Annotated in this window: 104 protein-coding genes, 2 tRNA genes and 1 pseudogene (1 of these 107 only partly in view); 78 read left to right on the forward strand and 29 right to left on the reverse strand. The window is 67.7% G+C overall.

The window, feature by feature from the left end; all coding sequences use genetic code 11:
• Positions 1-41: 41 nt before the first annotated feature.
• The 14 genes from glyA (at position 42) to BIX52_RS10595 (ending at position 11856) form a co-directional block, all read left to right on the forward strand.
• Positions 42-1337: a serine hydroxymethyltransferase gene (gene glyA, locus BIX52_RS10530; protein ID WP_075221019.1), complete on the forward strand. Its 1296-nt coding sequence runs from the start codon at positions 42-44 to the stop codon at positions 1335-1337.
• Between the two features lie 19 nt (positions 1338-1356).
• Positions 1357-1845 (forward strand): transcriptional regulator NrdR, encoded by a 489-nt coding sequence (gene nrdR / locus BIX52_RS10535; RefSeq protein WP_075221020.1) that lies wholly within the window; start codon positions 1357-1359, stop codon positions 1843-1845.
• A complete protein-coding gene (gene ribD, locus BIX52_RS10540; protein WP_075221021.1) occupies positions 1838-2992 on the forward strand; it encodes a bifunctional diaminohydroxyphosphoribosylaminopyrimidine deaminase/5-amino-6-(5-phosphoribosylamino)uracil reductase RibD in 1155 nt (384 codons plus the stop codon). Before nrdR ends, ribD begins: the two co-directional genes overlap by 8 nt.
• Positions 2993-3601: a riboflavin synthase gene (locus tag BIX52_RS10545; RefSeq protein WP_075221022.1), complete on the forward strand. Its 609-nt coding sequence runs from the start codon at positions 2993-2995 to the stop codon at positions 3599-3601. It begins immediately after the preceding gene.
• A gap of 46 nt (positions 3602-3647) precedes the next feature.
• Positions 3648-4133 (forward strand): 6,7-dimethyl-8-ribityllumazine synthase, encoded by a 486-nt coding sequence (locus BIX52_RS10550; protein ID WP_075221023.1) that lies wholly within the window; start codon positions 3648-3650, stop codon positions 4131-4133.
• Positions 4130-4615 carry a transcription antitermination factor NusB gene (gene nusB / locus BIX52_RS10555; protein WP_075221024.1) on the forward strand — a complete coding sequence of 162 codons (486 nt, stop codon included), beginning with the start codon at positions 4130-4132 and terminating at the stop codon, positions 4613-4615. Before BIX52_RS10550 ends, nusB begins: the two co-directional genes overlap by 4 nt.
• Positions 4608-5522, forward strand: a complete 915-nt coding sequence (locus BIX52_RS10560) for an alpha/beta fold hydrolase (protein WP_075221025.1) — start codon at positions 4608-4610, stop codon at positions 5520-5522. The genes nusB and BIX52_RS10560 overlap by 8 nt, the downstream gene beginning before the upstream one ends.
• Entirely contained in the window at positions 5515-6483 is a 969-nt protein-coding gene (gene thiL / locus BIX52_RS10565; protein WP_245803168.1) for a thiamine-phosphate kinase, read from the forward strand. Before BIX52_RS10560 ends, thiL begins: the two co-directional genes overlap by 8 nt.
• A 95-nt stretch (positions 6484-6578) precedes the next feature.
• Positions 6579-7250: a hypothetical protein gene (locus BIX52_RS10570; protein ID WP_075221027.1), complete on the forward strand. Its 672-nt coding sequence runs from the start codon at positions 6579-6581 to the stop codon at positions 7248-7250.
• A gap of 201 nt (positions 7251-7451) precedes the next feature.
• Complete coding sequence (locus tag BIX52_RS22835; RefSeq protein WP_075221202.1) at positions 7452-7556, forward strand: aa3-type cytochrome c oxidase subunit IV; 105 nt, start codon at positions 7452-7454, stop codon at positions 7554-7556.
• 45 nt (positions 7557-7601) lie between these two features.
• Entirely contained in the window at positions 7602-8759 is a 1158-nt protein-coding gene (locus BIX52_RS10580; RefSeq protein ID WP_075221028.1) for a Re/Si-specific NAD(P)(+) transhydrogenase subunit alpha, read from the forward strand.
• 93 nt (positions 8760-8852) lie between these two features.
• The gene (locus tag BIX52_RS10585) at positions 8853-9347 is read left to right on the forward strand and encodes a proton-translocating transhydrogenase family protein (RefSeq protein ID WP_108676545.1); all 495 of its coding nucleotides are present in this window, start codon (positions 8853-8855) and stop codon (positions 9345-9347) included.
• 100 nt (positions 9348-9447) lie between these two features.
• Positions 9448-10854 carry an NAD(P)(+) transhydrogenase (Re/Si-specific) subunit beta gene (locus BIX52_RS10590; protein WP_075221029.1) on the forward strand — a complete coding sequence of 469 codons (1407 nt, stop codon included), beginning with the start codon at positions 9448-9450 and terminating at the stop codon, positions 10852-10854.
• Between the two features lie 33 nt (positions 10855-10887).
• Entirely contained in the window at positions 10888-11856 is a 969-nt protein-coding gene (locus tag BIX52_RS10595) for a 2-hydroxyacid dehydrogenase (protein ID WP_075221030.1), read from the forward strand.
• Between the two features lie 350 nt (positions 11857-12206).
• On the opposite strand, the gene BIX52_RS10600 is transcribed toward BIX52_RS10595, so the two are convergent.
• Positions 12207-12542: an Omp10 family outer membrane lipoprotein gene (locus BIX52_RS10600; protein ID WP_075221031.1), complete on the reverse strand. Its 336-nt coding sequence runs from the start codon at positions 12540-12542 to the stop codon at positions 12207-12209.
• Positions 12543-12763: 221 nt separating this feature from the next.
• Between BIX52_RS10600 and BIX52_RS10605 the strand changes: the two genes are divergently transcribed.
• Genes BIX52_RS10605 through BIX52_RS10615 form a run of 3 tightly spaced genes read left to right on the forward strand, consistent with a single transcriptional unit; the run spans position 12764 to position 14124 of the window.
• Complete coding sequence (locus BIX52_RS10605) at positions 12764-13222, forward strand: GNAT family N-acetyltransferase (protein WP_075221204.1); 459 nt, start codon at positions 12764-12766, stop codon at positions 13220-13222.
• Between the two features lie 30 nt (positions 13223-13252).
• Entirely contained in the window at positions 13253-13597 is a 345-nt protein-coding gene (locus BIX52_RS10610; RefSeq protein WP_075221032.1) for a TfoX/Sxy family protein, read from the forward strand.
• 41 nt (positions 13598-13638) lie between these two features.
• Complete coding sequence (locus tag BIX52_RS10615) at positions 13639-14124, forward strand: GNAT family N-acetyltransferase (RefSeq protein ID WP_075221033.1); 486 nt, start codon at positions 13639-13641, stop codon at positions 14122-14124.
• A 52-nt stretch (positions 14125-14176) separates the two neighbouring features.
• Here the strand turns inward: BIX52_RS10615 and cobN are convergent, their stop codons facing one another.
• The 4 genes from cobN to BIX52_RS10635 all read right to left on the reverse strand — a co-directional run bounded on the left by cobN (position 14177) and on the right by BIX52_RS10635 (position 21133).
• The gene (gene cobN, locus BIX52_RS10620) at positions 14177-17869 is read right to left on the reverse strand and encodes a cobaltochelatase subunit CobN (protein ID WP_075221034.1); all 3693 of its coding nucleotides are present in this window, start codon (positions 17867-17869) and stop codon (positions 14177-14179) included.
• Positions 17869-18945 carry a cobalamin biosynthesis protein CobW gene (cobW, locus tag BIX52_RS10625; RefSeq protein ID WP_075221035.1) on the reverse strand — a complete coding sequence of 359 codons (1077 nt, stop codon included), beginning with the start codon at positions 18943-18945 and terminating at the stop codon, positions 17869-17871. Before cobW ends, cobN begins: the two co-directional genes overlap by 1 nt.
• A gap of 67 nt (positions 18946-19012) precedes the next feature.
• Positions 19013-20191, reverse strand: a complete 1179-nt coding sequence (locus BIX52_RS10630) for an MFS transporter (RefSeq protein ID WP_075221036.1) — start codon at positions 20189-20191, stop codon at positions 19013-19015.
• Between the two features lie 123 nt (positions 20192-20314).
• A complete protein-coding gene (locus tag BIX52_RS10635; RefSeq protein WP_075221037.1) occupies positions 20315-21133 on the reverse strand; it encodes a crotonase/enoyl-CoA hydratase family protein in 819 nt (272 codons plus the stop codon).
• A 470-nt stretch (positions 21134-21603) separates the two neighbouring features.
• On the opposite strand from BIX52_RS10635, the gene BIX52_RS10640 reads away from it, so the two are divergent.
• The 4 genes from BIX52_RS10640 to rnd are packed head-to-tail and all read left to right on the forward strand — an operon-like array spanning position 21604 to position 27522.
• The gene (locus BIX52_RS10640; protein ID WP_075221038.1) at positions 21604-23379 is read left to right on the forward strand and encodes an N-acetylglutaminylglutamine amidotransferase; all 1776 of its coding nucleotides are present in this window, start codon (positions 21604-21606) and stop codon (positions 23377-23379) included.
• Positions 23380-23387: 8 nt separating this feature from the next.
• On the forward strand, positions 23388-25148 hold the full coding sequence (gene ngg, locus BIX52_RS10645; RefSeq protein WP_083660162.1) for an N-acetylglutaminylglutamine synthetase: 1761 nt from the start codon (positions 23388-23390) through the stop codon (positions 25146-25148).
• The gene (locus BIX52_RS10650) at positions 25136-26287 is read left to right on the forward strand and encodes an osmoprotectant NAGGN system M42 family peptidase (protein ID WP_075221040.1); all 1152 of its coding nucleotides are present in this window, start codon (positions 25136-25138) and stop codon (positions 26285-26287) included. Before ngg ends, BIX52_RS10650 begins: the two co-directional genes overlap by 13 nt.
• Positions 26287-27522 (forward strand): ribonuclease D, encoded by a 1236-nt coding sequence (rnd, locus tag BIX52_RS10655; protein ID WP_075221041.1) that lies wholly within the window; start codon positions 26287-26289, stop codon positions 27520-27522. Before BIX52_RS10650 ends, rnd begins: the two co-directional genes overlap by 1 nt.
• A gap of 76 nt (positions 27523-27598) precedes the next feature.
• Here the strand turns inward: rnd and gpt are convergent, their stop codons facing one another.
• Both gpt and BIX52_RS10665 read right to left on the reverse strand, forming a co-directional pair.
• A complete protein-coding gene (gene gpt / locus BIX52_RS10660; protein ID WP_075221042.1) occupies positions 27599-28096 on the reverse strand; it encodes a xanthine phosphoribosyltransferase in 498 nt (165 codons plus the stop codon).
• 32 nt (positions 28097-28128) lie between these two features.
• Positions 28129-28530 carry a hypothetical protein gene (locus BIX52_RS10665; protein WP_075221043.1) on the reverse strand — a complete coding sequence of 134 codons (402 nt, stop codon included), beginning with the start codon at positions 28528-28530 and terminating at the stop codon, positions 28129-28131.
• Between the two features lie 73 nt (positions 28531-28603).
• Here BIX52_RS10665 and BIX52_RS10670 point away from each other — a divergent pair, with 73 nt between their 5' ends.
• The 24 genes from BIX52_RS10670 to BIX52_RS10785 all read left to right on the forward strand — a co-directional run bounded on the left by BIX52_RS10670 (position 28604) and on the right by BIX52_RS10785 (position 49645).
• On the forward strand, positions 28604-29374 hold the full coding sequence (locus BIX52_RS10670) for a peptidoglycan-binding domain-containing protein (protein WP_108676529.1): 771 nt from the start codon (positions 28604-28606) through the stop codon (positions 29372-29374).
• A 57-nt stretch (positions 29375-29431) separates the two neighbouring features.
• Positions 29432-29737 (forward strand): DUF1491 family protein, encoded by a 306-nt coding sequence (locus BIX52_RS10675; protein WP_157956244.1) that lies wholly within the window; start codon positions 29432-29434, stop codon positions 29735-29737.
• Positions 29721-30176 (forward strand): YcgN family cysteine cluster protein, encoded by a 456-nt coding sequence (locus tag BIX52_RS10680; protein WP_108676530.1) that lies wholly within the window; start codon positions 29721-29723, stop codon positions 30174-30176. Before BIX52_RS10675 ends, BIX52_RS10680 begins: the two co-directional genes overlap by 17 nt.
• A 277-nt stretch (positions 30177-30453) precedes the next feature.
• Positions 30454-30762, forward strand: coding sequence for a hypothetical protein (locus BIX52_RS10685; RefSeq protein WP_075221047.1), 309 nt, complete (start codon positions 30454-30456; stop codon positions 30760-30762).
• 74 nt (positions 30763-30836) lie between these two features.
• A complete protein-coding gene (locus BIX52_RS10690) occupies positions 30837-32153 on the forward strand; it encodes a DNA-packaging protein (RefSeq protein WP_108676546.1) in 1317 nt (438 codons plus the stop codon).
• A 73-nt stretch (positions 32154-32226) separates the two neighbouring features.
• Complete coding sequence (locus BIX52_RS10695; RefSeq protein ID WP_075221048.1) at positions 32227-33420, forward strand: phage portal protein; 1194 nt, start codon at positions 32227-32229, stop codon at positions 33418-33420.
• Positions 33420-33605: a hypothetical protein gene (locus BIX52_RS10700; protein ID WP_075221049.1), complete on the forward strand. Its 186-nt coding sequence runs from the start codon at positions 33420-33422 to the stop codon at positions 33603-33605. Before BIX52_RS10695 ends, BIX52_RS10700 begins: the two co-directional genes overlap by 1 nt.
• Positions 33605-33784 carry a hypothetical protein gene (locus BIX52_RS23245; RefSeq protein WP_075221050.1) on the forward strand — a complete coding sequence of 60 codons (180 nt, stop codon included), beginning with the start codon at positions 33605-33607 and terminating at the stop codon, positions 33782-33784. The genes BIX52_RS10700 and BIX52_RS23245 overlap by 1 nt, the downstream gene beginning before the upstream one ends.
• Entirely contained in the window at positions 33781-34359 is a 579-nt protein-coding gene (locus BIX52_RS10710; RefSeq protein ID WP_157956245.1) for an HK97 family phage prohead protease, read from the forward strand. The genes BIX52_RS23245 and BIX52_RS10710 overlap by 4 nt, the downstream gene beginning before the upstream one ends.
• Positions 34360-35580: a phage major capsid protein gene (locus BIX52_RS10715; protein ID WP_075221051.1), complete on the forward strand. Its 1221-nt coding sequence runs from the start codon at positions 34360-34362 to the stop codon at positions 35578-35580.
• A 150-nt stretch (positions 35581-35730) separates the two neighbouring features.
• The gene (locus tag BIX52_RS10720; RefSeq protein WP_075221052.1) at positions 35731-36303 is read left to right on the forward strand and encodes a head-tail connector protein; all 573 of its coding nucleotides are present in this window, start codon (positions 35731-35733) and stop codon (positions 36301-36303) included.
• Complete coding sequence (locus tag BIX52_RS10725; RefSeq protein ID WP_075221053.1) at positions 36300-36626, forward strand: phage head closure protein; 327 nt, start codon at positions 36300-36302, stop codon at positions 36624-36626. The genes BIX52_RS10720 and BIX52_RS10725 overlap by 4 nt, the downstream gene beginning before the upstream one ends.
• Complete coding sequence (locus BIX52_RS10730) at positions 36623-37030, forward strand: DUF3168 domain-containing protein (RefSeq protein ID WP_075221054.1); 408 nt, start codon at positions 36623-36625, stop codon at positions 37028-37030. Before BIX52_RS10725 ends, BIX52_RS10730 begins: the two co-directional genes overlap by 4 nt.
• 13 nt (positions 37031-37043) lie before the next feature.
• Positions 37044-37457 (forward strand): phage major tail protein, TP901-1 family, encoded by a 414-nt coding sequence (locus BIX52_RS10735; RefSeq protein ID WP_075221055.1) that lies wholly within the window; start codon positions 37044-37046, stop codon positions 37455-37457.
• Between the two features lies 1 nt (position 37458).
• Positions 37459-37815: a gene transfer agent family protein gene (locus tag BIX52_RS10740; protein WP_075221056.1), complete on the forward strand. Its 357-nt coding sequence runs from the start codon at positions 37459-37461 to the stop codon at positions 37813-37815.
• 47 nt (positions 37816-37862) lie between these two features.
• Positions 37863-38015 (forward strand): phage tail assembly chaperone, encoded by a 153-nt coding sequence (locus BIX52_RS10745; RefSeq protein WP_205647798.1) that lies wholly within the window; start codon positions 37863-37865, stop codon positions 38013-38015.
• Entirely contained in the window at positions 38008-38568 is a 561-nt protein-coding gene (locus BIX52_RS10750) for a phage tail tape measure protein (RefSeq protein ID WP_075221058.1), read from the forward strand. The genes BIX52_RS10745 and BIX52_RS10750 overlap by 8 nt, the downstream gene beginning before the upstream one ends.
• Before the next feature lie 32 nt (positions 38569-38600).
• Positions 38601-39236 (forward strand): DUF2460 domain-containing protein, encoded by a 636-nt coding sequence (locus BIX52_RS10755; protein ID WP_075221059.1) that lies wholly within the window; start codon positions 38601-38603, stop codon positions 39234-39236.
• Entirely contained in the window at positions 39233-40111 is an 879-nt protein-coding gene (locus BIX52_RS10760; protein WP_075221060.1) for a DUF2163 domain-containing protein, read from the forward strand. Before BIX52_RS10755 ends, BIX52_RS10760 begins: the two co-directional genes overlap by 4 nt.
• The gene (locus tag BIX52_RS10765) at positions 40108-40536 is read left to right on the forward strand and encodes an NlpC/P60 family protein (protein WP_075221061.1); all 429 of its coding nucleotides are present in this window, start codon (positions 40108-40110) and stop codon (positions 40534-40536) included. The genes BIX52_RS10760 and BIX52_RS10765 overlap by 4 nt, the downstream gene beginning before the upstream one ends.
• 1 nt (position 40537) lies before the next feature.
• Positions 40538-44443, forward strand: coding sequence for a baseplate multidomain protein megatron (locus tag BIX52_RS10770; protein ID WP_075221062.1), 3906 nt, complete (start codon positions 40538-40540; stop codon positions 44441-44443).
• Complete coding sequence (locus BIX52_RS10775) at positions 44427-45914, forward strand: DUF2793 domain-containing protein (protein WP_083660164.1); 1488 nt, start codon at positions 44427-44429, stop codon at positions 45912-45914. The genes BIX52_RS10770 and BIX52_RS10775 overlap by 17 nt, the downstream gene beginning before the upstream one ends.
• Before the next feature lie 89 nt (positions 45915-46003).
• A complete protein-coding gene (locus BIX52_RS10780; protein WP_075221064.1) occupies positions 46004-46954 on the forward strand; it encodes a C40 family peptidase in 951 nt (316 codons plus the stop codon).
• Positions 46955-47116: 162 nt separating this feature from the next.
• The gene (locus tag BIX52_RS10785) at positions 47117-49645 is read left to right on the forward strand and encodes a hypothetical protein (RefSeq protein ID WP_075221065.1); all 2529 of its coding nucleotides are present in this window, start codon (positions 47117-47119) and stop codon (positions 49643-49645) included.
• Between the two features lie 363 nt (positions 49646-50008).
• Here the strand turns inward: BIX52_RS10785 and BIX52_RS10790 are convergent, their stop codons facing one another.
• Complete coding sequence (locus tag BIX52_RS10790) at positions 50009-50755, reverse strand: EF-hand domain-containing protein (RefSeq protein WP_075221066.1); 747 nt, start codon at positions 50753-50755, stop codon at positions 50009-50011.
• A gap of 180 nt (positions 50756-50935) precedes the next feature.
• Here BIX52_RS10790 and BIX52_RS10795 point away from each other — a divergent pair, with 180 nt between their 5' ends.
• Positions 50936-51655, forward strand: a complete 720-nt coding sequence (locus BIX52_RS10795; RefSeq protein ID WP_075221067.1) for a response regulator — start codon at positions 50936-50938, stop codon at positions 51653-51655.
• Positions 51655-53109 carry a HAMP domain-containing histidine kinase gene (locus BIX52_RS10800; protein ID WP_075221068.1) on the forward strand — a complete coding sequence of 485 codons (1455 nt, stop codon included), beginning with the start codon at positions 51655-51657 and terminating at the stop codon, positions 53107-53109. Before BIX52_RS10795 ends, BIX52_RS10800 begins: the two co-directional genes overlap by 1 nt.
• Before the next feature lie 40 nt (positions 53110-53149).
• Here BIX52_RS10800 and BIX52_RS10805 read toward each other — a convergent pair whose 3' ends face one another.
• Together BIX52_RS10805 and BIX52_RS10810 are read right to left on the reverse strand one after the other, a co-directional pair.
• Positions 53150-56587: an indolepyruvate ferredoxin oxidoreductase family protein gene (locus BIX52_RS10805; RefSeq protein WP_075221069.1), complete on the reverse strand. Its 3438-nt coding sequence runs from the start codon at positions 56585-56587 to the stop codon at positions 53150-53152.
• A gap of 101 nt (positions 56588-56688) precedes the next feature.
• Positions 56689-57657, reverse strand: coding sequence for a M15 family metallopeptidase (locus tag BIX52_RS10810; RefSeq protein ID WP_083660166.1), 969 nt, complete (start codon positions 57655-57657; stop codon positions 56689-56691).
• Positions 57658-57805: 148 nt separating this feature from the next.
• Here BIX52_RS10810 and BIX52_RS10815 point away from each other — a divergent pair, with 148 nt between their 5' ends.
• Positions 57806-59656 (forward strand): ABC transporter ATP-binding protein, encoded by a 1851-nt coding sequence (locus tag BIX52_RS10815; RefSeq protein WP_075221070.1) that lies wholly within the window; start codon positions 57806-57808, stop codon positions 59654-59656.
• Between the two features lie 150 nt (positions 59657-59806).
• A tRNA-Gly gene (locus BIX52_RS10820) sits at positions 59807-59880 on the forward strand.
• Between the two features lie 155 nt (positions 59881-60035).
• On the opposite strand, the gene BIX52_RS10825 is transcribed toward BIX52_RS10820, so the two are convergent.
• The gene (locus BIX52_RS10825; protein WP_075221071.1) at positions 60036-61451 is read right to left on the reverse strand and encodes a calcium-binding protein; all 1416 of its coding nucleotides are present in this window, start codon (positions 61449-61451) and stop codon (positions 60036-60038) included.
• A 356-nt stretch (positions 61452-61807) separates the two neighbouring features.
• On the opposite strand from BIX52_RS10825, the gene BIX52_RS10830 reads away from it, so the two are divergent.
• The 13 genes from BIX52_RS10830 (at position 61808) to BIX52_RS10890 (ending at position 77273) form a co-directional block, all read left to right on the forward strand.
• Positions 61808-61883, forward strand: a tRNA-Trp gene (locus BIX52_RS10830).
• Between the two features lie 323 nt (positions 61884-62206).
• The gene (gene secE / locus BIX52_RS10835) at positions 62207-62377 is read left to right on the forward strand and encodes a preprotein translocase subunit SecE (protein WP_075221072.1); all 171 of its coding nucleotides are present in this window, start codon (positions 62207-62209) and stop codon (positions 62375-62377) included.
• Between the two features lie 43 nt (positions 62378-62420).
• On the forward strand, positions 62421-62957 hold the full coding sequence (nusG, locus tag BIX52_RS10840) for a transcription termination/antitermination protein NusG (RefSeq protein ID WP_075221073.1): 537 nt from the start codon (positions 62421-62423) through the stop codon (positions 62955-62957).
• 177 nt (positions 62958-63134) lie between these two features.
• The gene (gene rplK, locus BIX52_RS10845) at positions 63135-63566 is read left to right on the forward strand and encodes a 50S ribosomal protein L11 (protein WP_075221074.1); all 432 of its coding nucleotides are present in this window, start codon (positions 63135-63137) and stop codon (positions 63564-63566) included.
• Entirely contained in the window at positions 63559-64260 is a 702-nt protein-coding gene (rplA, locus tag BIX52_RS10850) for a 50S ribosomal protein L1 (RefSeq protein WP_075221075.1), read from the forward strand. The genes rplK and rplA overlap by 8 nt, the downstream gene beginning before the upstream one ends.
• A gap of 5 nt (positions 64261-64265) precedes the next feature.
• Complete coding sequence (locus BIX52_RS10855; protein ID WP_075221076.1) at positions 64266-64637, forward strand: hypothetical protein; 372 nt, start codon at positions 64266-64268, stop codon at positions 64635-64637.
• Between the two features lie 351 nt (positions 64638-64988).
• Positions 64989-65543 (forward strand): 50S ribosomal protein L10, encoded by a 555-nt coding sequence (rplJ, locus tag BIX52_RS10860; protein WP_075221208.1) that lies wholly within the window; start codon positions 64989-64991, stop codon positions 65541-65543.
• A 51-nt stretch (positions 65544-65594) separates the two neighbouring features.
• The gene (gene rplL, locus BIX52_RS10865) at positions 65595-65984 is read left to right on the forward strand and encodes a 50S ribosomal protein L7/L12 (protein WP_075221077.1); all 390 of its coding nucleotides are present in this window, start codon (positions 65595-65597) and stop codon (positions 65982-65984) included.
• A gap of 207 nt (positions 65985-66191) precedes the next feature.
• The gene (rpoB, locus tag BIX52_RS10870; protein WP_075221078.1) at positions 66192-70334 is read left to right on the forward strand and encodes a DNA-directed RNA polymerase subunit beta; all 4143 of its coding nucleotides are present in this window, start codon (positions 66192-66194) and stop codon (positions 70332-70334) included.
• A gap of 78 nt (positions 70335-70412) precedes the next feature.
• Positions 70413-71162 carry a sulfotransferase family protein gene (locus BIX52_RS10875; RefSeq protein ID WP_075221079.1) on the forward strand — a complete coding sequence of 250 codons (750 nt, stop codon included), beginning with the start codon at positions 70413-70415 and terminating at the stop codon, positions 71160-71162.
• Entirely contained in the window at positions 71159-75370 is a 4212-nt protein-coding gene (gene rpoC, locus BIX52_RS10880; RefSeq protein ID WP_075221080.1) for a DNA-directed RNA polymerase subunit beta', read from the forward strand. Before BIX52_RS10875 ends, rpoC begins: the two co-directional genes overlap by 4 nt.
• A 102-nt stretch (positions 75371-75472) precedes the next feature.
• Positions 75473-76108: a MarC family protein gene (locus BIX52_RS10885; protein ID WP_170126420.1), complete on the forward strand. Its 636-nt coding sequence runs from the start codon at positions 75473-75475 to the stop codon at positions 76106-76108.
• A gap of 130 nt (positions 76109-76238) precedes the next feature.
• On the forward strand, positions 76239-77273 hold the full coding sequence (locus BIX52_RS10890; protein ID WP_075221081.1) for a phytanoyl-CoA dioxygenase family protein: 1035 nt from the start codon (positions 76239-76241) through the stop codon (positions 77271-77273).
• A gap of 49 nt (positions 77274-77322) precedes the next feature.
• On the opposite strand, the gene rsmA is transcribed toward BIX52_RS10890, so the two are convergent.
• From rsmA to lptF, 5 genes are read right to left on the reverse strand one after another with little or no spacing between them, the layout of a single operon-like run.
• Entirely contained in the window at positions 77323-78210 is an 888-nt protein-coding gene (gene rsmA / locus BIX52_RS10895; RefSeq protein WP_075221082.1) for a 16S rRNA (adenine(1518)-N(6)/adenine(1519)-N(6))-dimethyltransferase RsmA, read from the reverse strand.
• Positions 78211-78235: 25 nt separating this feature from the next.
• Positions 78236-79159 (reverse strand): peptidylprolyl isomerase, encoded by a 924-nt coding sequence (locus BIX52_RS10900; RefSeq protein WP_075221083.1) that lies wholly within the window; start codon positions 79157-79159, stop codon positions 78236-78238.
• 47 nt (positions 79160-79206) lie between these two features.
• Positions 79207-81567 carry an LPS-assembly protein LptD gene (locus tag BIX52_RS10905; RefSeq protein WP_075221084.1) on the reverse strand — a complete coding sequence of 787 codons (2361 nt, stop codon included), beginning with the start codon at positions 81565-81567 and terminating at the stop codon, positions 79207-79209.
• Positions 81568-82683, reverse strand: coding sequence for an LPS export ABC transporter permease LptG (gene lptG, locus BIX52_RS10910; protein WP_075221085.1), 1116 nt, complete (start codon positions 82681-82683; stop codon positions 81568-81570).
• Positions 82680-83849: an LPS export ABC transporter permease LptF gene (gene lptF / locus BIX52_RS10915; protein WP_075221086.1), complete on the reverse strand. Its 1170-nt coding sequence runs from the start codon at positions 83847-83849 to the stop codon at positions 82680-82682. Before lptF ends, lptG begins: the two co-directional genes overlap by 4 nt.
• A gap of 211 nt (positions 83850-84060) precedes the next feature.
• On the opposite strand from lptF, the gene BIX52_RS10920 reads away from it, so the two are divergent.
• The 3 genes from BIX52_RS10920 to BIX52_RS10930 are packed head-to-tail and all read left to right on the forward strand — an operon-like array spanning position 84061 to position 86625.
• Entirely contained in the window at positions 84061-85557 is a 1497-nt protein-coding gene (locus tag BIX52_RS10920; protein WP_075221210.1) for a leucyl aminopeptidase, read from the forward strand.
• A 3-nt stretch (positions 85558-85560) separates the two neighbouring features.
• On the forward strand, positions 85561-86169 hold the full coding sequence (locus BIX52_RS10925; protein ID WP_075221087.1) for a glutathione S-transferase family protein: 609 nt from the start codon (positions 85561-85563) through the stop codon (positions 86167-86169).
• 9 nt (positions 86170-86178) lie between these two features.
• Entirely contained in the window at positions 86179-86625 is a 447-nt protein-coding gene (locus BIX52_RS10930; RefSeq protein ID WP_075221088.1) for a DNA polymerase III subunit chi, read from the forward strand.
• A gap of 292 nt (positions 86626-86917) precedes the next feature.
• On the opposite strand, the gene BIX52_RS10935 is transcribed toward BIX52_RS10930, so the two are convergent.
• Positions 86918-88123: a glycosyltransferase family 4 protein gene (locus BIX52_RS10935; protein ID WP_157956246.1), complete on the reverse strand. Its 1206-nt coding sequence runs from the start codon at positions 88121-88123 to the stop codon at positions 86918-86920.
• Here BIX52_RS10935 and BIX52_RS10940 point away from each other — a divergent pair.
• From BIX52_RS10940 to lpdA, 4 genes are all read left to right on the forward strand, one after another.
• Positions 88122-88805 (forward strand): trypsin-like serine peptidase, encoded by a 684-nt coding sequence (locus BIX52_RS10940; RefSeq protein WP_083660182.1) that lies wholly within the window; start codon positions 88122-88124, stop codon positions 88803-88805. The genes BIX52_RS10935 and BIX52_RS10940 overlap by 2 nt on opposite strands.
• Before the next feature lie 167 nt (positions 88806-88972).
• Positions 88973-91162, forward strand: coding sequence for a glycine--tRNA ligase subunit beta (glyS, locus tag BIX52_RS10945; RefSeq protein ID WP_075221091.1), 2190 nt, complete (start codon positions 88973-88975; stop codon positions 91160-91162).
• Between the two features lie 35 nt (positions 91163-91197).
• Positions 91198-91482, forward strand: coding sequence for a cupin domain-containing protein (locus BIX52_RS10950; RefSeq protein ID WP_075221092.1), 285 nt, complete (start codon positions 91198-91200; stop codon positions 91480-91482).
• Positions 91482-92891: a dihydrolipoyl dehydrogenase gene (gene lpdA, locus BIX52_RS10955; protein WP_075221093.1), complete on the forward strand. Its 1410-nt coding sequence runs from the start codon at positions 91482-91484 to the stop codon at positions 92889-92891. The genes BIX52_RS10950 and lpdA overlap by 1 nt, the downstream gene beginning before the upstream one ends.
• A 129-nt stretch (positions 92892-93020) precedes the next feature.
• On the opposite strand, the gene BIX52_RS23250 is transcribed toward lpdA, so the two are convergent.
• On the reverse strand, positions 93021-94334 hold the full coding sequence (locus BIX52_RS23250; protein WP_075221094.1) for a hypothetical protein: 1314 nt from the start codon (positions 94332-94334) through the stop codon (positions 93021-93023).
• On the opposite strand from BIX52_RS23250, the gene BIX52_RS10965 reads away from it, so the two are divergent.
• Positions 94263-95486 (forward strand): OmpA family protein, encoded by a 1224-nt coding sequence (locus tag BIX52_RS10965; RefSeq protein ID WP_075221095.1) that lies wholly within the window; start codon positions 94263-94265, stop codon positions 95484-95486. The genes BIX52_RS23250 and BIX52_RS10965 overlap by 72 nt on opposite strands.
• Positions 95487-95881: 395 nt before the next feature.
• On the opposite strand, the gene BIX52_RS10970 is transcribed toward BIX52_RS10965, so the two are convergent.
• Positions 95882-97252: an amidase family protein gene (locus tag BIX52_RS10970; protein WP_075221096.1), complete on the reverse strand. Its 1371-nt coding sequence runs from the start codon at positions 97250-97252 to the stop codon at positions 95882-95884.
• Between the two features lie 86 nt (positions 97253-97338).
• The gene (locus tag BIX52_RS10975; protein ID WP_075221097.1) at positions 97339-98574 is read right to left on the reverse strand and encodes a Zn-dependent hydrolase; all 1236 of its coding nucleotides are present in this window, start codon (positions 98572-98574) and stop codon (positions 97339-97341) included.
• 127 nt (positions 98575-98701) lie between these two features.
• Between BIX52_RS10975 and BIX52_RS10980 the strand changes: the two genes are divergently transcribed.
• Positions 98702-100075 carry a TrkH family potassium uptake protein gene (locus BIX52_RS10980; RefSeq protein ID WP_211098174.1) on the forward strand — a complete coding sequence of 458 codons (1374 nt, stop codon included), beginning with the start codon at positions 98702-98704 and terminating at the stop codon, positions 100073-100075.
• A gap of 35 nt (positions 100076-100110) precedes the next feature.
• On the opposite strand, the gene BIX52_RS10985 is transcribed toward BIX52_RS10980, so the two are convergent.
• The 6 genes from BIX52_RS10985 to lgt form a co-directional block, all read right to left on the reverse strand.
• Positions 100111-101736 (reverse strand): CTP synthase, encoded by a 1626-nt coding sequence (locus tag BIX52_RS10985; protein ID WP_075221098.1) that lies wholly within the window; start codon positions 101734-101736, stop codon positions 100111-100113.
• Positions 101737-102124: 388 nt separating this feature from the next.
• Positions 102125-102616, reverse strand: coding sequence for a hypothetical protein (locus BIX52_RS10990; protein WP_075221099.1), 492 nt, complete (start codon positions 102614-102616; stop codon positions 102125-102127).
• Positions 102613-103764, reverse strand: a complete 1152-nt coding sequence (locus BIX52_RS10995; RefSeq protein ID WP_075221100.1) for a M24 family metallopeptidase — start codon at positions 103762-103764, stop codon at positions 102613-102615. The genes BIX52_RS10990 and BIX52_RS10995 overlap by 4 nt, the downstream gene beginning before the upstream one ends.
• Before the next feature lie 2 nt (positions 103765-103766).
• Positions 103767-104552 carry a peptidoglycan editing factor PgeF gene (gene pgeF, locus BIX52_RS11000; RefSeq protein WP_075221212.1) on the reverse strand — a complete coding sequence of 262 codons (786 nt, stop codon included), beginning with the start codon at positions 104550-104552 and terminating at the stop codon, positions 103767-103769.
• Positions 104553-104622: 70 nt separating this feature from the next.
• Positions 104623-105777: a class I SAM-dependent methyltransferase gene (locus BIX52_RS11005; RefSeq protein ID WP_075221101.1), complete on the reverse strand. Its 1155-nt coding sequence runs from the start codon at positions 105775-105777 to the stop codon at positions 104623-104625.
• Positions 105774-106646 carry a prolipoprotein diacylglyceryl transferase gene (gene lgt / locus BIX52_RS11010; RefSeq protein ID WP_075221102.1) on the reverse strand — a complete coding sequence of 291 codons (873 nt, stop codon included), beginning with the start codon at positions 106644-106646 and terminating at the stop codon, positions 105774-105776. Before lgt ends, BIX52_RS11005 begins: the two co-directional genes overlap by 4 nt.
• A 137-nt stretch (positions 106647-106783) precedes the next feature.
• Between lgt and BIX52_RS11015 the strand changes: the two genes are divergently transcribed.
• The 7 genes from BIX52_RS11015 (at position 106784) to BIX52_RS11045 (ending at position 111514) form a co-directional block, all read left to right on the forward strand.
• A complete protein-coding gene (locus BIX52_RS11015; protein ID WP_075221213.1) occupies positions 106784-107089 on the forward strand; it encodes an accessory factor UbiK family protein in 306 nt (101 codons plus the stop codon).
• Between the two features lie 155 nt (positions 107090-107244).
• Positions 107245-107748 carry a type III secretion system chaperone family protein gene (locus tag BIX52_RS11020; RefSeq protein WP_075221103.1) on the forward strand — a complete coding sequence of 168 codons (504 nt, stop codon included), beginning with the start codon at positions 107245-107247 and terminating at the stop codon, positions 107746-107748.
• Complete coding sequence (gene proC / locus BIX52_RS11025) at positions 107745-108584, forward strand: pyrroline-5-carboxylate reductase (protein ID WP_245803171.1); 840 nt, start codon at positions 107745-107747, stop codon at positions 108582-108584. The genes BIX52_RS11020 and proC overlap by 4 nt, the downstream gene beginning before the upstream one ends.
• 63 nt (positions 108585-108647) lie before the next feature.
• On the forward strand, positions 108648-109598 hold the full coding sequence (locus BIX52_RS11030; protein ID WP_075221104.1) for a TetR/AcrR family transcriptional regulator: 951 nt from the start codon (positions 108648-108650) through the stop codon (positions 109596-109598).
• A 163-nt stretch (positions 109599-109761) separates the two neighbouring features.
• Positions 109762-110112 carry a tRNA-binding protein gene (locus tag BIX52_RS11035; protein WP_075221105.1) on the forward strand — a complete coding sequence of 117 codons (351 nt, stop codon included), beginning with the start codon at positions 109762-109764 and terminating at the stop codon, positions 110110-110112.
• On the forward strand, positions 110109-110708 hold the full coding sequence (gene pncA, locus BIX52_RS11040) for a bifunctional nicotinamidase/pyrazinamidase (protein ID WP_075221106.1): 600 nt from the start codon (positions 110109-110111) through the stop codon (positions 110706-110708). The genes BIX52_RS11035 and pncA overlap by 4 nt, the downstream gene beginning before the upstream one ends.
• Positions 110709-110821: 113 nt before the next feature.
• Positions 110822-111514: an FAD-binding oxidoreductase gene (locus BIX52_RS11045; protein ID WP_075221107.1), complete on the forward strand. Its 693-nt coding sequence runs from the start codon at positions 110822-110824 to the stop codon at positions 111512-111514.
• Positions 111515-111610: 96 nt separating this feature from the next.
• On the opposite strand, the gene BIX52_RS11050 is transcribed toward BIX52_RS11045, so the two are convergent.
• The 3 genes and pseudogenes from BIX52_RS11050 to BIX52_RS11060 all read right to left on the reverse strand — a co-directional run.
• A complete protein-coding gene (locus BIX52_RS11050) occupies positions 111611-112321 on the reverse strand; it encodes an SDR family NAD(P)-dependent oxidoreductase (protein WP_075221215.1) in 711 nt (236 codons plus the stop codon).
• A gap of 67 nt (positions 112322-112388) precedes the next feature.
• Entirely contained in the window at positions 112389-113825 is a 1437-nt protein-coding gene (gene purF / locus BIX52_RS11055; protein WP_108676549.1) for an amidophosphoribosyltransferase, read from the reverse strand.
• A 158-nt stretch (positions 113826-113983) separates the two neighbouring features.
• A pseudogene (locus BIX52_RS11060) lies at positions 113984-114143 on the reverse strand (CvpA family protein) (its annotated part continues 377 nt past the right edge of the window); the annotation flags it as partial.

The raw sequence follows: 114143 nt of genomic DNA on the forward strand, positions 1-114143 counted from the left end.
CATCTATGGCGCCAACACGTATTGACCATGAGGAGGCGCGTATGAGCCTGCGCGAAGCCGCCCTGACCCGTTCCTTTTTCGACCAGTCGCTGGCCGAGACGGATCCCGAAATCGCCCGCGCCGTGGCGCTGGAGCTGGAGCGTCAGCAAAACGAGATCGAGCTGATCGCGTCCGAAAACATCGCCTCGCGGGCGGTGATGGAGGCGCAGGGCACGGTGCTGACGAACAAATATGCGGAAGGCTATCCGGGCCGCCGCTATTATGGCGGCTGCCAGTTCGTCGACATCGCCGAGGAGTTGGCGATCGAGCGGGTGAAGACGCTGTTCGGTTGCGATTTCGCCAACGTGCAGGCCAACTCGGGCAGCCAGGCGAACCAGGCGGTGCTGCTGGCCTGCGCCAAGCCCGGTGATACGCTCCTCGGCATGGGGCTCGATGCCGGCGGTCACCTCACCCACGGCGCCAAGGTCAACCTGTCGGGCAAGTGGTTCAATGCGGTCGCGTATGGGCTGGACCCGGCGACCGGCCTCATCGATTACGACCAGGTGGCGGCGCTGGCGGCGGAGCATAAGCCGTCCGTCATCATCGCCGGTGGCTCGGCCTATTCGCGGCTGATCGACTTCGCGAAGTTCCGCGAGATCGCCGATTCGGTGGGCGCGGTCTTCCACGTCGACATGGCGCACTTCGCCGGTCTCGTGGCAGGCGGGGTGATCCCGAGCCCGTTCCCGCACGCCCACGTGGTGACGTCGACGACGCACAAGACGCTGCGCGGGCCGCGCGGCGGCATCGTGCTGACGAACGACGAGGCGATGGCGAAGAAGATCAATTCGGCGATCTTCCCCGGCCTGCAGGGCGGCCCGCTGATGCATGTCATCGCGGCGAAGGCGGTTGCGTTCCACGAGGCGCTGCAGCCGGCCTACAAGACCTATGCGCACCAGGTGGTGGAGAACGCCAAGGCTTTCGCCGAGGCGCTGAAGGGGCACGGCTTCGAGGTCGTCTCCAACGGCACCGATACGCACGTGATTCTGGTCGACCTGCGCCCGAAGCGGGTAACGGGCAAGGACGCGGAGAAGGGCCTCGGCCTGTCGTCGATCACCACCAACAAGAACGGCGTGCCGAACGATCCGCAGAAGCCGATGGTGACGTCGGGCATCCGCGTCGGCACCCCGGCCTGCACCACGCGCGGCTTCGGCGTGGCCGAGTTCCAGGACGTAGCGCGGATGATCGCCGAGGTGGTCGACGCGATGGACCAGGGCGGCAACGTGGACGAGGCGGTCTCCAAGAAGGTCCGCGAGGAGGCGCACGCTCTGACGGCGCGCTTCCCGATCTACGCCGACTGAGCCGGAGGCACGCGGCGTCATGCGCTGCCCCTATTGCGGCGCTGACAACAGCCAGGTGAAGGAATCGCGGCAGACCGAAGAGGGTGCCGCGATCCGCCGCCGCAGGGCGTGTGCCATCTGCGGCGGCCGCTTCACGACCTTCGAGCGGGTGCAACTGCGCGAGCTGACCGTGGTGAAGCGGTCGGGCAAGCGCGAGCCGTTCGATCGCGACAAGCTCGCCCGTTCCATCCAGATCGCGACGCGCAAGCGGGCGGTCGGCGAAGAGGTGCTCGAGCGGATGATTTCGGGGCTGGTGCGCCAGCTGGAGTCACGCGGCGAGAGCGAGGTGACCGCATCCGAGATCGGCGAGCGGGTCATGGAGGCGCTGAAGGGCCTCGACGACGTCGCCTATGTGCGCTTCGCCTCTGTCTATCGCAATTTCTCCGAGGCGCGGGATTTCGAGGCCTTCGTGACCGAGCTCGCCCAGAGTGTCGGCAAGGGCGGCGCCCACGAGGGCGAGGATGACTGACAGGCCACCGGGTGACGAGGCGCCGCGGCCCGAGGACGCGCGGTTCATGGCGGCGGCGCTGTCGATCGGCCGGCAGGGGAATGGGCGGACGGCGCCCAACCCGTCCGTCGGCGCGGTAATCGTCAAGGACGGCGTGATCGTCGGGCTGGGGCGTACGGCCGATGGCGGACGGCCGCACGCGGAGGTGGCGGCACTGGCGATGGCCGGCGAGGCAGCGCGCGGGGCGACGCTCTACTGCACGCTTGAGCCGTGCTCCCACTACGGCAAGAGCCCGCCGTGTGCGGACGCGGTGGTGGCTGCGGGGATCGCCCGTGCCGTCGTGGCGATCGAGGATCCGAACCCCGAGGTGGCGGGGCGCGGCACACGGCGGATGCGCGACGCCGGGATCGCGGTCGTGATCGGCGAGGGTGCGGCCCAGGCGACGCGCGACATGGCCGGACATTTGACGCGCATGCGGTTCGGCCGCCCCTTCGTGACGCTGAAGATGGCCGTGTCGCAGGACGGGGCGATCGGCCGGCGCGGCGCGGGGCAGGTGGCGATCACCGGACCCGAGACGCGGCGGCGAGTTCACCTGATGCGCGCCGAGCATGATGCGATCGCGGTCGGCATCGGCACGGCGCTGGCGGACGACCCAGCGCTCACCTGCCGGTTGCCGGGCATGGCGGACTTGTCGCCGCACCGGGTGGTGTTCGACGGCGACGCGCGCTTGCCGCCGGACGCGGCGCTGATGCGAGGGCCCGCGAAGGCGATGGGCGGCGTCCGCGGCCCGACGGTGATCACGGCAACGGATGCGAATCCGGCGCGGGTGGCGGCGCTGACGGCTGCGGGGGCGCACGTTGTGAGCGTCGCGCGGCACGGTGGCGGGCGGAACGGGGGCGGGCGGCTCGACGTCGCGGCCGGGCTGTCGGCGTTGGCGGCGATGGGGGTGACCACGCTGATGGTGGAAGGCGGCGCGGCGCTGGCCGAGGCGCTGTGGGCGGCCGACCTCGTCGACAGGGCCGTATGGATCGAGGGGCCGGTAGCGCTCGGCGGCGACGATCTGATATGCCCCTTCGGCGGAGCGGGGCGGGCAAGACTTGCCGAACGGCTCAGGTTAAGCCACCTGTCAGCCATCGGCGCAGACCGTTGGACTTTCTGGCAGCGATAAATGTTTACAGGCATCATCAGCGACGTCGGCACGATCGTCGCGCGCGAACCCTTCGGCGACGGGGCGCGCCTCACCATCGAGACCGCGTATGACGCGGCGTCGATCGCCATCGGCGCGTCGATCGCCTGCGCGGGCTGCTGCCTGACGGTGACGACGTTGGAGGCGCTGCCGTCCGGCTCGCGCTTCACGGTGGACGTGTCGTCGGAATCCATGGACAAGACGACCATCGGCACCTGGGCGGTGGGGCAGGCGATCAACCTGGAACGCTCGCTGAAGGCGGGTGACGAGCTCGGCGGGCATCTGGTGTCCGGCCATGTGGACGGGCGGGCCGAGATCGTGGACCGGGCGGACGAGGAAGGGATGACGACCTTCACCTTCCGGCCGCCGGTGGAGCTTCTGCCGCTGATCGCGCACAAGGGATCTGTGGCGCTGGACGGCACGTCGCTGACGGTTATCGAGCCCGGCACCACCTTCAGTGTGGCGATGATCCCCCACACTCTGGCGGTGACCACATGGGGGGATCGGCAGAAGGGCGACCGTGTCAACATTGAAGTCGACACGATTGCGCGGTACGTGGCGCGCCTTGTCGACGCGCGGACGGCGGCCTGAGACGGCCGGATCTGGCCGGGCCGGCAGCCGCTGACGGACGGCCGGCATGACGCTCGCCGCCTCGGGCGGCACACTTGAGGACGACCCTATGGCTGCACGTGCGCTCATCATCGAGGCCCGTTTTTACGACGACATCGCAGATATGCTGCTGGAGGGCGCACGGGCCGAGTTCGCCAAGCGCCGCTTCGAGTCGGACGTGATCAGCGTGCCGGGCGTTTTGGAGATCGCGCCGGCGCTCGCCATGGCGCTGACCTCGGCACGGCGGCGGGACCTGCCTTATTCGGTGTTCGCGGTTCTGGGCTGCGTCATCCGCGGCGAGACCTATCATTTCGAGATCGTGGCCAACGAGGGCAACCGGGCGGTTGTGGACCTTCAGGTGGCCAACCGTCTGGCGCTGGGCAACGGCATTCTGACGGTGGAGAACAGGGAGCAGGCGGTGCTGCGGGCCGATCCGAGGAAGAAGGACAAGGGCGGTGATGCCGCCGCGGCCGCGATTGCGCTCTACGACCTGCGCGAAGCGCTGAACCGATGAAAGCGCCGCGAAAAGAGCATAAAGCGCGGCCTGCGAACAAACGGGCCGTCGCGCGTCTGGCCGCGGTGCAGGCGCTCTATCAGATGGACGTCACCGGATCGGGTGCGCGCGATATCGTGAAGGAGTTCGAGCTGTTCCGTCTGAAGCAGGACATGGACGGCGAGGAGCTTCGGGCGATCGACATGAACTGGTTCGACGGCATCGTTTCGGGCGTCGTGGCGCACCAGCGGGCAATCGACAAGGCGGTCGACGAGACGCTGAAGGAGGGGTGGCCGCTGCACCGCATCGACCTCACCTTGCGTGCGGTTCTGCGGGCAGGCACGTTCGAGCTGATGCACCGGGAGGACGTGCCGATGCGGGTGGTCGTGTCCGAATATGTCGAGGTGGCGAAGGCCTTCTTCGGCGGCGACGAGCCGAAGCTGACGAACGGCGTGCTGGATGCCATCGCCCGTCAGGTGCGGCCCGAGCAGGTGAATGGCTGAGGCGCCGGAGCGCTTCACGGTCGAGACGCCGGTGCTGCGTATCGCGGCGGAGGCGTCGGGCCCCGAGGATGGGCGGCCGATCATTTTGCTGCACGGTTGGCCGGATGGACCGCGCACGTGGGACGCGGTGCTTCCTGCGCTCCATGGTGCCGGCTACAGGACGATCGTCCCCACCCTGCGCGGGTTCGGGGAGACGGAGTTTCGCGACGGCGCCACGGTTTCGGCGGACCTCGAGGCGCTCGGTCAGGACGTTCTCGATTTCATGGACGGCATGGGGCTCGGCGAGGCCATCGTCGCCGGGCACGACTGGGGTGCGCGGGCGGCCTATGTGGCGGCTCATGCGGCGCCCAAGAGGGTGACGGCGTGTATCGCGCTGTCGGTCGGCTGGGGCACCAACACGGCGGACCAGGTGGTGCCGCTGTCCCAGGTGCAGGCCTATTGGTATCACTGGTTCTTCGCGACGCCTTATGGCGCGGCGCGGCTGCGCGAGGATCCGCGCGGGCTTGCGCGCTATGTCTGGGACATCTGGATGCCGGATTTCCCGTTCACGGACGCCGACTTCGAGGCGACGGCGCCGATGTTCGACAATCCGGTCTGGCCGGATGTGACGATACACTCCTACGCGATGCGCTGGGGCAATGCGGCGCCGAACCCCGACTACGACGGGCTGCGGGCGGCGCAGAAGGCGGACATGACGATCCGCGTGCCGACATTGATGCTGCACGGCGGGGCGGATCCGGTGACGGATGCGGCGACGTCGGCCGGCAAGGAGGCGCTGTTCGCGGCGCGCTATGAGCGTCACGTTCTGCCGGGCGTGAACCATTTTCCGACGCGCGAGGTGCCGCAGGAGACGGCGCGGCTGATGCTGTCTTTCCTGGGCGCTTCCGTGGGCGCTGCCGGTGGATGAAGACGGGCTGATCGCCACCCTGTTCGCACCGCTGGCGACGGACGAGGGGGCGGACAAGCTGGGCGACGACGCGGCGGCCTTTGCGGGCGGTCCGGGCGACGTCGTCGTGACCTGCGACGCCTTGGCGGCGGGGGTGCATTTCTTCCCAGAGGACCCGCCTGCGGCGATCGCGGCGAAAGCGCTGAGGGTGAACCTTTCGGACTTGGCGGCGAAGGGGGCAGAGCCGTTCGGCTATCTGCTCGCCCTTGCGCTGCCGCCCGGCCTTGCGCCGGAATGGGCGGAGGGTTTCGCCCACGGGTTGGCGGCGGATCAGGCGCGTTACGGTGTCTCGCTGATGGGGGGCGACACGCTGCGGGCCTCGCCCGGCGGCGGTGTGACGATCACAGTGACGGCGTTCGGCCGCGTGGCGTCGGGGGCGACGGTGCGGCGCCGCGCGGCGCGGGCCGGCGACGCGGTCGTGGTGACGGGAACGATCGGCGACGCGGCGCTGGGGCTGCGGGTGCGGCTCGGCGATGCGTTGGGGCTGGGGGCTGAGGATCGTGCGGCGCTGGAGGCGGCCTATTTGTGGCCCGAACCGCCGGTCGCCGCGTGGCGCGCGGTGGCGGCCCACGCGCGGGCGGCGATGGACGTGTCGGACGGGCTGATCGGCGACCTTGCGAAGATGTGCCGGGCCGCGGGCGTGGGGGCGCGGCTGGACCTTGACGCGGTGCCCTTGTCGGCCGCGGTGTGCCGGGCTGTCGCGGCCGATCAGGCGGCCTTCGACCGGGCGGTGACGGGGGGCGACGACTACCAGATCCTCGCCGCCGTGGCGCCGGAAAGGCTCAGCGCCTACCTGGCGGCGCTGAGTGCGTGCGGCTCGGAAGGGTCCGTGATCGGCGAGGTGGTCGCGGGGGCGGGCGTGGCGCTGACGCGCAGCGGCGAGGCGGCGCAGGTCGACGACGGTCGCTTCCAGCACTTCTGACCCGCCGGGCGCCTCCGGGTGCGCTTCGACGGGCTGACAAGGCCGCACGACTTCACTAGGACCGGTACCCAGTATGGTGGTGGTCCAGGTGCCTTATGCGTGAAATCGTGATCGTCGGCTTCCCGAAGTGCGGGACTTCGGCGTTGATTCGCCGGTTCGCGGAGGAGGAGGACGTTCACGTTCTTTATGCGGCCAACGGCCATGTGGATGCGCTGTTTCCGGATCGTTCGAATTTGCCGGCCGACAAAGTCATCGTCCACAAATGCCCCACCTATATTTTGAAGCGCGATTATCTGCTGCGGTTGCGTGAAATGGTCGGGCCGGCGGACATCGTCGTCTGCTATCGGCGCCTGCCTCGCGTGTTGTTGTCGTGGCACAACATGCACCGGCGTATTGCCCGCACCGGGGTTCAGCCCAACCATTTCGTGCACCGCGAGCCGGAGTTCTGGGCAAATTGCTCGGTCGATGACTATTATCACAAGAGCGCCCATCGGTTTCGGATGGATATGTTCTTCGACCAGTTGCTGCGGCTGTTTCCGGACGAGCAGGTGACGGTTGTCGCGCAGGAAAAGATGGCCCGCTCGGTGACGAACGTTGTGAAACTTCTGAAGGGTGAGCCGGAAGTGGAGGACGAGGCCGAGGCGCACATGGGCTATGCGGACCGGGCGGACGCGGATATTGCGCCCGACGTGCTTGAGATCCTTGAGGAGACCTACCAGCGCTTCCTGGCGCGTGTGGCGGCGTCGGGCGTGCGGTCGATCACCTGAGAAAGCCCGACGCGACGGGCACAGCGGACCTTGCCCGAGCCGGACTTATGCAACAGGAGGCGCGCGAAGGGCCTTGGCTTGCACACGCTTTCTTGCCAGCGTTGGCCTCGCCGACTAGAAGGCGCGCAACGGAGGACACCAATGGCCAGCGATCCCACTTTCTCTTTCGTCGACGAGGACGGAAACCCGCCGCGCACGTCCATGGAGGACCATGTCCGGACGTATGAGGCCTTCATCTCCATCACAAAGTGGGGCATTGGCATTGTTGTCTTAATCGTCGTGCTTATGGCAATGTTTCTGCTCTAATAAACGACAGTGCCAGCCTAAAAGCTGCGCAGGAGGAGATTGCGCGTGAAGATCGCCGTTCCGGTCGAGACCGAAGACACGCGCGTTGCCGCGACGCCCGACGTCGTGAAGCGCTATGTGGCTGCCGGTGCCGACGTTGCCATTCAAACCGGGGCGGGTGCGGACTCGCGCATCACCGACCAAGCCTACAAGGACATGGGTGCGACCATCGTCGCATCCGCGGCCGAGGCGGTGGATGGGGCCGATATCATCCTCACTGTTCGCCGCCCGAGCGCCGAGGTGCTGGGGGCGGCGAAGTCCGGTGCCTTCATCATCGGCGCGTTGGACCCCTATGGCGACCGCGAGGGGCTGCAGGCGATGGCCGATGCGGGCCTTTCGGCGGTGGCGATGGAGCTGATGCCGCGCATCACCCGCGCCCAGTCGATGGACATCCTGTCCTCGCAGGCCAACCTCGCCGGCTACCAAGCGGTGATCGACGCGGCGGCGACCTATGACCGCGCGATCCCGATGATGATGACCGCGGCGGGCACGGTTCCGGCGGCTCGGATCTTCATCATGGGTGCCGGTGTGGCGGGTCTTCAGGCGATCGCCACGGCGCGCCGTCTGGGTGGCGCGGTGTCGGCGACGGACGTGCGGCCGGCGGCGAAGGAGCAGGTCGCCTCGCTGGGTGCCAAGTTCATCGCGGTCGAGAACGAGGAGTTCAAGGCGGCGGAGACGGCTGGCGGATATGCCAAGGAAATGTCCGAGGACTACCGCAAGCAGCAGGCCGAGCTGGTGGCCGCGCACATCGCCAAGCAGGACATCGTGGTGACGACGGCGCTGATTCCGGGCCGTCCTGCACCCAAGCTGATCACGGCCGAGATGGTCGCGTCGATGAACCCGGGGTCCGTGATCGTCGACCTCGCGGTCGAGCGTGGCGGCAACGTCGAGGGATCGGTCGCGGGCGAGGTCGTGACGGTGGGTCCGGCGACGATCATCGGTTACCGCAACGTTCCGGGGCGGATCGCGGCTTCGGCCTCGCTACTCTACGCCAAGAACCTCTACACCTTCATCGACACGGTGCTTCTCGACAAGGAGAAGGCTTTCGCGCCGAAATGGGACGACGAGCTTTTGACGGCGACCCTTTTGACGCGTGACGGCTCGCTGGTTCACCCGAACTATGGCGGGACGAAGCCGGCGGCGATGGCTGCGTCGGCGAGCTGAACTGACTGACCCGATTATCGAGAGCGCTGGCTGTCCGGGCCGGATGCGCGATCCAAGGAAAAGAGCATGAACGAGGACAACGCCGGCGCCGCGATGGAAGCGGCCCGCACCGCCGCAGAGGCTGCCGCGCGCTCCAGCGAGGCGGCGCAGGCGGCCACCGCTGCGGCCCAGGCGGCGACTCAGGCGGCGGATGCGTCGATGGCCGCCTCCCAGGCGGCGGACGCGGCCGGCCATGCGGCGATGCAGGCCGATGCCTTGGCCGTCGCGGCGAGCGCGGCGACGGCGGGCGCGATCGACCCGACGATTTTCCGCCTCGCGATCTTCGTGCTGGCCATTTTCGTCGGCTACTATGTTGTGTGGTCGGTGACGCCGGCGCTGCACACTCCGCTGATGAGCGTCACCAACGCCATTTCGTCGGTGATCGTGGTGGGGGCGCTTTTGGCGACGGGCGTCTCCTTCGCCGAGGCGGACGGGGCGCTGTGGGCGAAGATCTTCGGCTTCTTCGCGCTGATCCTGGCGTCGGTGAACATCTTCGGCGGCTTCCTCGTCACCCAGCGCATGCTGGCCATGTACAAGAAGAAGCGATGACCTTGCCCGCCCTGCGGTCCGCCGAGGCGGCCCGCGCGTTCCGATTGACCGCAGCCGCGCATGATGTGGCGGCCAAGACCAAGAAGCGACTGGACGAGCAATGAGCCCCAACATCGCAGCGATCCTCTACCTCGTTTCCGGGGTGCTCTTCATTCTGGCGCTCCGCGGCCTTTCGCACCCGGAGACGAGCCGCCAGGGCAACCGCTTCGGCATGATCGGCATGACGATCGCGGTGCTGACCACGCTGATCTCGGCGGGTCCGGACGTGTTCGGCTGGATCCTGATCATCGCCGGTCTCGGCATCGGCGGCGGCATCGGCGCGGTGATGGCGAAACGCATCCCGATGACCGCGATGCCGCAACTCGTGGCGGCCTTCCACTCGCTGGTGGGTCTGGCGGCGGTGTTCGTGGCTGCGGGCGCGCTCTATGCGCCGGAGGCCTTCGGCATCGGCACGCCGTTCCACATCAAGGGCCTGTCGCTGGTCGAGATGGCGCTTGGCGCCGCGATCGGCGCGCTGACCTTCACGGGATCGGTGATCGCCTTCGCCAAGCTGGACGGGCGCATGTCGGGCAAGCCGATCCTTCTGCCGGCGCGTCACCTGATCAACGGCGGCCTCTTCGTGCTGCTGATCCTCCTCATGGTCTGGTTCGTGGGCGCGGACGAGCAGGTGCTGCAGCAGCGCTTCCTGTTCTGGCTCATCGTGCTGGCGGCGCTGGCGCTGGGCGGTCTCATCATCGTTCCGATCGGCGGCGCCGACATGCCGGTGGTCGTGTCGATGCTGAACTCCTATTCGGGCTGGGCTGCTGCCGGTATCGGCTTCACGCTTGGTAACACGGCGCTGATCATCACCGGTGCTCTGGTGGGGTCCTCGGGTGCGATCCTGTCCTACATCATGTGTAAGGGCATGAACCGGTCCTTCATCTCGGTCATTCTCGGCGGCTTCGGCGGCGAGAGCGGCGGTCCTGCGGCCGACATGGGCGACAAGACGGTGAAGATGGGCTCGGCCGAGGACGCGGCCTATCTGATGAAGAACGCGTCGTCGGTCATCATCGTGCCCGGTTACGGCATGGCGGTGGCGCAGGCCCAGCACGCACTGCGCGAAATGGCGGACGCGCTGAAGGCCGAGGGGGTGAGCGTGAAGTATGCGATCCACCCTGTGGCGGGCCGTATGCCGGGGCATATGAACGTGCTCCTGGCCGAAGCGAACGTGCCCTATGAAGACGTGTTCGAGCTGGAGGACATCAACTCCGACTTTGCGCAGACGGACGTCGCCTATGTGATCGGCGCGAACGACGTGACGAACCCGGCCGCGCGGGACGATCCGTCATCGCCGATCTACGGCATGCCGATCCTGGATGTGGACAAGGCGAAGACGGTGCTCTTCTCCAAGCGCTCGCTGGGCTCGGGTTATGCTGGCATCGACAATGCGTTGTTCTACAAGGACAACAACATGATGCTGCTCGGCGACGCGAAGAAGATGGTCGAGGAGATCGTCAAGGCGCTCTGACGGCATCTCATCGACTGGAAGGACTTCCCGACTATGCGCGTTGTGACGATCGTTTGCCCGCCTGCCTTGAGGGAGCGGCTGCCGGCCGCTCTCGGCCCCGATGTGGAGGTGGTGACCTTCCCGCAGGAGGCCTGCAACACGGCCGAGCACGACGGGGACTTCCGACCCGACGACGTCGTGATCTCGATGGAGATGCGCCGGCCGGGCGGGATGACGCCGAAGCTGGGGCTGGTCCAGCTCTCGGGCGCGGGGACGGACCGGATCGACCTTGCGACGGTGGACCCCTCCATTCCGGTCTGCAACGTCTTCGATCATGAGATCCCGATCGCCGAATATGTGATCGCGACGATGCTGGAGTGGCAGATCCGGCTGGGGGCGATGCGGCAGGGCTTCACGGCGGAAACGTGGGCGTCGCGGACGGCGGCCCCCGCGACTCACGGTGAGCTTTACGGCAAGACGCTGGGTGTCGTCGGGTTCGGGCGCATCGGCAAGGAGGCGGCTGTGCGGGCCTCGGCCTTCGGGATGAAGGTGATCGCGGTGGCGCGGCGGCCCGATGGCGGCCCGGCCGACGAGGTGCACCCGACCGAGGCGCTGGCCGACGTGCTGCCACGCTGCGATTTCGTTCTCGACACGTTGCCGCTGACCGAGGCGACGCGCGGTCTGTTCGACGCCACGATGCTGGCGGCGATGAAGCCGACGGGCGTGATCATCAATGTCGGGCGCGGCGGGACGATCGACGAGGAGGCGCTGTTCGAGGCGCTGTCCAAGAAGACGATCGGCGGCGCGATCATTGACGTGTGGTATCAGTATCCGCGTGAGCCGGGCGAAGCGCCGCCGCCGTCGCGGTTCGACTTCTTCAGCCTCGACAATGTGATCATGACGCCGCATGCGTCGGCGATCACCGACGCCCTGTGGGACCGGCGCGCGGCGACGATTGCCGAGAATGTCCGGCGGCTGCAGGCGGGCGAGCCGCTTTTGAACGTGGTCCGCGCGGCGCAGTAGGCGCGTGCTGCCCGCTCAGGCGCGCTGAGGGCGGATGTCACGGTGTACCGTTGGCGGTCTGCAGTGATGTGGAGACCACCAACGGCCGACCCGCGCGCAAACACCCGAATGATGGACGGCCGGCTTGGACGCCGCCGGTGGTGCGGTGCCCTCCCGGGTCAGCGCTCGGGCCGTGCGCGCTCAAGCCGTGCTTGAGCTCTGTTCATGGCTTGGGGCGAGCGCTCGCGCTCGCCGCGGGGCACACGGGTCGTCGTTGAATAATCAACGACATGCGCGATGGGCGGCACGGCGGGCGCAGGAGTGCCGTGGCAGAAGGGGAGGTCCGGCGGCTATTCGGGCGCGGTGCTTGGTTACCGCACGCGCGTCATGGTGAAGGGCTGGCCGGCGGACGGAGTGCAGGACAGTTGGCGGCTGGACAGGAACGTGCAGGTTGCCGCACGAGTCTCGTTCGCTGCGATCGACGTCCAGGACAGGCTGACGGTGCTTTGGGTGCGAGTATAGCGCCCGTCCGCGACGACGACTTCGCCGGTGCCGGTGAGGCGGGACGTAAAGGCGCCCGTCTGGAATGTGGCGATGAAGATCCCGTCGTCCGAGGCCCAGTTTCCGTCGATGGTCGACGAGGACCCGCCGCTGACGCAGCCCGCCAACAGGGCCGTGAGGCCGAGGGTGATGACGATGGCGCGCATGACGGGTTCCTTTCCAGGTAGCGGCGGGTGGCGGGCCCGGTGGGTGGAGAGTGCGCGTGCATGCGGCGGGGTTCAACCGGCCGCATGTCGCGGGGGCGGGTCGAGCACACGATTTGAGTGGGTTTGCGGTGCTGATGCAACGATCCCTTATGGAGTTCGAACAGGCGGTGCGGCATGTGTCGGGCGCCGTATGAGCACGGCGGGGCGAGGGAGGTATGGCGATGGGGCAGATCGTGTTTCGCGAAGCTGAGGCCGGTGATGTCGGCGCCGTTGTGGCACTTTTGGCGGACGACATGCTGGGGTCGGCGCGCGAGGAGGTGAGCGACCCGCCGCTTGCCGCCTATCTGGAAGCGTTCGAGGCGATGCGGGCCAATCCGCTGGACCGATTGATCGTCGCCGATCGCGACGGGGCGGTCGTGGGATGCGTGCAGCTCACTGTGTTGAACGGGTTGAGCCGCAAGGGCGCGCGGCGCGGGCTGATCGAGGGTGTGCGCGTGGCGGCGTCGGAGCGGGGCACGGGCGTCGGCGAGCGGATGATACGCCACGTGATGGATCTGGCGAAAAACGAGGGCTGCCGGATGGTGCAGTTGACGACGGATGCGTCCCGCACGCGGGCGCAGGCGTTTTACAAGCGGCTGGGCTTCGTGGCGTCGCACGTGGGGATGAAGCTGGAATTTTAAGCGCGGCGCGGCGGGGTTGGAGCTGCTGGTATGGATGCGGCGGATGTGGCGGACCTCTTCGCGCCGTTCGGCCCGGTGCGGATCAAGCGGATGTTCGGCGGCCTCGGCGTCTGGGCGGACGACGTGATGTTCGCGTTGGTGTTCGACGGCGAAGTCTATGCGCGGGTGGACGACGGCAACCGCGCGCTGTTCGCGGCAGAGGAATGCGCCGCCTTTTCCTATACGCGCGGCGCCAAGGTGGTGGAGCTCGGCTATCGCCGCCTGCCGGCCGATGCGTTCGACGATGCCGACAGGTTGGCGCTGTACGCTGAGGCCGCGCTCGAGGCGGCGCGGCGCAAGGCTGCCGCGAAGACCAAGCGGCGCGCTGGGCGCTGACGCTTCGCCGTGGGGGCGAAGAGAGATGGAGGCGATGGCCGATGAAGATCCGCCGGGCAGAGAAGAGCGACCAGGCGGCGGTGTGGGGGATTATCGGCCCCATCATCCGCGGCGGGGCGGAGTATGCGCTGGACCGCGACATGAGTGAGGGCGACGCGCTGGCCTATTGGTATGGGCCGGAGAAGGAGACGTGGGTCGCCGAAGTGGATGGGGTGGTGCTGGGTTCCTACTACTTGAAGGCGAACCAGGCTGGCGGCGGACGCCATGTCGCCAACTGCGGCTATACGGTGTCGGACGAGGCGCGGGGCCGCGGGATTGCACGGGCGATGTGTGAGCACTCGCTGGAGCGGGCGCGGGAGGCGGGGTTCAGGGCGATGCAGTTCAACTTCGTCGTCGCGACGAATGTGCGGGCGGTGGCGTTGTGGGAGCGGATGGGGTTCCGCACGCTGACGCGCCTTCCCGGCGCGTTCATGCATCCCGACCAGGGCGAGGTGGATGCGCTGGTGATGTACCAACGGCTCGATTGAGGCGCAGCGGGCAGCGAAAGCGGCGGGTGCGGTGTTCGTCGGCGCGCGTCGATCAGGCGGCGCCGAGGGTGGCGGTGACGCTGTTGGAGCGGGGGTGCCACAGGTCGCGGCGGATGGCTTCGGCGAAGCGCGCCGTCATGTCGGCCCAGGCGGCGGGGTTGTTGTCTTTCATGAAGGCGGCGGTGGCTTCGTCGGCGACGAAGGCGTCGTAGGCGGCGTCGAAGTGGTGGTCCTTCACGGCGCCGGTGGTGGCGGCGAAGGCGAACATGTAGTCGACAGTCGCGGCGATCTCGAACGCGCCCTTGTAGCCGTGGCGCATGACGCCGGCGATCCATTTGGGGTTGGTGACGCGGCCGCGCACGGTGCGGGCGATTTCTTCTTCCAGTGTGCGCACGACGGGGCGTTCGGGGCGCGAATGGTCGTTGTGATAGGCGGCCGGGCGCTCTCCGCGCGCGCGGTGGACGGCGGCGGTGAGGCCGCCCTCGAACTGGTAGTAGTCGTCGGAATCGAGGAGGTCGTGCTCGCGGTTATCCTGGTTGTGAAGGACGGCGTCGATGGTGGACAGGCGCGTGTCGAGCGCGTCGCGGTCGGGTGTGCCGGTGGCCTTGGCTCCGTAGGCGTAGGCGGACCAGACGGTGAAGGCTTCCGCGAGATCGTCGCGGTGGGTCCAGCCGCCTTCGTCGATGAGGGCCTGGAGGCCGGCCCCGTAGGCGCCGGGTTTGGCGCCGAAGATGCGGTGACCGGCGCGTGTGGCGGCCTCGCCGGGTGCGGTGCCTGAGGCGACGAGGGCGGCGGCCTCGGCGGACATGCGCGCGGCGATGGGGTTTTCGGCGGGGTCCTCGTCGAGGGCGCCGATGGCGCGGATGGCACGGTCGACGAGGGCGATCTGGTCGGGGAAGGCGTCGCGGAAGAAGCCTGAGATGCGCAGGGTGACGTCGATCCGCGGGCGGCCGAGGACGGCGAGCGGCGTGATCTCGTAGCCGGTGACGCGGCGGGAGGCGGGGTCCCAGGTGGGCTTCGCGCCGATGAGGGCGAGGGCCTGGGCGATGTCGTCGCCGCCCGTCCTCATATTGGCGGTGCCCCAGCAGGAGAGGGCGACGGAGGACGGCCAGTCGCCGTGGTCCTGCAGGTGGCGGGTGAGGACGAGTTCGGCGGAGCGGCGGCCGATCTCCCAGGCGGCAGGGGTCGGCACGGCGCGGCTGTCGACGGAATAGAAGTTGCGGCCTGTGGGGAGCACGTCGGGCCGGCCGCGTGAGGGGGCGCCGGAGGGGCCGGGGGGGACGAACCGGCCGTCGAGGGCGGTGAGGACGCCGGTGATCTCGGCGGGGCCGCAAGCGTCGATGGCGGGGGCGATGTGGTCCGTGACGGTGGCGAGGACGGCGCGGGTGGCAGTCCATTCGGGCGGACAGGGTTCGCCGTCGATGAGGCGGGCGGCGAGGTCTTCGAGGCGTTCGACGGTGTCGCCGTGGGTGCGCCAGGGGTCGGGGCCTGTGAGGGCATCCGGGCGCGGGCCGGTCCAGGGGGCGGCCATGGCGCAGTCGAGCGGGTCGAAGGCGAGCGACAGGTCGGCGGCGAGGGCGCGGGTGAGTGAGGCGTCGCCGGGCGCCTCGCCGCGTGGCGGGCGGGCGAGGGCGGCGATGAGGTCGCGCCGCAGCCGTCCGGTCGGGGACTGGCCGAAGATGTGGAGGCCGTCGCGGATTTGAAGTTCTTTCAGCTCGCACAGCCAGGCGTCGAGGCGTTCGAGGGCGTCGGCCTCGGGGAGGCCCGCAAGGCCGATGTCGGCGGCGAGGCCGGAGGAGGCGGCGAGGTCGAGGATCTCGCGCGAGAGGTGGCGGGTGCGGCGGGGGTCGCTGCCGGAGGCGTCGTAGTACTCGTCTACCAGCGCTTCGAGGTCGCGCATGGGGCCGTGGCTTTCGGCGCGGGTGAGGGGCGGTGTGAGGTGGTCGACGATGACCGCCTGGTTGCGGCGCTTGGCCTGCGCGCCCTCGCCGGGATCGTTGACGATGAAGGGATAGATGTGGGGGAGCGGGCCGAAGACGGCCTCGGGGAAGCATTCGTCCGAGAGGGCGAGGGCTTTGCCGGGGAGCCATTCGAGGTTGCCGTGCTTGCCCATGTGGATGACGGCGTGCGCCTCGCGCCGGAGCGCGATGTAGAAGGCGAGGTAGCCATGTGGGGGCACGAGGTCCGGAGAGTGGTAGGTCTCCTTGGGGTCGATGTTGTAGCCGCGCGCGGGCTGGATGCCGACGAGGATGTGGCCGAGCCGGGTGAGGGGAAGCGCGAAGGCGCCCGCGGTGAAGAAGGGGTCCGTCTCGGGCGTACCCCAGCGGGCGGTGACGGCGTCCCGCACCGCTGCGGGGAGGGCGGCGAAGGCGGCGGCGTAGTCGGCCAGGGAGAGCGTGAGTTCGGCCGGGTTGCCGGGGTGGGCGTTGGTGGGGCCGGCGAGGAGGCGGGTGACGAGGGCGTTGCCGTCCGCCGGAAGGTCGCCGGTGGTATAGCCGGCGGCGTGGAGGGCCTGGAGGAGCGTGACGGTGCCGGCGGGAGTGTCGAGGCCGACGCCATTGGCGATGCGCCCATCGCGGTTCGGGTAGTTGGCGAGGACGATGGCGAGGTGGCGGTCGGCGGGTGTCGTCGAGGGGAGCGTCGCCCACCGGCGGGCGAGTTCGGCGACGAAGCGGACGCGGGCGGGATCGGCCTCGGAGCGGACGATGTTGGCTTCGGTCGCCGCGTCCCAGCGGGCGACGGACTTGAAGGCGGCGGCGCGGGTGATGATGCGCCCGTCCACCTCCGGGAGGGCGACGTTCATGGCGAGGTCGCGAGCGGTGAGGCCTTGGGTGGAGGCGGACCAGGCCTCGCGGGTTGAGCCGGAGAGGATGACCTGGAAGACGGGCGCGCCGGTTTCGTCGAGCACGGTGCCGCTGCCGGAGCCGGGGGTGCTGGCTGCGAAGGCGGTGGTGTTGAGGGTGAGGGCGGGCGGCGCGGCGGCGAAGATCTCGCGCAGGACGGCCTGTGAGGCGGGGGCCTTGAGGCTGGCGGCGAAGACCGGGAGAGGGTTGAGGCCCTCTGCGATGAGGGCGGCCGCGAGAGCGTCGACCGGGCCGGTTTGGCCGGACTGGACGAGGGCGCGGTAGAAGCTGATGGCGGCGACGGGGGCGCCGGGCGTCCATGTGGCGGCGAGGCCGTCGAGGGTGCCGATGCCGTGGCCGGGGTGCCAGACGCCGGCCTCGGGGAGGGGCGAGGGCGGGCCGGGGCGGTCTGAGCCATCCAGGATGGCGGCGCAGCGGGTGAGGAAGCGGGCGGCGTTGTCGGCCCCGCCTTCGACGAGGTCGGCCCAAAGGGCTGCGGCGTCGGCGGGGGGAAGGGTGGAGAGGGCGGCGAGTTCGGGGTCGGGCCGCGCGTCACCCGGGAGGGCGGCGAAGAGGATACCGTGGTGGCGGGCGGCGGCGTGCAGCGCGTCGAGCCCGTAGGGGAAGTAGCCGCGGCCGCCGAGGACGCGGGCCACGATGAGCCGCGCGTGGCGTCCCGTGGCGGCGATCCATTGATCGACGCTCATGGGGTGGGCGAGGCGCATCTGGTTGACGAGGCGCAGCGTGGGCGCGCCGGGGGGGCGGGCGGACTGGGCCGCCGCGAGGGTCGCGAGTTCGGTGTCGGCGGCGGAGAGGACGCAGATGTCGCCCGGCGTTTGGCCGAGGTCGATCGCTTCGCCCTCGTCGGCGATGGTTCCGCGCTGCGCGAGGAGGAGGTGCATCAGGCGGGTGCGGTCTCTGGCGTGGCTGCGCCCGATGTCGCTGCAGTGGTGATGGCGGCGCGGACGGCGGCTTCGTCGATGTCGTGCTCGGCGATGACGACGAGGCGGGTGGCGCGCTCGCCGGGCTGCCAGAGGCGGTCGAAGCCGGAGTTCAGGCGCTGGCCGACGCCTTGGACGACGAGGCGCATCGGTTTGCCCGGCACGTCGATGAAGCCTTTGAGGCGCAGGATGGTGTGGTCGGCGATGACGGTTTTGAGGGCGGCGACGAAGGCTTCGGGCGCGGCGATGGCCGGAGCGTCGACGACGAAGGAGTGGAAGTCGTCGTGGTCGTGGGGCTCGCCGTCTTCGTGCTCGCGTTCGTGGTGGGACTTGCGCGAGGCGATGAGGGTTTCCGTGGCGGCGCCGAGGCCGAGGAGGACGTCCGGCGGGAGGTTTCCATGGGGGGCGGCGACGTGGGGCGCCTTGGTGGCGTGGTCGACGGCGTGTTTCACAGCGTCGAGGGCGGCGGCGTCGAGGGTTTCGACCTTGTTGAGGACGACGAGGTCGGCTGCGCAAAGCTGGTCCTCGAAGAGTTCTTCCAGCGGCGATTCGTGGTCGAGGGAGGGGTCGGCGGCGCGCTGGGCGTCGACGGCGGCGGGGTCGTGCGCGAACTGGCCGGCGGCGACGGCGGCGGCGTCCACCACGGTGACGACACCGTCGACGGTGACGCGTTCGGTGATGCCGGGCCAGTTGAAGGCCTGGACGAGCGGCTGGGGCAGAGCGAGGCCGGACGTTTCGATGACGATGTGATCGGGCGCCTGGGGCCGGTCGAGAAGGGCGGTCATCGTGGGGATGAAGTCGTCGGCGACGGTGCAGCAGATGCAGCCGTTGGTGAGCTCGATGACGTCGTCGTCGGCGCAGCTTTCGATGCCGCAGCCTTTCAGCACCTCACCGTCGACGCCGAGGTCGCCGAATTCGTTGATGATGAGGGCGATACGGCGGCCGTCGGCGTTGAGGAGAAGATTGCGGATGAGGGTTGTCTTACCGGCGCCGAGGAAGCCGGTGATGACGGTCGCGGGGATCTTCTCGGTACGCACGGGCGGTGTCCTTCGTTGGCCGTGCGTACCTATTTCATGGGTGTGACGCGATGGGAAGGCGGGGGCGTCAGCCGGTCGCTGCGGTGGTGGCGGTGCGGCTGTCGCTCCGGCCCGCCTTCGCGAGAAGAACCAAGGCGATTCCGGCGAGGGTGAACACGGATGCCGCGATGGGGATCGCGGCGTAGCCGAGGCCGGCCGAAAGGACGGCGCCGCCGGCGGCCGCGCCGATGGCATTGCCGAGATTGAAGGCGCCGATGTTGATCGACGAGGCGAGACCGGGGGCCTCGGCGGCTGTGGTCATGACGCGCATCTGAACCGGCGGGACGGTACCGAAGGCGCCGATGCCGAAGAGGAAGAGCCAGAGGGCGGCCATGGCAGGCGTCGTGGCGACGAGCGGGAAGGTGAGGAGGACGGCGGCGGTGAAGGCGAGGAAGCCGACGAGGGTGCCGTCGACCGAGCGGTCGGCGAGCTTTCCGGAGAGGTGGGAGCCGACGGTGAAGCCGACGCCGATGAGGACGAGGCCGACGGTGACGAAGCCTTCGCTGGCATCGGCGAGGGTCATCACGGTGGGGGTGACGTAGGTGTAGAGGGCGAACATCGCCGAGGCGCCGACGACCGTGGTGGCGAGAGCGTTGAGGACGGCGGGACGGGTGAGGACGGCGAGTTCGGCGCGCACGTCGGGCATGGCGCCGGGGGCACCGCGCGGCAGGGCGAGGGCGAGGGAAGCCATGGAGGCGAGGCCGAGGAGGGCGATGGCGGCGAATGTGGCGCGCCAGCCGATGGCGTTGCCGAGGGCGGTGGCGAGGGGCACGCCGCCGATGTTGGCGACGGTGAGGCCGAGGAACATGGTGGCGATCGCGCTGCCGGCTTTGTCGGCGGGGACGACTTTGGTGGCGAGCACTGCGCCGAGGCCGAAGAAGGCGCCGTGGTTGAAGCTGGTGACGATGCGCGCGCCCATGAGGGTCCAGAAATCGGGCGCGGCGGCGGAGAGGATGTTACCGACGGTGAAGATCGCCATGAGGGAGATGAGGGCGGTTTTGGTGCGAAGGCGGGTGAGGGCGAGCGTCATGACCGGCGCGCCAACCATGACGCCGACGGCGTAGGCGGTGACGAGCATGCCGGCGGTGGGGATCGTGACGTCGACACCGGCGGCGATCGTGGGCAGCAGGCCCATGGGTGTGAACTCGGTGGTTCCGATGCTGAAGGCGCCGACGGCGAGCGCCAGGAGGGTCCAATTGGGCTTCATGGTGGGCTCCGCGCGCCGGAATTGGCGCGGGGTGCAAAATGGGGGCGCGGCAGATTCGTGCTACGCCACTTAATGCATGGCTGCGTCCATTGTGTGTGGTGGCACCTATTTGTCGGGCGTCTCTCAGCGGCCGGTGAAGGTGGGTTTGCGTTTGGTAAGCATGGCGGCGACGGCCTCGGTGTGGTCGGCGGTGGCGTGGGCGAGGGCCTGGCTGGCGGCCGACATGTCGAGGCAGGCGGAGAGGCTGACCTGGCCGGCCTGGCGCAGGAGCCGTTTGGTCATGCGCACGACGTGGGGCGGATTGGCGGTGATGCGGGCGGCGAGGGCGCGGGCTTCGTCCATGAGCCGATCGGCGGGGACGACGCGGGAGACGAGGCCGCAGGAGAGGGCTTCGGCGGCGTCGATGGCGTCGCCGGTGAGGGCCATTTCGCAGGCTTTGGAGAAGCCGACGACGCGCGGAAGAAGCCACGCGCCGCCGTCGCCGGGGATGATGCCGACTTTGACGAAGCTTTCGGCGAAGCGGGCGGTCTCGGAGGCGATTCTGAGGTCGCACATGAGGGTGAGGTCGCAACCTGCGCCGATGGCGGGGCCGTTGACGGCGGCGATGACGGGCACCTCCAGCGCCTCCATGGCGAGGGGGATGCGCTGGATGCCGGTGCGGTAGTTGCGGCGGGTTTGGGCGGGAAGGTCGTCGGCGAGGCCGCCGGGGCCTGACATGGTCTTGAGGTTGCCGCCGGAGGAGAAGGCTGATCCGGCGCCGGTGAGGATGACGCAGCGGATGGTGATGTCGCGGTCGGCCTCGTCGAGTGCGGCGAGGAGGGCGTCGATCATCGGAAGGTCAGAGATGGCGTTGCGCGTGTCGGGCCGGTTGAGGGTGATAGTGGCGATGCCGTCGTCGCTGCGGGCGAAGAGGACGGGGTCGGACGGGGCGTGATCGGACACGGGGCGGTTCCTCCGGGTGGCGGGCCGGTCGATGGAGCTGGCCGCCGGGTGGCTCGGGTGCTGCGGGATGGCGGTACAGGACTTTGCCGGTGGTGGCGAACGTCAGCCGGGGGAGTGGATCCGGCGAGGGTCCGGGGCGACACGGCGGGGCGATTAGGCCGCGCGATGCCGGGGGCGCCGCGGCGGGTGTCGCGGACGGATGAGGCCGGAGGGCGGTGACGTGATTGCGCAGCGTGGACATGAAGCCGGAGAGACGTCCGCGGTGCGACCTCGACATTTCAGGTCCGATCCGTGAGGATCTTCGAGAGATCGTGGGCCGGCGACGGCTGATGTCTCTCGAAGATATAGGGACGATGACTGAGGTCGGCGCGACTGAAGCGGGCCCTTTAGCGCAGGTTCTGTTTCACGCAACCCTATCTTTCTGAGGCATGTTCACCTAGTTAGCGTCCCGAACAGGGAATGATCGCTTCATGTGTGGCATCTGCGGAGAAGTGCGGTTCGACGGTCAGTCGGCCTCGGTTCCGGCGGTGATCAAGATGGCGGACGCGATGGCCCCTCGGGGGCCGGATGGCGCCGGCATATTGGCCCGTGACAGGTTTGCGTTCGGGCATCGGCGGCTGACGATCATCGACCTATCGGTGCGTTCGGCGCAGCCGATGACGGACCCGGAGCTGGGTCTGTCGATCGTCTTCAACGGCTGCATTTACAACTACCCGGAGCTGAGGGCCGAGCTGGAGGGAAAGGGCTATCGCTTCTTCTCGTCCGGTGACACGGAGGTGATCCTCAAGGCCTATCACGCTTGGGGCACCGAGTGCGTGAAGCGCTTCCACGGCATGTTCGCCTTCGTGATCCATGAGCGCGACTCCCAGCGCGTGGTGATGGGGCGCGACAGGTTCGGCATCAAGCCGTTCTATTATGCCGAAGGGCATAAGAGGATCAGGTTCGCATCGTCGCTGCAGGCGCTGTTGGCGGCGGGTGACGTCGACACGTCGATCGATCCGGTGGCGCTCAACCATTATATGTCGTTTCACGCGGTGGTGCCGCCGCCGCGTACGATTTTGAACGGGGTGCGCAAGCTGCCGCCGGCGACGGTGCGTGTGGTGGAGCCGGACGGGACGTCGAAGGACACCGTTTATTGGCGCGTGGATTATGGGCGATCGGCCGACGACCTGAAGGTGTCGGGCGAGGAGTGGCGCGACCGGGTGATGGCGGCGCTGAAGCTGGCGGTGGACCGGCGCATGGTGGCGGATGTTCCGGTGGGCGTCCTCTTGTCGGGCGGCGTGGACTCTTCGGTGATCGTGGCGCTGTTGGCTCAGGCGGGGCAGAAGGATCTGAAGACCTTCTCCATCGGCTTTGAGGATGCGCACGGCGAGGTCGGCAACGAGTTCGAGTTTTCCGACATCATCGCCAAGCGGTTCGCGACGGATCATCACCGGATCCACGTGTCGTCGCGCGAGATGATCGAGGAGTTGCCGAACGCGGTGAACGCGATGCCGGAGCCGATGGTGTCGTACGACAATATCGGTTTCTTCCTGCTGTCGCGGGAGGTGGCGAAGTCGATCAAGGTCGTGCAGTCCGGCCAGGGGGCGGACGAGATCTTCGGCGGCTACCATTGGTATCCGCCGATGGCGTCGGCGAACGATCCGCTGGCGGCGTACTCCAAGGCCTTCTTCGACCGAGATTATGCGCGGATGAAGGCGGAGATCTCGGCGCCTTATCTGGCGGATCATGATGCGGCGCTGGACTTCGTGCGCGAGCAGTTCGCCATTCCGGGCGCGGACGATCCGGTCGACAAGGCACTCAGGATCGACTCGACGGTGATGCTGGTGGACGACCCGGTGAAGCGGGTGGACGCGATGACGATGGCCTGGGGGCTGGAGGCGCGCGTTCCGTTCCTGGATCACGAGCTGTGTGAGCTGGCGGCGCGGATTCCGCCGGAGCACAAGCTGAAGGAGAACGGCAAGGGCGTTTTGAAGGACGTGGCGCGGCAACTTGTGCCGCATGAGATCATTGACCGGAAGAAGGGATATTTCCCTGTACCGGCACTGAAATATATTTCGGATCCGGTGAAGGAGATGGTCGAGGACGTGTTGGGCGCTTCGGCCGCGAAGACGCGCGGGTTGTTCAACCCGGCGTATTTGGACAAGCTGCTGGCTGATCCCCCGGCGCACATTACGCCGCTGCGGGGGTCGGAATTGTGGCAGGTTGCGCTCCTTGAGATGTGGTTGCAGTCCCATCGGATTTGAGGGGTGTCATGTCCGAAGTTGCTGACGCTGTGACAAACGACGACGCAAAAGAGGCTGTGCCGCGGACGGCGGAGACGACCAACGTTTCGCTCGATTGCGGCTGGGGCACGCTGCATTTCGCGGACACTTACGAGTCCGCGAGCGTGCTGGCGGACGCCATGCGCGACGAGGGTCCGGGGCGGCGGGACATCGCCTTCTACGTGGAAGAGCCGCATGTGATGCTGTCGGCGGCGCCGCTGGAGCTTTTCCTGGACCCGAGCCATGCCTTCCGGCTGGAGCTTTCCACCTATCAGCCGTCGGACCGCAAGCCCGAGGGCTATGTCGTGCGCAGGGTGGCGAACGAGGAGGATGCGGAGGCGGTCAACCGGATCTATTCGGCACGCGGTATGGTGCCGGTGCGGCCGGATTTCTTCTGGCGCCGCCGCGATTCCAGGGCGTTCACCTATCTGGTGGCCGAGGACGAGGTGACGGGCGCGATCATCGGCACCGTTACCGGGATCGACCATGCGCGGGCGTTCGGCGACAAGCGGATGGGAACGTCGCTGTGGTGTCTGGCGGTGGACCCGCAGACGCGCTGCTCGGGCGTCGGTGAGGCGTTGGTGCGGCGGCTGGCGGAGATCTTCAAGGAGCGCGGGTGTGCGACGTTGGATCTGTCGGTGCTGCACGACAACGACTTGGCGATCCAGCTTTATGAGAAGCTGGGGTTCGAGCGGCTGCAGGTTTATACGCTGAAGCGGAAGAACCCCATCAACGAGCGGCTGTTCGCGGGACCTGCGCCCGAGGTGGATTTGAACCCTTATGCGCGGATCATCGTCGAAGAGGCGCGGCGGCGGGGCATCGACGTCGAGCTGATTTCGGCCGAGCACGGTTATTTCCGGCTGACCTATGGCGGTCGGTCGATCAAGTGCCGCGAGTCGCTGTCGGAGATGACGAGCGCGGTCGCCATGTCGATTTGTGACGACAAGGCGGTGACGCGCAAGATCGTCGAAGCGGCGGGCGTGGACGTGCCGGACGAGATCGAGGCGGCATCCGCGGACGACGTGCGGGCCTTTTTCGAGACGCACGAGAAGATCGTGATCAAGCCGGCGCGCGGCGAGCAGGGGCGCGGGATCGCGGTCGGTCTGACGAAGGACGACGACATCGACGGCGCGTTCGCACGGGCGCGCGAGGTGTGCGAGCGCGTTCTCGTCGAAGAATTTTGCGAGGGTGACGATCTGCGGCTTGTGGTGATCGACCACCGGGTCGTGGCGGCGGCGGTGCGCCGGGCGGCGCGAATCTATGGCGACGGCCATTCGACGGCGCGGGAGCTGATCCAGAAGCAGAGCCGGCGGCGGGCGGCGGCGACGGGCGGAGAGGCGAACATTCCGATGGACGCCGAGACCGAGCGGTGCCTGCGCCTGGAGGGCTTCACGATGGCCGACGTGCCCGAGGAGGGGCGCGAGATCCAGGTGAGGCGCACGGCGAACCTCCACACGGGAGGCACGATCCACGACGTGACGGACCATGTGCATCCGACTTTGGTCGATGCGGCGGTGCGCATTTCGCGGGCCGTGGACATCCCCGTGGTGGGTGTGGACTTGCTGGTGCCCTCGCATTTGGGCGCGAAATATAAGTTCATCGAGGCGAACGAGCGGCCGGGGCTGGCAAATCATGAGCCGCAACCCACTGCCGAGCGCTTCATTGATCTGCTATTCCCGCAGTCGATTCCGCATGCGGCACGCCAGGCGTCCCGCCAAACGCTCGACACGGGGGAACAGTGTCCCGACTGACGATTGATACCGTCTATCTGAAGGATACGCTGGCTGAGTTGCTGTCGATCGCCTCACCGACGGGGTATACGGATACCATCGTGCGTGCGGCGGTGGGGGAGCTTCGGCGGCTGGGGCTGGAGATGGAGATCACCCGGCGCGGTGCGATCCGGGCGCGACTTCCGGGCAAGAGCCCGCTGGGCGCGCGGGCGATGATCGCGCATCTGGACACGCTGGGCGCGCAGGTGAAGATGTTGAAGCCGAACGGGCGTCTGGAAGTGACGCCCGTGGGCAACTGGTCGGCGCGCTTCGCCGAAGGGGCGCGCACGACGATTTTCACCGACAAGGGCGCGTATCGCGGGACGATTCTGCCTTTGAAGGCATCGGGCCACACCTTCAACGAGGAGGTGGATACGCAGCCGGTGGCGTGGTCGAACGTCGAGCTTCGGGTCGATGCAATCGTGAAGGATCAGTATGATCTTGAGCGGCTCGGCTTTGCGGTGGGCGATCTCATCGCGATCGACCCGATGCCGGAGTTCACCGACAACGATTTCATCGTCTCGCGTCATCTCGACGACAAGGCGGGCGTGGCGGTTCTGTTTGCGACGATGGATGCGCTGGTGCGGGCCAAGGCCGAGCTGCCGGTGGATCTTTTCTTCATTTTTTCGATCGCCGAGGAGATTGGCATCGGCGGTGCATCGGTGCTGACGGACGACATTGCGTCGTTGATCACCATCGACAATGGCACGACGGCGCCGGGACAGAATTCGAGCGAGTTCGGTGTGACGATCGGCATGGCCGATCAGGCCGGCCCGTTCGACTGGCATTTGACGCAGAAGCTGGTGAAGCTCTGCGAGGAGAATGATATCCGCTACCAGAAGGATATCTTTAAGTTTTATCGCTCCGATTCGGCGGCCGCGCTGGAAGCGGGGTATGATGTGAGGACGGCGTTGGTGACCTTTGGTGTGGATGCGTCGCATGGATATGAGCGGATTCATATGCATGCGCTGAGGTCGATCGCCGAGCTTCTGACGGCGTATGCGGTCAGCCCGGTGGAGATCGGGCGCGACCGAGAGATGATGGGCTCCATTGCCGGCTTCCCGACGCAGCCGATGGAAGATGCCGATGTGTTTCCGCGTCCCGTGAAGCCGCAGGTCTAGTGGAGACGATCACAACAACCGATGCGCTCGCCGCGTTATGCGAGCGCTTGTCCGCGGCGCCGTTCGTGACCGTGGACACCGAGTTTTTGCGCGAGACGACGTTCTGGCCGAAGCTGTGCCTGGTGCAGATCGCGTCGATGGACGAGTCGGCGATCATCGACCCGTTGGCCGAAGGGCTGTCGCTGGAACCCTTGTTCGCGCTGCTGTCGAACCAGGCGGTGATGAAGGTGTTTCATGCTGCGCGGCAGGATGTGGAGATCTTCCACCATCTGTCGGGGCAGGTGCCGTCGCCGCTGTTCGACACGCAGGTGGCCGCGATGGTGTGCGGCTTCGGCGATTCGGTGGCGTACGACCAGATCGTGCAGCGGGTGACGGGCGCGATGGTCGACAAGTCGAGCCGGTTCACGGACTGGTCGGCGCGGCCGCTGACGGAGGCGCAGCTCACCTATGCGATGGCCGACGTGACGCATTTGCGGCACGTTTACATCCATCTGCGCGACACGCTGGCGGAAAAGGGGCGCGAGGACTGGGTGGCGGAGGAGATGGCGCTGCTGGCCTCGCCCGAGACCTACGACCTGAAGCCCGAGGATGCGTGGAGGCGGCTGAAGGCGCGGGCGCGGCAGCCGGTGGAGCTCGCCGTGCTGCAGGAGCTTGCGGCGCTGCGCGAGCGGGAGGCACGGGAGAGGGACGTTCCGCGCAACCGCGTGATGAAGGACGACGCGATCTACGAGCTGGCGTTGCAGCGTCCGCGCAATGCGGCGGCGATGACGAAGCTGAGGGCGGTGCCGAAGGGGTTCGAGCGGTCGCGGCTGGGCCAGGCGGTGCTGACCTTGATCGACGAGGTGATGGGGCGCCCGGCGGATAGCTTGCCGTCGCTGCCGAAGCGCAAGCCGAGCATCGAGGGTGCGAGCTCGGCGGTGGAGTTGATGAAGGTGCTGCTGAAGCTGTCGGCGGAGGCGCACGGTGTGGCGCCGAAGGTGCTGGCGACGGTGGACGACCTCGAGGCGATCGTGTCAGGCCAGGACGCACCGGCATTGTCGGGTTGGAGGCGGGTGGTGTTCGGCGATGCGGCGCTGAAGCTGCGGTCGGGGGAGATCGGCATCGCGTTCGACGGTCGAACGCTGCGGACGATCGAGTGTGAAAGGCCGGTGAACCCGGTTCCGGCGGGGGCGGGGCGCAGCCGGCGGCGCAAGAAGCGCGGCGAGGCTGACGAGGCGGCGCCGGCGGAAAGCTGAGGCGCGGCCTTTGGCGTGATGAGAGCCCGGTTCGGCGGTCCTTGTGAGGGGCGCCGGGCCGGGCTTTTTTCGTGGCTCAGATCGGGCCGCGGATGGGCGGCTGGAAGGAGTAGCCGAGGTCCCAGGGGAAGTAGATCCAGGTGTCCTGGCTGACTTCTGTGACGAATGTGTCGACCTGGGGGCGGCCGCTCGGCTTGGCGTAGACGGTGGCGACGTGGACGCCGGGAAGCTTCTCGCGCACGAGCTGGGCGGTTTTGCCCGTGTCGACGAGGTCGTCGACGATGAGAAGCTTCTTGGGGTCGATGTCGGTCACGTTGGGCGCGACGTCTTTGAGAACCGAGAGGTTTTCGAGCTGTTTGAACTCGCCGTAAGAGACGATGCAGATCGTGTCGATCACCCGCACGCCGAGTTCGCGGGCGACGATGGCGCTGGGGACGAGGCCGCCGCGGGTGATGCAGATGATCGCCTCGAAGGGGCCGTGTCCGTTGAGACGCCAGGCGAGTGCCCGGCAGTCGCGGTGGAACTGGTCCCAGGAGACGGGGAAGGCTTTTTCCGGGAGTTTCTGATCAGACATGGATGGGAGTGGGCCCCGCAACGAAAGGTTTTTCAATAGCTAAAGGATTTCCCGTGTCCTGCGAAGGCCGATTTGCGGTCCTGGGCGGAGGCTGGTGCGTCGCCTGAGAGGGGCGGCGCGATGAGGGTCGTCTGAACTTTGATCGGGGCGGTCAGAGGCTGGGCCGCCGGGGCGAGGGCGCGATCATCGTCGGTGAGGGAATTGGGGTTCTGCGACGGGGCGCCGATGCGGCTGATGAGGGCGAAGAGGGCGCGCCGGGTCTGTTCGGCGAAGAGGGCGCCCTCGGCGCAGGCGTCGGGGCGGCGTTCGCAGAAGGTCATGGCGTCGGCGGCGGCGGCGCGGATGACGGCGCTGACGGGTGACTGGGGCGCGATGACGGGCATGACGGCGGCGATGAGGGCGCAGAGGAGAATGAGCTTGAAGATCAACTTCATGATCTGGCTCCGGTTTTAGGTCCAACGGCGGGACCATAACGGAGCCGGGTAACAGCGCGGTTGGAAACGACAGGTGGATTGCGCCGTGTTGAGTCAGGGGAAGTTTAACATCCTTTTCATTGGTTTGAGGGAGGGTCTTGCCGAGGAGGACGGGGCCCTGCACTTGCCACACCGCATCATGGATTTTCCGCTGGCTGAGATGGCGCATGCGACCGGTGAGACGGCGCGGCGTTTGTATCGGCGCGCGATCCGCCGCAAGGGTGGCGCCGCCGTGGCGCTGGGCTTTGCGATCACCGGTTTCATGGTGGGCGGAAACGCCCTCTGGGATCAGGACGAACGGCATCCGGCGCCGCTGTGGGGCCGGGGCGAGGTGACCTCGATGGCGGCCCACAACGGGTCCGCGCAGAAGGGCGCGCCGCTGGATGTGGCGGCGGTGAGGGATGTGTCCGCGCCGTCTTCGCAGATGGTGGGCGCTGTTCAAGAGGCGCTGCGGGCGAGCGGCTGGTATGATGGACCGGCGGACGGTGTGCTGGACGACGTGACGGTCGAGGCGATCGAGGCGTTCGAGGCGGACCAGGGTTTGCCGGTCACCGGTGAGCCGAGTGTTGGGCTGATGGCGGCGTTGAGCGCGGGTGATCCGTTGCCCCCGGCGGCGCCGCGGACGGACCTCAGCGTTTTGGAGATACAGAGGCGTCTGAATGCCGGCGGGTATGGGCCGCTGGCGGAGGACGGCCGGATGGGACCGAATACGCAGCGGGCGCTGGACTCCTTTGCTATGGACCTCGGCTTGGCGGGTGGGCCGCGCGAGGCGATCATCAGGGCGCTTGCATCCGGCGGGGCCTGACGCCACTTCCCTGCGATGAGTTTCTTGGACAGACCGGCGCCGCGGCTGAGGGCGCAGATGTGGGTTGATGCCTATATCCGTCGTTGCCGCACGGCTGGGGCGTTCGTATCGATCTCGCGCCGGGGTGATGACAGCGCGGGTGCGATTTTCATCGAGTGCTTGCACGGCGATGGCGTGGACCTTTATGGGCCGCGCATGCGCGAGGATGGCGGCCGCGGCTTCGAGCGGATCATGGAAGCGGTTCCGGGGTTTCAGGTGGCGGAGCGGATCGAGCGTGAGGCTCGGTTTGACGGCGACCTGTGGCTGGTGACGGTCGAGGACCGCGAGGGCCGCGTTTTTCTGATGGATGACGAGATTGAGTGAGCCCTTTTGGCGCGTGAAGTCGCTGGAGGAGATGAGCCCGGCGGAGTGGGAATCGCTGTGCGACGGGTGCGGGCGGTGCTGTCTCAACAAGCTGGAAGACTGGGACACGGGCGAGATCGCGTGGACGAACGTGGCGTGCACGCTGCTGGACCACGGAACGTGCCGGTGCCGGTCGTACGAGAACCGGGCGGAGATCGTGCCTGATTGCGTGCAGCTGACGCCGGAGGAGGTGCGCAAGATCACCTGGTTGCCGCGCTCGTGTGCCTACCGTCTGGTTGCAGAGGGGCGGGATTTGTTTTGGTGGCATCCGCTGATTTCGGGCCGTGCGGAGAGTGTGCACGAGGCCGGGATTTCGGTGCGGGGCAGGGTGGTGAGCGAGGATGACGTTCCGGTGGAGCGCTATGAAGAGCACCTTGCAGAATGGCCCGAGAAAATTTGAGCGAGCGGCACTGAAACTATAGGTTGACAGCGTCGCGATGATCACGTAGAGATGTGACACAGTCGCAGAGTTGGGCCGCATGGGCGGGTGCCCGATGGTCGGGAGCGGGACCTGAACGCGCCCATGCGGGTGCGGCGCTGCTGAAGTTGAGCGGTGCGGCGGCTGAGTGTTTTGAGTAGCGCCTTGAGGCGCGTCGCGGTTGGGCGGCGCGCCTTTTTTCTTGTGCGGGTTGGCGCGGGAGCGTGGGCCGCAGGGCGCAGTGCGTGGAGATCTCGTGATGGCTGATGAGACGCATGAGGGCCGGGCTGGACGGGCGCGCCTCGTGGAACGGTTGTTCCATGCCTTGTCGCGGCAATTGAAAGAGGTCGAGGACCGGGCGGTCGAGGCCGGGTCGGACCTGATCAAGGACAACAAGGTGCTGGCGGAGATCGCCAAGACGATGGAGACGCTGCTGAGCTTGGACCGCAAGCTGGCGGGAGACGAGGGCGAGAAGGGGCTGGTGGATCTCGACCGGCTGCGGGCGGACCTGGTGGAGAGGTTGAACAGGCTGGTGCCGGGGCGCCGCCAGCCGCCGGCGACTGAGTGACGGGCGCGGCGGGGGGCGGGGCGGCTGCGGACCGGTCGTCGGGCGAGGGTTCGGCGGGGGCGCTGCGGGAGGCGTTGAGGGCGTGCCTGGAGAACGAGGGCACGCTTGATGCGTTTCTGGCGGAGTTGCCTGCGGAGGCGGCGGAGGCGCTCCTCGGCGACTGGGCGGTGTGGGCGCGCGAGGCGCAGTTGCCGCCGGATGGTGATTGGACGACGTGGCTGATCCTGGGCGGGCGCGGTGCGGGTAAGACGCGCGCGGGCGCCGAGTGGGTGAGGGGGGTCGTGATGGGGCGGGCGCCGTTCGCGGTGGAGCCGGCGGGGCGGATCGCCCTAGTCGGCGAGACCTTTGCGGATGCGCGCGAGGTGATGGTGGAGGGCGTTTCGGGCCTATTGGCGATTGCGCCGCGGCGGGAGCGTCCGCTGTGGCAGCCGTCGCGGAGGCGGCTGGAGTGGCCGAATGGCGCGGTGGCGCAGCTCTTTTCGGCGGCGGATCCGGAGAGTTTGCGCGGGCCGCAGTTCGATGCGGCGTGGGCGGACGAGTTGGCGAAGTGGCCGCAGGCCGAGGCGACGTGGGACATGCTGCAGTTCGGGCTGCGGCTGGGGGCGAGGCCGCGCCAGGTGGTGACGACGACACCACGGGCGGTGCCGCTGCTTAAGGCGCTGCTGGCCGATGGGCGCACGGCGGTGTCCCGCATGGCGTCGGCCGAGAACACGGCCAATCTGGCGCCGGGATTTCTGGCGGCGGTGGTGGAGCGGTACCAGGGCACGCGGCTTGGGCGGCAGGAGCTGGACGGCGAGCTGATCGAGGACCGGGATGACGCCTTGTGGAAGCGGGCGCAGATGGACCGGGACCGCGTGAAGGAGGCGCCAGAGCTGGTGCGGGTGGTTGTGGCGGTGGATCCGCCGGCGACGAGCCATGCGAAGTCGGATGCGTGCGGGATCGTGGCGGTGGGGCTTGGGACGGACGGGCGCGGCTATGTGCTGAGCGATCGGACGATGCACCGCGCGTCGCCGCAGGCGTGGGCGGAGCGGGCGGTGGGGCTTTACCACTCGTTGGAAGCCGACAAGCTGGTGGCCGAGGTGAACCAGGGCGGCGAGATGGTGGCGACGGTGGTGGCGCAGGTCGACCCGTCGGTGCCGGTCACGCCGGTGCGGGCGACCCGCGGCAAGTGGCTGAGGGCCGAGCCGGTGGCGCAGCTTTATGAGCAGGGCCGGGTAAGCCATGTGGGCGTGCTGCCGGAGCTCGAGGACCAGATGTGCAATTTCGTTCCGGCGGGGACGTCAGAGGGGGCGTCGCCGGACCGGATCGACGCGCTGGTGTGGGCGCTGACGGCGCTGATGCTGAACGTGGAGGCGCCGGTGTCGGTGCCGCGGGTGAGGCGGCTCGGCTGAGCGGGCCGGCGAGGCTGGATCGGAAACAAGGGCGCCTAGCGGCGCCCTTTTCTTTTGTCCCGAAGGGGGTGCGATGGGCATCTTTGGCAAACGCGAGACCAAGGCGTCGCGCGTGGGGCGGCTGATGAGCGTGGAAGCTCTGGGCCGTCCGGTTTGGACGCCGCGCGACTATGCGTCGTTGGCGCAGGAGGGGTTTGCGAAGAACCCGATCGTGTTCCGTTCGGTGCGCATGATTGCGGAGGCGGCGGCCTCGGCGCCGTGGCTTCTGTATCAGGGCGAGCGGGAGGTGGAGAACCATCCGCTCTTGGACATGCTGAAGCGGCCGAACCCGGCGCAGCCCGGTGTGTCGCTGATGGAGACGATTTACGGGCACCTGATGGTGGCCGGCAATGCGTATCTGGAAGTGGTGATGCTGGACGGTGCGCCGCGTGAGCTGTTCGCGCTGCGGCCGGATCGAATGAAGGTGATCGCGGGGCCGGACGGGTGGCCGCAGGCGTTCGACTATCAGGTGGCCGGGCGCACGGTGCGGTTTCAGCAGGACGGGGTGGTGCCGCCGGTGCTGCACCTGTCGCTGTTTCATCCGCTGAACGATCATTATGGGTTCGCGCCGATCGAGGCGGCGCAGACGTCGCTCGACATCCATAACGCGTCGGGAGCGTGGTCGAAGGCGTTGCTCGACAATTCGGCGCGGCCTTCTGGGGCGCTGGTCTATTCGGGTGAGGGGCACCTGAACGACGAGCAGTTCGAGCGGCTGAAGGCCGAGCTCGAGGACGGGTATCAGGGGGCGCGCAATGCGGGGCGTCCGCTGCTGCTGGAGGGCGGGCTCGACTGGAAGACGATGGCGATGAGCCCGCGCGACATGGAGTTCATCGAGGCGAAGAACCAGGCGGCGCGTGAGATTGCGCTGGCGTTTGGTGTGCCGCCGATGCTGCTCGGGATACCGGGCGACAACACGTATGCGAACTATCGCGAGGCGAACCGGGCGTTCTGGCGTCAGACGGTGCTGCCGCTGGTGAACCGGACGGTTCAGGCGATGGGGAATTGGCTGACGGCGGCCTATGAGCCGGGGCTGCGGTTGGCGTTCGACTCCGATGGGGTGGAGGCGCTCTCGGTGGAGCGCGACGCGCTCTGGGAGCGGGTGATGGCGGCGGACTTCCTGACGCGCGACGAGAAGCGGGCGGCGGTCGGTTACGGCGTCCTCGCCGGCGAAACGGGCGCGGGCGAGGGGGCCGCGGACGCAGGGGGCGGCGATGCCGTACCGGACTGATGGATCCACTCACACAGGTGATCGTGGAGCGAGGTGACCTGGCGCACCTCGCTCTCTTTTTATGGGCGTCCGCCTCGTCGGGGCTGCTCGCCTGGACCATGCGCGAGTTGGCGCGTTCGAACCGGCGCTTTTCCGAGTTCGTGAACGCGATCGCGAAGCTCAACCAGATGTTTGGACAGTCCTGATGGTGGAATGGTTTCGCAGAGCGGCCGACCCGGTGTTGCGTCTGACGACGATGCGGCCGGTGGCGCACGACGAGGTGTTTGCCGAGTTCGCCCGCGTCGTGGGGCAGGTGGCGCTCGAGGAGCGGGTCCGCAACGAGCCGCGGGTGGTGAGCTTCCGGCAGAAGCGGGGCGTGTTGTGATCGCGGTGCGCGAGGGCGCGGCGCCGGAGCGCAAATATGCGGCGTCGCTGGCGTCGGTGGACGCGGACGGGCGCTTCTGCGGCTACGCCTCGCTGTTCGGGCGGATGGATCTGTCGGGTGACATCGTGATGCCGGGGGCGTTCACGCGCACGCTGAGGCTGCGCGGGGCGGACGGGGTTCGGATGCTGCTGGAGCACGACCCCAAGGCGGCGATCGGTTTCTGGATGGTGTTGGAGGAGGATCGCCGCGGCCTGTGGGTCGAGGGGCAGATCCTGTCGTCGCCGGACGCCGCGCGGGCCGGAGGGCGGATGCGGGCCGGTGAGCTCGACGGTCTGTCGATTGGGTTTCGCACGGTGCGTGCGGATGAGGATCGGCTGGCGCGGGTGCGCCGGCTGACTGAGATCGACCTTTGGGAGGTGTCGGTGGTGAAGTCGCCGATGCTGCCGGAGGCGAGGGCGCGGGCGGCGGGAGCCTGCCGCGCAGAGGCTGGGGGCGAGGCTCCCGAGGCTGCCGTAGACGCTGGGCTGGTCGCCTTGCTGCGTCGGGAAACGGCCATTCTTCGTCAAACGAGGTAGATGATGGATAACCAGATGGGTGCGCCCGAGACCAAGGCCGAGCTGAACAATGCGTTCGGCGAGTTGATGGGGGCGTTTGAGGTCTTCCGCGAGACCAACGACCGCCGCCTGGCGGATCTCGAGAAGAAGGGCGCTGACGTCCTGACCGTCGAGAAGCTGGCCCGTGTGGAGGCTGCGCTGGATGCGCAGCAGCGCCGCATGGACGAGATGGTGCTGCGCGGTTCGCGTCCGGCGATGATGGGCGGCATTCCGGTGCAGGCGAACGAGACGAAGAGCGCGTTCAGCGCGTTCGTGCGTTCCGGCGACGAGCAGGCGATGCGCCAGCTCGAGACCAAGGCGATGACGTCGGACGGTGGTCTGGCGATGCCGATCGAGGTCGAGGCGGAGGTGATGCGCCGTCTGTCCGAGCTGTCGCCGTTCCGTCAGATCGCGACGGTGCGTTCGATCTCTTCGACGAGCTTCCGCAAGGCGGTTCCGAACGGTCTGACCGGCGCTTGGGCGGCGGACGAGACTTCGGCGCGCACGGCTGACGCGACGTCGCTGAAGGCGCTGAACTTCCCGACGGGCGAGCTTTATGCAGTTCCGGCGGCCTCTTCGGTGCTGGTCGAGGATGCGGCGATCGACATTGGCGAGTGGTTGGCGAGCGAGATCGAGATGGTCTTCGCGGACCAGGAGACGAAGGCCTTCGTGATCGGCAACGGCACGACGCAGCCGAAGGGTATCATCACTTATGCCGGTACCGGCGTGGAGGGTGACCTCGATGCCGAGACGATCGGCGTGAAAAAGACGGGCGTGAACGGGGCGTTCCCGACGGTGGCGCCGTCCGATGCGCTGGTGGATCTCGTCTATTCGCTGAAGGCGACCTATCGCCAGAATGCGCACTTTGTGATGAACCGCAGCACGCAGGCGCATATCCGCAAGTTGAAGGATGGCGAGGGCGAGTATTTGTGGACGCCGCCTTCGGTTCCGGGTGGGCGTGCCGGTCTGATGAGCTTCCCGATCGTGGAGGCCGAGGACATGCCGGACTTCAACACCACGGGTGCCAACGCGATTGCGTTCGGCGATTTCCGTCGCGGCTATCTGATCGTCGATCGTCAGGGCATCAAGGTTCTGCGTGATCCCTATTCGGCCAAGCCGAACGTCCTCTTCTACACGACGAAGCGTGTGGGCGGCGGCGTGCAGGACTTCGACGCGATCAAGCTGCTGCAGTTCGCCGCCTGAGTTTCAGCGTAGCGGCGATCGCCGGGTGACCGGCGGAGGGTGGGGCCAGAAGGTTTCTGGCCCCCTTTTTCTGTGTGGTTGGATGGTGCGCGGGGGGAGCGGCTGGCGCGGCCGGCTGGTCTCGTCCTGCGCTGACCGAAGGGTGAGACGATGGTGGCGATCCTGGTGACACCGCCCGTGGCCGAGCCGGTGACGCGCGAGGAGGTGAAGCTTCATGCGCGGATCGACGGAACGGCCGAGGATGCGAAGGTCGATGCGCTGATCAAGGCGGCGCGGCTGGACGTGGAGAGCCGGACGGGCCGGGTGCTGGTCACGCAAGGGTGGCGCATCTATCGCGACAGCCCGCCGCGTGGGGGCGTTATGCGCCTGTCGCCGGGGCCGGTGCAGAGCGTGGACGCGGTGACGGTCTATGGCGCGGACGGTGTCGCCGAGGTGATGGCGCCGGGCGATTATGTGGTGGACACGGCGAGTGTGCCGGGGCGGCTGAGCCTGGGGGCGGGGCGGTTCTGGGGCTCGCGGGCGCTGAACGGTCTCGAGGTGGATCTGACGTGCGGCTATGGCGGGCCGGAGGATGTTCCGGCGTCGCTGAAGCAGGCGGTGCTGATGCTGGTGTCCTACTGGTACGAGCAGCGTGAGGCGGCGGCGATCGGCGCGGTGACGGCGAACGTGGCGTCGGGTGTGGCGGCGCTGACGGCGCCTTATCGCATGCCGAGGCTGTCGTGACGCCGGGCGCGGGCGAGCTGAGGCGCCGCCTGGTGCTCGAGGTGGCGAACGACGTGTCCGACGGCGCCGGAGGGGCGACGCGGACGTGGGTGCCGGTGGAGAGCCTGTTTGCGCAGGTGGAGCCGCGGCGGCGGCGCGAGACGGTGGACGACGGTCGCGCGGTGGGGCTGGTGACGCACCGGGTGACGGTGCGGCGCACGGGCAGCGTGGCGCGCGGGGCGCGGCTGGTGGACGGGGCGCGGCGCTACCGTGTGCTGGCGGTGGAGGATCTCGACCCGCAGCGGCGGTTCCTGTCCTTGCTGTGCGAGGAGGAGCAGGAATGAGCGACGCGCGTCATGCCGTGATGGCGGAGATTTACCGGGCGCTGACCGAGGATGCGGGGCTTTCGGGCCTGCCGGCGGCGCCGGGGGTGTTCGACGGTGTGCCGCAGGGCGCGACTTTTCCGTTCGTGGCGATCGGCGACGTGCGGTCGGTGCCGCTGGACTCGGATGAGGTGCCGACGATGGAGCACCGGATCGAGCTGGCGGTGAATTCGCGCTCGGCCGGGCGGCGAGAAGCTTCGGACATCGCAGAGCGGGTACGCTCGGTGTTGGAGGGCGGGGCGCTGTCGCCGGTGGGGCATCGACTGGTGTCGATGAGGCATGAGGCGAGCGACGTGGCGGCGCGCCGTGATGGGCGGTCCTACCGGGCGCGGATGCGGTTCCGCGCGGTGACGGAAGCACAATAGAGGAGGGCGCTCGATGGGTGCGCAGAAGGGCAAGGACCTTCTTCTGAAGGTGGACGAGACGGGTGCGGGATCGTTTGTGACGGTGGCGGGCCTGCGCTCGAAGCGGATTTCGTTCGGCGCGGAGGCGGTGGACGTGACCGACCAGGAATCGGCGGGGCAGTGGCGTGAACTGCTGGACGGCGCCGGGGTGCGGCGGGCCAATCTTGCGGGGTCTGGCATCTTCAAAGACGCCGCGTCGGACACGGTGGTGCGGACGATCTTCTTCAACGGCGCGGTGCGCGACTGGCAGGTGATCGTGCCGGACTTTGGCACGGTGGCAGGCCCGTTTCAGGTGACGGCGCTGGAATATGGCGGCAACCATGACGGCGAGGTGGTCTATGAGATCGCCATGGAGTCGGCGGGTCAGCTGACCTTTACGGCGGCCTGACGTGGCCAATCCTTACCGGGGTGAAGTGGAGGCCGTCCTCGATGGGCGGCCTTTTACGTTGTGCCTGACGCTGGGGGCGCTCGCCGAGTTGGAGCGGGTGTTCCGGTGCGAGGACATGACGGCGCTGGTGGACCGCTTCGCTGCGGGGAAGCTGTCGGCGGTGGACGCGATCAGGATCATCGGTGCGGGGCTTCGCGGGGCGGGGCACGCGGTGGACGATGATCAGGTGTCGCGGATGAAGGCGGATGGCGGGGCGTCGGGTTTCGCGTCGGTGGTGGCGGCGTTGCTGACGGCAACGTTCGGGACGGCTGATGCGCCGGCGGCCGCTGGGGTCGCGGGGACTGCCGACCCTTTGTGATGGGGGCCGTGCCTCATGAGGCGCGGCCGTTTCCGTGGTGCGATCTGATGGCGCTGTTCATCGGCGAGAGGCGCATGGCGCCGGCCGATTTCTGGGCGATGACCCTTCCTGAAATTGAGGCTGTGCTGGGGCCCTGCGTGCCGTTGGGGACGCGCCGGGGTGCGTTGGCGCGGCTGATGGAGCGTTTTCCCGATGGCTGACGAGACCGGAAAATTGAGCGGCGCGAGCGACCTCGCCGAAGATCTGGCGGATACGCTGGAGGTTTCGGCGAGCCGCTTTTCGAGCGTGCTGGCGACGGGGATGAGGCGGGCGATCGCGGACGGCTACACGCTGGACCGTGTGCTGCGCCAGGCGGCGCTGTCGATCGCTAATTCGGCGCTGCGGTCGGGTCTGCAGCCGCTGGCGGGGCTAGTGGGGCAGGGCGCGAATGCGGCGCTGGGCGGATTGGCGCAGGCGGCAACGAAGGTGGTGCCCTTCGCGGAGGGTGGCGTGATCGGCGCGCCGACGGCGTTCGGGATGGGCGGCGGGCGGATCGGGCTGATGGGCGAGGCCGGGCGCGAGGCGGTGTTGCCGCTGGCGCGCGGAACGGACGGGCGGCTGGGCGTTGCGCTGGAGGGCGCGGGCGGCGGCGGCGGGTCCACGACGATAAACGTGTCGATCGCGGCGACGGATGCGGAGAGTTTCCAGCGTTCGGAGGCGCAGGTGACGGCGATGCTGGCGCGTGCGGTGGCGCGCGGTCGGCGCGGTCTTTGATCTCAAGGCTTTGACGGAAGGGGCTTTGGGCCATGGACGGATTTCATGACGTGAGATTCCCGCTCGCTGTTGCGTTTGGGGCGACGGGGGGGCCGGAGCGGCGCACGGAGATCGTGACGCTGGGGTCCGGCCGGGAGGCGCGAAACCAGCGCTGGGCGATGAGTAGGCGTCGGTATGACGCGGGTACAGGAGTAAAGCATCGTGATGACCTTCAACAAGTGCTTGAGTTTTTTGAAGAGCGTCGAGGCCGCCTCTACGGCTTTCGTTACCGTGATCCAATCGATCACAAAAGTTGTGCGCCAAGTGTCGCGCCAAGTGAAAGCGACCAACGTCTTGGGTTTGGTGACGGGACGCGGACGTCGTTCCCGCTGATCAAGCGCTACGGCGACGCGTTCGCCCCCTATGACCGGCGGATACATCTGCCGGTCGAGGGGACCGTCGTGGTCGCAGTGAACGGTGTGAGCCAGGCCGAGGGCACGGCATTCCAGGTCGTCGATGGGGTCGTGGAGTTCGAACCGGGCTTCGTGCCGGGTGATGGGGACGTGGTGCGGGCGGGTTTTCAGTTCGACGTGCCGGTGCGGTTCGACACGGACCGGCTCGACGTGAACCTTTCGCGGTTCGAGTCCGGCACGATCCCGACGATTCCGATTGTGGAGATCGTGCTGTGAGGGACGTTCCGAGCGGTTTGAAGGCGCATCTGGAGGGCGGGGCGCAGACGGTGTGCCACTGCTGGCAACTGGAGCGCACGGACGGGGCGGTGATGGGGTTCACCGACCACGATTCCGAAGTGGTGTTCGGCGGCGTGACGTTTTCGGCGCTGGCGGGGCTGGAGAGTTCCGGCGACGTGGCGCGCACGGGGCTTGGCGTCGGCGGGCTCGAGGTGGCGGGTGCGCTGTCGGCGAGCGGGCTCGATGCGGCGGACCTGATGGCGGGGAAGTACGACTTCGCCGTTCTGACGGTGTGGCTGGTGAACTGGGCTTCGGTGTCGGAGCGGGTCGTCGTTCGGCGCGGGTCGCTGGGCGAGGTGATGCGGGCGGACGGCGCGTTCAGGGCGGAGGTGCGCGGGCCGGCGCAGGCGCTGGAGACAGTGCGGGGGCGGGTGTTCTCGACCGGGTGCGACGCGGATCTGGGCGACGGGCGGTGCAAGGTGGATCTTGCGGCGTTGGCGCGCACGGCGACGGTGGTGGCCGTCGACGGGGCGCGGCTGACGGTGAGCGGCATCGGCGATTTGGCGGACGGCTATCTGGCCGGCGGCGTGGCAGAGATGACGAGCGGGGCGGACGCGGGGAGCCGCGGGCCGCTAGTGCGGCATGCGGCCGTGGGCATGGCGACGGCGGGCGGAGCGACGGTGGAGGTGGCGGTTGTGCAGTTGCGCACGGCGCTGCTGGGCGTGGCGCCGGGTGACACGGTGGCGCTGACGCCGGGGTGTGACAAGCGCTTTGCGACTTGCGTCGCGACGTTTGGCAACGGGCCGAATTTTCAGGGGTTTCCGCACATCCCGGGAAATGACCGGGCGTTCGCTTACGCGCGGGGTTCGGAGTGAGGCGGGCCGATGTTGCCGCGGCGGCGCGGGGCTGGGTCGGCACGCCCTATCGTCATCAAGCGTCCATGAAGGCGGTAGGGTGCGACTGTCTGGGCCTGGTGCGCGGCGTGTGGCGCGAGGTGCTGGGGGCGGAACCGGAGTTGGTGCCGCCTTATTCGCCGGACTGGGCCGAGGCAGCGCGGCGCGAGACGTTGCTGGAGGCGGCGGCGCGCAACTTCATACCGGCGGAGGGCGTGGAGGCGGGGCGGCTTCTGGTGTTCCGCTGGCGGCGCGGGATGCCGGCGAAGCATGTGGGCGTTGCGGTGTCCGCCACGCGGTTCGTTCACGCCTACGACTCGGCGGGGCGGGCCGTGGAGGGCGATCTGGCGCCGATGTGGCGGCGGCGCCTGGTGGCGACGTTTGATTTTCCGGGGGTGACGGACTGATATGGCAACGCTTGTTCTTCAGGCGGCCGGGCAGGCCGTGGGCGGTCTTCTGGGGCCTGTCGGGGCGATCGTGGGTCGGGCGGCGGGTGCGCTGGCCGGTAATATGATCGACCAGCGGCTGTTCGGAGAGAGTTCGACGCGCTCGGTGGGGCGGATCGACGACGTGTCGGTTCAGACGGCCTCTGAGGGCAATCCGATCCCGAAGGTCTATGGGCGGATGCGCCTGGCCGGAACGGTGATCTGGGCGACGGACTTCGAGGAGACGACGCGGACGTCGTCGGTCGGCGGCAAGGGCGGCGGGCCGAAGGTTCGTGAGTATTCCTATTACGCCAACTTCGCGGTCGGGATCTGCGAGGGGCCGATTGCGCGGATCGGGCGGATTTGGGCGGACGGCGAGCCGATCGACCTCGATGGGGTGAATTGGCGGTATTATAAGGGCGAGGACGACCAGCCGGTCGACCCGCTGATCGAGGCGATCGAAGGGGAGGCGCCTGCTTATCGCGGACTCGCCTATGTGGTGTTCGAGGGGTTGCCGGTGGGTCCTTACGGCAACCGGCTGCCGCAGCTGACGTTCGAGGTGATCCGGCCGATCGGCGATCTCGAGAACGATGTTCGGGCGGTGACGATCATCCCCGGTTCGACGGAGTTTGGTTATCACCCGGACGTGGTGAAGCGGACGGTTGGGCCGGGCGAGGCGGTGGCGGACAACCGCCATATCGGCGTTGCGGTGTCCGATTTCGAGGCGTCGCTGGATGAGCTTCAGGCGGTGTGTCCGAACCTGGAGCGGGTGGCGCTGGTGGTGGCGTGGTTCGGGACGGATCTGCGCGTCGAGGAATGCGAGCTGAAGCCGCGGGTGGAGCGCAAGGACCGCGAAACGGACCTGCCGTGGGCGGTTGCGGGGCTCGATCGGGACAGCGCGGACACGGTGTCGGCGGACGAGGATGGACGGCCCTTTTATGGTGGATCGCCGTCGGATGCGTCGGTCTATGAGGCGGTGCGGGCGCTGAAGGACCGCGGCCTGAAGGTGGTGTTTTATCCGTTCATTCTGATGGATGTGCCGCCGGGGAACGGGCTTCCAGACCCCTATGGTGAGGCCGAGCAACTGCCGTTCCCGTGGCGGGGGCGCATCTCGGTGATGCCGGGGGTCGGTGAGGACGGTTCGCCGGACGGTACGGCGGCGGCGGGTGCGGCGGTGGCCGGGTTCGTGGGCACGGCGGCGGTCGGCGACTTTTCGGGCGTGGGGCCGGACGTGGCCTATACGGGGCCGGCGGAATGGTCGTACCGGCGGATGATGCTGCATTATGCCCGGCTGACGGCGCAGGCGGGGGGCGTCGAGGCCTTCCTGATCGGGTCGGAGCTGCGTGGGCTGACGTGGATCCGGGACGAGACGGGTTTTCCGTTCGTCGATGCGCTGGTGACGCTGGCGGACGATGTGCGGGCGATCGTCGGATCCGAGACGAAGATTTCGTATGCGGCGGACTGGTCGGAGTATTTCGGGCGCCAGAATGCTGTGACGGTCGAAGGAATCTCGGCCGTGAATGTTTGGTTTCACTTGGACCCGCTGTGGGCGAGTGAGAACATCGACTTCATCGGGATCGACAATTACTGGCCGCTTTCGGACTGGCGGGATGGATCGCATGCGGACGAGGCGGTGGCGTCGTCGGTGTATGACCCGGACTATCTGGCGGGGAATGTCGCCGGGGGTGAGGGGTTCGATTGGTACTATCCCGGCGGCGCGCGGGAGGCGCAGGGTCGCGTGGCGATCGCGGGCGACTTCTACGGCAAGGATTGGGTGTTCCGATACAAGGACGTGGCGTCGTGGTGGAGCAATCCGCACTATGACCGCGTGGCCGGGGTGGAGTCGCTGACGGCGACGGCGTGGGTGCCGCAGTCGAAGCCAGTTTGGTTCACGGAGCTGGGTTGTCCGGCGATCGACAAGGGGTCGAACCAGCCGAACGTGTTCTTCGACCCGAAGAGCTCGGAGTCGCATCTGCCCTATTTTTCGAGTGGGCGGAGGGATGATGGGATCCAGCGGGCGCATCTGGAGGCGTTTTACGACGTCTACGATGCGGACGGGGCGCCCGATCTGGCGGTCAACCCGGTGTCGAGCGTCTACGGCGAGCGGATGGTGGATCCGGCGACGATCCATCTGTGGACTTGGGATGCGCGGCCGTGGCCGATGTTTCCGCACCTTCTCGACCTGTGGTCGGACGGGGCGAACTGGGAGCGCGGCCACTGGCTGAACGGACGGCTGGGCGGCGTGCCGGTAGGGGCGCTGATCAAGGCGCTGTTCCGGGACTGGGGGCTCGAGGCGCCGGACGTGACGGGTGTGCCGGCGGTGCTGGACGGGTTCGTGGTGACGGGTCCGTCGAGCCTGAGGGCGGTGATCGAGCCGGTGTTGGACGCAGTGTCCGCGGTGGCGGCGGACACGGGGACGGCGATCCGCGTGGTGGGGCTGGCGCGGGCGCCGTCGCTGGCGCTGGACGAGGCCGATCTCGTCGAGGTGGATGGGCGCACGCCGCTGGTGGCGGAGACGCGCGACGATCCAGCGGGTCTGCCGGTGGAGGTGCGGCTTCGCTATTTCGACAGCGGGCGGGATTTTCAGATCGCGAGCGCGCGTTATCGGCCGCAGGAGGGGTCGGCGCGGCAGATCGAGACGATCTCGGTGCCGGCGAGCCTCAACGATTCATTGGCAACGGAGCTGGCGGAGCTGGCGCTAAGCGTCAGGTGGTCCGGCCGGACGAATTTGCGGTTCGCGTTGCCGTTGTCGCGGCTCGAAATTGCGCCGGGCGACGTGGTGGCGCTGACCCACGATGGGGTGACGCGCGAACTGATCGTCGAGGAGATCGAGGACCTGGGGCACCGGCTGATAACGGCGCGGACGTTGGATCGTGCGGCGCAGGCGGTGACGGCGGTGAAGGCGACGTTCAAGGAGCCGGCGGTGCCGCAGACGTTGGCGGCGCCCGTCGCGTTCGGGCTGAACCTGCCGCTGGTGGACGAGAACGTGGCCGAGCACAGGCCGTGGATTGCGGCTTTCTCGCGCCCATTCCCGTCGCAGATGGGCGTGTGGCAAGGCGTGTCGGGCGGTGCGTACAAGCTGATGCGCACGATCGACCGGCCTGCGTCGATGGGTGAGGCGCTGAGCGCGTTGCCGGCGGGGCCGACGGGTCGGTGGGACCATGGCGGGAGCTTCGACGTGAAGCTTTACAACGCTGCGGTGACGAGTGCTCCCGAGGCGAACGTGCTGGCGGGGGCGAATGCGCTGGCGGTTCAGAGTGCGAGCGGGCTGTGGGAGGTGCTGCAGTTTCGCGATGCGGAGCTGATCGGTGAGGGCGTGTACCGGCTGTCGGTGCTGCTGCGTGGTCAGCTTGGGACGGAAGATGCCGCCGCGGAGGGCGTTCTGGAGGGGGCGAAGGTCGTCGTTCTGGACGGGACGCTGGCGTCCGTGCCCATCGACCGGGGCGAGGTGGGGCTGTCGCGGTCGTACCGTGTGGGGCCGCTGGCCGAGGGGATCGGCGGGCCGAATGTGGCAGAGTTCGAGCTGACGGGGACCGGGCGGGGCATGGCGCCTTATGCGCCGGCACACGGCAAGGCACGGCGGCGGGAGAGCGACCATGCGCTGGTGGTCTCCTGGATCCGCAGGACGCGGGTCGGCGGGGATTATTGGGGCGCTGACGATGTGCCGCTGGGCGAGAGTGGCGAGGCCTACAGGGTAGAAATCCTGGACGGCGCAGAGGTCGTGCGCACCGTCACGACGTCAGGGCCGAGCTACGTCTATGCGCTGGCGGATCAGGTTGCCGACTTTGGGGCGGCGCCGGACCAGGTGTCGTTCCGTGTTGCGCAGAACGCGCCGGGCTTCGGGCTCGGCATAGTTTATGAGGTGACGGTCAATGTCGAACAGCCTTAACCTGGGGCTTCCCTTTGTGGAGCCGGCGCAGGCGCAGAAGCACGTCACGGTGAATGATGCGCTGATGCGGCTGGACGCGGTGGTGCAGCTTGCGGTGATCGACCGGACGATCGCGGCGCCTCCGGGCGCGCCGGCGGAGGGGGATCGCTACATTGTGGCGGCTTCCGCGACGGGGGCGTGGGCCGGGCATGAGGACGAGGTTGCGGCCTATCTTGATGGGGCGTGGACCTTTTTCGCGCCGCAGGAGGGCTGGGTGGCCTTCGATCGTGCGGCGGGGGTGATCGTGACCTATGGCGGGTCCGGCTGGGGGCCGATGGCGGGGACGCTCTCGGCTGGGACGGCGGAGACGTTGGGGATCAATACGACGGCGGATGCGACGAACCGGCTGTCGGTGCGGTCGGCTTATGCGCTGTTTGCGCCGGATCCGTCGGGTCCGGCGACGGGTGACGTGCGGATCGTGGCGACGAAGGAGACGGCAGGGGACGTCGTCTCGCATCTGTTCCAGAACAATTATTCGGGGCGGGCCGAGTTCGGGCTCATCGGCAGCGACGACTTTTCGCTGAAGGTGAGCGCGGACGGGTCGGCGTTCGCGCAGGCCTTCGTGGTGGATCGGACGACGGCGCAGGTGACCTTCGACGAGGAGGTTTCGGCGGCCGGCGGTCTGGTGACGCTGAGCGGGACGGGGGCGAGCTGGTCCAACGGTCTGGCGGTGTCGCTGGGGGGCGCGGGCGACAGCGGCTCATTGGCGGTCGGCGTGGGCGCGCTCGATGCGGCGACGAGCGGTGTCGACAACGTGGCCGTGGGCGACAGTGCGCTGGGCGCGGTGACGAGTGGCGGGCTGAACGTGGCCGTGGGGGTCGACGCCGGTGCGGCGGCGACAACGGCGAGCGGCAACACGATGGTGGGCGCGGGTGCGGGATCCGCGTTGACGGGCGGCACCAATACGGGCGTCGGCCGCAATGCGTTTGTGGGTGCATCGGCCGGGGTCACAAACTCGACCGCGGTCGGGGCAAATGCGACGGTCGGGGGCAGCAATCAGGTTCAGCTCGGCGACAGTGCGACCACGACCTACGCCTATGGTGCGGTGCAGGACCGGTCGGACGCGCGAGACAAGGCGGATATTCGGGACACGGTGCTGGGCTTGTCCTTCATCAAGGCGCTGCGACCGGTGGATTTCCGGTGGGACTACCGGGAGGACTACCGCGATACCGACGGCAGAGAGGTGCCGAAGGACGGGACGCGGGTGCGCGAGCGCTTCCACCATGGGTTCATCGCCCAGGAGGTGGAGGGGGTGATCGCCGCGAGCGGTGTCGATTTTGGTGGTTTTCAGGATCATGCGCGCGCGGGCGGCCGGGACGTGAAGACGCTGGGCTACGGCGAATTCGTGGGGCCGATGGTGAAGGCGATCCAGGAGCTGAGCGGCGAGGTCGAGGCGTTGCGGGCGGAAGTGGCGCGGCTTGGGATAAGTTGAGGCGCGCACTCAGAGCGGGACGGTAAGGCACTCACGCATGGCGTGGGTGCTTTTTTATTGTGTGAGTACCTGATGAGGGGGCTGAGGCGATGCTGAACAGGACGCCGTGGCTGGACTATCTGTGCCATCATATCGGACTGCGCGAGGTTCCGGGTCCGGAACATAATCCGCTGATCGTCGAGTGGGGGAAGCAGTCGGGCATCGACTGGTGGAACAACGACGAGGATGCGTGGTGCGCGGTCGCGGTGAACGGGGCGCTGGTGAATTCCGGCTATCCGTCCACGCGGTCGGCGCTGGCGCGGTCGTTCACGCGCTATGGGACGCGGCTGAAGCGGCCGGTGCGCGGGGCGATCGTGGTGTTTCCGCGTGGGACGAACCCGCTTTATGGGCATGTCGGCATCGTCGAAGAGGTGCGCGGCGACGGGACGATGGTGATCGTGAACGGAAATGCGTCGGACCAGGTGAAGCGGTCGGTGTTCCGTCAGTCGTCTGTCTTGCCGGACGGGATCCGGTGGCCGCCGGGCGCTGTGGCGCCGGTTGAGAGCCTTCCTGCGGCGGCCGATGTGCCGCTGGGTGAGCGTGTGCTGAAGGTGGGGGCGCGGGGGCCGGATGTCGCGGCGCTGCAGCGCAAACTGAACGTGCTCAACTATGGGCTCGAGGTGGACGGTATCTATGGCGGGATGACCCAGGACGCGGTGCGGCGGTTCGAGCTGCGGCGGAACCTGAATGGGGATGGGATCGCTGATCCGGCGATGCTTGCGGCGCTGATGGTGGCGGTGGACGAGCGCGAGGCACGGGATGCGAGGCGGTTGTCGGCCGAGAGGGCGGCAACGCCGATCGCGGGCGCGGGGGCTGTGGTCACTGCGGGCGCTGCGGTAACCACTGGTGTCGATGCTGCGAAGGACGTGACCGCAATGTCGGGTACGGCGACGGCAGGACTGCTGCTTATCGGTCTGGCGGTTGTCGTCGTCGCCGGGATTTTGTTGTGGCGCTATGCGATGGCGCGGGCCGAGGGGCCGGGATTGGACGAGGCGGTCTGATCCGCGGGCGGAGTCCGACCGCTGTACGAAAAACGATGTGAACCTGTCAGGGGCGGGCCGGATGGCGCGCCCCTTTTGTCTGCGCGGCAGGGCCGATGCCCGCCGCACGCTGCCATCAATGGCGGCGCACCCAGCGAACTCTGAAACATTGGGAGACTCGAGATGGTCGGTTTAGGCCTTGGCCCGATCCGTGGCGTGCCGTTCAGCCCGTCAGTGACGAGCCGCGACACGTCGCAGTCGTCGCACATTCCGGCGGATGTGAAGCTGCTCTATCTGAAGGGGTATGCCGAGGAGGCCGATGGCGGGCAGCATTCGGTGCGCCGCGTCGCGAGCGAGCCATCGCATGCGGGCAAGGTCCGGACGTCCGATCGCTTCATGCCCGACGGCAGCGTCGATGCGGTAAATGGCGGCTGGTGGGAGATTGCCGAAGTGATGCCGTCGCCGGAGATGTTCGGTGCGGTGGGCGACGGTATCGCAGACGACACCGCGGCGATCCGCAACTGGTTGGAATATGGCGGCGGGCGTGCGGATGATGGGCGCAAGACCTACCTTTTTGATCCGATCGTTCTGACGACGCCGGCAACGGTGGTGTGCGCGCGCGATACCACTTTCAAGCTGCGGTCCGGCTGGGCCAGTTGGACGGGTGAAGCCGGACACCTCGAGGTGCGGGCGGACCTGTCATGGTCGGGTGGCCGCTTCGACGGGTCGCGTGGCGACACCGACACGATGGCCGGACTTGAAGATATTTTTGGCGTCGCAGGGGTCGGGCAACAGCTCAATCAGTACAAGGCGGGAATCTTCGTTCGTGCCAGCAGTGATGTTACGATCGATCTGCGTGGGATCGTTTTCGTCGATCAGGTGAACCTTGCGCTGTACTGTAAGGGCTCCACGTCGGGTGTGGTCGGCGGTGTGATCGAGGATCTGGCGGCGGTTCGGTGCGGGCTCGGGTACCGTTTTGATCGGTGCCGTGAGCTTTATATTGGGGAAATATCCGCGCGAGAAATCGACAATCGTCTGGCCGAGGACAATGATGTCTATTTCCCGGCCTTCTTCCATATCGTCCATATGCTTCGGTCGGAGAGTTGTCCGGCGCGTAAGATCGATATCGAGACGGTGACAGGGCGCGCCGGGCGTTATGGCGTCTCGTCGGCGTTCATGAACGGGATCACCTGGGTCGGCAACACGCGATGCCCCATTCATTCGGCGTCGATTCAAGGGATGGGTGCGGCCGAGGGACAGCCGTCGGACTACGGCGGACAGACGATCCGTGAGACGGTCTCCATTCTCGGCGTGTCGTGGATCTCCAACGACAGCGCGACCCGGTTCGACGAGTTGAGCTTTTTCGGCACTGCGACCCAAGGGATCGAGGTCATTACGGACTATGACATCAGCTTCGGGCGGATGTTGTTGTGGTCGGACGGCGGGCGGCAGAATGTTCTGTCCGGCAGTGCTGCGATCAACTCGCACGGTGACGCCCGGCCGGCGGAGAATGTGGGCAACGGCCGGCATAAGCGGAACGGGCGTATCACGTTTTCCGAACTTATCATTCGCGGGCAGTGGCATTACGGGATCTGGGCGCGCAAGAACACCATCGAGGTGGGCTCGTGCTCGATCCGAGAGTGTCGGGCGGACCCGATCCTGCTCGACAACCAGGATCAGATCGAGTTTGAGAGTGCGGACGAACCACAGCGCGCATCGGTCATAATTCATGATGCGGACATCGCGTTCTGTGGCGGTCAGGTGAGGGTGGTGTCAGGCGAGCGTCTGGAGATCCACTCTGGCCGGGTTTCTGACAATTGTCAGCGGTCGGGCTACGATGATCCGACGCTCTCGGGTTCGGCGTTCACGCGCACTCAGGGGGTTGCCTATGATGCGGCCCATACCGATGCGGGGATTGTGGACCGGATCTACGTCAGCCCGGACGTTCAAACCGCGCCCTTGGCGAAAACGGCGGATACGTCGACCGGTATTTCGTTCATGCCGGGACTGCCGGTGCGCGGTTCTGAGGCGACTGTTCCCGAGCTTGATCTGTACTACGGGTTTATTACTGCAACGAACCCGTCAGAGATCCATCTGGGGCAGCGGATGGTGCTGAAAAACCTCAATGGCACGACGGATATTACGGTTTGGCCGGTCTATTCGTCGGGCGACGTCTTTCTGGTCGAGGTTGCCGATGCGGATAAGGCGATTGCGTGGAGCACGGCGGGGCATCTGACGTCCATGTCCGGCACGTGGGATTATGTGTTGGGCGATGACGAGGTTGATGGAACCGGTGGCAACATCGAAGCGGATCTTGACGGCCCGGCGTATCTGAGCACGCCATATGGTGTACTGCGGTTCCAGAATCTTCGCGACGAGGATGGGTTTTATATCGACACCGCGAGCGACTGGGGTGTGGATGCGGTCAACACAGTATCGCAGTCCTTCACCAATGGGACATTGCAGGTGATTGATACGGGCTTCGTCTATGCTCAGAGTCAGACGAGCGACTATGCAATCGGCGATGCGGATGTGTTGTCGCAGAGTGCGGGTATGTTGACGCTCAGCACGTTCGCCGTCGCGTCCCTACCGTCTGCCGCCGGTGTCGCGGGCAGCGTGGTGTATGTGTCCGATGCAGCAGGGGGCGCTGTGCTCGCGTTTTCGAACGGGACGAACTGGCTGCGTGTGACCGACCGCGTGGTCGTGTCCTGAGTGATCCGTGGCGGGGCTATGGGGTGCTCCGGCACGGCTCATCGTCTCTTTAGGTCGGTAATTGCGACGGCGTGGGCCGGCGCATTTCCAAGTGCAGTGGCCCTTTGGCGCGACCTGTGGCCTGCCCGGACGCGTCGGACCACCACCACACTCAGCTTGAGCGCACGCTTCCCCGGCCCCGCCTCGCGGGCCGGTTCTACGAAAGGGCGGGCCGCCGAGGATTCACGTACCGCAGTGGTCCGCCACCTCGTGGCAGCTTCAGTCCTGTTCTGCGTCGCGAGGTCGGCCGGGGCAGCTCAGTAAGCGGGCGGATAGCGTTCGCCTCACCGCCTGTCATTCATAAGACCAGAACGAGCGCGACCATCAGTCTGCGGTCGAGGCCTCGGGTGCGTCGTCCTCGGGAGCGTCGTCCATCAGCGGGGGCTGTGTCATCGGACGGTCGTCACGGGGGCCGTGGTGCCACTCGGGTCGGGTGCCGCGATAGGCGGCGTGGTCATCGCGGTGGTCCCATCGGCGACCGTGCATGCCGCGCTCATCGCTGCCCTCATGCTCGAAGCGCCGCCTGTGTTCGCCGCGTTCATGGGAGCCGAAGCGGCGGCCGCCGTGCTTCATCTTCCGCGGGGCATCGTCACGCGATAAGGCGCCGTCGCCATTGCGGTCCATTCGTGAGACCACGCCGCCGAACTTCTCGTCCACCTCCGCAGCGTCGATCACCCCATCGCCATTCTCGTCCAAGGCCTGGAAGCGGTCGACGATCTGTCGGCTCATCAGGTCGAGATAGATCACCTTGAACTCCTCGAGGTCGATCTGCCCGTCAGCGTTTGCGTCGCCGAGCTCGACCTTGGATGTCACAAAGGCGTTGAGTTCGTCCTGGGTGAGCTTGCCGTCCGCGTCGGTGTCGGCCTGACGCATCATTTGCATCATCATACCCCGAGGGCCGGAGCCGCGGGGACCTGGCCCGTGGGGAGGGCGCGGTCCGCCGCGGCCGTCGAAGTGTGTCTTGGTGACACTCGTTTCGCCCGATGCGCCCGGGCCCGTGAAGGCATTGGCGGTCACAGCGCCAGTGACCATCGTGGCGGTGAGAAAGGCGACGATGTAGGCGTTCTTCATGGGTACTCCTGATATCGGTAGAGGCGTCGTCCGCCTGCACCGAAGATCTAAGTCCGCTTGCGCCGGAAGGTGTGTCGGCCAAACCCTGACTTTGTCGCCATCCCTCTCATCACCCATGCACTGATACAGTCGGCGACAAAGTTCCCTGCGGAGCGGTGCGATCGGCGCTACACCAGCGTCATGGACGAGACGTACGAGCCCCACATTCTGGTCGTCGACGATGCGCGCGATATTCGTGAGCCTCTCGGCACCTATCTCAAGAAGCACGGCCACCGGGTCAGCCTGGCAGGCGACGCCACCGCTGCGCGCCAAGCGATGGCCACCAACGCCATCGACCTCGTGGTGCTCGACATCATGATGCCGGGTGAGGATGGGCTGTCGCTCTGCCGCTGGCTCTCGTCGACCGATGGTCCGCCCGTCATTTTGCTCACAGCGATGGCCGACGATGCCGACCGGATCGTCGGGCTGGAGCTCGGCGCCGATGATTATGTGGTCAAGCCGTTCAATCCGCGCGAGCTTCTGGCCCGCATCCGCGCCATCCTCCGGCGCGTGCCTCCATCGCGCGAGCCCGTTCCACCCGGCCGCCGCGCGTTCGCCGGCTTCGTGCACGATCCTGCCGCTGGCATGGTCACCACGCCGGACGGGCGCGAAGTCCTTCTCACAACCGCCGAAAATCGGCTTCTCGTCGCATTCTTAGACCGGCCGGGTCAGGTGCTGAGCCGGGATCAGCTTCTCGATCTCACTCAAGGGCGCGAGGCCAAGCCCTACGACCGGGCGATCGACAACCACATCAGCCGCCTACGCCGCAAGCTGGAGCCGGACGCCAAGCGCGCGACCATCATCGCTACTGAATGGGGCGGCGGCTATCGTCTCGCAGCCGACGTGGAGACACTCTCCTGATGCGTGTCGGCCGGATTGCCCGTGTTGTCCTCCCGCGCACCATCACCGCGCAGTTTGCTCTCGTTCTTGTTGCGGCGCTGCTGGTGGCGAACCTCATCGCACTCATCCTGGTGGAGCATGAGCGCACGCGGGTTGCCCGCGACGTACGCCGTACAGCGCAGATCGAACGGCTGGCCGGTCTCGCTGCCGCCATGATCGATGTCGCTCCGGCCCTGCGCCCCAACATCGCGGCCAACTCCTCGACTCCGTTCCTGCAGCTTCGTGTCGCCGCGGATCCCGAAGCCGCGGCAAACGCTCCGGACAGGCTCGCCCGCGATCTCGCCGATGAGTTGAACGAGGAGCTGTCCGGCCTCGGCGTCTCCGTTCCCGCGCGCGTGGCGGTGGACCCGGACGGCCGCCCCTGGCCCCGTCCACGTGCCGACGAGGAGGAGCACAGCGGCGGGCGACGTTCAGGGCGCCACGGCGGCGATCACGATGACGACCGACCTCGCCGCCACGGGCCCCGCCACCGGGACCCGGACGCTCCGTCCGACGTGGTGGCGTCCATCCCGTTCGGCGACGGCACGTGGCTCAATGCACGTCTTCCAGGGCCGGGTCGCCTGCCGCCCATCGGCGGGCGTACGGTCCTCATGACGCTCGGCCTCTCCCTCATCACCGTGGTCGGTGCCGGGATCCTCTTCACCCGCCGTCTCACGCGGCCGATCCGCTCCCTGGCCGCAGCGGCCGAGCGGGCCGGGTTCGGCGACCGCAGCGCCACCGCTGAGGTGGGGGGGCCGGCAGAGGTGCGCCGGGCCGCAGAGGCCTTCAACGCCATGCAGTCGCGCATCGCCCAATTCGACGACGAGCGTGCCCGCACAATCGCTGCCGTCGGTCACGATTTGCGCACGCCCATAACCTCGCTCAGAATCCGGGCGGAGATGCTGGAGGTGGATGAGGAACGAGAGGCGATGGTGCGCACTCTGGACGAGATGCGTGTCATGGCCGACGGCTTGCTGGACTTCGGCCGCAGCGAGGCCGAGCCGGAGCCTTGCCGACGTGTCGATCTGGCCGCTGTCCTCGCCGGCCTCTCTGGTGACGTTGTTACTTATGCAGGGCCTGAGCATCTCATGCTAGACGGGCGGCCGGTCGCTTTGACGCGTGCTTTCGCAAATCTGGTGGAAAACGCGCGCCGCTATGCCGGAGTCGGGCACATCGACCTTTCCGAGGATGGCACCGGCGTTGCCGTCACCATTACGGACAGCGGTCCTGGTATTCCTATTGATCGCCATGCCGAGATGTTCGAGCCGTTCAAGCGGCTCGAAAGTTCGCGCAATGCTGAAACGGGCGGGGCAGGCCTCGGTCTTTCCATTGCCCGCACCCTCATCCGCGCCCATGGGGGCGATGTCACCCTTGAAAGCCCCGTCTCGGGCGGACTTACCGTCCGGGTGACGCTGCCTCGCGGTGTGGTTCGTTAAGACGGCGGCGCCGTTGCGGAGGCAACGGCGCCGTGGGTGGTCATTCGGCGGCCTGGCGCGCCACGCCGGTGGCGGCGTCGTAGGCGGCTTCCAGCTCCGGGAGGCGCGCCAGGGCCTTTTCGGCGTTGGCGGCGCGCACCGGGCCGTAGCCCTTCACGACGTCGGTCCAACCGGCGAGCGCCAGGGCGGGAGCTGCACGCTCCGCCGTCAACGTGGCGGCGATGTGGTCCACCGTCGCCTCATAGCGCGCAAGCATCGCCCGCTCCTCCCGCCGCTCGGCCGTGCGGCCGAACACGTCGAGCCAGGTGCCGCGGTGCTTGCGCCAGCCCGCCAGAAGCGGCAGCAGCTTCAGCATCCACGGCCCGAAGACGCGCTTGGCCGGTCGCCCCGTGCGGTGGTCCGGCCGCGACAGGATCGGCGGCGCCATGTGGAATTCCAGCCGCTCGAACCCCGCGAACTGGGACTTCAACTGATCAGCGAAGCCGCCGTCGGTGTAGAGCCGGGCGACCTCGTACTCGTCCTTGATCGCCATCATCTTGTAGAGCTGGCGCGCGGCCATGTCGGCCAGTGCCTCACCGTCGATCCCTGCGCGCGCCGCCGCCGCCCGCAGCGCCTCGATGCGGCCGGTGAACCGCGCTGCATAGGCCGCGTCCTGGTAAGCCGTCAGGCTGGCGGCGTAGCGCTCCACCCGCTCGGCGGCGTTCGCCGGCTCGACGCGGTGCGGTAGAGGCGTCCCCTTCGCGGCATCCAGCATCGCCTGGAATCGTGCCGGATCGGCCACCGACAGGCGCCCTGCGCGGAAGGCGGCCAGGTTCATCGGCACCGCGGCGCCGTTGAGACGGATCGCCTCCTCCAGCGAGGCCGCCGAGATCGGCAGCGCTCCCGCCTGATAGGCAGCCCCCATGATCATCATGTTCGACGCGATCGCATCGCCGAAGAGGGCGACCGCCGCGGCCGTCGCGTCGAAGGCGCGCGTTTCTGCCCGCGCTTCCAGCGCCGCAACGATCCGCCGCGACGGCAGCGAGAAGTCGAGCCGCTTGGTGAAGTCGCCCGGGAACTGCTCGTGCGTGTTGACGACGACCTTCGCCCCCTCGCCGATGGCCGCCAGCACCTTCGCCGACCCCGCCACCGCGATGTCGCAGCCGAGCACCGCCATCGCATCGCCCGGGCCGACGCGGATCGTCGTCACGTCCTCGGGGCGCGGCGCGATCTTGATATGGGAAAGCACCGCCCCGCCCTTTTGGGCGAGGCCTGCCATGTCGATGATCCCGGCGCCGAGACCCTCGATATGCGCCGCCATGCCGATCACCGCGCCCACCGTGACGACTCCCGTTCCGCCGACGCCGGTGACCAGAAGCCCCATCGTGTCCGTCAGTACGGAGCGCTCGGGTTCCGGAAGATCGGCCGGCATGTCGGGCACGCTGGTGGCCTTCAGCTTGGCGCCCTTCACGGTGACGAAGGAGGGGCAGAAGCCCTTCAGGCAGGAGAAGTCCTTGTTGCAGGAGGACTGGTCGATCTGCCGTTTGCGCCCGAAGGCGGTCTCCACCGGCTGGATCGCCACGCAGTTCGATTGAACGCCGCAGTCGCCGCAGCCCTCGCACACCCGCTCGTTGATGACGACGCGCTGATCGGGATCCGGGAAGGCCCCGCGCTTGCGGCGGCGGCGCTTCTCGGAGGCGCAGGTCTGGTCGTAGATCATCGCCGTCACGCCAGGCGTCGCGGCGAGGCGCTTCTGCACCTCCATGATATCGTCGCGGTGGTCGACCGTGGCCTCGATCCGCATGCCGTCATATTTGTCCGGCTCGTCGGTGACGATGGCGACCTCGCCGACGCCTTCGGCCCTCAGCTGGGCTGCGATGCGCGCGGGGCTGAGTTGCCCGCCGTCGTGGGTCTGGCCGCCGGTCATCGCCACTGCGTCGTTGAAAAGCACTTTATAGGTGACGTGGGTTCCGGCGGCGACGGCGGCGCGGATCGCTAGCGAGCCGGAGTGGTTGTAGGTGCCGTCGCCCAGGTTCTGGAACATGTGGGAGCGGGTGGAGAAGGGCGCCTCGCCGATCCACTGCGCGCCTTCCCCGCCCATCTGGGTGAAGCCGACGGTCTCACGGTCCATCCAGATGGCCATAAAGTGACAGCCGATGCCGGCCGCGGCCTTCGAGCCTTCCGGCACCACGGTGGACGAGGAATGCGGGCACCCTGCGCAGAAATAGGGTTTGCGCTGAGTGATATCCTGCGTCGTCTTCATGCGCGCCGCCAGCGCGTCCAGCTCGGCGAGCGGGCCCTTCACGAGCTCGACGCCGCGGTCCGCCAGGCGGCGGCCGATCTCGCGCGCGACGTGGTTGGCGTCGAGCGCGGCGGGGGCGCGGAACAGCGTCGCGCCCGTCTCGTCCTGTTTGCCGATGATGACGGGCGCGTTGGCGGTGCCGTAGAGCGCGTCCTTGAACTGCGGCTCGATCAAGCCGCGCTTTTCTTCGACGACGATGATCTGCTCGAGACCGTCCGCGAACTCCGCAATGTCCTCGCGCGGGATCGGCCAGGGCATGCCGACCTTCATGACGCGGATGCCGAGATTGGCGGCGGCGACCTCGTCGATACCGAGGGCGGCGAGGGCCTCAAGGAGGTCGAGCCAGCTCTTGCCGGTCCCGACGAGGCCGATCCGCGCCTCTCGCCCGCCGCGCATGACGATGGGGTTGAGGCCGTTGGCCCGCGCGAAGGCGGCAGCGGCCGGAAGCTTCACCTCGTGCAGTAGCGCCTCTTCGCGCAGCGCGTCGAAGGGGAGGGCGGAGATGTTGGGGCTTTGGGCGAACGTAAAGTCCGGCGTGACGATGGAGAGACGGTCGGTGCGCCCGTCGATGGAGGCGGTGGATTCCACCGTGTCCTTGACGAGCTTGAAGCCGATCCACAGGCCCGAGAAGCGGCTCATGGCGATGCCGAGGAGGCCGTAATCGACGATATCCTGCACGCCTGCGGGCGACAGGATCGGCATGAGCGTATTGATCATGCCGAATTCGGACTGATGGGCGGTCGTGGAGCTTTCGCAGGTGTGGTCGTCGCCCATCAGGGCGAGGACGCCGCCGAGCGGGGCCGTGCCGGAGAGGTTGGCGTGGCGGAAGACGTCGCCCGAGCGGTCGACGCCGGGGCCCTTGCCGTACCAGAGGCCGAAGACGCCGTCATACTTGTTCTCGCCATAGAGGCCGGCGCGCTGACTGCCCCAGACGGCGGTGGCGGCGAGGTCCTCGTTGAGGCCGGGCTGAAACAGGACCCTGTCGCCAAGCACTTTCTTGATGCGCCCGAAGGTCTGGTCGAGGCCGCCGAGAGGCGAGCCGCGATAGCCCGTCACATAGCCCGCCGTCCGGTGTCCCGCCGCTTCGTCCCGCGCAATCTGCGCCAGGCACAGCCGCACCAGCGCCTGCGTCCCCGACAGGAACACATGCTCCTTCGAGAGGTCATACTTGTCGTCCAGCGAAACCGAACGTGTCACAGGTTTCCCCCTCCATCATCGTTTGATGAAAAGGTACGCCCGGTTTTGAAGCCCGGCAATGTGGAGAGATTCCAGCAAGAGCCTTGGAGGACGAGCGAAATTCAATTTCGCCGACAGTCGGGTAAGAGTTCGGGCCTGTACTCGAAGTGCATTGTATCATAATGATACCAACGCCCTCCCCAGACGAAACAATATTTCTCAAAAATTTTCACAACCTCAAGCGGGATTTTATTTTTGTAAGGTAAAGTTCCGCCTCCGTTCCCCGCGTCCCAGCGCCAGTAGTTCGTGTGCCGGGTGTTGATGTCGATCGCGGCACCGAACGAATGCACGCTCATCCGATTGGTCCCGGCGATCGCGCGCCAGTTGAACGTTCCCGCAGAGGGGACGAGAAACGTGTGGAATTGTGGGGGCAGGCGCTCGAGTTCGGCCGATACTCGGGAAAGTTGGCGGTCGACGCCGAATCGCCGCGTGACCATCAACCGACCGCCTCCCAGCGAAGGAACCCACGGCACCGCGACGAGGGTCGACCTCACGTCTCCCTCGCTGGCGCCATAGAGTGCGCGGAAGAACGTATCGTTGCGAATGCGGCCAGGATCCTGGTCTCGTCCCGGAGGACTGATTCCAGCGCCCGCGGGGTAGGGATAGTGGAACATGTCTTCGAGGTCCGGATCGGTCAGCAACTGGTCCGGCGACTTCGTTCGGCCATCGTCCCACACGATGCGCGTTCCGGAGGGGAAGACGGCGTGGTTTCCTTCGAACCGGAAGGCGCCAGGATAGGCGGCAAGCAACGCGGCTTTGTTCGCCTCCGCGCCCCCGGAGCCCCCCGCAAGCCGGCGGAAGATATTGAAGCCGCTGGTGACGGGCTCCGTCACCGGCCGGACCGGCGCGGAACCCGGCTGCGAGCCTTGCGCGGATGCGGCAAGCGGCCACAGCCCCGTCAGCACGGCGGCGAAGCCCACCGCAGCGGCGAACGCACGGGAAACGGCGAACCCACGGGCAGGCGCGATGGCACTGGCTGAGGTGACGGTAGGAGCAAAGGCGAGGGCAGGGGCGCGGCATTTCCGTCTCATCGGAACATCCTAGGGCCTCGCAGGCCGCGCCGGAAGGGTGCAGATCGCGCGCTCGGGATGAGGGATCGGGCCCGCCGGATCGAGCGACACGAGAGGTTCATTGTGCGCAGGCCCCGGCAGCCTCTATATCCCCGCCACGGAGGGACGCATGCTTGGCTTCTTTGAACGGCTGGTCGACCCCTATCCCGCCCGTGCGATCGAGACACCACCGCAACGCTTCATCGCGTTCATGTGGCATTATTCGCGCGACGTGTGGCCATGGGTCGCCATCATGTGCGCGCTGTCGGCGGCGATCGGACTGGGAGAGGCCTTCCTGTTCGGCTTCCTCGGCACGCTCGTCGATTGGCTGGCGACGCGCGACCCGGCGACGCTGATGGCAGAGGACGGCCACATCCTCGCCCTGACCGGCGCTGCAATTCTGATCGGCCTGCCGACACTGGTCTTCATCCAGTCGGCGCTGCTGCATCAGACTCTGGCCGGGAACTACACCATGGTGGCCCGCTGGATCAGCCACCGGCACCTTCTCAGGATGCCCGTCGCCTTCTTCGCCGACGAGTTCGCCGGGCGCATCGCCACAAAGGTTATGCAGACCGCGGTCGCCGTGCGCGACGTGGCGCTGAGGGTGTGCGACGTCTTCACCTACGTGCTCGCTTTCTTCATCGGCATGGTGGTCGTCGCCGGGCAAGCCGATTGGCGGTTGATGATCCCGCTCATCGCCTGGGCAACGGTCTACGCGCTCTCGTTGTGGTGGTTCATCCCGCGCCTTGCCGCAGCGTCCGAGGCGCAGGCCGATGCGCGTTCGGCTATGACCGGACGCGTCGTCGACGCCTACACCAACATCCAGACGGTGAAGCTCTTCTCCCACGCGGCTCGCGAGCGCGACTATACGCGCGAGGCGATGGACGGTTTCCTCGTGACCGTTCACCGGCAGATGCGGCTCATCACAGCCTTCAACACGGTTAATTACGGGCTGAACTCGCTGCTGCTGTTCTCGATCGGTGCGCTCGGCATCTACTTTTGGACGATCGATTCCATCTCACTGGGTGCGCTCGCCATGTCGATCACCCTGGTGCTGCGCCTCAACGGCCTCTCCCATTGGGTGATGTGGGAAATGACGATGCTGTTCGAGGCGGTCGGCACCATCGCCGACGGGCGGCAGATGCTCTCCAAGCCTCCCGCGGTGACCGACGCGCCCGCCGCCCCCGCACTGAAGGTGGAGCGAGGCGAGATCGTCTTCGACGGTATCCGCTTCCATTACGGCAAGGCGAGAGGGGTGATCGACCACCTCGACCTCACGGTGAGACCTGGCGAAAAAATCGGCCTCGTCGGCCCTTCGGGGGCAGGCAAGACGACGTTGATGAACCTCCTTCTTCGCCTCCACGATCTGGAGGCCGGGCGCATCCTCATCGACGGGCAGGACATTTCCACCGTCAGCCAGGATTCGCTGCGAGCGGCGATCGGCGTCGTCAGCCAGGAGCCGGCGCTGCTGCACCGATCGATCCGCGACAACATCGTCTACGGCCGGCCCGACGCGACGGACGCTGAAATGCGCGAGGCGGCGCGTCGGGCCAACGCGCTCGACTTCATCGAGGGCCTCAGCGACGCGGAGGGCCGCACGGGTTTCGATGCCTTCGTGGGTGACCGCGGCGTCAAGCTCTCCGGCGGTCAGCGCCAGCGCATCGCCATTGCGCGGGTGTTCTTGAAGAACGCCCCGATCCTGGTCCTGGACGAGGCGACGAGTGCCCTCGATTCAGAGGTAGAAGCGGCCATTCAGGAGAGCCTCTTCGCGCTGATGGAGGGGAAGAGCGTGATCGCGATCGCGCATCGCCTCTCCACCATCGCCTCGCTGGACCGTCTTGTGGTGCTAGACAAAGGGCGCGTGGTGGAGGACGGCTCGCACGCCGAGCTTGTCAGCCTGAACGGCCTTTATGCGCGCCTCTGGTCGCGTCAGTCCGGCGGCTTCCTCGCCGACGAGCCGCTCGACCGCGAGACGGCCTGAGGGCGGGGGACAGTGCTCCCCCGCCGTACGCCGATGGGTGACAGCACGGCGAGAGTGAGCTATCTGAGGGGCTGGCGGCCGGGCCGACGCCTGTTCACGGCGGTCCCGAACGTTCGCCAGAGGCGCGGCTGAGCCGCATTTCTCGGCACCGCGGGTGTAGCTCAATGGTAGAGCAACAGCCTTCCAAGCTGATGACGAGGGTTCGATTCCCTTCACCCGCTCCAGCCGGTTTGCCGTGAGACCACAACCTTATGGCCGGAATTTCGACTGGGTGATGGCCCGAGACCCGCAGGCGTCCGACCTGCGCAAGCCACCAACACCTGTCGACAGCAGATCGACGGGCCGCCACGCGGGTCGAACCCGGCGGCGGCCCCTTCGCTCAGACGATGACGAAGTCGCTCGCGTGGAGGTGCGGGCTGTTCAGTAGGTTTGCGAAGAGAACGGGGGCCGCGTCGCCGGTGCCGTCCACGTCGAACCACAGATTGCCGCGGTCCTGCGAGTAGAGGAACGTCGGCGTTTCCTCCGCCGAGGCGCCGCGATGCCCCTCGATGAAGTTGACCCCCTCCACGAGCAGCGTGACGCCCCCGAAACCGTCCGATTCGATGGCAACCTGGTCCTCGCCGCCGGCGAAGTCCTGGATCGTGTCGGTGCCCAGGGCCGGCGTGTCGAAGGCGAAGGTGTCGTTGCCGGCGCCGCCGTTCAACACGTCCAGGCCGTCGCCGCCGTCGAGCCAGTCGTCGCCGTCGCCGCCCAGCAGCGTGTCGTCGTCATTGCCGCCGAGGAGAATGTCGTCGTCGTCGCCGCCGTCGAGCGAGTCGGCCCCGTTGCCGCCATAGAGGGAATCGTTCCCGGCGCCGCCCACGATGCTGTCGTCGCCATTGTTGCCGAACAGCTCGTCGTCCCCGTTGTAGCCGTTGATTGTATCCTCGCCGCCGCCGCCGATCATGTTGTTGTCGTCACGGCTCCCGAAGAGAAAATCGTTCATCTTGGTGCCGGTCACGTCCTCGATCGACTTGTACCTGTCGGACCGTCCGAACCCGTCCGTCCCCCGGCCCTTGAAGAGGTTGACCGAGACGCCGTTCTGGCCGCCGTACATGAGGTCGAGGGAGTAGTCGGCCCGATCGTCGCCGTTGCCGCCGATCATGACGTCACTGCCGCCGAGACCGCGAAACGTGTTGTCACCGGCGTCACCGGCCAGAAAATCGCGGAATTGCGTCGCGCGGATGATTTCGACGTTCTGCACATGGTCGGAATAGCCGAACCCGTCGTCGACGAAGTAACTGCGCAGGAGCGCGGTGATGCCCTCGTTCCCGCCATAATCTACGTCGCGGTCGTAGCGCGCCTCGTCGATGCCGCTGCCCCCGTCGATCGTGTCGTAGCCGTCGTAGCCGAAGAAGGCCTCGTAGTCGTCGTTGTCGGGATTGCCGCCGACCAGGATGTCGAGCCAGGAGGTGCCGGCCGCGCCTTCGATGTCGATCAAGGTGTCGGTGAAGCCGTAGGGGTCGATGACCCAACCGGCGGCGAGGTTCACGTTGGCCCCGTAGATGATGGGCTCGTCGCCGATCGAATAGTCGATCTGATCATAGTCGGGAAATGACCGGCCGCTGCCGCGCAAGCCGTCGATCGTGTCGGCGCCGAGACCGCCGGATATCGTGTCCTTGCCCGGGCCGCCGATGATGAGATCGTCACCGGCCTCGCCGAACAGCGTATCGTTGCCGGCGAGGCCGAGGATCACGTCGCCATTGTCGCTTCCGGCGATATCGTCGTTGCCCGGAGTTCCTCTGAAATTGGCCACTCGAAGTCTTCCCTTTTGATCTTGCAATGAAAATGCAACGGCGACAGGTCGGCCGGCAGGTTGCAAGCTATCGCATTTGTACGATCTAGCGCTTTAAATCGTTGTAACGACGGGCAAGGCGCCGTTCAACATTGAATAACGTGTTTGTTATTCACTTGCCGAGAAGCGATCGGCCTTTGGATCAATCCATGAGCGTAGCGCAGAAAGGCGCTGCCTTTTCAGGGATGAGTGGTATCTCTAAGCGGGCCCCGAACGGTCGTCACACTGCCGAACGACCGATTTGTGGATCGGGAAGGCGCGGTCCCTGTGTTCGCTCTTGCGAAGCCGTCCAACAGCGACTATTGCAGGGCGCAGATAGGGGTGTAGCTCAGTTGGTAGAGCGGCGGTCTCCAAAACCGTAGGCCGGGGGTTCGAGTCCCTCCGCCCCTGCCACGCCCGGTCGCTCGCAGCTCTCCGCGTTTTCGCGCCCGCCATCTCGCATTCGCTGGACACGATTTGGCGCCGAGCAGCGATCCACACCTTTCAAAGCCGCGCTTAACGCATATGGTGGTGGAGGGGTTGCATCTTGATCCGGTGATTGTTAGGTACGGCCTCCGCGAGGCGCCGAAGGGGGTCGTGCGCCGCGTTGTTTCGACGATCGGTGTCGGGAAAGCCCTGCGGCGGCGCTGCGGGGCTTCAGTGCGTCGATTGCGATAAGTGTGTCGTGGCGGTCTAAGGCCGATGCGGCCAGAGGGGTCTGAGTGGCGACGAATCCGATGACGTTCATCCAGCAGGTGAGGCAGGAGGCCGCGAAGGTGGTCTGGCCGAGCCGGCGTGAGACCATCATCACCACGGTGATGGTCTTCATTATGTGCGCATTCGCATCGGTGTTCTTCTTTTTAGTGGACCGGATCCTCGGCTGGGGCATCGGCCAGATCCTCGGTTGATGCGCCCGGACGGCAGCCCCGACGGATCTGTAAGGCGAGATACATGAACAAGCGTTGGTACATCGTCCACGCCTACACCAACTTCGAGAACAAGGTCCGCGAGGCGATTCTCGCGGAGGCCGAACTGCGTGGGCTGACGGACTATTTCGACGATGTCCTGGTGCCCAAGGAGAAGGTGACCGAGGTCAAGCGCGGCCGCCGGGTCGAGACCGAGCGGGTGACCTTCCCCGGCTACGTTCTCGTCAAGTGCGCGCTGACGGACCAGGTGTTCCACCTGATCAAGAACACCCCGAAGGTGACGGGGTTCCTGGGCGCGACGCAGCGGCCGCAGCCGATCCCCGACCGCGAGGCCGAGCGGATCCTGCACCAGGTGACCGAGGAGGTGGAGCGTCCGCGTCCGAAGATCACCTTCGAGGTGGGCGAGCAGGTGCGCGTGGCCGACGGCCCGTTCGCCTCGTTCAACGGCCTGGTCGAAGAGGTCGACGACGAGCGGGCGCGCGTGAAGGTGGCGGTGTCCATCTTCGGCCGGCCGACCAACGTCGAGCTGGAATATGGCCAGGTGGAGAAGATGGCACAATAAGCCATCGTTGCACTGACGGCCCGCACGCTTCGGCGCCGGGCGGGTGATCCGAGAGTTTCCGTCTTCGGGCGGCGAAATTGCGGCAGGGCAGGGGGACGGCCAATCCCCGCACCCGAACCGCAGACGGGCATGGGGCCCGACCTTTGGCAGGGTGGCGACACCCTTTAAGGAGTTCAGATGGCAAAGAAGATTGCCGGTTATATCAAGCTGCAGGTGCCGGCCGGCGCCGCGACCCCGTCGCCGCCGATCGGCCCGGCGCTGGGTCAGCGCGGCTTGAACATCGTGATGTTCACGAAGGAGTTCAACGCGAAGACGCAGGACATGGAAAAGGGTGCGCCCTGTCCGACCGTCATCACGTATTATACGGACAAGTCCTTCACCTTCCAGATCAAGACCCCGCCGGTCTCCTTCTTCCTGAAGAAGGCCACGGGCCTCTCGTCCGGCTCCAAGGCGCCGGGCAAGGAGAAGGCCGGCACGGTCACCATGGCCCAGTGCCTGGAGATCGCCGAGAAGAAGATGGCCGACCTCAACGCCGACACGGTCGAGCAGGCGGCGAAGATGGTCGTGGGTTCCGCGAAGTCGATGGGTCTGGAGGTCGTCGATGCCTAAGGTCGCAAAGCGCATGCAGGCGGTCTATGAAGGCCTCGACCGCCGCGCCTCCTACTCGCTCCAGGACGCCGTGAAGCTCCTGAAGTCGCGGACCAAGGTGAAGTTCGACGAGACCGTCGAAGTCTCCTTCAACCTCGGTGTCGACCCGCGCCACGCCGACCAGATGGTCCGCGGCGTGTGCCTGCTGCCGCACGGCACCGGCAAGACCGTGAAGGTCGCGGTGTTCGCCCGTGGCGACAAGGCCGAAGAGGCGAAGGCCGCCGGGGCCGACATCGTCGGTGCCGAGGAGCTGGTCGCCGAGGTCCAGGCCGGCAACATCGACTTCGAGCGTTGCATCGCGACGCCGGACATGATGCCGCTGGTCGGCCGTCTCGGTAAGGTGCTCGGCCCGCGCGGCCTGATGCCGAACCCCAAGGTCGGCACCGTGACCCCGGACGTGGCCAAGGCCGTGCAGGACGCCAAGGGCGGCGCCGTGCAGTTCCGCGTCGAGAAGGCCGGTATCGTCCATGGCGGCGTCGGCAAGCTCTCCTTCGACGAGGACAAGCTGGTCGAGAACATCCGCGCCTTCTACGACGCGGTGAACAAGGCCAAGCCGACGGGCGCCAAAGGCACCTACATGAAGAAGGCGTCGATGACCTCGACCATGGGCCCCGGCCTGAAGGTCGAGATCGCCTCCATGGTGGCGGACGCGTAAGGCGGATGCGCCTCCCCGGACGCGCTGAGCTTGCCGACGGTCTCGTCGGCGCCGCACTGAGCTTCTCGGGAGGAGTCGTCGCCGGGGCCATCGCCTATGTGGTGGCCTTTCGCGGCGCGGATGTCGGCGTCTGGACGCTGGCCCTGGGGTTCGGCGTCGTCCTCGCCCTGTTCGGGTTCGTGGCGGAATTCGTCCGCTGCTGGATCGCGGGGCCGCGCTTCGGACCGGTCGTCGCCGCCCTCGGCCGTGCCCTCAGAGGCGACACGGCCGGCGGTCCGGCGGGACCGACTAGCCGCAGCCAGCGCATGATGCTCGCCGCCGCGACCGCCATGGTCGTGGTGATGGCCATCTGGGGGATCGGCGCGGTCACGGGCTGACACGGCGACGCCGCCCGCGCCGGACCAGCGGACGGCCCCACAGGCGGTGCGACCGCCAATGAAATTCGCGGCAGGCTCAGGCCCGCCGCACAGAGCTTCCCCCGGCTTCGGCCGGGAGAGGGTCGCCCCGGAACCGGCATCCCATCGGGCGTGCCGTAGCCGGGGCAGCCTGTCCGAGACTGCAGGAGGGCGGTGTTGCGTATGCCCTTAATGGACCTGCATAGACGGGGGTCGGAACGGTGTAGCCGTTCGCTCTCGGGACGGGTGTGAACCGCCCATCGGGGTCAAACCTGGTGGGCTCAATGAGCCGGGCGGCGCCGTGAGGCGTTCGTCCATGTCTTGGAGAGAACGGTGGACAGAGCCGAAAAGAAAGAAATGGTGAGCTTCCTCGAGGAAGTGTTCGCCACTTCGGGCTCCGTGGTCGTGACCCAATATATTGGGTTGACCGTCGCCGAGGTGACCGATCTCCGCGTCCAGATGAAGAAGTCTGGTGCGAAGTTCAAAGTCATCAAGAACAGACTTGCCAAGATTGCGCTCGAAAATGGCGATCGCGGTGTCGCGTCCGAGATGTTCAAGGGACCGGTGGGTATTGCCTACGGTCTCGATCCGGTCGCGGCCCCCAAGGTTCTGACGGAATACGCCAAGAAGAACGACAAGCTCAAAATCATCGGCGGCCTCATCGGCTCGTCGGCGATGGACGATAAGGGTGTCGAGGCTCTCGCCAAGATGCCCCCGATCGAAGAGATGCGTTCCAAGCTCATGGGCGTCCTCCTCATGCCGGGGTCGAACCTGGCCCGCGTGCTCAACCAGCCCGGCGAGAAGTTTGCTCGCCAGCTCAATGCGCCCGCGCAGAACCTCATCGGCGTTTTCGCAGCCTACAAGGCGAAACTGGAAGCGGCGGCTTAATCCTCCACGGATCAAGCCCACTGAACCGACAACCTGGAAAGATCAAATCAAATGGCAGATATCGAAGCCCTGTACGAGCAGCTGTCGTCCCTGACGGTCCTCGAAGTCTCCGACCTCGTGAAGCGCCTGGAAGACGGCTGGGGCGTTTCCGCCGCCGCCGCCGCTCCGGCGATGATGGCGATGCCGGCCGCCGGCGGCGCTGGCGAGGCTGCGGCCCCGGCCGAAGAGAAGACCGAGTTCGACGTCGTCCTGGCCAACGCCGGCGACAAGAAGATCAACGTCATTAAGGAAGTCCGTGCGATCACCGGTCTTGGCCTGAAGGAAGCCAAGGACATGGTCGAGGGCGCCCCGAAGACCGTCAAGGAAGGCGCGTCCAAGGACGAAGCCGAGAAGATCAAGAAGCAGCTCGAAGAGGCTGGCGCGAAGGTCGAGCTTAAGTAAGCAGACCATCGTGGCCTTCGGGCACACAACGGCGGGAACGGCGGGTGATGGCCATCACCTCCGCCGTCCTCTCCGGGGACCGCTTAGCCGCTCCCCGGCCCCGCCGGTCGAAACCCGCCGGCGCTCGTCCCGAGCGCCGGCCTTTCGCGTCCTGGTGGGCAGGGGGCGCGTGACGCGGGATGATCCCGCACCGAGAGGGGGCAAGGTATGACGCAGGCGTTCTCAGGTCGTAAGCAAGTTCGCAAATATTTCGGCTCCATCCGTGAGGTCACGGAGATGCCGAACCTGATCGAAGTGCAGAAGGCGTCCTACGATCAGTTCCTCCTCGTGGATAAGCCCGAAGGCGGGCGTCCGAACGATGAGGGCCTGGAAGGCGTTTTCCGCTCGGTCTTCCCGATTTCCGATTTCGCCGGCACCGCGATGCTCGAATTCGTCGACTACGAATTCGAAGCGCCGAAGTTCGACGTCGACGAATGCCGCCAGCGCGACATCACCTTCGCTGCGCCCCTCAAGGTGAAGCTGCGCCTCGTCGTGTTCGATGTCGACGAGGACACCGGCGCCAAGTCGCCGAAAGAATTCAAAGAGCAAGACGTCTACATGGGCGACATGCCGCTCATGACAGAGAACGGCACGTTCATCGTCAACGGCACCGAGCGCGTCATCGTCTCGCAGATGCACCGTTCGCCGGGCGTCTTCTTCGACCACGACAAGGGCAAGACGCACTCCTCGGGCAAGCTCCTCTTCGCCGGCCGCGTGATCCCCTATCGCGGTTCCTGGCTCGACATCGAGTTCGACGCGAAGGACATCGTCCACGCCCGCATCGACCGTCGCCGCAAGATCCCCGTCACCTCGCTGATGATGGCGCTCGGCCTGTCGCCGGAAGAGATCCTGCACACCTTCTACGACCGCGTCACCTACACCCGTGACGGCGACGGCTGGCGCATGCCCTTCGACGGCGAGCGCCTGAAGGGCCAGAAGGCCAACGTCGACCTGATCGACGCGGACACCGGCGAACTCGTCATCGAGGAAGGCCGCAAGATCACGGCCCGCACGATCCGCCAGCTCTCCGAGAAGGGCGTGAAGGCGCTGCGCGTCTCCGACGAGGAGCTCTACCAGCGCTACCTCGGCGACGACATCGTCAACTTCGAGACGGGCGAGATCTACGCCGAAGCGGGCGAGGAGCTGGACGAGAAGAGCCTCAACAAGCTCCTCGAGACGGGGCTTGCCGAGATCACCGTCCTCGACATCGACCACGTGACCAAGGGCGACTACGTCGTCAAGACGCTGACCGCGGACAAGAACGAGACGCGCGAGGGCGCGCTGTTCGACATCTACCGCGTCATGCGCCCCGGTGAGCCGCCGACGATCGAGACCGCGGAAGCGATGTTCGAGTCGCTGTTCTTCGACGCTGAGCGTTACGACCTCTCCGCCGTCGGCCGCGTGAAGATGAACATGCGCCTCGACCTCGATGCCCCCGACACGCAGCGCACGCTGCGTAAGGAGGACATCATGGCGGTCATCAAGACGCTGATCGACCTGCGCGACGGCAAGGGCGAGATCGACGACATCGACAACCTCGGCAACCGCCGCGTCCGCTCGGTCGGCGAGCTGATGGAGAACCAGTACCGCCTGGGTCTCCTTCGTATGGAACGCGCCATCAAGGAGCGCATGTCATCCGTCGAGATCGAGACGGTGATGCCGCAGGACCTCATCAACGCGAAGCCCGCTGCGGCCGCGGTGCGTGAGTTCTTCGGCTCCTCGCAGCTCAGCCAGTTCATGGACCAGACCAACCCGCTCTCCGAGGTGACGCACAAGCGCCGTCTCTCGGCGCTCGGCCCCGGCGGTCTGACACGTGAGCGCGCCGGCTTCGAGGTCCGCGACGTCCACCCGACCCACTATGGCCGCATCTGCCCGATCGAGACGCCGGAAGGCCCGAACATCGGTCTGATCAACTCGCTCGCCACCTTCGCGCGGGTGAACAAGTACGGCTTCATCGAGGCGCCGTATCGCAAGGTCATCAACGGCAAGGTGACGGACGACGTCCAGTATCTGTCGGCGATGGAAGAGCAGAAGTACGCCGTCGCTCAGGCGAACGCGCCGCTTCTGGAAGACAACCGCTTTGCCGATGAGCTGACCGTCGTGCGCCAGTCCGGCGACGTGCAGATGATGCCGGCCGACCGCGTCGACTACATGGACGTGTCGCCCAAGCAGCTCGTGTCGGTCGCCGCCGCGCTCATCCCGTTCCTCGAGAACGACGACGCCAACCGCGCGCTGATGGGCTCGAACATGCAGCGTCAGGCCGTGCCTCTGGTGCGGGCCGAAGCGCCGTTCGTCGGCACCGGCATGGAGCCGATCGTGGCGCGCGATTCGGGCGCCGCGATCGCCGCCCGCCGCACCGGCATCGTGGACCAGGTGGACGCGACCCGTATCGTCATCCGCGCGACGGAAGAGATGGACCCGACCAAGTCGGCCGTCGACATCTATCAGCTGATGAAGTTCCAGCGGTCGAACCAGAACACCACCGTCAACCAGCGGCCTCTGGTGCGCGTGGGTGACGCGGTGTCGAAGGGCGAGATCATCGCCGACGGTCCGTCCACCGAGCTCGGCGATCTGGCGCTCGGCCGCAACGTGCTCGTCGCGTTCATGCCCTGGAACGGCTACAACTTCGAGGACTCGATCCTCCTCTCCGAACGTATCGTTCAGGACGACGTCTTCACCTCGATCCACATCGAGGAATTCGAAGTCGCCGCCCGCGACACCAAGCTCGGCCCCGAGGAGATCACGCGCGACATCCCGAACGTGTCCGAGGAAGCCCTGCGCAACCTCGACGAGGCTGGGATCGCCTACATCGGCGCGGAAGTGCAGGCGGGTGACATCCTCGTCGGCAAGATCACGCCGAAGGGCGAGTCGCCGATGACGCCGGAGGAGAAGCTCCTGCGCGCCATCTTCGGCGAGAAGGCGTCCGACGTGCGCGACACCTCGCTGCGTGTGCCGCCGGGCGTCGTCGGCACCATCGTCGAGGTGCGTGTCTTCAACCGCCATGGCATCGAGAAGGACGAACGCGCCCAGGCGATCGAGCGCGAGGAGATCGAGCGTCTCGCCAAGGACCGCGACGACGAGCAGGCGATTCTGGACCGCAACACCTTCGCCCGTCTGTCGGACGTCCTCACCGGCCAGCAGGCGGTGTCGGGTCCCCGCGGCTTCAAGCCGGACACGGTGATCACGGCCGAGGCTCTGGAAGCCGCGCCGCGGTCCCAGTGGTGGATGTTCGCCCTCGCGGACGAGCAGATCCAGGCCGACATCGAGGCGATGCGTGACCAGTACGACCAGGCCAAGAAGCGCTTCGAGGAGCGGTTCCTGGACAAGGTCGAGAAGCTGCAGCGCGGCGACGAGCTGCCCCCCGGCGTCATGAAGATGGTCAAGGTCTTCGTGGCGGTGAAGCGCAAGATCCAGCCCGGCGACAAGATGGCCGGCCGTCACGGCAACAAGGGCGTCGTCTCGCGCATCGTTCCGTGCGAGGACATGCCCTTCCTCGAGGACGGCACGCACGTCGACATCGTTCTGAACCCGCTCGGCGTGCCGTCTCGCATGAACGTCGGTCAGATCCTGGAGACGCACCTCGGGTGGGCCTGCGCCGGTCTCGGCCGCCGCATCGGCGAACTCGTCCGCCTCGCCAAGGAATCCGGCGACACGGGCGAGCTGCGCACGACGATGCTCGACATCTACGACGGCGGCACGACCGAGCCGATCGCCGACTATGACGACGACTCGGTGATGCGCCTCGGCGAGCAGCTCTCGCGCGGCGTCCCCATCGCGACCCCCGTCTTCGACGGTGCGCGCGAGCCGGACATCGTCAAGATGCTGGAGCAGGGCGGTCTCGACGGGTCGGGTCAGTCGCGCCTCTATGACGGGCGCACGGGTGAGATGTTCGACCGGCCGGTGACGGTGGGCTACATCTACATGCTGAAGCTGCACCACCTGGTGGACGACAAGATCCACGCCCGTTCGATCGGCCCGTACTCGCTCGTCACCCAGCAGCCGCTGGGCGGCAAGGCGCAGTTCGGCGGCCAGCGCTTCGGCGAGATGGAGGTGTGGGCGCTCGAGGCTTACGGCGCGGCCTACACCTTGCAGGAAATGCTGACGGTGAAGTCCGACGACGTGGCCGGCCGCACGAAGGTCTACGAGTCCATCGTGCGCGGCGACGACACCTTCGAGGCGGGCATCCCCGAGAGCTTCAACGTTCTCGTCAAGGAAATCCGCTCGCTGGGCCTCAATGTCGAGCTGACCGATGTTGAACGGGACATGGTCATCAACAACGACATCGACGCCCGCAAGCTGGCGGCGGAATAGGCGGTCCGGCCCGGCCAGCCCCGAACGGGGCGGCCGGGCCGGTCTCACACCTGCGGATGAAGGAACTCAAGCGGCTGAATGCTGGTCTCGCACCGTCATAAGTTCATCTACTTCAAGACGCGCAAGACGGGCGGCACCTCGGTGGAGGTGGCGCTCGAACCGTTTGCGCGCCCTGTCGGATGGACGGGGACGATCAGCGAGGAGACCGCGGCGGCGGAGACCGAGGCCGGCATCGTCGGCGCGCGAGGCCCCGGCGCTGGCGATTTCGCGTGGCGTAACCATATGTCCGCAGAGGACGTCAAGCGCCGCCTGCCGGCCGCCGTCTGGGCGGGCTACAGGAAGTTCGCCGTCATCCGCAATCCGTGGGACAAGGTCGTCTCCTTCTTCCACTTCGCCCATCCGCGGCTGAAGCGGGCCGATCCGGAGACGGTGATCGCCACCTTCCGCGCCTGGCTGCCGAGCGCCGACAAGATCGGCGAAGACCGCGATTGCTACTGGATCGGGTCCGCCCCCGTGGCCGACCGGGTCCTCCGATACGAGACGCTGGAGCGCGACCTCGGCGAGATCCTCGCCGACCTCGCTTTGCCCCCGGTGGACCTGCCGCGCTACAAGGCCAAGGCGCGCGGTCCGCGGCGGGTCCCGTATCCCGACTATTATACGCCGGCGCTGGTGGACCACGTCGGCACCCGCTTTGATCGCGAGATCGAGCATTATGGCTGGTCGTTCGGCGGCACCCCCGCCGGCGTCCGTGATCTTGACGGTGGGGCCCTCGCCGCCGTCGCCTCGAAGTCCGCGCCTCAGCGCGTCACAAAAGGAGAGACGCCGTGAATCAGGAAGTGATGAACCTGTTCAATACGCAGGCGCCCACGCAGACCTTCGATCGGATTCGGATCTCCATCGCGAGCCCTGAGAAGATCCGCTCCTGGTCCTTCGGTGAGATCAAGAAGCCGGAGACCATCAACTACCGCACGTTCAAGCCGGAACGGGATGGCCTGTTCTGCGCCCGCATCTTTGGTCCCATCAAGGACTACGAGTGCCTGTGCGGGAAGTACAAGCGGATGAAGTTCAAGGGCGTCATCTGCGAAAAGTGCGGCGTCGAGGTCACGCTGTCGCGCGTTCGCCGCGAGCGCATGGGCCACATCGAACTCGCCGCGCCTGTCGCCCACATCTGGTTCCTGAAGTCGCTGCCGTCGCGCATCGGCCTTCTGCTCGACATGACGCTGAAGGACCTGGAGCGCGTCCTCTATTTCGAGAATTATATCGTCACCGATCCCGGCATGGTGACCGACGTGAAGCGCGGCCAGCTTCTGTCGGAAGACGAATATCTCGACCTGCAGGACACCCACGGCGAGACCTTCACGGCGCTGATCGGCGCCGAGGCGATCCGTGAGCTGCTCCTCCAGCTCGACCTGCCGCGCGAGTCCGAGCAGCTTCGCAAGGAGATCGCCGAGTCGACCTCCGAGCTGAAGCCGAAGAAGCTCGCAAAGCGCCTGAAGATCGTCGACAGCTTCATCGAGTCCGGCAACAAGCCGGAATGGATGATCATGACCGTGATCCCGGTCATCCCGCCGGACCTGCGCCCGCTGGTTCCGCTGGATGGCGGCCGCTTCGCGACGTCCGACCTCAACGACCTCTATCGCCGCGTCATCAACCGCAACAACCGCCTGAAGCGGCTGATCGAGCTGCGTGCGCCTGACATCATCATCCGCAACGAGAAGCGGATGCTGCAGGAGTCCGTCGACGCGCTGTTCGACAACGGCCGCCGTGGCCGCGTCATCACGGGTGCCAACAAGCGCCCGCTGAAGTCGCTGTCCGACATGCTGAAGGGCAAGCAGGGCCGCTTCCGCCAGAACCTCCTCGGCAAGCGCGTCGACTATTCCGGCCGTTCGGTCATCGTCGTCGGCCCGGAGCTGAAGCTGCACCAGTGCGGCCTGCCGAAGAAGATGGCGCTCGAGCTCTTCAAGCCGTTCATCTATTCGCGGCTCGACGCGAAGGGCTATTCGTCGACCGTCAAGCAGGCGAAGAAGCTGGTCGAGAAGGAGAAGCCCGAGGTCTGGGACATCCTCGACGAGGTGATCCGCGAGCACCCGGTGCTGCTCAACCGCGCGCCGACGCTCCACCGCCTCGGCATCCAGGCGTTCGAGCCCAAGCTGATCGAAGGCAAGGCGATCCAGCTTCACCCGCTGGTCTGCACCGCCTTCAACGCCGACTTCGACGGCGACCAGATGGCCGTCCACGTGCCGCTCTCGCTGGAAGCCCAGCTCGAAGCGCGCACGCTGATGATGTCGACCAACAACATCCTGCACCCGGCGAACGGTCAGCCGATCATCGTGCCGTCGCAGGACATCGTTCTCGGCCTCTACTATCTGTCGATCATGGCCGAAGGTGAGCCGGGCGAGGGGATGACCTTCGGGTCCATCAACGAGCTGCAGCACGCCCTCGACGCCAAGATCATCACCGTCCACTCGAAGGTGAAGGTCCGCTACAAGACCAAGGACGAAGACGGCAACCCGATCAGCCAGATCCACGAGACCACCCCCGGTCGCGCGCTGATCGCCGATCTCCTGCCGCGTTCGCCCAAGGTGCCGTTTGACATCTGCAACCAGCTGATGACGAAGAAGAACGTCTCCAAGATGATCGACGCCGTGTACCGCGGCACGGGTCAGAAGGAGACGGTGATCTTCTGCGACCGCATCATGTCGCTCGGCTTCACCAACGCGTTCAAGGCCGGCATCTCCTTCGGCAAGGACGACATGGTGATCCCGGACTCCAAGTACTCCACCGTCGACGAGACGGCGGAGCTCGCGAAGGAGTTCGAGCAGCAGTACTATGACGGCCTGATCACCCAGGGCGAGAAGTACAACAAGGTCATCGACGCGTGGGCCAAGTGCACCGACAAGGTCGCCGCGGCCATGATGGAGCGCATCTCGGCGGTCGAGAAGGACGAGAACGGCCGCACCAAGCAGATGAACTCGGTCTACATGATGAGCCACTCCGGTGCCCGTGGCTCGCCGACCCAGATGCGTCAGCTGGCGGCGATGCGCGGCCTCATGGCCAAGCCCTCGGGCGAGATCATCGAGACCCCGATCACCTCGAACTTCAAAGAGGGCCTGACGGTTCTCGAGTACTTCAACTCGACCCACGGCGCCCGTAAGGGTCTCGCGGACACCGCGCTGAAGACCGCCAACTCGGGTTACCTCACCCGCCGTCTGGTGGACGTGGCGCAGGACGCGATCATCTCCGAGGTGGACTGCGGCTCGATCCGCGGCATCACCATGGAGCCGATCGTCGACGCCGGTCAGGTCATCGCTACGCTCGGCAGCCGCGTCCTCGGCCGCACCGCCGCCGAAGCCGTGCACAACCCGGCCACGGGCGAGCTGATCGCCGAGGCCGGCACGCTGCTCGACGAGAAGGACGTGGACGCCATCGAGGCGGCGCGCGTCCAGTCACTGAAGATCCGCTCGGTGCTGACCTGCGAGACGCGCAACGGTGTCTGCGCGGCCTGCTACGGGCGCGACCTCGCCCGCGGCACGCCCGTCAACATGGGCGAGGCGGTCGGCGTCATCGCGGCGCAGTCGATCGGCGAGCCGGGCACGCAGCTCACCATGCGTACCTTCCACGTCGGCGGCACGGCGCAGGTGGTCGACAGCTCGTTCATCGAGTCCTCCTTCGAGGGCACGGTGAAGATCAAGAACCGCAACGTCGTGCGCGACTCCGACGGCAACATGATGGTCATGGGCCGCAACGTGCAGGTGGCGATCATCGACGCGGACGGCACCGAGCGGGCGAGTTACAAGCTCACCTACGGCGCCAAGCTCCACGTCGACGACAAGGACGCCATCAAGCGCGGCCAGCGCATCGCCGAGTGGGACCCCTACACCCGCCCCATCCTCTCCGAGGTGGACGGTGTGGCCGACTTCGAGGACCTGGTGGACGGCATCTCCGTCTCCGAGGCCGCGGACGAGGCGACGGGTATCACCAAGCGCGTCGTCACCGACTGGCGCACCCACACGCGCGGCTCCTCGCTGCGTCCGGCGGTCGTCGTGAAGGACGATGCGGGCAACCTCGTGAAGCTGCCCCGCGGCGGTGACGCGCGCTACCTGCTCTCTGTCGACACGGTGCTGTCGGTCGACACGGGCGGCCGGGTCCATGCCGGTGACGTTCTGGCGCGTATCCCGCTGGAAAGCGCCAAGACGCGTGACATCACGGGTGGTCTTCCGCGCGTGGCCGAGCTCTTCGAAGCCCGCCGGCCGAAGGACAATGCCGTCATCGCCGAGATCGACGGTACGGTCCGCTTCGGCAAGGACTTCAAGAACAAGCGCCGGATCATCATCGATCCGGGCCCGGAGACGGGTCTGGAGCCGATCGAGTACATGGTCCCGAAGGGCAAGCACATTCACCTTCAGGACGGCGACCCGATCGAGAAGGGCGACTACATCCTCGACGGCAACCCGGCGCCGCACGACATCCTGGCCATTCACGGCGTGGAGGCGCTCGCCGCCTACCTCGTCAACGAAATCCAGGGCGTCTACCGGCTCCAGGGCGTGGGCATCAACGACAAGCACATCGAAGTGATCGTGCGTCAGATGCTGCAGAAGGTGATGATCACGGATCCGGGCGATTCCGATCTCCTCGTCAACGAAGAGATCGACCGCATGGATCTCGACGAGCTGAACGACGATCTCCTGGCGGACGGCAAGAAGCCGGCGTCCGGCGATCCCGTCCTCCTCGGCATCACCAAGGCCTCGCTGCAGACGCGCTCGTTCATCTCGGCCGCGTCCTTCCAGGAGACCACCCGCGTGCTCACCGAGGCGGCGGTCAGCGGCAAGGCCGATCAGCTTGAGGGCTTGAAGGAGAACGTCATCGTCGGCCGTCTCATCCCGGCCGGTACGGGCGGCATGATCAACCGCATCCGCGAGATTGCCGCCAAGCGTGACGAGCTCATCGCCGACGCGGAGCGCGCCGCCCAGGGCGCCGCGGAAGGCGCCGCGATGATCGAGGACATGCGCCAGGGCGACCCCATGCCGGGCGAATAAGCCCCGTCGACATCGCCACGAACGACAGGTGCCGGGCCGTTGAGCCCGGCACTTTTTTTTTGCCAATGCTCCGCCGGCAGCCCTCCAACCGGTCGAGCCTCCGTGGAAGCCTTCATCGAGATCGCGAAGCAAGAGTTCATCGTCCTGTGGGTGGTGATCGACCCCATCGGCACGCTGCCGGTGTTCGTCGCGGTCACCGCGGGCATGGCGGCCGCGAAGCAGCGCATGGTCGCGGTCAAGGCGATCACCATCGCCTTCTGCGTGCTGCTCGGCTTCATCCTCGTCGGCCAGGTGGTGCTCGACGCGCTCGGCATACCGCTCCCGTCCTTCCAGATCGCCGGGGGAATCGTCCTCTTCCTGTTCGCGATGTCGATGATCTTCGGGCAGGGAAAACCGGCGGAGGACATGCAGAGCGCCGAGCCGTTGCACATGGCCGTCTTCCCGCTGGCGATGCCGTCCATCGCCTCGCCGGGCGCGATGCTGACCGTCGTCATCCTCACCGACAACGACCGCTTCTCGCTGGAGCATCAGGCGATCACCGCCGGGCTGATGGCGGTGGTTCTCCTCATCACCCTGTGCATCATGTTGATGGCCGCGCCGATCATGCGGGTCATCGGCATGACGGGTGCGGCCATCATCAGCCGTGTCATGGGGCTGATCCTCGCCGCCGTGGCGGTCGATGCGGTTCTCGACGGATTGCAGCAGATCGGGATTCTGGCCGACCTCGTCACCGCATGAGCAGGACGGTGCGGGCACGGGCATGTCCCTGAGGGCGCGCGGCCGGACATATATATCAGGAAAGTTTGATTTAACTCGCTCCCGCATCGTGGCATGGTCGACGGGCAATGGTTGGGAGAGTTGTCCTTAGATGAAGCCGATGAAGGCCCTCTCGATGGCCCTGGCGGCGCCCGCCGTCCTGTCCGCCCAGAAGAATTTCCGTGCCAATCCCGTGATCGGCTCCGGGTCGATGAACGCCCGCGGCCTGCACCGCTGGCGTGTGCGCCAGACCCACGCCATGAGCGACCGCCGCCGCGATCTTCTCGCCGGCGCGCTCGACCCTGCCGAGCGCGAAGCGTTCGACCGCGACGGCTATGTGGCGCGCGAAAATGCGCTGCCGGCCGACCTTTTCGCCGCGTTCAAGGCCGAACTCGCGACGCACCGCTTCCGTGCCTGGGAAATGCAGCAGGGCGACACGGCAACGCGCCTCATGCCGCTCCCCGTCGCCGGGGACTCGGCGGCGGCGAAGGTGCGCGCTCACTTGCGCTCGCCCTCCTTCCGCAATCTCACCGGCTACGTGGCCGGGCGCTCCGGCGGCTACAACCCGGTGCTGCAGACCGTGGCGGTGCATCCCGACCCGTCCAGGCCTGACCCGCAGGTTACGCTGCACGCCGACACCTTTCACCCGACCGCCAAGTTCTGGCTCTTCCTGGACGATGTCGGCATCGAGGACGGCCCGTTCGCCTACGTTCCGGGGTCGCATAAGCTGACGCCGGAGCGCCTCGCCTGGGAGCACGAACAGGCGTTGAAGGCGACCGCCGACGGCAACGCGCACCACGCGTCCGGCTCGTTCCGCATGACGGAGGAGGGGCTTCCCGCGCTCGGCTACGATCGTCCGGTCACGCCGCTGCCGGTGAAGGCCAACACCTTCATGCTGGCCGATACGTTCGGCTTCCACCGCAGGTCCCCCGCGATGAAGCCGAACGCGCGCGTGGCGGTCCACGGCATGCTGCGCCGCAACCCCTTCATGCCGTGGAACGGGCTCGACCCGTCCGAAATCCCGGGCGTGGACGGGCGCCTCATCTGGCTGCTCTTCGCCAGCCGTGACGCCAAGGCGCGCATGGGCCGGCCGGACAAATATCGCAGCGTGGGCGAGAAGCTGGCGGCCGACCTCGCCGTCGGCTGACACGCCGTACCCGCTGCCGCGCAGACTGAATCCGGCGCGGGTCAGGCGGTCAGCCGCCCTCGCGCTCCTGCCAGACTTTGGCGAGGCGGATGAAATCGGTGACGGGGATGCGCTCGGCGCGCTCCGTCGGCTCCAGTCCGGCCGCGGCGAGAAGGCCCTCCGGGTCCTGCGTCAGCGATTTCAGGCTGGACCGCAGCATCTTGCGCCGCTGGCCGAAGGCGGCCGCCGTCACCCGCTCCAGCGCCTTCAGCGGCACGTCATCGGCGGGCTTGGGGTCGATCCGCACAACGCTGGACCACACCTTCGGCGGCGGCACGAAGGCGGCGGGCGACACGTCGAACACCGAGGTCGCGTGCGCGCGCGCCCCGGTCAGCACCGCGAGGCGGCCATAGTCGCCGCCTCCGGGGGTGGCGACGATCCTGTCCGCCACCTCGCGCTGCACCATCACCGTCGCGCTCGCCCACCAGGGAAGCCACGGCCCCGACAGCCAGTCGACGATCAGTGGCGTTCCGACATTATAGGGAAGGTTCGCGCAGATGCTGGCGCCCGCGGGGGCAAGGGCCGTCCAGTCGGCGGAGAGCGCGTCGGCGGTGACGAGGGTGAGGCGTCCATCCGCCGCGGCGACCAGAGGTGCCAGCACCTCCGTCGCCCGCAGGTCCTTCTCAACCGCCACTACATAAGCGCCGGCTTTTAGCAGCGACCGGGTGAGGCCGCCGGGGCCGGGGCCGACCTCCACCACAGTTTCCCCCTCCAGCGGGGCCTCGGCGGAGGCGCCGGGGCGGCGGGCCGTGCGGGCGATCTTGTCGGTCAGGTTCAGGTCGAACAGGAAGTGCTGGCCGAGCGACTTGCGGGCCGGAAAGGCCTCGGCCACCACCTCGCGCAGGGGCGGCAGAGCGTCGATCCGCTCCCGCAGACGGGCGAGAGCGCCGTCGGTCATGTCACGGTGTCCTCAGCGCGCCGGCTTAGCGGATCTCGATCACCGCATCGCGGCGGAGCTGACGCACATATTGCTTGGCGAACACCTCGTTGCGCTCCTCCTGCATGTCCCGCTCGAGCGACTTCATCGCCGCGTTGGAGGAGCGGATCGGTGTCTTCTTGCACACCGCCAACATCATCAGCCCCTGCTGGGTGGCGATCGGCTCGGACAATTTGCCCTCGGCGAGGCCGTCGACCGCGTCGGCCAATTGCTGCGGCAATTCGGCGTGTGTCCGGCGGCCGAAGGGCAGGACCACCACCTCGCGCGTCTTCTTGGCGATCGGCAGTCCGGTCTCGCACGAGTTGAACTGGCCTCGGACCGAAGCGGCGATGCGCCGCGCCTCGGCCTCGCGGGCCGCGGACGGGTTTTCCGGCATCGCGACCACGACGCGCGTGAGGTCGTATTCGTAGGAATCGATCACCGTCTCGCCGCCTTCCTGGCGCAGCAGCGCGGCGACGAGGTCCTGCTCGCTCACCTTCAGCGCCGCCCCGAAGCGCGAACGGGTGATCTGCGCCGTGGCGATTTGCGCCTCCAGCCGGTCGCGCAGGGTCTCGATGTTGACGCCGGCTTGGCCGAGCGCCTGGGCGAGCTGGGCCGGGCTCAGTTTCACCCGCTTGGCGATGTTGCTGATCGCCCCGTCCACCATGTCCTTGGACACGGTCACGCGCATCTTGCGCGCGGCCTCAAGCTGAAGCTCTTCGTCGATCAGCTCATCCAGCGCCATCCGGCTCAAATTGCCGCGTGTACCAGTAATCTGCATCAGCCGTTGCCGCTGGCTCACGTCGTAGCTGGTGATCGGCTTGCCGTTGACCACGGCTTTGATGGTGGTTTGGGCCATCGCTGCTGTCGAAACCGCAGCGGAGCCCAGAAGGCCAAGGGCGAGGACGAGGCAAGACGCGATGCGGACCATGACGATACTCAGCGGCTGAAGACCGCCCGAGGTAGCCGCAATTGGCGTCAGTTATCAAGTCCGGTGGCGATCGTGCCGTCGCCGATGGTCCTGAGGCCGACGCGGAAGAAGAGCGTCCGGTCGACCGGTTCATCCGGCGATCCGCCATGGTCCTCGGCATAGGCGAGCGAGACCGACATGGAGTCGTCGTCATAGGCGACGCCCATGCCGTCACGGATGAGGTCCTGATCCTCGAGGTCGTAGCGCAACTGGCCGAAGACCCGGACCCGGTCGAACACGCGCACGGAGGCGGCGCCGTGGAACTCGGACCGGTCGTCGGTCAAGCCGAGGTCGGGCTGAGCGGCCAGGAAGGCGTAGACCATGCGCGTCGACACCGGGCCGAGGCGGGCGGAGGCGGAGACTTCGGCGCGTTCCAGGTCCAGCGTCGACTCGTCGAACCGGCCCTTGGCGGAGACGCGGAAGCCGCCGTTGGTGTCGAAGGTCAGCGCCGCCACGAGGTCGGAGCGGTCGCTGCCGAGGCCGGAATCGCCGGTCGAGTCGAGGATGTCCGGCACGCGGTAGGAGTTGCGCCCGCCGAGGTGGTAGGTCTGGCCGACCATCGCGCTGAGGAAGGCGCCGGAATAGGTCTGCACCGTGTAGCGCATGCCGACCGTGCCGCGGATGCCGCCTTCCACCCGGTCGTAGCCGGAGAAGCGGGACGGGCCGAACAGGTTGGTGTCGTCGAACACCACCGACTGCGCGTCTTCGTTCGGCAGATCGCCGATATAGGTCTCGTTCGGGCGCACGATGATTTCGGCGATCGGCTCGATCGTCTGCGTGCCCCAGTTCGCGGCGATCAGCCACGGCCAGCGGTAGAGGAGGCCGGCGTAGGGCATGGCGCGGCCGATCACCGGGTCCTCGGTCAGCGCGTCGACATTGTGGTCGCGGTTGTCGACGAAGAAGACGTCGCCGCGCAGGCCGGCATAAGGCGTCAGCACTTGGCCGAGCGGGGCGATGATCTGCTTGCGCCACGTCGCCTCGGCGCTTCCCCGCGTGAAGGTGCCTTCCACGCCGCGGAAGCGCGGGGTCAGAACGCCGTCCACCATCGCGCCGAACGCATCGGTCTCCTGACGCGACAGGGAGGTGAGGTTGAACTTGTAGGCGAGCTCTCCCGACAGGACGGCGCCGTCGTAAACGCCCTCATAGTCGATCGCCGGATGCACGTAGGCCTGTTTTCCCTGCAGCTTCGAGCCGACGTCGGAGAAGGGGGCGGGCGGGTTCAGGACGTCGCCGGAGGAATAGTCCTCCTGCAGGATGCGGAAGGCCCACATCCGCGCCTCGAAATGATTGCGCTCACCAAAGCCTTCCAGGAACAGCGTCGTCGGCGCGGTCAGCGCATCGCCCGAGGTCTGCTTGTAGTCCGACAGGTAGCGGCGGTCCGTCGAAACGGTCGACTCCCAGCCCCAGCGCCACATCGGGTTGAGGTAGAATTCACCGTTGGTGGTGACGGAGCCGCGCCATTTGCGGTTGCCGCCCGCCTCCTCGAACGCATCGGGGTCGAGCTGGTAGATGCCGGTGCCGCGCACCATGAAGTTGCCGCTGGCGAGTCGCTGACGATACTCGATGTCGCCGAACAGGCCCTGGCGCGTCAGCGGGGTGGCCGCCACCGTCACATCGGCGGAGGGCCCCAGCGTCTGGAAATAGGGAACGCGCACGCCCGCGCCGAGGAGGTTGGAGGCGACGAAGGTCGGCACCAGGAAGCCGGAGCTGCGGCGCACCGTGGGGTCGGGGATGGAGAAGGTCGGCAGCACCGCCACCGTCTGGCCGAAGAGGTCGAACTGCGCCTTCTCGAAGGTCAGACGCTTGTCGGTCTCGTTGTAGATGACGCGGCGGGCCTGGATCTGCCAGGTGGGCGCTCTCTCGGGCCGGCGGCGGCAGGTGTAGCAGGCGGTATAGCCGGCATCCTCGAACACGGTCACCGCGCCGGACCGCTCGGCGCTGTTGGCGGCGAGGCGCGTGCGGTAGATCGTGTCGACGCGAAGGCCCCTGAGGAACCCTTCCTTCATGTCGTCGCTGAGCGTGACATATTCGGCGAAGACGATGTTGCCTTCCGGCTCCTCCAGCCGTGCCCCACCGGTCGCGAAGAAACGGTCGGTCGCCTTCTCGTAGACGACGCGGTTCGCGAAGAGCTGGTAGCCGGCATATTCGATGAACACGTTGCCGGTGGCGACCGCGTTGCCGGTCTGCGTGTCGTAGATCAGCTCGTTGGCTTCCAGCAGCAGCGGCTCGTCCTGCTGTTGGAGGGCGGCGACGTCCTGGAACTGTGCCGCGGCCGGCGAAAGGCTGGCGCTGGTGAGGAGCGCGCCGGGGAGGGCGAGCGTGCCCGTGAGGGCGAGGGCGAAGAGAGTGCCGAAGCGGGACCGACCCATCTAGCCGTCCTCGCTGTAGAGCAGCGCGGTGGCGCCGAAGAGGGTGGCGGCGAGGCCCGGCATCCAGGCGGCGAGCAGCGGCGGCACCGCACCCGCTTCGCCGAGGTCCGAGGCGACCGCGGAGGCGATGTAGAGCGTGAATCCGGCGACGACACCGCCGACAACGGCGCGCGTGACACCGCCGAGGCGCACCATGCGAAGCGAAACCGATGCGGCGATCAGCACCATGGCGGAGAGGAGAAGAGGGCGGGCGAGAAGCATCTGGTACTGAAGCGCGAAACGATGGGCGGGAAGGCCGGCGCGCTCGGCAAGCTGGACCGCCGCAGGCAGGTTCCAGAACGAGATCGCGTCCGGCCGGGCGACCGCCTCGCGCACCTCGATCGGGGTGAGGGCGGTCGGAAGGTCGACGATGAGGTCCTCGGTGCGGTTGCCGTCCGCATCGTAGCGGGCGACGCCCAGCATGCGCCATGCGCCGTCGCCGAGGGTGGCCGTATCGGCTTCGAGGCGGCCGATGAAATGCTCCTGCCGGTCGAACAGGTGCGCTTCCACGTTGTAGAGCGTGAGGCCGTCCGCCGATGCGGCGCCCGCATGCATGATCGACGGTCCGTCCGAGCCGTCCTGGCGGAACCAGATGGAGGACCCGCCGGTCAGCGTCAGCGCCTCCTTGCCGCGCACCTGGGCGACCAGCTCGTCCGACCGCTCGCGCCCGGCGGCGGAGATCGGGTTGTAGAGCGTCGTCGTGACGATGCCGATGCCGGCCACCACCAGCACCGCCGGGGCGACGAACTGCCAGGCCGAGATGCCGGCGCCGCGCATCACCGCCAGCTCCAGCCGCCGGTTGAGGGCGAGGAAGGCGAAGATCGCCCCGAAGAGCACGGCGAAGGGGAGAAATTCTTCGGTGAGCGAGGGCGTCTTGTAGAACGAGGCCAGGACGGCCGTCGCCGCGCTGAATGTATCGCGGTCGACCGTGCGGCGGATCAGCTCCACCGCGTCGGCAAGGAAGATGATGAAGGTACCGAGCACGAAGAAGCCGACGATCCAGCGCAGGAACGTCATGCCGATATAGACCGCGAGGACGCGCCCTGTGCCGATCCCGCTCACCCCCAGCGCGCTCATGCGGCAGCCCCTTCGCGCGGCTTGGCGAGCCGCCCGGCGAGGGAGACCAGGGCGTGGGCCCAGCGCTCGTGGAAGGTGATCTGACGATCGCTGAGGATCATCAGGAAGGCCGCGGCGCCGATGACGGCGAGGAGCACATAGGACATGTACGCCATCGCCGGGGTCTGCTCGGCCGCCAGCAGCGTGCCGTAGACCGAGGCGCGGATGGCCGCCACCGCGATCCCCGCGGCGATGATGCCCGCCATGCGCCCCTGCCGGTGCATCCGCGGATCACCCACGAAGAGGAAGACGACGAGCGCATAGACGAACGGGGCCAGCGGCTGCGACAGGCGGTCGTGCACCTCAATCGCGAATTGAGGCTCGCGGCCGGCGCGGTAGGTGTCGTCCTCCGTCGCGGGGGCGAGAAGCTCGAACAGTGTCCGCTCGGACGGGCGGAAGGTGGTCTGCACCGGCCCGGAGTTCAGCGCCGACAGGTCGAAGGCGTAGGCGTCGAACGCGACCACCGTCAGCTCGTCCGATGGGCGTTCCATCCGCTGCACGCTGCCGTTGGTCATCACCAGGAGGACGTTGCCGTCGGTCTCCACCACACGGCCCGTTTCGGCGAGATAAGTGACGTCGCTGGACGCGGACCGGCGATCGTCGAGCACCAGCCCCGTCAGCGTTCCGTCGGCCAGCCGGTCGCGGATGTGGACGGTCATGCCGTCGTCGATTTCGATGAACCGTCCAGGCTGGACGATGGACGAGACCACGTCGGCGCGGATCTCGGTGATCATCACCCGCGCTTTGGCAAGGCCGAGCGGGCCGAGATAGAAGGCCCCCGCCGCAACCAGCAGCGCGCAGACCGTGGCGGCCACCATGGCCGGGAACAGGAGCCGCATCCGGCCCGCGCCCGCCGCGCCGATCACCACCAGCTCCGAATCACGGTTCATCGTGTCGTAGACGACGACCATGGCGATGACGAAGGCGATCGGCGCCAGAAGCGTGACGAGGTAGGGGACGGCGAGGCCCGTCAATTCGAAAAAGGCCAGGAAAGCCTGACCCTTGGCCGTCACCAGGTCGAGGCGCTGCAGAGCCTGGGTGGACCAGATGATTCCGGTCAGCACCAGGAGACCCGCCGGGAACAAGGTCAGGATCCGCTTTGCCGTATACCAACTGATGAGCGGCATCCACCTTCCACACGCGAACGATTCGACACAGCGGCCCTGATGATGGACCCGATCACAATCGGCCTACACCATGGTTCCACAGGGTTGAAGTTTCGTGTCGCCCTTAACGTCAAACAAGCGCCGATCGTGGCGCCGATGCCGCACTTCCTCCACCTGTTGTCTCAGAGCCACAAACTGGATTACCTCCGAGGGAATTGCTGAAAGGACCGCGATCGTGAGTGTGCCGACCATCCAGTTCCGCCCCGTGGAGTTGCCCGCCTCCGGGACGCTCGTCGTGTTCGCCGCCGACGGGATGACCCTGGGCGAGAGCGCCCGCCGCGCCGACGAGGCCAGCGACGGCCTGATCACCGCCGCCGCCGAGGCGCAGGGCTTCAAGGGCAAGCGCTTCGCAACGTTGACGATTCCTCTGCCACGCGGTCTCTCCGCACGCGCCCTCGTGGTGGTCGGCCTCGGCGATGTGGCCAAGCTTGGCGAGGCGGATTGGGCCAAGCTCGGCGGCACCGTCGCAGGCGCGCTTCCCTCCGGCCCCGACACCGACGTGACCGTCTTCGCCGAAGGCCCCGAGGGCGCGCTGACGGCCGAGCAGGCCGCCGACATCGCCCTCGGCATCGTCCTGCGCTCCTACACCTTCGACATCTACAAGAAGAAGCCGTCCGACGAGCCGGATCCGGCCCCCCGCGCGGTGACCCTCTGCGTCGCCTCCACCGCCGCCGTCGAGGCGCGCTGGCAGGCCGTGGAGGCGATCGCCGCGGGCACCATGGCCGCCCGCGACCTCGTCAACGAGCCGGCCAACGTCCTCGGCCCGGTGGAATTCGCCGCCAGAGCCGCGGCGCTCGCCGATCTCGGCGTCGAGATCACCGTGATGGAGCCCGCCGAGCTCGAAGAGCTGGACATGAAGATGCTGCTCGGCGTGGCGCAGGGCTCCGAGCGCCCGGCCCGCGTCGTTCTGATGCAGTGGAAGGGCGGGGCCGAAGGGGCCGCGCCGGTCGCCCTCGTCGGCAAAGGCGTGGTGTTCGACACCGGCGGCATCTCCATCAAGCCCGCGGGCGGCATGGAGGACATGAAGGGCGACATGGGCGGCGCCGCCGCTGTCGTCGGCACCATGACCGCCATCGCCAAGCGCAAGGCAAAGGCGAATGTCATCGGCATCATCGGCCTCGTCGAGAACATGCCCGACGGCAAGGCCCAGCGCCCCGGTGACATCGTGCGCTCCAAGTCCGGCCAGACGGTGGAGATCATCAACACCGACGCCGAAGGCCGCCTCGTCCTCGGCGACCTGTTGACCTACACGATCGACCGCTTCTCGCCCGCCGTCACCATCGACCTCGCGACGCTGACGGGCGCCATCATCGTCGCCCTCGGCCACTTCCACGCCGGGCTCTACGCGACCGAGGACGACACGGCCGCCAAACTCCTCGCCGCCGGCACCGCGACCGGCGACCAGGTGTGGCGCATGCCGCTCTCCAAGGACTATGACGGCCTCATCGATTCCAAGGTGGCCGACATGAAGAACACCGGCGGCCGCTCCGCCGGGTCGATCACCGCCGCACAGTTCCTGAAGCGCTATGTCGGCGAGACCAACTGGGTCCACATCGACCTTGCAGGCACCGCGATGGGCGGGCCGACGACCGAGATCAGCCGCACCTTCGGCTCCGGCTGGGGCGTGCGTCTCCTGGAGCGCTACATTGCCGACAACTTCGAGGGCTGAGCGGTGAAACTCTACTCCAAGACGCTCTCACCTTTCGGTCGCACCGTGTCCATCGTCGCCCTCGAGCTGGGGCTGGCGGAGGACATCGAAGAGATCGACACCACGGTGAAGCCGACCGCGCCCAACACCGCGTTCCAGGCGTTGACGCCGATGCGCAAGATCCCCGCGCTCGCCACCGACGACGGCCTCGTCCTCACCGATTCGCCGGTGATCGTGGACTATCTGTGCGCCCGTGTCGGTGATAAGCGCGTGCTCGGCCGTGGCACCCCGGCCGAGTGGAAGATCCGCGCCGACTATGCCCTGACACGCGCCGCCACCGAGTGCGCCGTCGCCGGCCGCTACGAGACCGCCGTGCGCCCCGCCGACAAGGTGTGGGACGCCTGGGTCGACGATCTCGCCGACAAGGTCCGCGCCGTCCTCGCCGTCCTCGAGGCGGCGCCGCCCGACCACGGCGGTGCCCTGACGGTGGCCGACATCTCCCTCGGCGTGCTCCTCGAATATCTCGACGGGCGCTATGGCGGGCTGTGGCGGGCGGATCATCCGAACCTCGTCGCCTGGCTGGCGCCGCTGTCGGCCCACCCGTCCTTCGTCGCCACCAAGCCCACATTCTGACCAGGCGCCGTGGCCGAGGTCCTGTTCTATCACCTGGAGCGGCAGCGCCTGGAAGACGTGCTGCCGACCCTCCTGGAGCGGACCCTCGCCCGCGGCTGGCGCGCCGTGGTCGAGGTCACCGAGCCGATGCGCTGCGACGACCTCGACCGCTTCCTGTGGACCTTCCGTGACGACAGCTTCCTGCCGCATGGCATCGCCGACGCCAACGCCGCCGAGCATCCCGTCGTGATCCTCACCGGGCCGGACAACCCGAACGGCGCCAACGTGCGCTTCCTCGCCGACCGCGCCGAGCCCGGCGACATCACGGGGTACGACCGTGTGGTGATGCTCTTCTCCGCCGACGATCCCGACGCCGTCGCCGCCGCCCGAGGCTTCTGGAAGCCGTTGAAGGCCGCCGGGCATGAGGTGACCTATTGGCGTCAGTCGCCCTCCGGGGCGTGGGAGAAGAAGGGGTAGGGCGCTCCGGAACTCACCAGGGAACAGTGGGCCCGCCTGTTCCCCGAAGCCGTCCATCGCTGATTGAGCCCTGAAGCCGATGCGGCACCGCCGCAAGGCACGCTTCGCTCTACGGCCTTGCGGCGGCACCGCATCGACTTCCTGTCGGGCTCAGCGATGGACGGCTCCGGGGAACAGGCTGCGGCGGGGCCTGTCCGCCAGGTGGGGGCGCGGCAAGATGGGGTGCGGCGAGGCGAGGCGCGGCGCAGCTCGGGCGAGGGGGCGGCCTCGGCCTTGTGGGAGAAAGGCCGTGTCAGTCGTTGCGCTTCGGCCGGTGGGCGAGCTCGGTTAGCGCGGCCGTCATCTCCTCGAAATAGTCGTCCCAGGTGCGCGGCGGCTCGATGAGGGCGATCTGTTGGTCGCGCACCTCGTCGTCCATTGCGAAGGCGCGGATCGTCTCCGCCCAGGCCGGCCCGTCGAGCGGCGACAGATACGTTCCCGCCGCCCCGCCGACCTCCCGGTGGGCGGCGATATCGCTGGCGATCACCGGCACCCCCATCGAATGAGCCTCGATGATCGGCAGACCGAACCCCTCCGTGAAGGACGGCGTCAGAAGGGCGCGCGCATTGGGGATGTGTGCCGCCACCTGCGCGTCCCCCAGCGGCCCCGTCACCGTCACGTTGCCCGCCAGCGCGTCCGCCCTGTCGATCAGCTCCAGCGCCGTCTGGTCGTTGCCCCGCCGGCCGATGACGATGAGCCGCGGCGCATCCCTCTCCCCCGCGAACTCACGCCAGATGTGCAGGAGGAAGGCGAGGTTCTTCCGCCGGTCGATCGAGGAGAGATGGACGAAGGTCGGCCGGTCGTAGGCGATCTCGCTCGTCGCCACCGGCAGGCCCGGCCCCGAGTGGATCACCGACGACGTGAAGCGCGGCGTGCCTGTGCGCGTCAGCAGCTCGTCCAGCGCCGCCTGCGACACGGTGAACACGTGGTCCGCCCGCGCCTCCAGCGTCTCCAGGCGCTTGTAGTGGAGCTGCGTGGCGCGGCGGCTGTCATATTCGGGATGCGTGATCGGGATGAGGTCGTGCAGCAGCACCGCGAACGGACCCGGCAGCCCGGCGAACCTCTCCGCCACGTCGAGCCCGTCGTGGCCGACATTCAGCGTCACGTTGGGCCGCCCCTCGGCGTCGAGCGGTTTGGCACCCATCTGCGCGGCGATGCGCTGCAAGGTGCGTTCGGCGGCGATGAACTGGCCCTTCACGCCCCAGCCGTCGGCCATGAACTGGCGCGGCTTGCCATCCGACCAGCGCGCCATCAACGTGTCGTGGATCTTGGCGTAGGCGGATGGGCGCAGCATCATCAGCCGGTTGCCGATGCGGGTGACCGGGCGCGCCTCGAACGCCTCCTGCCTCAGCATCCAGTTGGCGAAGCGCATTTCGATCCGGTCGATGCCGGTCGGGCCGCCGAAGAATTCATAGCGCCGCACCAGGCGGGACACGTCGAGGAAGAGGATCGGTCGCATGGACGGGCAGTGCCGCCACGCCGCGCGGGCGTCAAGATGGGCGGGACGCCAATTCGCGGCGGTGGTGCTTGCGGCGATGCTGCTGGTCGGCGGCGGTGTCGCGGCGCAGGAGGGGGCGCCGGCCCCTGCCGCCGCAGCGCCCTCCGCCGCCATCGGCCGCCTCAACTTCGCGGGGTTCCGCGACACGCGGCACTGCACCATGTTCGCCATCGGCCCGCGCACCGTCGTGACAGCAGCCCACTGCCTCAGGGGCCAGGACCCCGCCGAAGGGCACCTCCTGTTCGGCTATGCGGCGATGGCGTGGGCCGCCCACCTCGCGCCCCTATCGGCCCACGACCTCGGCAACGACGTCGCCGTCCTCTGCCTCTCCGAACCCGCCCCCGCCGTGCTGCCGCTGGGGCCGGACGCCGATCCCGCCCCCGGCACACCTCTCGCCGCCATCGGCTACGGCATGCCCGTGCGGCACCGCCAGACCCGCAGCGACTGCCCGCTCGCCCGCACCGGCCGGACCGGGGAGGGCCGGGCGATGGTTCTCGCCTGCCCGCAGGCCCCCGGCGCCTCGGGCGGCCCTGTTCTGGGGCCGGACGGTGGCGCGATCGCCGTCATCAGCGCCACCACCCGCACCGAGGTCGTCGCCATGCGCATCCCGCCGGAGGCCGCGGCCGCCTGCACCGGCGGCTGAGCGCGGGGCAGCGACGGCGGCGCTACGAAGCCGCCCCACCGCGGGGACGGGCAGGCCGCGCACGCCCGTAGGGGCTTTCGCCGCGCCGGTCCTGGTGGTAGGCGACCCGGACCGGTAGCGCTGAGCGCCACCGGCATGCGCCCGCAGACCCCAACAACGCCCGGCCGATGCCCGAACTTTTCGTCGAACTCCTGTCCGAAGAGATCCCCGCCCGCATGCAGCGCCGTGCGGCCGAGGATCTTCAGCGCCTCGTCACCAACGCCCTGGTGGATGCCGGCCTCACCTACGAAGGCGCCTACGCCACGGCGACCCCGCGCCGGCTGGTGCTCGCCGTCACCGGCCTTCCCGCCCAGTCGGCCGACAAGCGCGAGGAGCGCAAGGGCCCCCGCGTCGGCGCGCCCCAGAAGGCGCTCGACGGCTTCCTGCGCGCCGCCGGCCTCGCCTCGATCGACGAAGCCACAATCGAGTCCGACCCCAAGAAGGGCGACTTCTACGTCGCCAAGACGCTGGTGCCCGGCCGCCCGGCCATCGCCATCTGCGCGGAAGCCATCGCCGACGCGGTGAAGAAATTCCCGTGGCCCGTCACCATGCGCTGGGGCGAGGCCGAGCCCGGCGCCATCCGCTGGGTGCGCCCGCTCACCTCCATCCTCGCCACCTTCGGCACCGAGAACGAGGACCCGGACATCGTCCCGGTGGAGCTTCCGGGCGTCCCGGTCGGCGACACCACGGTCGGCCACCGCTTCCACGCCCCGGACCGTTTCCGCGTCCGCCGGCTGGAGGACTACAAGGCCAACCTGGAAAAGGCCTTCGTCGTCGTCGACCAGGACCGGCGGCGCGACCAGATCCTGCACGACGCCAAGGACGCCGTCTTCGCCCTCGGCCTGGAGCTCGTCGAGGACGACGCGCTTCTGACCGAGGTTGCGGGGCTGGTGGAATGGCCCGTCGTCCTCGTCGGCCGCTTCGAGGAGGCCGCGCTGGCGCTGCCCGACGAGGTGATCCGCCTGACGATCCGCGAGAATCAGAAGTGCTCCGTCACGCGCGATCCGGCCACCGGCCGCCTCGCCAACGCCTTCATCATCACCTCCAACCTGGTGGCGGACGACGGCGGCACGGCGATCATCGCCGGAAACGAGCGCGTGGTCCGCGCCCGCCTCGCCGACGCGCGGTTCTTCTGGGACGAGGACATGAAGAAGCGCCTCGCCGTCCATGCCGAGAAGCTGGCCACCGTCACCTTCCACGAGAAGCTGGGCACGCAGGCCGACCGGGTGGAGCGTATCAAGGCGCTCGCGATGGAGATCGCGCCGGTTCTGGGCATCGACCCGCATTATGCGGCCGACGCCGCCGCCGTCATCAAGGCCGACCTCGTGACGGGCATGGTGGGCGAGTTTCCTGAGCTTCAGGGCTACATGGGCCGGCACTATGCCGCCGCCCACGGTGCGCCCGAGGACCTGTGCGCCGCCATCGAGGAGCATTATCAGCCGCAGGGGCCGAACGATGCCGTTCCGACGGCGCGCCTCTCCGTGGTGCTGGCGCTCGCCGACAAGGTGGACCAGCTCGTCTCCCTCTGGGCCGCAGGCGAGAAGCCGACCGGCTCCGGCGACGCCTTCGGCCTGCGCCGTGCCGCACTCGGCATCATTCGACTGGTGCTCGACAATCAGATCCGCCTGCCGCTCGACGACGGTGCATTCAAAGGCGTTCTCAACGATGCGTGGAAGCTTTGGGGCGGCTCGGACCTCGACAACGCGTGGCAGGCGATTGCGGCGAGAGACAATGATCCGGCCACTCCCCGGGGGGCGTCGGAACGAGGAATTGACAAGGCGCGCGGCCCCGTGGGCGAACTCGCCGACTTCATCGTCGACCGCCTCATCGTCCAGCAGCGCGACGCGGGTGTGGCGGCAGACACCGTGCGCGCCGTCCGCTCCGTCGCGACCACCGTCGATCTCGTCGACCTCGTCAACCGCATCGCCGCGCTGAGCGACTTTCTCGCGACCGACGACGGCGCCAACCTGATGGCCGGATACCGCCGCGCCACCAACATCCTGAAGGCCGAGGAGAAGAAGGACGGCGTCGCCGAGACCGCTGCCCCCGACCGCGCCGCCCTCGTCGAGCCGCAGGAAATCGCCCTGTTCGACGCCGTGGCCGAGGCCCGCACCGCCGTCGCCGCCAAGGTCGCCGCCGAGGACTATGCGGGCGCGATGTCCGCCATCGCCGCACTGCGCGCCCCCGTCGACGCCTTCTTCGAGGCGGTGCTGGTCAACGCCGACGACCCGACCTTGCGCGCCAACCGACTGCGCCTTCTGGCCGCGCTGCGCGACACCACCCGCGAGGTGGCGGACTTCTCCGCAATCTCCGGCTAAGCTCGCGCCGCCACGAGACCGAGAGATGACCCGAGATGACCTATCCCGCCGCGACCGCTGAGGTGCAGATCGACGAGCCTCATGTCCGCGTCACCCGGTGGACCTTCGCCCCCGGCACCGCCACCGGCGCCCACGTCCACGAATATCCCTACGTCGTCGTGCCGGTGATCCCCGGAACGCTGACCATGGTGGACGACAAGGGCGAGCACCCGGCCGAGATGAAGCTCGGCGTCAGCTATTCACGTCCCAAGGGCGTCTCCCACGATGTCGTCAACACGTCCGACGGCGTCGTCGCGTTCATCGAAATCGAGATGAAATAATGGCCGACACTTACGACGTTCTCATCATCGGCTCCGGCCCCGGCGGCTACGTCACCGCCATCCGCGCCGCCCAGCTCGGCCTCAAGACGGCGGTGGTGGAAAAGTCCCACCTCGGCGGTATCTGCCTCAACTGGGGCTGCATCCCCACCAAGGCGCTGCTGCGCTCCGCCGAAGTCTACGACCACTTCAAGCACGCCAAGAACTACGGGCTGGAAGCGAAGGACTTCACCTTCGACATCGCCAAGGTGGTGGAACGCTCGCGGGGCGTCTCCAAGCAGCTCAACACCGGCGTCGGCTTCCTCTTGAAGAAGAACAAGGTCGACGTCATCTGGGGCACGGCGAAGATCGCCGCCGCCGGTAAGGTCGAGGTGAAGGCCGCCGACGGTGCGCCGAAGGGCGCCAAGGGTGCGGGCACCTACGCCGCCAAACACATCATCGTCGCCACCGGGGCACGCCCCCGCGTCCTGCCGGGCCTGGAGCCCGACAAAGACGCCATCTGGACCTATTTCGAGGCGATGGTTCCGAAGGAGGTGCCCAAACGCCTCCTCGTGGTCGGCTCCGGCGCCATCGGCATCGAGTTCGCGTCCTTCTTCAACTCCATGGGGTCCGAGGTCACCGTGGTCGAGGTGATGGACCAGATCCTTCCCGTCGAAGACGCCGAGATCTCGAAGATCGCCCAGAAGCAGCTCGAAAAGCAGGGCCTCAAAATCCGCCTCAACGCCAAGGTGGCGAAGGTGGAGAAGGGCAAGACCCTGAAGGCCACCATCGAGGCGGGCGGCAAGTCCGAGGTGGTCGAGGTCGACAAGGTGATTTCCGCCGTCGGCGTGGTCGGCAACATCGAGGGGCTGGGGCTGGAAGAGCTGGGCGTGAAGACGGAGCGCGGCTGCGTCGTCATTGACCCCTTCGGCAAGACCAACGTTCCGGGCATCTACGCCATCGGCGACGTCGCCGGCCCGCCGATGCTGGCCCACAAGGCCGAGCACGAGGGGGTGATCTGCGTCGAGGCGATTGCCGGCAAGCACCCTCACGTGATGGACAAGGCCAAGATCCCCGGCTGCACCTATTGCCACCCGCAGGTCGCCTCGGTCGGGCTGACCGAGAAGAAGGCCAAGGAGGCGGGGCGCGCCGTCAAGGTCGGCCGCTTCCCCTTCATCGGCAACGGCAAGGCGATCGCGCTCGGCGAGCCGGACGGCCTGGTGAAGACCATCTTCGACGCCACGACGGGCGAGCTTCTGGGCGCCCACATGGTCGGCGCGGAAGTGACCGAGCTCATCCAGGGCTTCGTGATCGCCATGAACCTCGAGACCACCGAGGAAGAGCTGATCAACGCCGTCTTCCCGCACCCGACCCTGTCGGAGATGATGCACGAGAGCGTGATGGACGCCTACGGGCGCGTCATCCACAGCTAGAGCGAGCGAGAGGTTGCCCGGCGCCGCTTATATGCCGGGCAACCTGTGCACAAACGCCATTCAAGACTGAACTCCGCAGCGCTCCCATGCGTTCAGGCTCCATACACGCCCCGTCATCTATCCGGGGCGTCATTCAGCCAGAAGGAAGGCAGTATGCGTAAGGTCACAGGCTGGGCAATCGCCGCCGTCATGGCAGCGACCGTCCCGGCTTCGGCGCAGGTGGGGGTGAGAGCGCCCGCTGTCGACGCCGAACCGAGCATCAGCACCGTTCAGAACGCCCAGGAGCTTCAGAACGAGCGCCAGGAGTTCCGCCGGGAAAACCGGCAGGCGGAGCAGGAGATCCAGAACGAGCGCCAGGAGCGGGCCCGCGAAACCCGGCAGATGGACAACGAGCTGCGCAACGAGCGGCTCGAGTTCCGCGCCGAGGATCACACCCCGGCCGAGCGCCGCGCCGGTCAGGCGGAGATCCAGAACGAGCGCCGCGAACGGGCCGCAGAACAGCGCGCCGAGGACAACGAGCGCGCCAACGAGCGCCAGGAGTTTCGCGGCGAGCAGCGCGCGACGCAGCAGGAAATGACAAACGAGCGTCGTGAGGCGGCCCGCGAGGACCGTGCGACGACGAACGAGCGGCGCAACGACGCCGCCGAGCAGCGCCAGCGCACCAACGAGCGGCGGGAGAAGGCACGCGACCAGCGCAGCAGCCTCCCGACCCGCTCCCCCGTCGACCTTGCCCGGCTTTCGCCGGGCATTCTTCTGGCGCAGGCCCCCGTGGACCAGCGCCAGGAGGAGCGCCGCGCCAAGGCCCGCGAAGAGCGTCGCCAGCGCAATGAGGCCCAGGGGAACCAAGGCAAGCAGGGGAACCAGGGCAAGCAGGGTAACCAGGGCAATCAGGGCAAGCCGCAGCGCGAGGCTCAGCAGCAGCAGCAGCGCCAGCAGAACCAGCAGCGCCAGGCGCAGGAACAGCGCCGCCAGGAGCAGCGCCAGCAGCAACAGCGCGACGCCCAGCAGCAGCGCCAGCAACAACAGCGTGAAGCGCAACAGCAGCGCCAGCGCGAGCAGCGTCAGGCCCAGGAACAGCGCCAACAGCGTCAGCGCGAGGCCCAGCGGCAGAACCAGGCTCAGCAGCAGGGCGAGCCGAGCCGCGACGCCCGCCGCGAGGAGTTGCTCCGCAACCGTCAAGAACGCGCCCGCGATGCGCAGGCCGATGGCCAGGAGCGCCGCCGCGACGCGCAGGCCGCCCAGCAGCGCCGCCGCGAAGAGGCCCTTCGTGACCGTCAGAACGCCCGCCAGGACCCCGGCCCGAACGGGCGTGAGCGCCAGGACGCGCGTCAGGATCGCCGTCAGGATGCCGCCGACGATCGCCGTGACATTGTGCGGGACCGCCGCGATGACCGTCAGGACCGCCGTCAGGACGCGCGCTTCGACCGTCAGGAGGACCGTCAACGCCTGCGCCGCGAGCGCCGCGAGGACATCGCCCGCGCCCAGCGCCAGGAAAACCGGGACGACCTGCGCCAGCGCGCCGAGCGGGCCGAGCGCCGCGCCGACCGCCTGCGCGATCGCCGTGACGACCTGCGCCGCGAGCTGCGCCAGGAGCAGCGCGACGACCGCCGCGACTGGGTCCGCCGCGAGGAGCAGCGCCGCGACCGCTACCGCGATTGGGAGCGCAGCCGCCGCAACGAGACGCTGGAGCGCGCCGCCTGGGCCGGTCTCGGCGCCTTCGCCGGTGCCGCCATCGTCGCCTCCACCCAGGGCCGCACCACCTACGTGGTCGAAGGCCAGCCGCTGATCGTCGACGAATACCCGAGCCGCTTCGGCTGGCGCGCCGACGCCTACGACGTGCGTGACCTCAACAACGGCTGGACAGAATCTGTGGTCGTTCGCGGCGACGGCTCGCGCATCGTCACTATCGTCGACAACAACGGCGTTCCGATCCGTCGCTACCGCGTCCTGCCGAACGGGCAGACGGTCACGCTGTTCAACAACCTGCCGACCTGGTGGGACGATCGCTCGAGCCTTGAGGTCAACATCGGCCAGGTGAACGTCGGGATGCCCTATGACCGCTACGTGGTCGAGCCGTCGCGCGCGCCCGTCGAAGTGGTTTACGAGACGGTGACCGCCGAGCCGGTCCAGGAGCTCGACCGCGCCTATACGCTGAACCAGGTCCTCTACAACGAAGATCTGCGCGCTCTGATGCCGCGGATCGACGTCGACACGATCAACTTCCAGTCCGGCTCGGCCTACGTGGACGATTCGGAGATCGGCAACCTGGAGACGCTCGGCGTCGCGATGGAAGAGGCGATCTACGCGAACCCGTCCGAGGTCTTCCTCATCGAGGGCCATACGGATGCGGTCGGCTCGCCCGAATCGAACCTCGTCCTGTCCGACGCCCGCGCCGAGAGCGTGGCCGAGATCCTGACCGAGTACTTCGAGATCCCCCCGGAGAACATCGTCACCCAGGGCTTCGGCGAGCAGTACCTGAAGGAGCAGACGATGGGCGACAGCCGCACGAACCGCCGCGTCACGGTCCGCCGCATCACCCCGCTCCTCGCCACCGATGATCAGATCGCCGGCCTCGAAGACCAGAATTTCGACTGATCCCGATCCAGAGACCAGAAAAGGCCGCCCTCCGGGGCGGCCTTTTTGTTTGTGCCCACGGGCCAAGCTGTGGCGGCGGGCTCTGGTGACGGGTTGCGGCGGCGTTTTGGGTGACGGCGCCGGGTCTTCATCCGCGGCAGCGCCCCGCGAGGCGTTCCCCCTCGCGCTCCCCCGGTTCGCCACCCGGCAGGGGTTCAGTGTGAGGGTGCGAAGAGCACCCTCCCTCTGAAACCCCTGATCCAAGCGTGTCGAGGGCCGCAACGGCGTCAAGCGTCCGTCCTCGCCATGCTCGCACCCTCGAAGTCGAGGGCGCTGCGCGTGTCTCCGGGCGAACGCTTGACCCCGCCGCAGCCCTCCCAGCAGGGGTGCCGCGCCGGCTGCGCCGGAAACGGGGTTCAGTCGCCGCGGACGATCGCCTCGATTGCCAGTGCCGCCGATAGAAGACGTTCGTCGTCGTTGCTCTTCGCGCTGATGAGGAAGCTCACCGGCAGCGGCGACGGGCTCGCCATCGGCATCGCCACACCCGGCAGGTTGAGGAAGTTGCCCGTCATCGTGTTGCGCAGCATCAGGAGATTGACCCGGCCGAACTCGTCCGGGTCCGCATCGAGCGGCGCGATCTCAGGTGCCACACGAGGCACCGTCGGGCCGATGAGGAAGGCGTCCTCCATGTCGGCCGCGATCTGCGCCGAGAGCTTGGCGCGCATCCGCTGGTTCATCAGAACGTCCTGCGCGGTCATGGTCTTGCCGCGAAGGATGCGGGCGACCACCCGGCCGTCCATCTCCTCCGCGTCGGCGCTCTCCATCCGCTCCTGGTGGTAGAAGTAGGACTCCGCGTTGGCGAGCGTGCCGTGGTCCGCCATCACCCGCGCCGCCTCGCCGATCTGCGGCACCGTGCGCGTTTCCACCGTCACGCCCGCCTTCTCCAGCCGCTTCACCGCCTGTTCGAAGGCGTCCGTTACCGCGTCCTCGCAGTCGTCCAGCCACAGCGTTTCGGAGAGGATGAGGCGCATCCCGGCGATGTGGCCGCGGGCGACCGTGGGCGCCGTGCCGCGCAGCGCCGCGTCGAGGTGGACGCAGTCCTCCACCGTGCGGGCGAGGGGACCCACCGTGTCGAGGGTGAAGGAAAGCGGCGTCGCGCCCTCGGTCGAGATGCGGCCCTCCGACGATTTGTAGCCGACGATGCCGTTCACCGCCGCAGGGATGCGCACCGAGCCGCCGGTGTCGGACCCGATTGCCGCCGTCGCGAGGCCGGACGCCACCGCAACCGCCGAGCCGGACGACGACCCGCCCGGAATGCGCGGCGTCTCCTTGTCGTGCGGATTGGCGGGGGTGCCATAATGGGGGTTGAGGCCGAGGCCGGAGAAGGCGAACTCCGTCATGTTCACCTTGCCGAGCGCCACCATGCCCGCCGCGGCGAGGTGGGCGACGACGGGGCAATCGTCCTCCGCGGGGCTGGCGTTCCGCCACAGGGCGGACCCCGCGGTCGTCACCTCGCCCGACATGTCGAACAGGTCCTTCCAGGCGATCGACACGCCGTCGAGGCCGGAGGCGGGGCGGCCGGCATCGTAGCGGGCCTTGGCGGAGCGGGCCTCGCGGCGGGCGCGCTCTGCGGTCACCGTCAGATAAACCGCGTCGCTCTGGGCGGCGGCGATGCGGTCCAGCAGGACCTCCGTCACCGCGATGGGGTCGGCCTCACCGGCGAGGTAGGCACGGGCGAGGGGGACGGCCGCGAGATCGGCGGCGCGTTCGGGGGCGAGGTCTGTCATTCGTCACCTGGCATGATCGCCATCGGACCTACCGCCCGCGAGCGCGTCTTTCAACGCCTGCGGGTGAGGGGCCGACGGCTGGCGCGTCAGAGCGTCTGGTCGAGGGCGATGATGGTGTCGAGGATCACCTGCGTCCCGGCGGCGCAGTCCTCCTTGGTGGCGCTCTCTTCCTCGTTGTGGCTGATCCCCTCCCAGCAGGGGACGAAGATCATCGCCGTGGGGCAGGTGGTGGCGACGAAGTAGGAATCGTGCCCCGCGCCCGAAATCATGCGCTTGGAGGTGAAGCCATGCTTCTCCACCGCGCCGGCGATCGCCTCCACCACGCGGGCGTCGAACTTCACCGGGTCCTTGCGCCAGCGCATCGTGAATTCGATCTTCACCGGGCGCTTGGCCTCGATTTCGGCCACCTTGGCGTCCAGCGCCGCGGTCATCGCCGTCAGCGTGTCACCGTCCGGGTGGCGCAGCTCGGCCGACATGGTGCAAAGCCCCGGCACCGTGTTGCGCGAGCCCGGCAGCACCGCCGTCACGCCCACCGTGCCGACTCCCGGCGGGTTGGCGAGCGCGATCTCCTCGATGGCGAGCGCCAGCTCGGCCTGCGCCATCTGCGCGTCGCGGCGATAGTCCATCGGCGTGGTGCCGGCGTGGCTGTCGCGCCCGGTGATCGTGACGTCGAACCAGAAGAGGCCCTGTCCCCCCTCGACGATGCCGATCTGCAGCTCTTCCTTCTCCAGGATCGGCCCCTGCTCGATGTGGAGTTCCACGAAGGCGGCGAACTTGCGCGCGCCGGTCGGCTCGGTGCCCTTGTAGCCGATCTTCTCCAGCTCCTCGCCGAACACCCCGCCGATGGGGTCGGCGAGGGCCAGCATGTCCGCCTCTTGCATTTCGTTGGAGTAGACGCCGGAGCCGGTCATGCCGGGGGCGAAACGGGCGCCTTCCTCGTTGGTCCAGTTGACGAGGGTGATGGGGTGGCGCGTCTCGTAGCCGGCGTCGACGAGGGTGCGCAGGGCTTCGAGGCCCGCCAGAACGCCGAGGATGCCGTCGAACTTGCCGCCTGTCGGCTGGGTGTCGAGGTGGGAGCCAAGCGCGATGGGCGTGGCGTTCGGGTCGGTGCCGGGTCGGGTGGCGTACATGTTGCCCATGGTGTCGAGGCCGAGGGTGAAGCCGGCGTCCTCGCAGGCGGCCTTGAACCAGTCACGCACCTGTTTGTCTTCGGCGCTGAGGGCGAGCCGCCTGACGCCGCCTTTGGGCGTGGCGCCGAATTTCGCGGTGTCCATCAAGGTGTCCCAGAGCCGCTCCGGGTTGATGGTGAGGTTGGTCTTCATTCCGTGTCTCCTCCGGCATCACCATTCCTTTCCGCAAGAGGGAAGGGAACCGGTGGGCCGCCATATTGGTTGGGGAGCATCCTACACATCCGGTGCCACGCGCACCCACTTGTTGGAAGTTCCCCCTTTGCCACCCATCAAACCGATCCATCGTCGCGCGGCGAAGGCCGTCCTGTCGCGCCTCAACAGGCTGTCGACGGCCCGTCTGCTGCTGGTGGGCTATGTCAGCTACATGGCGCTCGGCTTCGCGCTCCTGTCGCTGCCCTTCGCGCAGGCCGTCCCTGTCGCGCCGCTGGACAACCTGTTCATCGCCACCTCGGCCGTGTCGACGACCGGCCTCGTCACCGTCGATCCCGGCACCAGCTACACCTTCGCCGGCGAGATCGTCATCCTGGCGCTCTTCCAGGTCGGCGGCCTCGGCTACATGACGCTGTCGTCTTTTTTCGTGCTGGCGCTCAGGCACCGGCTGAGCCGCGGCCGCCAGCGCACCGTGCGCGCCGCCTTCGACCTGCCGGACGAGATCTCCGTGCCCGGCTTCCTGCGTGCCGTCGTCGTCTTCACGCTTCTGGTGGAGACGGCGGGCGCTGCGGCGCTCTACCTTCTGTTCGCCGAGGCCGGTCGGCCGGACGCGCTGTGGAGCGCGATCTTCCACGCCGTGTCCGCCTTCTGCACCGCAGGCTTCAGCCTCAACGCCAACGGGCTCGAGGACTATGTGGCGAACCCCGGCGTCAACGCCGTCGTCGCCGTCCTGTCGCTCCTGGGTGCCATCGGGTTCATCGTCGTGTCCGACACGTGGCGTACCCTGACCCGCCAGGAGCGCCGCCTGGGCGAAACCAGCCGCACCATTCTCCTGGTGACGCTCGCGATCATCTCCACCGCCTTCCTGACGATCATGCTGACCGACGAGACGCTGGCCGCCTTGCCGATCGCCGATCGGGCGCTCGGCGCCTTCTTCCAGGCGATGTCGGCCTCGACCACGGTGGGCTTCAACACCATGTCGATCGGCACGCTGGGCATGGGCACCATCGTGGTGCTGATGGTGCTGATGATCGTCGGCGCGTCGCCTGCCGGGACCGGCGGCGGGTTGAAGACGACCACCTTCGCCGTTTTGTGGGGCATCGTCGCGGCGGTGCTGGGGCGGCGGGACGAGGTCTTCGTCGTCGGCCGCGAGGTGCCTTTGCGGACAGTGCGCTCCGCGGCGGCGGCGATGGTCTTCTATGGCGGCGTGCTACTCGCCGGGCTTCTGGTGCTGGCCCATTCCGAGGGCGGACCGTCCTTCGAGGCGCTTCTGTTCGAGGCGATCTCGGCGCTCGGCACCGTCGGCCTGTCGCTCGGCATCACCGGCGACCTGTCGAGCGTCGGCAAGGTGGTGATCGTGGTTCTGATGGCGGCCGGACGGCTCGGCATCCTCACCTTCGGCCTCGCTCTGGCGCTGCCGAACAGCCAGTCCTCGTCGGCCCGGCGCCGTCTGCTCGCCGACGCGGAACCGCCGCTCGACTGAGCGGCCGAGGACCGACGAAAGGCGGAGCCGGCTGCCTAAACCAACCGGCTCTGCACCATCGCTGCGCCCACGAACCCCGCGAACAGGGGGTGCGGCTCGAAGGGGCGGGACTTCAGCTCCGGGTGGAACTGAACGCCGATGAACCACGGGTGGTCGACGATCTCCACCGTCTCCGGCAGCACCCCGTCCGGCGAGGTGCCCGAAAAGCGCATCCCCACCGCCTCCAGCCGCTCGCGATAGGCCATGTTGACCTCGTAGCGGTGGCGGTGGCGCTCCTCGATCCGCGTCGCGCCGTAGACCTTGGCGATCAGCGTGTCGCCCGACAGGTCCGCCGGGTAGGCGCCGAGGCGCATCGTGCCGCCGAGGTCGCCGCCCTCGAGCCGCCTCTCCAGCTCGTTGCCGCGCAGCCACTCGGTCAGAAGGCCGACGACGGGCTCGCGGCATGGGCCGAACTCGGTCGAGCTCGCCCCCTCGATGCCGGCCATGTGCCGCGCCGCCTCGATCACCGCCATCTGCATGCCGAAGCAGATGCCGAAGTAGGGCACCTTGTGGCGCCGCGCGAAGGAGGCCGCGGCGATCTTGCCCTCCGCCCCGCGCTCGCCGAACCCGCCCGGCACCAGGATGCCGTTGACCCCCTCCAAGTGCGCCGCCGGGTTCTGCGTCTCGAAGATCTCCGCCTCGATCCAGTCGAGCTTGACGCGCACGTTGTTGGCGATGCCGCCGTGGGTCAGCGCCTCCACCAGCGATTTGTAGGCGTCCTTCATCTCCGTGTACTTGCCGACCACGGCGATGGTGACTTCGCCTTCGGGGTCCTTCACGCGCTTGGAGATCTCGGCCCAGCCGCCGAGGTCCGGCGTCGCGGCCTTGATGCCGAAGATGTCGAGCACCTCGTCGTCCAGCCGCTCGTTGTGGTAGGCGATCGGCACGTCGTAAATCGACGCGACGTCGAGCGCCGGGATCACCGACGTCTCACGTACCGAGCAGAAGAGGGCGAGCTTGCGGCGCTCCCCGGCCGGGATCGGACGGTCGCACCGCACCAGCAGAATGTCCGGCTGAATGCCGATCGACCGCAGCTCCTTCACCGAGTGCTGGGTCGGCTTGGTCTTCAATTCGCCCGCGGACGGGATGTAGGGCATCAGGGTGAGGTGGATGTAGAGCGCGGCGCCGCGCGGCAACTCGGTGCCGAGCTGGCGGATCGCCTCGAAGAAGGGGAGGCCCTCGATGTCACCCACCGTGCCGCCGATCTCCACCAGCACGAAGTCGATGCCCTCGTTGCCCTCGAGCACGAAGTTCTTGATCGCGTCGGTGACGTGCGGGATCACCTGCACCGTCCCGCCGAGATAGTCGCCCCGGCGCTCTTTGGTGATGATGTCCTGGTAGATGCGGCCGGTGGTGATGTTGTCCTGCTGGCTCGCCGGACGCCCGGTGAAGCGCTCGTAGTGGCCGAGGTCGAGGTCCGCCTCCGCGCCGTCGTCGGTCACGAAGACCTCGCCGTGCTGGTAGGGGCTCATCGTACCGGGGTCGACGTTGAGGTAGGGGTCCAGCTTACGGAGCCGCACCTTGAAGCCGCGCGCCTGGAGGAGGGCGCCGAGCGCGGCCGAAGCGAGACCCTTGCCCAACGAGGACACAACGCCACCCGTGATGAAGATGTAGCGCGTCACGTCAAACCTCGGTCGTCTGGAAGGGGCAGGATGAATCCGCCGTCGGGCGGCGGGGGGAAGAGGACGGGGTATCGTCCGGTGGCGGTGGTGCGAGGAACCGCGGCACGACGCCCACGGGTGCGGGGCACCTCACCCTTGGCGGGGCGGGTGGTGCGGCAGCGCGCATGTCCAGCATCGGCGGATCCTCTTCTGCGCACCGACGCTTATCCCGGCCTGGACGCCTTGTCATCGGCCCTGGCCGCTTTGGTGGCAGCAATTCACATATCGGCCGCCGGGACCGGCCGCCGGCGGCTATATATGACGGCTCGGGACGGGATGCGAGGTGCCGGCGCGCGCTGCAAACCTGGGTTGCGGCGAGGCGGCGCGGCACCGGCTCCGCCGAGCCCGCTCAGGCGTCCGAATAGAGCCAGGCGCGCAGCAGCGCGGCAACGCGCCGGGCGATGATGTCGAGGTCGCTCTCCTCCACGCCCGCCCAGGGGTCACCGTCGCTGGAATCGGACCGTTTGGTGCCGGAGATGCGGTGCACCCGCCGTCCCGACACGTCCTTCACGTCGAACACGTAGAAGACCAGCGAGTTGGTGTCCTCCGACACGGCAGTCAGCGTGCCTTCGACGCGGAACAGAGCCCGGCCGCCGGGGCGCTTCACCACCGTCAGCCCCTCCTGCTCGGCGCTGCGCCACAGCCGGCGGGTCAGCTCGTCGGCCATGTTGCCGGGGGCGCCGGGGAAGGGCTCGAACGCGAAGGAGGCCTCCTCGGGCGTTCCCACCGGCTCCACCGGGGAATAGACGTTGGCGGCGACGCCGGTGGCGACGCCGGTCAGGCGCGGCGCATCGCATCCGGCGAGGCCCACGACGAGGAGGAGGGCGAGTGCGGCTCTCATGCCGTCAGGAGGCGCGGTGCGAGGGCGGACAAGGGTTCGGGCGCGTCGTCGGTGGTGAGGAAGGTGCGGCCGAGGGTCATCGCCGTCCCGCTCTCGGAATCGAGCAGGATCATGTGGGCGAACAGAACCATGTTCGGCACGATCTTGGCGGGGTTGGCGGCGTAGAACATCGGCCAGTCCATCCAGGACGGAGTGAAGGCGGCGCCCAAGGAATAGCCGCACGCGTTGAGTCGGAAGGAACCCATACCACGGTCCTGCAGGGTGCGGGCATGGGCCTCGTAAACATCGCCGAAGGTGTTGCCCGGACGCATCGTCGCCGCCACCTCGGTGAGCGCCGCCTCGGCCGTATCGAACATCTCACGGTGGCGCGGGCGCGGCGTGCCGATCACCACCGTCTCCATCATGGCGACGTGGTAGTGGCGGTAGGCGCCGGCGAATTCCAGCGTGAGCTGGTCGTCCGCGTCGAGCTTACGGCGGCCGGAGGCGTAGCGCACCAGCAGCGCCTTCTCGCCGGAGCCGATGATGAACTCGTTGGCTGGATAGTCGCCCCCGCCGGCGAAGATCGCCCCTTGCATCGCGGCCAGGATCTCGCCCTCGTCGGCGCCGGGTTTGATGCGCTCAAGCCCCGCAGTCAGCGCCGCGTCGGCCAGCTGGCCCGCCTTGCGCACATAGGCGATCTCCGCGTCGCTCTTCACGCTGCGCAGTTGCGGCACGATGGACGACGCCTCGATCAAGGTGCCGAAGCGCTCCAGATGCTCCTCGAGTCGCTTGCCGTTCTTGGCGGTCAGGCCGTGCGTGTCGGTCTCGATGCCGATGCGTGCGCCCAGAAGGTCCATCTCGAACAGGTGGTCCTTCAGCGCTTTGGCGGGGTCGGCGCCGGCCCTGTCGGTCCAGATGACGATCTCGTCGATGATCGAGGTCTGGCGGGCCTGCCTCAGATCCGCCGAGCGGGTGAGCAGCGCCATCCGCCGCTCCTTGGTGACGATGAGGCACTGGAAGAAGACGAAGCCGAAGGTGTCGTAGCCGGTCAGCCAGTACATGCTTTCCTGGGCGAACAGGAGCATGGCGTCGAGCTTGTTCTCGGCCATCTCGGCCTGAAGGCGGTCCATCCGCGCGTCGTATTCATCGCGGCTGAAGTGAAGAGCCATCGTCAAGCCTCCAGGCTGATGGTCGCGATCAGGCTGCCTTGCCCTGCCTCGCCGCGGTGGGTGCGGCGCCTGTAGGAGTAGAAGCGTTCCTCATCGCCGTACGTGTCGCAAGCCATATCGTCGACCGTGCCGACGCCTGCCGCGCCGAGCCGTGCGGCGACGAAAGCGGGGAGGTCGAACATCAGCCGTCCCGCATTGGCGGAGGGGGTGAAGAAGGCCGCGGTGTCGACCCCGGCGGGCGCCGCCTCGGCAACGGCGTCGGCGAGTTCCTGGCCCACCTCGTAGGACGTCTGCGCGATCGTCGGGCCGATGACGGCGACGGTGCGTTCCATGCGCGCCCCGGAGGCGGTCATCGCCGCCAACGTCGCCTCCAGGACGCCGCCGACCGCGCCGCGCCACCCGGCATGGGCGGCACCGACGACACCGGCTTCGGCGTCCGCGAACAACACCGGCGCGCAGTCCGCCGTGCGCACGCCGAGGACGATGCCGGGGACGGCGGTCACCAGCGCGTCGCCCTCGGGCCGGTCGGCGGTCGGCGCGGTCACGGTGTGGCAGATCGCCGAGTGGGTCTGGAACAGCGTTACCAGCCGGTCGGCGGGGGCGCCCATGTGGGCCGCCACACGGGCGAGGTTCTCGGCGACGAGGGTCTGGTCGTCGGCCGATCCTGTGCCGGTGTTGAGCGAGGCATAGAGGCCGGTCGATACGCCGCCCTGTCGGGTGAAGAAGGCGTGGCGCACGCCGGGAAGGGCGAGGCTGGCGGAGGTGAGCGGCTGCGGCGAAGAGGTCACGGGCAGCACCTTATCTGTACGGGCGACGGTGGGAGAGGGAGGGGAAGAGGGGGGCGAGCGGGGGCAGGGATCACGCGGCGGATCCCTTCGGCGGTTGAAATCCGGGCGGCGGCGCGGCGCGGGCGGTGACGGCGAGAGCGCGGAAGAGGGTGCCCATCTCGCCCTCGCCATCCCCGGCGAGGCGGTGGACGGCGGCCTCGATGGCGGCGCGCCCGTCGGCATCGGCGCCCGCGCCCAGGCGCCCGGCGCGCTCCAGAAGGCCGAGTTGCAGAAGCATCGCCCCCTGGCCGACAGGGCCGTGGGCGAAGGCGCCGGCCGCCACGCTCGCCGCCGCCAGCGCCGAGAAGTCGACATGGGCCGACAGGTCCGATTCGCCCGGCCGGTCGAGCACGTCGACGCTCTGGTGGGCGCGCACCGCCTGCAGCGTCTCCCCGTCGCCGGGGCTGTCGTAGCCGTAGTCGATGACAAGCGCCGCGCCGACACCGTGCGTCGCGATCGCCCGCGCGATGTCGGCCATCATGATGTCGGCGGCGGGGCGCAGCTCGCGCACGGCGCCTTCGGGAGAGGGTGGGACCTCGCGAAGCGCCCCCTCCGCACCACCCACCGGCGCCCGGAACGTGACGGGGAAGGGGGAGAGGCCGAAGGCGAGTTCCCCATCGGTGAGGCCCACCACGCGCTCGAACCAGCGCCCGCCGCGGCTGACGATCTGGCGCACCGGCAGCGCGTCGAAGAACTCGTTGGCGACGAGGTAGAAGGGCCGGTCCAAGGGCGGCGCGTCGGCCCAGGCGATGTTGGGGTGGAGCGGGGCGAGGCGGTGGCGCTGGGCCTGCTTGAGCCGCTCCGACGCTTCCACCAGCACCACCCGGCTGGAGCGCACGAAGCGCGGGTCGCGTCCCATCACGCGCAGAACGTCGTGCATCAAGGTGCCGCGACCGGGGCCGAGCTCGACGAGGTCGAACGGAGCCGGCCGCCCGTCGCTGATCCAACGGTCGAGCAGGAAGGCGCCGATCAGCTCGCCGAACATCTGGCTGATCTCCGGTGCGGTGACGAAGTCGCCCTCGGTCCCGAACGGCTCCTGGCTGGCATAATAGCCGTCAGGGTCGGTCAGGCACGCGCTCATGAAGTCGGCCACCGAGATCGGCCCGTTGAGGCCGATGCGCCGGATCAGCCGCTCGGCGACCGGCGTTGGCGTCGGCGGGGACGGGGAGCGCGCGTCCTTGCTCATCGCGCGTCCATCGCGGTGGACGGGCTGGCGGGCGGGTAAGCGGGGCGCACCAGCGCCCGCGCGATCACCGCCGCGCCGATGGCGATCATCGGCACCGAGAGGAGCATCCCCATCGTCACCGGGCCGAACAGGAAGCCGAGCTGCTGGTCCGGCATGCGGAAGGTCTCGCCGACGATGCGCACCAGACCGTAGCCCGCCCCGAAGAGCCCCAGCGTCAGCCCCGGCCGCCTGAGCGATCCCATGCGAACCGCGATCGCAAGCACCACGAAGAGGAGAAGCCCCTCCATCGCCGCCTGATAGAGCTGGCTCGGGTGGCGCGGCACGCCGCCTGCGCGCGGGTCGGGGAAGATCATCGCCCAAGCGACCTCGCTCGGCCGGCCCCACAACTCGCCGTTCACGAAATTGGCGATCCGCCCGAAAAAGAGGCCGATGGGCACGACCGCGGCAATCACGTCGAACAGCGCCACGAACGAGATGCGGCGGGACCACGCGAAGGCGAGCACGGCGACGATCACGCCGATCAGCCCGCCGTGAAAGGCCATGCCGCCGTCGTTGATGCGAATGATTCTGACCGGGTCGGCCAGATACACGCTAAGGTCGTAGAAGAGGACGTAGCCGAGCCTCCCGCCGAGGACGATGCCGAGTGTGACCCAGGTGACGAGGTCGCCGATTTCCTCTCCGGTCGGCCGCGGGCGCGTGCCCCACAGGGCCGGTCTGTTCACCAGCCGCCGCGCATAGGCCCAGCCCAGCAGGATGCCGGCGATATAGGCGAGCGCATACCAGCGGATTGGAATTGTTACGTCGGCAAAGGGGATCGGAATGACAATTGCATTCGGATCGAGTGCCGGAAACGGAATGACAGGCAGCATAGAGCGACTCGCGAACGGACCACATATAGAGTATCGCGAACGAGCGCGATGTGTTGTTGAACTGGCCGTCTTGTCCGGTCGACATGTGGGAACCAAATCCCCATACGCGACAGACGACGCCTTGATTGGAGAGCGCCATGACCCAGACCAACAACCGCCTCATCGACGAGATCGCCCGTCTCGCGACGGACGCGGCCGCCGTGGCCCAGGGTGCGCGCCGCGAAGTGGAAGGCGCCATGCGCAGCCAGGTCGAGCGGCTTCTGTCTGATGCGAACGTCGTCCACCGGGACGATTTCGAGGCCATGAAAGCCATCGCGATCCGTGCAGCCGACGAGGTCGACGCGCTGAAAGCCCGTGTCGAGGCGCTGGAGGCCCGCATGGCCCCGCCGCTCGCCCCCGCCCCGGCGGATGACGCCGGGCTTGCCGGGCAAGGCCCGCAGTAGGCCCGGCCGTGGACCAGCGCCGCCGCGCCCTTTCCATGCCGCACGTTATTTGATCTCCTATCGGCGGTCTTGCGGGATTCGACCCACCCGCTTCCACCGTCGGCCCAAGCGCGGACCCCCATCGGGGCCGGGTCTGCGTGCTGAAAGGATCAGCGATGAGCTTGATCGACTACGACGAATTCACCGTCACTGCCAATCCCATCGACCGTATCGAAGAGGTGGCCAACGGCAACGATTGGACCTACGAGCGCGTCGGCGACGACGAGATCACCATTTCCGTGTCCGGCCGGTGGAGCGCCTACCACGTCGCCTTCACCCATATGGAAGAGTTCGACTCGCTCCACATCGCCGTCGCCTTCGACCTCAAGGTGACCGAGCCCCGCTATACCGAGGTCTGCCGCCTGCTCGCCCTCGTCAACGAGCGCATGTGGATGGGCCACTTCGACCTGTGGAGCAAGGAAGGTGTCGTCATCTTCCGCCACACCCAGCTTCTGGCCGGGGACGAGCTTCCGGCGACGGGCCACATCCAGGCGCTTCTGTCCCACGCCGTGGAGACCTGCGACAGCCACTACCAGGCGTTCCAATTCGTCGTCTGGGCCGGTAAGAGTGCGGCCGAGGCGCTGGAAAGTGCGCTGTTCGAAACGGTGGGTGAGGCGTGACATCGGACTTTGTGCGTGAGGCGGAGGCCGTCGGCCGCCGCATCACTGCTGAGCGGCCGCTCTTGTTGATCGGCGCCGGCAATATGGGCGGGGCCATGCTGGAAGGCTGGCTCAACGGCGGAATGGACCCCCAGGCGGTGATCGTCGTCGACCCGACGGCGGATCTCGACGCGCTGCGCCGCCCCGGCCTGCGCATCCTGAAGGAGCCGCCGGCAATCGTCGCCCACACCATCCTCCTCGCCGTGAAGCCGCAGATCATGGGCGAGGTGCTGCCCCAGCTCACGGCCAACGTGGACGACGAGACGGTGCTCGTCTCGATCGCCGCCGGCATCACCGTCGCCAAGCTGAAGGAGCTGGGCCGCGGGCCGATCGTGCGTTCCATCCCCAACACCCCGTCGTCCATCGGCCAGGGGATGACCGCCGCCGTCGCTATCGATGCGTCGGACGAGGTGGTCGCCACCGCCGACGAGCTGCTCGGTGCGCTCGGCAAGGTCGCCTGGGTGGACGACGAAGCGCTGATCGACGCCGCCACCGCCGTCTCCGGCTCCGGCCCCGCCTACGTCTTCCACATGGTGGAGGCGATGACCGCGGCCGGGATCAAGGCCGGCCTCCCGGCGGACGTGTCGGAGACCCTGGCGCGCCAGACCGTCATCGGCGCCGGTGCGCTTCTTGCGCGCAGTCCGCTTGACCCGGCCACCTTGCGCCGCAATGTGACGTCACCGGGGGGCACCACCGCCGCCGCGCTCTCCGTCCTCGCCGACACCGGCGCGCTGACGGAGCTGATGACGAAGGCCGTGGACGCTGCGGCCAAGCGCTCGCGCGAGCTCGGCAGCTAAGCCCCGCCACGACTGGGACGGCGCCGGGCTTCGCGCTGGCGCCCCCGCTACGGGGAGGGTGTGATGCTGAGTTCGAGTGAGACCGCGCGCGACCGCGTGATCGACGCGGCGATGGCCCTTCTGGCCGCCCAACCCTACGAGACGCTCACCCTCAGCGCCATCGCCGAGGCGGCCGGCGTCTCGCTGGGCGAGCTGAACGCCGCCTTTCCGAGCCGCATCGCCATCATCGAAGGCTTCGTCCGCCGGGTGGACGCTGAGGTGCTGTCCGGCACCTTCGACGATATGGCCGACGAGCCGCCGCGCGAACGCCTGTTCGACGTGCTGATGGCCCGGCTCGACGCTCTCGCTCCCCACCGCCCCGCGCTCGCCTCGCTGATGCGCTCCGCCCGTCGCGACCCCGCCCTCGGCCTCGCCCTCAACGCCTTCGCCGTGCGCTCTCAGGTGTGGATGCTCGCCGCCGCGGGAGTGGATGCCACCGGCCTGCGCGGCGCCGTAGCGGCCCAGGCGCTGGCGGCGGCCTACATGCAGGTGCTGCGCGTCTTCGTGAAGGAGGACGATCCCGGCATGCCGCGCACCATGGCCGCGCTCGATCAGGCTCTTCGCCGGACCGAGGGGCGCCACAACCGCCTCGCCCGGTTTCTGGGACCTGCCGTGCGTGTCCGCCCCGCCGACGCGCGGCCGCAGGATACTACCGATCATCCCTCTCCATCGACCGGCGACCCTGCGGACGAGGGGGACCTTCCGCCCAGCGCGATGCCTTTCGACGACGCGGCTCCCGTCTCGATGTCGACCGGCGACGGCGCCACCGCGCCGGGCGACCTGCCGGACGATCCGCTGTCCCACCCCGCCGCACCGGTGGAGGCGGGGATGCCGTTCGACGATGCCGCGCCGGAGATCACGACGTTGAACACGGAACCGGAACGTCCTGCGCCCGCCGCCAACGAGACCCGCCCGGACGGTGCGAGCGCTGACGCTTCAAGCACTGACGAGGATCCGGCGGGGGCGCGAACATAGAAGACCGCGGGCAGCGCCGAAGAGCCTCCCGCGCGGCTTGCCTCTCACGGCTCGTCACTGGTGGGCCACGGCCCGCAACGGCCGGTGAGACGGTTCGATATCACCGAGCGCCCGGTGTGACGGACCCACTGGCGGGCCGGGTCCGGCATGCTAAAAGGCGACCATGACCGAACCCGCTTCCCCCATCGTCTTCGCCGACTTCCTCAAGGTCGATGTGCGCATCGGCACCATCATCGCCGCCGAGCCGTTTCCCGAGGCGCGCAAACCGGCCATCAAGATGCGCATCGACTTCGGGCCGGATGTCGGCGAGAAGAAGTCCTCCGCCCAAATCACGGTGCACTACACGCCGGACAGCCTGGTGGGACGCAAGATCATGGCGGTGGTCAACTTCCCCCCGCGGCAGATCGGCAAGTTCATGTCCGAGGTGCTGGTGCTCGGCTATGAGGACGAGGCCGGCGCCATCGTCCTCGCCGTCCCCGACAAGGACGTCCCCAACGGCGCGAGGCTGATGTGACGGCGGCGGCGCTTCTCGTCGTCGACATCCAGAACGATTTCTGCCCCGGCGGCGCGCTTGCGGTAGAGGACGGGGACGCCGTCGTCCCCGGCCTGAACGCGGCGATGCGCGCGGCCGACGCGGTCATCCTCACCCAGGACTGGCATACCGCCTGCCACTCGTCCTTCGCCTCGCAGCACCCCGGAAAGGCGCCCTTCTCGGTGGTGGACATGCCCTATGGGCCGCAGGTGCTCTGGCCCAACCACTGCGTCGGCGGGTCCTACGGCGCCGCCTTCCATGCCGACCTCGAGACCGAGCGGGCCGACCTCATCATCCGCAAAGGCATCCACCGCGACGTCGACAGCTACTCGGCCTTCTTCGAGAACGACCGGACCACGGCAACCGGGCTCGACGGCTACCTCAGGACGCGTGGCATCACAGCCCTCACCATCGCCGGTCTCGCCACCGATTTCTGCGTCGCCTATTCGGCGCTGGACGCCGCGCGCCTCGGTTACGCGGTCACCGTCGATCTCAAGCTCAGCCGCGCCATCGACCTCGACGGATCGCTGGCCGCTGCGATCGAACGCATGAGCGCTGCCGGCGTCGTCTTCGCCTGAGCGCGGGCCGGAAAGTACGGCCAACACGGCGGTTTCGGTTATTTTTCGCTGCTGTTATGAGACGAAAATGCGGCGAGCGCGTTCCTTGACCACAATTCAAGGAGACGTCGCCCATGCGCCATACCCTCACTTTGAAGAGCAAGGACCAGGTGACTCACGACACCGTTCATCTGGTCTTCGACCGGCCGGACGGCTACGAGTTCCACCCCGGCCAAGCGAACCATTGGGGGCTGGACATTCCGGGTTTCGAGCACGCCAGCAAGCCGTTCACCATGATCTCGCTGCCCGAGGAAGACCGGCTCGATTTCATCATCAAGGTGTACGACACCGCCGCCAATCCGGACCATGACGGCGTGACGGAACGCATCGGCGCGATGGAGCCGGGAGACCGCGTGTTCGTGGACGAGCCGAGCGGTGACATTCGCGACGAGGGGCCGGGCGTCTTCATCGCCGGCGGGGCGGGGATCACACCGTTCGTGCCGCTGCTGCGGGCGCGCCAGGCGGCCGGAACGCTGGACGGATGCACGCTGATCTATGCCAACAAGGCCGAGCGCGACATCATCCTGCGCGACACGTGGGAGGCGATGGAAGAGCTGCGGTCCATCTTCGTCACGAGCGAGGAGAAAGACCAACCGAACGGCCGGATCGATGCCGGCTTCATCGACGAGATGACCGGGTTCGACAACCGCTTCTACGTCTGCGGTCCGCCGCCAATGATGCGCTCCGTCATCGCCGACCTGCGCGCCTATGGCGTGGGTGACGCGAACATCATCGTCGAGAAGAAGTGGTTGAACGGCGACGCCTGACGAGGCGGCAGTTTCGGCCGTGCCAACAAAAAAGCCCCGCCGGATGATCGGACAGGGCGTTTTCGCTGTTACGGACGGTGTGCCGGGCGCCGCGGCTCAGAGGAAGGCTTTCTCGCTGAACGACCATGTCGCGGCGCTCCGGTCGAAGGTCGGCGCGCACATGGCGGCGATGTAGGGGGCGACTTCGTCCGGGGTCGGCAGCGTCTCGGGATCCTCACCCGGGACGGCGGCGGCGCGCATCGCCGTGCGGATCGGGCCGGGGGAGAAGAGGTTGGAGCGCACGTTGGCGGTGCCGAGTTCTGCCGCGTAGGTGACGATCATGGCGTTCAGCGCCGCCTTGGAGATCGCGTAGGCGCCCCAGTTGGCCCTCAACTTGGTGGCCGCGCCCGATGTGATGAAGACGCAGCGCGCCGCTTCGGAGCGCCGCAACACCGGGTCCAGCGTGCGAATCAGCCGCCAGTTGGCGGTCACGTTCACGTCGAACGTTTCCTGCCACACCTTGGCGGGGATGTGGGCGAGCGGCGCGATCCGTCCCAGAACGCCCGCATTGCCGACAAGGATGTCGAGTTTGCCCCAGCGCTCGAAGATCGATTCGCCCAAGCGGTCGACGCCGGGCCCGTCGGTCAGGTCCAGCGGCACCAGGGTCGACGCCCCGCCCGCGGACTTGATGCGGTCGTCCAACGCCTCCAGCGCATCCACCTTGCGGCCGACTGCGATCACATGGGCGCCGCGTGCCGCGAGGTCGATCGCCACCGCCGCTCCGATGCCGCGCGTGGCGCCGGTGACGACGGCGAGGCGGCCGTCCATCCGGCCGGGGTCGGCAAGGCCGCCGCCCAGGGCGACAGGGTCGGAAAGCTCAGTCACGGAAAGTCCTTCAGGCCCGTTCGAGAAAGGCCAGGTGGTCCTGCGGAAGACGGTCGGCCCGGTCGGTCAACTGCGTCGGATATTCGCCGGTGAAGCAGGCGTCGCAATATTGCGGGACCTCGTGGCGGTGATCCTCGCCGGTCGCCCTGTAGAGGCCGTCGATGGAGAGGTAGGCGAGGCTGTCGACGCGGATGTGGCGCGCCAGCTCCTCGACCGACATGCGGGACGCGATCAGCTTCGACTTCTCCGGGGTGTCGACGCCGTAGAAGCAGGAGTCGGTGGTCGGCGGGGAGGCGATGCGCATGTGGACCTCGGCGGCCCCGGCGTCGCGCACCATCTCGACGATCTTCATGGAGGTGGTCCCGCGGACGATGGAATCGTCCACCAGAACGACGCGCTTCCCCTTCAGCATGTAGCGGTTGGCGTTGTGCTTCAGCTTCACGCCCATGTGCCGGATCTGGTCCGACGGCTCGATGAAGGTGCGCCCCACATAGTGGTTGCGGATGATGCCGAGCTCGAACGGCAGGCCCGACTGTTCCGCGTAGCCGATGGCCGCCGGCACGCCGGAGTCCGGCACAGGCACGACGATGTCGGCGTCCGCCGGCCCTTCCTTGGCCAGCTCACGGCCGATCCGTTTGCGGACCTCGTACACATTGAGGCCGCTCAGCATGGAATCGGGGCGGGCGAAGTAGACGTACTCGAAGATGCAGAAGCGGTTGGGCGGCGTGTCGGGGAAGGGGCGCACGCTCTCGAGGCCACGGTCGGAGATGACGACGAGTTCGCCCGGCTCGACCTCGCGCACGAAGCGCGCGCCGATGATGTCGAGCGCGCAGGTCTCGGAGGCGAGGATGAAGGAACCCTCGAAGTCGCCGATGACGAGCGGGCGGATGCCCAGCGCGTCGCGGCAGCCGACCATCAGATTGTCGGTCATCGCGACGAGGGCGAAGGCGCCCTCGATCTGCCGGATCGCGTCCACGAACCGCTCGATGAAGGTGGCCTTCGCGGAGGTGGCGAGGAGGTGGATGAGCACCTCCGTATCCGACGAGGATTGGAAGATGGACCCGGACGCGCGCAGCGTATGCCGCAGCTTGCGCGCGTTGGTCAGGTTGCCGTTGTGGGCAACGGCAAAGCCGCCGATCGCGGTTTCGGCGAACAGCGGCTGTACGTTGTGGAGCGCAGGCTCGCCCGTGGTCGAGTACCGGTTGTGGCCGATCGCACAGTCACCCCTCAGCCGGTCGATGACGTCCTGGCTGGTGAAGTTGTCGTCGACCAGGCCCATGTGGCGCTCCTGGCGGAATGTGCCCCTGTCACAGGACACGATTCCCGCCGCCTCCTGCCCGCGATGCTGCAGGGCGTGGAGGCCGAGCGCCGTCAGGGCGCTTGCACCGGGGTTCCGGAAAACCCCGAAGACACCGCATTCGTCGTTGAAGCGGTCACCGGTATCGATGAGGCGAGTCAATGTCAGTTTGCGCTCTCGTTGCCGCCCAGCGGCTGGGGTTGAATGACGGTATTGTCGGTCGTTCCGGCGGCGGGATCGGTCGCCGCGTCGATCGTCTGGTCGAGCTGCTGCTGCTGGGTCGGATCATAAGTCTGACCAGCAGGGGCGGGCGTTGCGGCCGGAGCCGCGTCGTCACCCTCGAAGGCGCCGCGGATCGCCTGCTCCGGATCGTCCGGGATGGCGGCGAGGAGCTGGTCGCCGAGCTCGGACAGCTTCGGATAGGACGCGGCGGTGGTCACCCAGGCCGGACGATCGGGCGCAGCCACG

The organism is Acuticoccus yangtzensis, from assembly GCF_001927245.1.
Taxonomy (GTDB): Bacteria; Pseudomonadota; Alphaproteobacteria; order Rhizobiales; family Amorphaceae; genus Acuticoccus; species Acuticoccus yangtzensis.

Coding starts and splice junctions, on each gene's coding strand:
- gpt (WP_075221042.1), bottom strand. CDS start 28,096: ATGTCTGATCAGAAACTCCCGGAAAAAGCCTTCCCCGTCTCCTGGGAC.
- BIX52_RS10735 (WP_075221055.1), top strand. CDS start 37,044: ATGGGTGCGCAGAAGGGCAAGGACCTTCTTCTGAAGGTGGACGAGACG.
- BIX52_RS10785 (WP_075221065.1), top strand. CDS start 47,117: ATGGTCGGTTTAGGCCTTGGCCCGATCCGTGGCGTGCCGTTCAGCCCG.
- BIX52_RS11030 (WP_075221104.1), top strand. CDS start 108,648: ATGCTGAGTTCGAGTGAGACCGCGCGCGACCGCGTGATCGACGCGGCG.
- ngg (WP_083660162.1), top strand. CDS start 23,388: ATGTCCGAAGTTGCTGACGCTGTGACAAACGACGACGCAAAAGAGGCT.
- BIX52_RS10890 (WP_075221081.1), top strand. CDS start 76,239: ATGAAGCCGATGAAGGCCCTCTCGATGGCCCTGGCGGCGCCCGCCGTC.
- BIX52_RS10810 (WP_083660166.1), bottom strand. CDS start 57,657: ATGAGACGGAAATGCCGCGCCCCTGCCCTCGCCTTTGCTCCTACCGTC.
- BIX52_RS10680 (WP_108676530.1), top strand. CDS start 29,721: ATGACGAGATTGAGTGAGCCCTTTTGGCGCGTGAAGTCGCTGGAGGAG.
- BIX52_RS10730 (WP_075221054.1), top strand. CDS start 36,623: ATGAGCGACGCGCGTCATGCCGTGATGGCGGAGATTTACCGGGCGCTG.
- BIX52_RS10665 (WP_075221043.1), bottom strand. CDS start 28,530: ATGAAGTTGATCTTCAAGCTCATTCTCCTCTGCGCCCTCATCGCCGCC.
- BIX52_RS11005 (WP_075221101.1), bottom strand. CDS start 105,777: ATGAGCAAGGACGCGCGCTCCCCGTCCCCGCCGACGCCAACGCCGGTC.
- BIX52_RS10815 (WP_075221070.1), top strand. CDS start 57,806: ATGCTTGGCTTCTTTGAACGGCTGGTCGACCCCTATCCCGCCCGTGCG.
- rpoB (WP_075221078.1), top strand. CDS start 66,192: ATGACGCAGGCGTTCTCAGGTCGTAAGCAAGTTCGCAAATATTTCGGC.
- BIX52_RS10560 (WP_075221025.1), top strand. CDS start 4,608: ATGGCTGAGGCGCCGGAGCGCTTCACGGTCGAGACGCCGGTGCTGCGT.
- BIX52_RS11015 (WP_075221213.1), top strand. CDS start 106,784: ATGACCCAGACCAACAACCGCCTCATCGACGAGATCGCCCGTCTCGCG.
- BIX52_RS10790 (WP_075221066.1), bottom strand. CDS start 50,755: ATGAAGAACGCCTACATCGTCGCCTTTCTCACCGCCACGATGGTCACT.
- BIX52_RS10770 (WP_075221062.1), top strand. CDS start 40,538: ATGGCAACGCTTGTTCTTCAGGCGGCCGGGCAGGCCGTGGGCGGTCTT.
- secE (WP_075221072.1), top strand. CDS start 62,207: ATGACGTTCATCCAGCAGGTGAGGCAGGAGGCCGCGAAGGTGGTCTGG.
- BIX52_RS10675 (WP_157956244.1), top strand. CDS start 29,432: ATGTGGGTTGATGCCTATATCCGTCGTTGCCGCACGGCTGGGGCGTTC.
- BIX52_RS10780 (WP_075221064.1), top strand. CDS start 46,004: ATGCTGAACAGGACGCCGTGGCTGGACTATCTGTGCCATCATATCGGA.
- BIX52_RS10755 (WP_075221059.1), top strand. CDS start 38,601: ATGGACGGATTTCATGACGTGAGATTCCCGCTCGCTGTTGCGTTTGGG.
- BIX52_RS10975 (WP_075221097.1), bottom strand. CDS start 98,574: ATGAAGACCAACCTCACCATCAACCCGGAGCGGCTCTGGGACACCTTG.
- BIX52_RS10640 (WP_075221038.1), top strand. CDS start 21,604: ATGTGTGGCATCTGCGGAGAAGTGCGGTTCGACGGTCAGTCGGCCTCG.
- rplK (WP_075221074.1), top strand. CDS start 63,135: ATGGCAAAGAAGATTGCCGGTTATATCAAGCTGCAGGTGCCGGCCGGC.
- BIX52_RS11050 (WP_075221215.1), bottom strand. CDS start 112,321: ATGGACGGCCGCCTCGCCGTCGTCACCGGCGCCACGCGCGGCATCGGA.
- BIX52_RS10940 (WP_083660182.1), top strand. CDS start 88,122: ATGGACGGGCAGTGCCGCCACGCCGCGCGGGCGTCAAGATGGGCGGGA.
- nusB (WP_075221024.1), top strand. CDS start 4,130: ATGAAAGCGCCGCGAAAAGAGCATAAAGCGCGGCCTGCGAACAAACGG.
- rsmA (WP_075221082.1), bottom strand. CDS start 78,210: ATGACCGACGGCGCTCTCGCCCGTCTGCGGGAGCGGATCGACGCTCTG.
- BIX52_RS10990 (WP_075221099.1), bottom strand. CDS start 102,616: ATGAGAGCCGCACTCGCCCTCCTCCTCGTCGTGGGCCTCGCCGGATGC.
- BIX52_RS10995 (WP_075221100.1), bottom strand. CDS start 103,764: ATGGCTCTTCACTTCAGCCGCGATGAATACGACGCGCGGATGGACCGC.
- BIX52_RS10700 (WP_075221049.1), top strand. CDS start 33,420: ATGGATCCACTCACACAGGTGATCGTGGAGCGAGGTGACCTGGCGCAC.
- nusG (WP_075221073.1), top strand. CDS start 62,421: ATGAACAAGCGTTGGTACATCGTCCACGCCTACACCAACTTCGAGAAC.
- BIX52_RS10605 (WP_075221204.1), top strand. CDS start 12,764: ATGGGGCAGATCGTGTTTCGCGAAGCTGAGGCCGGTGATGTCGGCGCC.
- BIX52_RS10590 (WP_075221029.1), top strand. CDS start 9,448: ATGAGCCCCAACATCGCAGCGATCCTCTACCTCGTTTCCGGGGTGCTC.
- BIX52_RS10855 (WP_075221076.1), top strand. CDS start 64,266: ATGCGCCTCCCCGGACGCGCTGAGCTTGCCGACGGTCTCGTCGGCGCC.
- BIX52_RS10630 (WP_075221036.1), bottom strand. CDS start 20,191: ATGAAGCCCAATTGGACCCTCCTGGCGCTCGCCGTCGGCGCCTTCAGC.
- glyS (WP_075221091.1), top strand. CDS start 88,973: ATGCCCGAACTTTTCGTCGAACTCCTGTCCGAAGAGATCCCCGCCCGC.
- nrdR (WP_075221020.1), top strand. CDS start 1,357: ATGCGCTGCCCCTATTGCGGCGCTGACAACAGCCAGGTGAAGGAATCG.
- BIX52_RS10900 (WP_075221083.1), bottom strand. CDS start 79,159: ATGGTCCGCATCGCGTCTTGCCTCGTCCTCGCCCTTGGCCTTCTGGGC.
- lptF (WP_075221086.1), bottom strand. CDS start 83,849: ATGCCGCTCATCAGTTGGTATACGGCAAAGCGGATCCTGACCTTGTTC.
- lpdA (WP_075221093.1), top strand. CDS start 91,482: ATGGCCGACACTTACGACGTTCTCATCATCGGCTCCGGCCCCGGCGGC.
- cobN (WP_075221034.1), bottom strand. CDS start 17,869: ATGCACCTCCTCCTCGCGCAGCGCGGAACCATCGCCGACGAGGGCGAA.
- ribD (WP_075221021.1), top strand. CDS start 1,838: ATGACTGACAGGCCACCGGGTGACGAGGCGCCGCGGCCCGAGGACGCG.
- BIX52_RS10970 (WP_075221096.1), bottom strand. CDS start 97,252: ATGACAGACCTCGCCCCCGAACGCGCCGCCGATCTCGCGGCCGTCCCC.
- BIX52_RS11035 (WP_075221105.1), top strand. CDS start 109,762: ATGACCGAACCCGCTTCCCCCATCGTCTTCGCCGACTTCCTCAAGGTC.
- BIX52_RS10795 (WP_075221067.1), top strand. CDS start 50,936: ATGGACGAGACGTACGAGCCCCACATTCTGGTCGTCGACGATGCGCGC.
- BIX52_RS10720 (WP_075221052.1), top strand. CDS start 35,731: ATGGTGGCGATCCTGGTGACACCGCCCGTGGCCGAGCCGGTGACGCGC.
- BIX52_RS10585 (WP_108676545.1), top strand. CDS start 8,853: ATGGAAGCGGCCCGCACCGCCGCAGAGGCTGCCGCGCGCTCCAGCGAG.
- lgt (WP_075221102.1), bottom strand. CDS start 106,646: ATGCTGCCTGTCATTCCGTTTCCGGCACTCGATCCGAATGCAATTGTC.
- BIX52_RS23245 (WP_075221050.1), top strand. CDS start 33,605: ATGGTGGAATGGTTTCGCAGAGCGGCCGACCCGGTGTTGCGTCTGACG.
- BIX52_RS10715 (WP_075221051.1), top strand. CDS start 34,360: ATGATGGATAACCAGATGGGTGCGCCCGAGACCAAGGCCGAGCTGAAC.
- BIX52_RS10935 (WP_157956246.1), bottom strand. CDS start 88,123: ATGCGACCGATCCTCTTCCTCGACGTGTCCCGCCTGGTGCGGCGCTAT.
- BIX52_RS10545 (WP_075221022.1), top strand. CDS start 2,993: ATGTTTACAGGCATCATCAGCGACGTCGGCACGATCGTCGCGCGCGAA.
- BIX52_RS10905 (WP_075221084.1), bottom strand. CDS start 81,567: ATGGGTCGGTCCCGCTTCGGCACTCTCTTCGCCCTCGCCCTCACGGGC.
- BIX52_RS10550 (WP_075221023.1), top strand. CDS start 3,648: ATGACGCTCGCCGCCTCGGGCGGCACACTTGAGGACGACCCTATGGCT.
- BIX52_RS10800 (WP_075221068.1), top strand. CDS start 51,655: ATGCGTGTCGGCCGGATTGCCCGTGTTGTCCTCCCGCGCACCATCACC.
- BIX52_RS10745 (WP_205647798.1), top strand. CDS start 37,863: ATGGCGCTGTTCATCGGCGAGAGGCGCATGGCGCCGGCCGATTTCTGG.
- lptG (WP_075221085.1), bottom strand. CDS start 82,683: ATGAGCGCGCTGGGGGTGAGCGGGATCGGCACAGGGCGCGTCCTCGCG.
- BIX52_RS10775 (WP_083660164.1), top strand. CDS start 44,427: ATGTCGAACAGCCTTAACCTGGGGCTTCCCTTTGTGGAGCCGGCGCAG.
- glyA (WP_075221019.1), top strand. CDS start 42: ATGAGCCTGCGCGAAGCCGCCCTGACCCGTTCCTTTTTCGACCAGTCG.
- BIX52_RS10570 (WP_075221027.1), top strand. CDS start 6,579: ATGCGTGAAATCGTGATCGTCGGCTTCCCGAAGTGCGGGACTTCGGCG.
- rplA (WP_075221075.1), top strand. CDS start 63,559: ATGCCTAAGGTCGCAAAGCGCATGCAGGCGGTCTATGAAGGCCTCGAC.
- BIX52_RS10685 (WP_075221047.1), top strand. CDS start 30,454: ATGGCTGATGAGACGCATGAGGGCCGGGCTGGACGGGCGCGCCTCGTG.
- BIX52_RS10595 (WP_075221030.1), top strand. CDS start 10,888: ATGCGCGTTGTGACGATCGTTTGCCCGCCTGCCTTGAGGGAGCGGCTG.
- rplL (WP_075221077.1), top strand. CDS start 65,595: ATGGCAGATATCGAAGCCCTGTACGAGCAGCTGTCGTCCCTGACGGTC.
- BIX52_RS11020 (WP_075221103.1), top strand. CDS start 107,245: ATGAGCTTGATCGACTACGACGAATTCACCGTCACTGCCAATCCCATC.
- BIX52_RS10875 (WP_075221079.1), top strand. CDS start 70,413: ATGCTGGTCTCGCACCGTCATAAGTTCATCTACTTCAAGACGCGCAAG.
- BIX52_RS10750 (WP_075221058.1), top strand. CDS start 38,008: ATGGCTGACGAGACCGGAAAATTGAGCGGCGCGAGCGACCTCGCCGAA.
- BIX52_RS10615 (WP_075221033.1), top strand. CDS start 13,639: ATGAAGATCCGCCGGGCAGAGAAGAGCGACCAGGCGGCGGTGTGGGGG.
- BIX52_RS11045 (WP_075221107.1), top strand. CDS start 110,822: ATGCGCCATACCCTCACTTTGAAGAGCAAGGACCAGGTGACTCACGAC.
- BIX52_RS10695 (WP_075221048.1), top strand. CDS start 32,227: ATGGGCATCTTTGGCAAACGCGAGACCAAGGCGTCGCGCGTGGGGCGG.
- BIX52_RS10610 (WP_075221032.1), top strand. CDS start 13,253: ATGGATGCGGCGGATGTGGCGGACCTCTTCGCGCCGTTCGGCCCGGTG.
- BIX52_RS22835 (WP_075221202.1), top strand. CDS start 7,452: ATGGAGGACCATGTCCGGACGTATGAGGCCTTCATCTCCATCACAAAG.
- BIX52_RS10600 (WP_075221031.1), bottom strand. CDS start 12,542: ATGCGCGCCATCGTCATCACCCTCGGCCTCACGGCCCTGTTGGCGGGC.
- BIX52_RS10950 (WP_075221092.1), top strand. CDS start 91,198: ATGACCTATCCCGCCGCGACCGCTGAGGTGCAGATCGACGAGCCTCAT.